This window comes from Nonomuraea solani (assembly GCF_900108335.1).
Taxonomy (GTDB): Bacteria; Actinomycetota; Actinomycetes; order Streptosporangiales; family Streptosporangiaceae; genus Nonomuraea; species Nonomuraea solani.
In genome coordinates this window covers 771129-886093 of the sequence record NZ_FNVT01000002.1, presented here as the reverse complement: position 1 = coordinate 886093, position 114965 = coordinate 771129, and the positions used below count along the sequence as shown (strand labels likewise).

Here is a 114965-nt window from a genome sequence, read left to right as displayed (position 1 = left end):
TGGCGAACCCGAGCTTGCGCTCGTCCTTGAGCCCGGCGGCCTCCAGGGTCGCGTGCCGGGACAGCAGGTATTCGGCCTCGGCCCGCTGGAAGGAGTTCATGCCCAGCCCGCGATCCTCCACCACGACGCGGTAACCGGCCTGGACCTCCTGGACGTAGACGTCCACGCGGTCGTCGGAGTAGCTGGTGGCGTTGTCGAGCACCTCGGCCAGGGCGACGATGATGGGCTCGACGACGCGGCCCTCGACCCAGGTCTCCCCGGTCTCGGGCTCGTAGTTGTAGTCGACGCGCAGGTAGGGGCCGATCCGGCCTCTGGCGCTCTCGACGATCTCCCTGAAGGTGCAGTCGTCCCGCTGCACGCCCGGCCAGGAACCGGCCAGGATGCGCAGCCGCTGCAGGCTGTGCAGGGCCTGGGTGGCCAGGTGGTCGATCTCGATCAGGCCCTGGTGGAAGGGGCCGATGTCGGTGTGGATGCCGAGCTCTTCGTCGATCTTGATCTGCAGCCGGGTGAGGTAGGACTGGGCGGTGTCGGCGACGCCGCGCACGCCGGCCCTGGCGGCGGCGGACACGTCGCTGCGGATGGCGGCCGCCCTGTCGCGTACGAGGTTCTCGGCGTCGTGGCAGTAGCCGGGGACGGGGGTGTCGGTCAGGAACGCGTGCAGCGGGCCCGGATTCTCCACACCGGGATATCCGGCCTCGATGTCGGCGACCGCGCGTAACCGGTCGACCAGGCGGCCGAACTCGCCGACGACCGCTTCGTACCACTGCCCGTTGGCGTCGGCCTGCCGCTGCGCGGCCTCGGCCTTCTTGAGGGCGGTCTCGGCGCGCTGCTCCGCCGCCTGCGCCGCTCGCTGGGCGGCGCCGGCGGCCCGGGTGGCGGCGCGCTTGGCGAGGGTCTGCCGGACGAGGGCTCCGGCCAGCGCGGCCATGATGGCGACGGCGGAGCCGCCGAGCAACGCACCGATCAGGAGATCCGATGTGATCATGATGGGTCCTCGCGGCTTTCGGCCGGCAGGCCATTTACGGGTGGACGATGCTTGGACTTACTTTTACCAGTTCGTCACTTGACCACACAGGTAAATCGCCGGTCTTTTCCTGCCGCCCCATTTAACTCTGGTAACCCCATACCAGGACAGAATTGGATATTGCACCAAACCCCATTTCCCGAAATATCGGGAAATGGGGTGCGAAAACGATGAGGGGCGGAGGTGACTATTCCGCTGTCTCGCTACCATCGGCAGCCCCCGCCCGGGGGCATAGCGTGACAGAGGGCACCTCCGCCCCTCCGGCCCCTGGGAGTCAGGACCGGCGTCGCGAGGAGCGCCATGGGCATCAGGAGAACCTCGCTGGCACCGCGACCCTAACCCCGGCGGCGCCGTCCGGTCTGCGCAGGATTACTCAGAACTGCCCGTCCGCGGCCGTCACCCGGCGATCGGTCTTGACGGCGAGCGGGGGCCGCAGCGGCGGCACCATGTGCACCCGCGCCGAGCCGATGTCGAAGTACAGCCCCACCAGCTCCAGCTTGCCCGCCCTGATCTGCTCGTCGACCTTCCGGTACGTCCGCAGGTTCTCCAATTGCTGCTGCACGTTGACCCGGCACAGCACGTCCAGCGCCCCGCCGTGCAGCCGATCTCCCTCGGTCTCGATGAACGTGGCCAGACTGTGGTCCCCGTGCCGCAGCCACCTGCGCAGCCCCGGCAGGCTGCCCGCCTGCACCCCGCCGCTCAGCACCCCCGCCATCGCGCCGCACCCCGAATGCCCGCACACCGTGATCGTGTGCACGCCCAGCACCTGCGTCGCGTACTCGATCGCCGCCACCACCGAGTCGTCGTGCGGCTCCGACCCCCTGCGCGGCACCAGGTTACCGATGTTGCGCACCGTGAACAGGTCACCGGGGCCGCTCGCGGTGATCAGGCTGGGCATGATCCGGGAGTCCGCGCAGGTGATGAACAGATGCGTCGGCTGCTGTTTCCGAGCCAGCTCGGTGAAGATGGGGCGCACCAGCGGCGCCGTACGCCGATGGAACTCGCGCGCCCCCGCCGTGAGCTGGCACTCCTCCTGCCCGGACGCGCCGTCCAGCGGCACCACAGGACGGGCGGGACGGCGGCGCCGCTGCGCCCACGGCAGCCACCAGCGGTCGGGCGCCTTCGGCGGCGACTTGACGGGGAACATGCGCGCGCCGCTGGCCGCCAGCGTGTACCACTCGTCGTGCAGTTCGTCGATGTCCACGGTGCCGCCCATGCGCTCGTGGTCCAGCCGCCAGGAGTGGATCGCCTCGAAGGCGCCGTTGTCCATGAAGTCGATGTTCAGATCGAGGTCCACGGCCGCGCCCGCCGGGATCGTCCGCAGCTCGTGCGTCAGCCTCGGCACCCCCAGGAACGTCAGCGACCCCGAGATCGTCACGTGCAGCCGCCCGTCGCGGTCCTCGCGCTTGAGCACCGTCACCCAGGTCAGCCGGCGCAGCGCGAGCAGCGCGGCCAGGGCCAGCCCCGCCAGCACCCCCTCGGCCAGCCCGAGCAGGATCACGGCGCCCATCGTGACCACGTACACCGGCACCTCGCCGTGCCCGTGCACCTTCCTGATGTGGCCCAGGTTCACCATCTGCACGCCGATGAACACCAGCAGCGCCGCCAGCGCCTCCAGCGGGATCAGCTTGATCGACCAGCCGAACCCCAGCGCGAACACCAGCACCCACACCCCGTGCAGGATCGCCGACCAGCGGGTACGCGCGCCCGCCTGCACGTTCGCGGTGCTCCGCACGATCACCCCGGCCACCGGCAGGCCGCCGAGCGCGCCGGTGACCATGTTCGCCACGCCCTGGCCGGTCAGCTCCTGGTCCAGGTCCACGCGGCGGCCGCCGTGCTTGCCGTCGATCGCCACCGAGCACAGCAGCGACTCGCAGCCGGCCAGCAGCGCCACCAGCAGCACCGCCGCCACGACCAGGTGCCAGTCGCCCTGCGGCAGCACCGGGAAGGCCCATTCGGTGACGGTGTCGGACAGATCCACCCGCGTGACGTCCCAGCCGAACGTCCACGCCGTCAGCGCCGCCACGAGCAGCGCCGCCAGCGGCGCGGGGACCGCCCTGACGCGCTTCGGCAGGCGCGTCCACAGCGCCAGCACCGTGATCGTGAGCAGGCCGACGGCGACCTTGTGGCCGTGCAGGTCGGCGATCTGGCCGGGAAGCTCGACGATGTTCGCGATGGCGGAACGCTGGGAGCTGCCGCCGAGGACGACGTGGAGCTGGGAGAGGGCGATGATCACGCCGACGGCGGCCAGCATGCCGTGGATGACGGCCGGCGACACCGCCAGCGCCGCCCTGGCCGCCTTGAACACCCCGAGTACGAGCTGTACGGCCCCGGCCAGCAGGGTGATCATGCAGGTGGCGCGCCATCCGTACGTGTGCACGAGATCCACGACCACCAGCGACAGACCGGCGGCGGGCCCGCTCACCTGAACGGCCGAGCCGCCCAGGGCCCCCGCCACGATACCGCCCACCACGGCGGCTATCAGACCGGCGGCCAGCGGTGCCCCAGAGGCCATCGCGATGCCCAGGGAGAGGGGCACCGCGACGAGGAAAACCACGAGCGAGGCTGGCACATCATGCCGGAGGGTGCTCGCCCAGCTACTCTGCGTGTCGCGGATCATGGGGCAAACCCTATTGGTCCGTCGACCCCGCTTTAGGGGCGTGTCACATGGGTTTTACGTATTAATGGGGGCTGGAGATCATCTGTAGTAGTCGTGCGGGTAGTCCTGCTCCGGCGCGCGGCGGTGGTTGCCGCCGTTGCCCTGCGCGGGCCGGCCGGCCTGGGCGCCGTTGCCCGACGGGGGCTCGGGCCAGGCCGCGGCGGGGCTGGTGGTGATGTCGCCCGTCTCGTAGGCGCCCATGCCGAACGGCGAGGGCGGCGTCGGGACCGAGGTCGGGGGAAGCGACAGCACGTCGTCGTAGGCCCCGACCGCCCGGCCCGGCACCGTCGGGGTGCTGGTGGCGGGGGAGGGGCCGGTGAGCGGGTCGGAGTCGTCGGCCACGGCCCAGCCGGAGCGCACCTCGTAGGAGGCGGGGTAGGCCGGGGGGCGGCCGGCGGGCTGCTCGAACGCCGGCCACGAGGTCGCGGCGCTGTACGGGTCGGAGGCGGCGGGGGCGGGGTCGTCGAGGATGTCGGGCGGAGTGGGCCAGTTGGCGGACGCCGCCGGCTGGTTGGTCCAGGTGGTCTCGAGCGGGTCGGCCGCGCCGTTGTAGGCGGGGAACGGGTCGCTCGTCGGCGCTCCGTGGATGGGCGCCGGCTGGGCCGCGGGGAAGTTGCCGCTGGAGGCCGGGCTGACCGCCGGGAAGGCGCCGCTGCCGTTGAGGGGGGCGTAACCGGTGCCAGGGGAGGCCGGGATGCTGTTGGACGACACCGAGGCGGGCCGTGAGGTGGGGGCGGGCACCGGCTGGGCGCCCGCGCCGAGGATGCTCATCACGTCGGCCGTCGGCGCCGCGAACGTCATGGTGCGCTGGTCGGCCATCTCGGCCTGCGTGGGCGGCGTGATGCGCTGGACCGGCTCGACCAGGTCGGCGAGGTTGGAGGAAGCGGCGGCGGCGGGAGCCTGGCGCTGGGGGGCGGGGCGCTGAGGCAGAGGGGCCTGGACGGTGGCCGCGTTGGGATCGGCGTAGCCGGACGAGGCGGACGCGGCGGCGGGCTGCGGCTTGGCGGAGCGCTTGGCCCGCTTCGCGGCGGGACGCTCGGCCTCGGCGGGACGCTGCTCGGCGGCGGGACGCTGCTCAGTGGGCCGCTCGCGCTCGACGGGGCGGGAGGCGGCCTTCCTGGCCGCGACGGTGCCACCCGCGCCGAAACCGCCTTCTTCGGCGTCGCTGCGGATGTTGGCCCAGAACTCCTCGTCGTCATCGTCGTTGTTGGGGTTGCCCCATTCGTCGACGCCACGCCTGCCACGCTGACCAGTGCGCACGGGCTTCTGCTTGACCTCGTCGATCGGGCTGAAGTCCGGGCTGAAATTGTTCATCCGCGGCTCATGCGCCGCGAACTCGTCCGTGGAGCGAGCATGGGTCATCTCCTCCTTCTCGGCCATCTCCTTCAGCCGTTCCGGAGGAAGCGAACTCTCTCGGCGACTCATCGAACGCATGCCCAGTGCCACGACGACGAGCACGAGGAGCACGACAGCGACCAAGCTCACGACGACCGCGATCATTGCACCACCCTCAAAGCCATGGCCTCCCTCTGGCACCGATGAGATCGCGCGGCCATCGACGCGACCTGCCCCCTTGGATCACCAGTGCCTAACAATTGGATCTGATTGTGTCGGACCACTATGAGAGTTGTCACACCCTACGTGAAGAATTGGTACACCGGTACTACATGTCGTGTTCGTCCGGTCACTCGATGTTCACCGCTGTGAGCCGGCCACGGGCGATGGTCTGATCCGCGATCTGCTTCAAGATCGCGGATAGCGAGTCGTCCTTCTTGGGATCGACCTTGCCGTCCAGCGTGTAGACGCTGAAGCGGTAGTTACCGGATTCCTGACAAGGGGGCTCGTAGCCCGCCTTTCCACTGGTCGTCTTGGCCTGGCCGGACCCCTCGGGGGGATCGGCGCTGGCGTTGGCGCCCAGCTCGGTCGTGGTGGCCGGGATGTTGTAGAGCACCCAGTGCACGGCCGATTCCGAAGTGGTGTGGCTGTCGACCACGATGGCGATCGACTTCGCCTCTGACAGTGGCTGGCTCGACCAGCGCAGCGGCGGGCTGCTCTGGTCGCCACGGCAGGAGAACGCGCGCGGCAACGGTTTGCCCTCGCGCAGCTCGGGACTCGAGACGTTGATCTCGGCGATGTCCTTGGCCTGTGACCTGCCGATGAAGCTGCCGCAACCCGACAACGCGAACGCAACGGTCACCGCTGTCACACTGACAGCGATGCGCCGCACGCGTGATGCCGTGTTACACAGCCCCATGCCGGATGATGCTACGCGGCTCTCGGCGGTGCGCAGACCGTTTCCCGATGGTCGGTGCTCGGTAAAGGATCCGAAACCGGCAAGAATCACGGCATCCGAGTAGTGACCTTGGACACAAGCATGACCTCCGCCGTGCTTTTGACGGGCGGCGCGGGGTGTGCCGGGGGAACGCCGCTGGCCTGGTCCTTCGCGGTCCGGGGGCGGCGCGGGCGGGCTCACTGGACTACCCCGACAAATCGGACACGGTTTCGGTCGCCCGCCACCCGCAAAAACCAGGTGCGCCAGCCCACGGCAAACGGTACAACGTGCGACTGCTCACGGCCGGCGGCGGGTGACGGGTGGCGGGGGTGGGATTCGCGGACGGCGGCTGCCACGTTGCGTCTGGTGCGCGCTGTGGTGCGGTTTTCGCGCTGGCCGGGCCTGGATGGCCCCGAACGTGGCGCCGCCGACGTGGCCGAGCTCGACAGCCTGCGGCCGGCCGCCACTGAGCATGCACCAGGGCCGATCCGGCGGTCGGCAGACACGCCGGGACGGCCGGTCGATCTTTACCGGCCGCCTCGCAGATCACCTCCCGGCCGCGAGCCATAAGCTGGCCTTGTGACATCAACAGGCCCGCTGCGCGACCCGGCGAACCGCGTCTCACCCAAGGCCGTCCGCCTGTGGTTGCTCGAGTCGCTGGTCGCCATGGTGTTCTTCGTGGGTGGTTCGCTGCTGGTGTCGCGGTGGATCAGCTGGATCGAGTGGTCGTGGATCCCCGGGTGGCTGGCCGCCGACCCGTGGCTGCTGCCCGTGGGGGTCGCGGTGGTGACGGTGCCGTTCCTGGTGGCCGAGCCGTTCGTACGGTACGCCGTACATCGCTGGGAGCTATCAGGGGACGTCGTCTATGCCCGGTCGGGCTTCCTGACGAGGGAGTGGGTGTTCGTGCCCGTGAGCCGCATTCAGACGGTCGACAAGGGGCAGGGGTGGTTCGAGCGGATGCTCGGACTGGCGACCCTGGAGATCCGTACGGCGTCCCACGCGGGCTCTTCGACGATCAAGGGCCTCGACTTCCAGGTGGCGGCGGGGCTCGCGGAACGGCTGGCGCACCGGGCGGAAGAACTCAGAGACGACGCGACATGACCGCCCCCCGCCCGGACGACCCGACCCCCGCATCCCCCGACACCCCTTCCCCCCTCCCCGCCTCAAACGGCAACCCCACCCCAGGCAACCCCACCCCAGGCAACCCCACCCCGGACACCACCCCCGAGGGAAACGCTCCTGCGGCCGGGCCCGCTGGAAGTGCCGCCCCTGACGGAGAGGCTCCTGCGGCGTCGGCTCGACCCTCTTCCACCGAGCCCGCTCAGCCCTCTTCCGCCGAGGCCGTTCAGCCGGCGTCCGCCGATGCTGCCCAGCCGGCGTCGGCGCATGGGCCCGAAGCGGCGCATGGTCCCGAGCCCACGCCCGGCATGGAGCAGCCGCCCTTGCCCGGAGAAAGGCCGGCGAACGGACCGGAGGGCGGGCCTGGGCTTGGGGGAGACCCGACGGCCGGTCCCGCAGGGCAGCCGATGCCCGGTTCCGCAGGACGGCCGATGGCCGATTCCGTGGGAGGGCCGATGGCCGGTCCCGCAGGGCCGCCGATGGCCGATCCCGTGGGAGGGTCGACACCCGGAACCGCCGGACCGCCGTTGGCCGATCCTGTGGGAGGTCAGGTGTCCGGGGCCGAAGGGTGGGTCGGGCCGGTGCCTGGGCGGGTGCCGATGCGGCTCAGTCCGAAGGTGTTGCTCATCGATCCGGTACGGATGTTGCCCTCCCTGCTCCTTCCCCTGGTCGGAGTCATGTTCGTGGGTGGATTCTCGGCCAGGTCGTACGCCTGGGCGGCGGCCGGTGTCTTCGCCTCCGTGGTGATCGCGGTCGTCAGGTGGGCCACCTTCACCTACGAGATCGTCGGCGACCGCCTCGAAACCAAGCGCTCGCTGATCAGTCGCTCGATCCGTACCATCCCGATGGAACGGATCCGGGGCGTCGACGTGTCCACGCCGCCCATGCACCGCCTGCTCGGCCTGGCCGTGGTCAAGATCGATACGGGGGCGAGCGGCGACAACGAGGAGGCCAAGCTCAACGGGATCACGCTGGAGGAGGCCGAACGGCTCAAGTCGGTGCTCCTGCGCCGCGCGGCCCGGCCCGAGGCGGCCCACGTACCGGATGTCGCCGAACCCCCGGGCCCCAAGGAACAGACGATCATGCGCGTCCCGCGCAAGTGGCTCCTGTACGGGCCGCTCTCGGGCGCGTACCTCCTCACTCCCTTCGCCTTCGTCGGCGGCGCGGTGGGGCTGGCGTTCCAATGGGGTGACGAACTGGGAGTCAGCCAGGACACCGCCTGGAGCGTGGGCGAATGGCTCTGGGAACACCCCTACCTCCTGCTGGCCGTGGCGGTGCTGCTCGTGCTGGCGATGCCGTTCGTGGGCGGGCTGATGTACGCGATCTTCAACTGGAACTTCGAGCTCAAGCGCCGCGACGGCTACCTGGTGGCCGAGCGCGGCCTGATCAACCGGCGCAGCGTGTCACTGGAGTCGCAGCGGGTACGCGGCTACGAGATCGTGGAGGGCCTCGCCGAACGCTGGGCCAGGGTCGCCCGCGCCTGGGCCATCGTGACCGGGCTCGGCGACTCGCAGACGCGGGGGCAGTTGCTGCCCGACGTACCGCGTGCCGTGGCCCTCCAGGTGACCATCGACGCGATCGGCCCCTACCGAGCCGGCCTCCGCCCGCATCCGCCGGTGGCGCGCAACCGCCGCCTGTTCCGCGCCATCGTCCCGTGGCTCCTGGTCGCGGCGGTGAGCGGCGCCGGGGTGTGGCTGACGGCTTCGACGTTGTGGTGGATCCTGCTGGTCCTGTCACTGCTGCTGGCCGGTATCGGGGTGCCGCTCGGGCTCGACCGGTACGCCTCCCTCGGGCACGGCTACGACGGCACACGTCTTACGGTGCGGTCGGGGTCGCTGCGCCGGGCCCAGGCCGTGGTCGAACGGCGGGCCGTGGTGGGGTGGCGGCTGCGGCAGACCTGGTTCCAGCGGAACGCCAAGGTGCTCACCCTGATCGCCGGTGTCGGGGCGGGCAAGGGGGGCTACTCGGCCATCGATGTGTCCGAGGCGCAGGCGGTGGACTTCCCTGCGGAGGTGACGCCCGAATGGATGGCCCCCTTCCTCAACCGGAACGACTCGTCCGAGCCGTTGCCTGAGGACTGATCCATCGGCGACCGGGGATCCGTGGTCGAGCCGGAGCCCGGGGGCGCGTGGGGCCGGCACCTGGGAAGAGGTCTATGCCAGGGGTCTGGTGGGAGCTTGGGCAGGAGGCCGGGCGCCGCTGGTGAGGGGCGCTGGTATGCGGTCGAGTGCATGCCACGAAGGCGCGTCGATGCGCGCGCAAGGTCATGAGGACGCGAGGTCGCGCTCGCGTGGCTGTACGTAGCGCGGCGCTCCTGACGTGCGTGTGGCGGTCCGTGCGCCGGACGTTCCTGTTCGGGCCCTGGCGCTGGACGTTCCTGTACGGGCCCTGGCGCTCGGCGGCCGAGGGGCCCTGGGGTCAGTCCTGGCGGCGGGCGCCGAACATGATCTCGTCCCAGGTCGGGACCGAGGCCCGGCGACCGCGTGAACCCTTGCGCGCCTGGCGGGCGGCCGGGGCGGGAGGAGGCGATGCGACGGGCACCGCCGGGTCTTCCTTGGCCTCGTCCTTGCCCGCCCGTGCCGCAGGTACCGCCGCCGGGGCGGGCTTCGGCTTGGGCGCCGGAGGCTTGCTCTCCCGCACCGGCTCGGGCTCCGGCGCGGTGGGCTCGTCCTTGCTCTCGGGCTTCGCCTCAGCATCCGGTACGGTCTGCGCCGCCGCCTGGGTTTCCGCATCGTCGGCAGGCGGCTTGGACACGGGCGCCTTGGCGGCCTCGGTCTTCGGGGACTCGACTGTGGTGGTCGCGGCCTTGGACGCTTCGGCGGTGGGCGTTTCCGACTTGGCGGCAGGGGAGGGCGTCGCCTCGGTCCGAGCCCGGGTGGTGACCTCAGGCTTGGACTCCGTGGCGGCTGCGGGCTGCTTGACGGCCTCGTCCGCGGCGTCCTTGGCGGCTGGGGCTGCGACTTCGGCAGAGGCTGCGGTGGTGGACGTCGCGGCTGCCGGTGAAGACGGCGTCTGCGCCGGGGTCGGGGAGGGCGCCTGAACCGGGGCCGGTGCCTGGCTGGAGGCCGAAGGCGGTGCCTGGACCGAGGCTGGTGCCTGAGAGGCGGATACCGGTGTCTGCCCTGACGACGGCGCCTCCTTCGACGCCGAAGCTTGGGCCGACGATGGCTCCTGGGCCGTGGCCGGTGTCTGGGCGGCGGGTGAGGCCGTGGTGACCGCTTCTGCGGCGGGAGGCGTGGCCGGGGTGGACGTGGCGGAGACGTCGCCTTCCGCAGGCGTGCCCTGAGCAGGCGCGCTCGTCGCAGTTGTGCTCGTCGCGGCCACCGCGTCGTCGGCCGTCGTGGCGTTGTCCGAGGCGGCGCTTTTCGGTGTGGCTGCGCTCTTCGTGTCTTCCGCGGCCGCCGCGACCGTGGTGTCCGCCGCAGGGGCGCTGCCGCTCGCTGCTGCGGTGCTCTCCGTGGACGGAGACGTTACGGCGGCGGCCGGAGCCGGGCCGGTGGAGTCGTTGGACGCAGGGAGCGCCTCAGGCGAAACGCTGGCGGGAGTCGTGTCGGTGCGGTCCTGGGCCGGCTCAGCGGTGGTGCGGTCCTCGATCGGGTCGGGAGCCGTGACGTCCTGGACCGGGACGGCCGTGGTGTCGGCCTGTGCGGCTGCCGCGGGTGTGTTGCCCGCCTGCGTGACCGCGGGGGTGGTGCTCGGTGCGGCCGGTGGCGTGGTGGTGACGGTCTCGGCCTTGGGCGCGTCGGCTTGAGCCGGGGTCTGGGCCGCGGGAGTGGGCTCGATGACCGCTTCCGGGGCCGTGACGGGCCGCGACTGCGCGGTGGTGTCCTGGGTGGTGGTCGAGTGCGCCGGGGTGGAGGCCGGTGAAACGGTGGCGGCCTCAGGAGCGGAGGGCTCGGTGGCGGTGACCTCATGGGTCTGGGCCGGCGTGACCGCCTGGACCGCGGACGGTTGATCCTGGGCAGCGGACGGCTGAGTCTGGGCAGCGGGCTGCTCGACCGGGGTGGTGGGTTGCTCGACGACGGCGGCCGGGCGTTCGGCCTGCGGCGTGGGTTGGTGCTGTGGCTGGGTGACGGAGGGTTGGGGGGCGGCCGTCTGCTGGTTTTGGGCAGGGGGTGCCGTGGTGGGTGGCTCTTCCGTGGGGAACTGCCGGGCCTGCTCCTGGGCGGATCGGTCGTCGGTGGTGGGACGGCCCGCGGGTGGGGTGGCCGGGGCGTAGATGGATTCGGTCTCCGCCGGACGGCCAGAACCGAAGTCGGGCAGCCACGGCGAAGACCCGCCGCGGCGGGACGTGGTGTCGCCGGGGCGGGCATAGCCGGTTTCGCGGGCGGGTGGGTCCTGCCGGTAGGGGTCGCGGGACGGCGGCTCCTGGCGAGGCCCGCCCTCCCTGCTCGGATCGGGCCGCAGGCTCTCCCTGGAGGGATCATGACGCAGGCCCGTTTCCCTGCTCGGGTCAGGCCGGCCGCTCTCCCTCGAAGGATCGTGCCGATGGCCGGGGTCCCTGGTCGGGTCGGGCCGCGGGCCTTCCCTGGAGGGGTCGTGGCGCAGGGCCGTTTCCCTGGTGGAGTCTGGGCGGGGGCCCGTGTCCCTGGTGGGGTCGGGGCGGAAAGCCTGGTCGTGGCGGGGGTCGAAAGGGGCCTCGCGGTGCGGTGGCTCCTGGGCGCGGCCATAGTCCGTGGACCTGGGCGGCGGGTTGTAGCCGACCGCCGGTTCCTCCGGCTCACGGCGTACGACAGAGGGGAACGGCAGCGCGTCGTCGGCGAGCGGCGGCACCGGCTGCAGTTTGGCCACGCGCGGCGCGAACGGCGTCACCGTGGTGTCCTCCGCCACCGACGGGTCGGGGTCGAAGTCGGCCGACGACAGCCGCATGGCCTCGTCGTCGTGTGGCGTCACGTGCCGCTTGCGCGGGTCGAAGAGCCACTCGGCGTGCCTGGTGTGACCGTTCCACACGTAGCCGAGCTTGACCCGCCACAGGCCGTCGTCGCGCTTGGCGGAGTCCCAGTCGATCTCGTCCGTGGGCACGCCGCGCCTGGTCAGCCGCTCCGCCACGAGATCGCCGAGGGTCGGTCCCGGCGCGGCCTCGCCCGGCATGCGGACGGCCACGCGCTGTGCCTGCTGGGCGACGTACTCCCGCTCCTGCAGCACCGGCCCCTCGAACCAGCGGACCCGCTCGACCGGGATCCCGGCGGTAGCGGCGATCTCCTCCGCCGTCTCTCCGGCTCGTATGCGGGCCTGGATCTCCTTGGGGCGCAACGGACTCTCCACTTCGATCTCGTACTGGCCGAGACGGGAGAAGTTGCCGCGGACGGCAGCACGGAGCCGGTCGTCCACGGGAAGCGTGAAGCGCGTACCACGCCCGGCAGTAGCCAGCACGAGGTAGGTGCCGTCCTCACTCACCGCGACGAGTCGGAGCTCCTGCATGCGAGTCCCTTCGTCAGCGTCGCCATTCTTCCCCCGGACCCTTGAGTCTCTCGCGTGTGCCGGTTGCCTGCCAGCACCGTACCCGGCATGTCCGAACATCGCCTTCCTGGGATAGCCCAGGGGCGATGTGACGCCGGTCACATTTGGAGAATCCATCCCTCTAGAGCCCACCATTGCGTATGTGGAGGTTAAAGGCCCTCGATGGATTCTGGCGAATCGCGCCACGTGCCGTCGCGCACCCGAGCCTGGAGGCGAGGCCGGCCGGGTCCGCGGCTGGATGGAGCTCCAGGTATTGGGCGGCGGCCGCCGCGAGGTAAGGGGCGTACGCCGAGAACGCCCGGCCGTCAGGAGTGATCTGGCAGCCGCCCGCGTCGGCCGCCCCTACCACGAAGACCCCCGACCGTACGAGCGAGCCGGCGGCCGCGTCGAGCGCGGGGGAGCCGGCGCCGTCGAAGGACAGGTTCGCGACGGAGGGCCCGCGCGCGTGCCGGTGGATCCAGTCGAGCCCGGCCAGGACGTCGGCCAGCGTGCCAGAACCGCCGCAGCCGAGCACCCGTACCGAGGCGATCCGTGCCTTGGGCGCCGCCTCGTGCACGCGGGCGGCGGTCTGTGTGCCGTGGCCGCCGCAGTCGTGCCCGGTGCCACCGGTGGCGTCGAAGGCCCGCCAGGCACGATCACCAAAAGCGCCGTCACCGAAGTCGCCGTCCACCCCGCTGTCCACGACGTACACGGTGGTGCCCGCGCCGGTTCCCCCCGGCGACGACGGCGGGCGGGCCGGTCTGCGGCTCGGCAGGGGGTGGATCTGGCGGTCCGGCTCGATCGTGCGCACCCGCGGATCGTCCCGTAGCTCGGCCAGCTCGGCGGCGCTGAGGAAGGTGGCGAAGCCGGGCAGCGCCGCGGTGTAGTAGCGGCGTACCCGCCACCGCACCTCGCCGACGAGGTCACGGGCGGCCACCCGGTCGCGGGCCATGACGATGTACGGCCGCGTGGGTTCGGAGAGTGCGGGGCGCTGGGAGAATCCTGAGGCCGGTGACATCGCGAGAGGGACGGCGGTCGTGGCGGCCGTTGCCACGGCCGCGGCGAGGTACACGGAGGGCAGGCCGAGTCGTCGGGGCACGAGTTACAAGGGTGCCCGGAGCGCGGGTGACGGGAACGCCAGGACACGCACTCGGGTCCATTCCCGAGACAGGTTTTTACCGAAGGGCTAGCCGAGCACGACGTCCAGGTGGTCGTTCGCGAACAGGCGCCGCGGGTCCAGCCGGTCGCGCAGGGCCGTGAAGTCGGCGAAGCGGGGATAGACCTTGCTCAGGTACGCGGCGTCCCTGGTGTGCAGTTTGCCCCAGTGCGGACGGCCGTACAGGCGGGCCATGACGTCCTCGACGCCCTCGAAATAGGCGGGGTTGGGCGTCGGCCGGTAGATGTGGCAGGCGACGTACGCCGACGGCCGCCCGTACGCCGTGGACAGCCAGGCGTCACTGGGCGGCGTGACCCGTACCTCGACCGGGAAGGTGATCTTCCAGTCCATCCGCTCGATCAGGTCGCGCGTCTCGCGCAGCGCCTGCGCCAGGTGCTCGCGCGGCACGGCGTACTCCATTTCGAGGAAGCGCACGTCCCGCCGCGCCGTGAACACCTTGTACGAGACGTCCACCGCCTCCGAGTCCCCGAGCGCCGCCGCGCTGACCTCGTTGATCCGCGGGATCAGATCGGGAAACCGCCCCCCGACAGCGCAGGCCGCCCCGAAGACCGTGTTCTCCAGGAACACGTTGTCCAGCCAGTGCCGCACCGCCCCGGGCGGCCGCGCGGGCCCGGGACTCCGGTTGTTGGTCTTGACCAGGCAGGCGTCGGTGTGCGGCAGCCAGAAGAAGTCCAGATGCTCGTTGGCCGAGGTCAGCGAGTCGAGCGAGCCCAGGATCTTGCCCAGCGCCAGCTTGCGCCGCCGGTGGTGCAGCAGGAACGCGGGCTCCACCCGGAACGTCACCGCCGTCAGGATCCCGAGCGCCCCCAGCCCCACCCGGGCGGCGTCGAACAGGTCCTCGCCCGGCGCGACCGTGGCCACCGAGCCGTCGGCGAGCACCAGCTCCAGCTCGACGACCTGGTCGGCGAGGCCGCCGCTGTCACGCCCGGTGCCGTGGGTGCCGGTCTGGATGGCCCCGGCGACGGTCTGGTCGGTGATGTCGCCCATGTTCGCCAGGGCCAGGCCGTGCCGGTCGAGCAGCTCGTTCAGCCTGCGCAGCGGCGTGCCGGCGAGCACGGTGACGCGGTCGTCCGCGTACGACCGGATCCCGGTCAGCCCGCCGGGCCGCAGCATGATCCCGTCGGTGAGGGCCACCCCCGTGAAGGAGTGGCCCGTGCCGATCATGCGGACCCGCCGCGCCGTGGCGGCGGCGTCCCGCACGGCCTGTACGACGTCCGCCACGGAGGCCGGTGTCCGCACCTCCGCCGGGGTGCCCGACTGGTTGCCCGCCCAGTTGACGAAGGCCACGAGCACCCCTCCAGAGCTTCGTTCCGTCAGACGCGAACGATACTCACTTCTCCCAGCCCGCGGGAACGGGGTAGATGTCGCCGGGCTCCAGGTTCTCCTTCTTGATCACCTCGGACACGGTGACCAGGTGGTAGCCCTTGTTCTTGAGGGTCTTGATGAGCGAGGGCATGCCGTCGACCGTCTGCTTCACCCAGTCGTGCATGAGGATGATGCCGTTCTGCTGCGCCACGGCCAGGGTCTGCTTCTGGATGGCCTTGACGTCCTTGGTCTTCCAGTCCTCGGAGCCCGCGGTCCAGAGGACCATCGGCATCCCGAACTCGGCGGCGATGTCGGAGACCTGCAGGTCGGCCATGCCGTACGGCGGGCGCAGCAGCTTGGGCTCGACACCCGCCGCCTTCTTCACCTCGTCCTGGGTCTTCTGGATCTCGCTCTTGATCGTCGCCGCCTCGCTCTTGGTGAAGTCGGGGTGGCTGTAGCTGTGGTTGCCGACTTCGTGGCCCTCGGCGACCATGCGCTTGACGTAGGCGGGGCGGCTCTTCACGTACTGGCCTTCGAGGAAGAACGTCGCCTTGGCGTCGTACTTCTTCAACGTGTCGAGCAGCGTGCCGGCGTACTTGCCGGGCCCGTCATCGAAGGTCAAGGCGATGCACTTGACCTGCTCACAGTCGACGGGCGCCTTCTTGGGGGTCTGAGCGGCGAATGCGGGTGCGGGGGTGAGGGTGACGCAAACAGCCGCGATAGCTAGCAGTGAACTCATTTGTCGGGACATAACTAGTGCTTCCAGTGTGATGGGTGTTGCGAGGGATGTCCCGACCGTAGCGGATCAGCTCTTGGCGGGTGAAGCAGCCTCGGGAAGTCTCAGCAAACCCGAACCTCCGATCCCCACGACCACCGCGACGACTGCCGCGCCGACGGAGAACAGGTACGCGCCACTCGCCCCGTACGTCTCCGTGAGCCTGCCGCCCACCGCCGCGCCCGCCGCCACACCGAACCCGATCGCGGTCGAGATCCAGGCCATGCCCTCGGTGAGCAGCGCCGGCGGCACCAGCCTCTCGGTGAGCGAGAAGCCCGTGATGAGCGTCGGGGAGATGGCGAAACCGGCCAGGAACAGCGCCCCCGCCATGATCCACGGCTGGTCGATGAACACGATCGGCACCAGCCCCACCATGAACAGGGCCAGCGACCGCACGAACCGCGCCCGCAACGAGATCCGCCAGTTGCGCGAGCCGAACCAGAGCCCCGACACCATCGACCCGCCCGCGAACGAGGCCAGCAGGAACCCCGCGGCCCCCTTCACCCCGTGCTCCTCGGCGTAGGCCACCGTGATCAGGTCGATCGAGCCGAAGATCGCGCCCATCGCCAGGAAGACACCGGCCAGCAGCGCGATGCCGGGAATCAGGATCGGCGTGCCCGACGCCGACTTGACCGGCTGGACCGGCGGCTGCGTGCCGCGCTGCGCCGCCAGCGCGAGGCAGCCGCCCAGCATGCAGACCAGGGCCACGATCAGGCCCGCGTACGGGTTCACCGCGGTCGCCAGCACGGTGACCAGCGCGGGCCCGGTGACGAAGACGACCTCGTCGGCCACGGACTCGAACGCGAACGCGGTGTGCAGCCGGCCAGAGCCGCCGTAGAGCGCGGACCAGCGGGCCCGCACCATCGAGCCGATCGACAGCGAGGTGGCGCCGACCAGCAGGCCGGAGGCGTACAGGGTCCACTCGGGCAGCCCGAACCCGGCGAAGAGCATCAGGGCGATCAGCGCGGCCGCGTTCAGCACGGCGCACGGCGGGATCACCCGCCCCTGACCGAACCTGTCGGCCAGCCGGCCCAGCAGCGGGGCGGCGACGGCGAAGGCGACGTTGGAGGTGGCGGCGACGGCGCCGGCGGTGGCGTAGTTTCCGGTGAGCGTGGAGATCAGCAGGATGATCCCGATGCCCAGCATGGACATCGGCATCCGGCCGATGAGCCCGGCCACGACGAACGCTTTGACTCCGGGCCTCTCGAACAACCCCCGGTAAGGCCCGACCACGCCATTTCCCCCTTACTCAAGCAGCTAACCATTGCGCACCGTATGTCCGAATGGCAAGTGATTTGGCGCTGCCGTGAGTTAACGTGTCCCGAGTGTCCGGTCTTCCCTCGTTCCGTGCGGTCATGCTCATGGTCATCGCCGTGCTCGCGGTCACCGCGGGCGCCGGCGGCCTCGTGCTGATCCTGGGCGACGACGTGGTCAAAACCACCGCGCAGGAGCCCGTACGCAGACAGCCGCGTTCCCAGCCGTCGGCCGCCCCGCGCCTCGACCAGATCGTCCCCACGGCCGAGCCGGTCCAGGACTTCGGGCAGGGCGGCCCGGGAGTGACCTCGACACCGCCGCGCATCCTGGCGGTCGCCCCGGGCGCCGTGCCCAAGCAGGCCAGGTTCCGCCTCGGCGAGCTGAAGCATGTGCAGAAGGTGATCGTGGTGGACGCGGGCGCGGTCAAGGTGTCGGGCACCGGGCTCAACCTGCTGGCCGTGAACCCGGCCGACTTCCGCTCCTGGACCCCGCAGCCGGTCGCCGACCAGCCCGCCGTGTGGAGCGCGCTGGCCAGGGGTGAGCTGGTGGCCGACACCGCCTCCATGCGCCGGCTCGGGATGATCCTGGGCGCCGTCTACCAGGTGGACGGCGGCCCCAGGCTGCGCGTCGCGGCCTCGGCCCCGCTCGGGCTCAAGGGCGTGGACGGCCTCGTGAGCGCCGACCTGGGCAGGTCGCTGGGGTTCGCGCCCGGCGTCGCGGTGCTCCTGCACGGCAAGCCCGGCAAGATCAGCGAGGCCGGGGTGCGCAAGCTGCTCGGCAAGAACGCCCAGGTCGTCATGCTCGATGCCGCCGAGCGCGCTGTCAAGCGGCAGGAGCCCGAGCAGCAGCAGCCGCAACAGGTCAACGTCGGCCGCCCCGGCAGCTATCTGGAGCTCTACAAGGCCGCCGCCACCCGCTGCCCCGGCCTGTCCTGGACGGTGCTGGCCGCGATCGGGCAGGTGGAGAGCAGCCACGGGCGCAACAACGGGCCGTCGAGCGCGGGCGCGCTCGGGCCCATGCAGTTCATGCCCGCCACCTGGAAGCACTACGGCGTCGACGGCGACGGGGACGGCAAGAAGGACATCTGGAGCCCGTACGACGCGGTGCCCGGCGCGGCCAACTACCTGTGCGCCAACAAGGCCGGGCAGGGCGGCGAACGGCTGCGCAAGGCGATCTGGTTCTACAACCACTCGTGGGACTACGTGAACAAGGTCATGGGCATCGCCGACGCCTACGCCAAGACCTATGCCTGAGACGCCTGAGGACGCCGGCGCGGAGGCGGGCAGCAGGTGAGCGCGCACGCCACCGGCTCGGGCTCGTCCATCAGCTCGCGCACCATCTGGACGAACCGCGGATGCGTGCCCGCCGTGGCCGCCCGCTCCAGCGGCAGGCCCAGCCCGGCCGCCACGTCCCTGGCCTCGGTGTCGAGGTCGTAGACGACCTCCATGTGATCGGAGACGAACCCGATCGGCACCAGCACGACGGCCGGCGCGTCGATCTTGCGCAGGTGGTCGCAGACGTCGGGCTCCAGCCACGGCACCTGCGGCGGCCCGCTGCGCGACTGCCACACCAGGTCCCACGGCTCGGTGCGGCCGAGCGCCCGGCTGACCAGCTCGGCGCTCCTGCGCAACTGCGCCTCGTAGAGCCCGCCGGACGGGCCCGCGGTCTCGGCCATGGAGACCGGGATGCTGTGGGCGGTGAACACCAGCCGGGCGTCGTCGCGGCCGAGCCGCTCCAGCGCCGCGCGGGTGTGGTCGGCCATCGCCGCCACGAACCCGGGGTGCTCGCCGTAGTGCCGCATCTTGACCAGCTCGGGACCGCCCTCGACGGAGATCCTCGCGATGTCCTCGTAGTATTGACGGCAGCTCGAATAGCCCGCGAACGCCGAGGTGGCGAACACGGCCGCCTTCCCGACCCCGTCGGCCTTCATCTGACGCACCGTGTCCTCGCCGAACGGGTGCCAGTTGCGGTTGCCCCAGTAGACCGGCACGCCGGCCACCGGGCCCAGGGCCTGGAGCAGGTCGCGGTTCTGCCCGTTGATCGGGCTGACCCCGCCGAAGCCCTGGTAGTGCTCGGCCACTTCGAGCAGCCGCTCACGCGGCACGCCCCGTCCGCGCACGACGTTCTCCAGGAACGGCATCACGTCATCGGGGCCCTCGGGGCCACCGAAAGACAGGAGGAGCAAGGCGTCGTAATTTCCCACGTGACCACCTTATTCAGGGGTACGGGCGGTCGCTCCCCGAGGTAGGTTCGATCGAGTGAGCGCATTCAACGACATACGTGACTATGTGTCCATTCCCCGGGTTCTCTCGCTGCGGCTTTCGCCCGATGGTTCCAGACTGGTCTCGGTGGTCCAGTCTCTCAACCCCGATGGCAAGTCCTTCGGCACCGCGCTCTGGGCGATCCCCGTGGACGGCGAGCCGTACCGGCTGACCAGGTCGGCCAAGGGCGAGTCCGCCGCGGTCTTCACCGCCGCCGGAGACGTGCTGTTCACCTCCTCCCGGCCCGACCCCACCGTCAAGGAGCCCGGCGAGGAGGTCCCCGCGCTGTGGCTGCTGCCCCGGGCGGGCGGCGAGGCCCGCCAGGTGGCCACCCGCGCCGGTGGCATCGGCGCCGTGCGCACGGTGGGCGACGTGGTGGTGTTCGCCGCCGACGTGCTCGACGGCGAGGAGTCGGCCGACGCGGACAAGCGCAAGGCCCGCAAGGACGCCGGGATCAGCGCCATCCTGCACGAGGGCTACCCGGTGCGCTACTGGGACCACGACCTCGGCCCGGGGCGCACACGCCTGTTCGCGGCCAGGCTCGGCGACGACCGCCTGGAGGACGTGCGCGACCTGACCCCCGACGCGGGTGACGCGCTGCGCGAGGCCGGGTTCGAGCTGACCCCCGACGGCGCCACCTTGATCTCCACGTGGACCACGTACCTGGCGAAGGGCGAGTCGCGTACCGACCTGGTGGCCATCGACGTCGCCACCGGCGAGCGCCGTGTGCTGCTCACCGAGGACGGCTACGACTTCGGCGGCCCGCTCGCCGTGTCGCCCGACGGCGCCAGGATCGCCTGCGCCCGCGACCGCGTCACGGGGCTGGACGTCTCGGCGCGCAGCGAGCTGTGGATCGCCGACCTGGCCACCGGCCAGGGCCGCGCGTACGCAGGCGACCTGTTCCCCGCGAACGTCGAGTGGGCGCCCGACTCCTCGGCCGTCTACGTCGCCGCCGACCACCAGGGCCGCCGCCCGATCTTCCGTGTCCCGCTGGACGGTGAGACGGTCAGGCTGACCCAGGACGACGCCGCCTACCTCGGCCTCAGCCCGTCCCCCGACGGCCGTTTCGTGTACGCCCTGCGCAGCGCCGTCAACCTGGCCCCCGCCCCGGCCAGGATCGACGTCGCCACCGGCGAGATCACCGACCTGCCCACGCCCGCCCCGCGCCCCGAGATCCCCGGCACGCTCACCGAGATCTCCGCCACCACCGACGACGGCGCCACCGTCCGCGGCTGGCTCGCGCTGCCTGAAGGCGCCTCCGCCGACAACCCGGCGCCGTTCCTGCTGTTCATCCACGGCGGCCCGGTCGCGTCGTGGAACGACTGGCAGTGGCGCTGGCAGTCCTGGATCATGGCCCAGCACGGATACGCCGTGCTCATGCCCGACCCGTGCCTGTCCACCGGCTACGGCCAGGAGATGATCGACCGCGGCTGGGGCAACTGGGGCCCGCGCACCCAGGCCGACCTCGACGCGATCGTGGACGTGGCCCTGGCCAGGGACGACATCGACAGCGAGCGCGTCGCCGCGCTCGGCGGCTCGTTCGGCGGCTACATGGCCAACTGGCTCGCCGGCCACACCGACCGCTACAAGGCCATCGTCACCCACGCCTCGCTGTGGAACCTCGACCAGTTCGCCGGCACCACCGACGCCTCCATGTACTGGCAGCGCGAGTTCGGCGAGCCCGGCGGCGAGCGCTACTCGCTGCTCTCCCCGCACCACTCCCTCGACAAGATCACCACGCCGCTGCTGGTCATCCACGGCGACAAGGATTACCGCGTGCCGATCGGCGAGGCCCTGCGGCTCTGGTGGGACCTGCGGCGCACCGAGGTCGACTCGAAGTTCCTGTACTTCCCCGACGAGAACCACTGGATCCTCAAGCCGGGCAACGCCGTCGCCTGGTACGAGACCGTCCTCGCCTTCCTGGCCCAGCACGTGCTCGGCCAGGACTGGAAGCGCCCGGACTCGGTGGCCTGATGCCGGACTTCCTGCGGCTGGCCGAGGACATCGCCCGCGAGGCCGGGGACATGCTCCTCGCCAAGCGGCCCACGATGTCCACGGCGGTCGAGACCAAGTCCAGCCCCACCGACGTGGTCACCACGCTCGACACGGCGTCGGAGGAGCTCATCCGCGAGCGCATCCTGGCCGCCAGGCCCGGCGACAGGATCCTCGGGGAGGAGGGCGGCGAGGAGCCGGGCGAGTCCGACGTGCGCTGGATCGTCGACCCGATCGACGGCACCGTCAACTTCCTGTACGGGCTCCCGGACTGGGCCGTGTCGATAGCCGTCGAGGTCGGCGGCCGGATCGTGGCCGGCGTCGTCAACGTGCCGCAGCGCGGCGAGGTCTACACCGCGGCGCTCGGCGAGGGCGCCTGGCTGGGCGCGGAGCGGCTGCGCTGCAACACCGGCGTGCCGCTCGCGCAGGCGCTGGTCTCGACCGGGTTCGGCTACTCGGCCACCAGGCGGGCCGTGCAGGGCCAGGTGGTCGCCGAGGTGCTGCCGCGCGTACGCGACATCAGGCGCGGCGGCTCGTGCGCCGTGGACATGTGCGGGCAGGCCGCGGGCCGGGTGGACGCCTACTACGAGCGCGGCGTCAACCAGTGGGACTTCGCCGCGGCCGGCCTGGTGGCCACCGAGGCGGGCGCCCGGCTCGGCGGGCTGCAGGGCAGGCCGGTCAGCCCGAGCTTCGCGCTGTGCGCCGCTCCCGGCCTGTTCGAGGAACTGCACGACCTGCTGGTCTCACTGGACCCCGAACGCGACTGACGAGCCGTTGAGGAAACGGCCGGAGCCCCTGCTCCGGCCGTTTCCCATGACGACATGGCTAGCGGGGCAACGGGATGCCGTGATCGTCGGCCAGGCGGCGCAGGTCCTCGATCTCGGCGGTGAGGGTGTCGGCGAGGTATTCGTCGCCGACGTCGCGGGCCTCCCGAAGGCCCTTATAAGCCTGGTCGAGGCGGTGTTCGATCGTGGTCGTGAACTCGCCCATCTCACCTACTCTCTAGGGGTTCGATCCGTGTGGGGGCGAAGTCTCCCCATTGCCGGATGAAGTGCGGGCAATGAGTGTCTCGCAGGCATACCCCGGCTTGTCGCCCTCCGAAACATGAATTTCGCGAACCTCTCCCTGGCCGGAGCGTCACCAACCCCTGAACATGCCTTACCGTGCGCTTATCGGGGCTATGGACAGAATGAGTGACCAGAATCGGAGAGAGGTGTACCAGGCGTGCGAGTGCTGGTGGTTGAGGATGAGCGGGTGCTCGCCGACGCGATCGCGACCGGTCTGCGGCGCGAGGCCATGGCGGTCGACGTCGCCTACGACGGCGGTGGCGCCCTCGAAAAGACCTCCTACATCGACTACGACGTGATCGTGCTGGACCGCGACCTGCCGGTGGTGCACGGCGACGAGGTGTGCCGGCGGCTGGTGGAGCAGCGGACCGCCTCACGGATCCTCATGCTGACCGCGTCCGGCGACGTGGACGACAAGGTCGAGGGGCTCGGCCTGGGGGCCGACGATTACCTGGCCAAGCCGTTCGTGTTCATCGAGCTGGTCGCCAGGGTCCGCGCCCTCGGCCGCCGTTCCGCCCCCGCCCTGCCGCCCGTGCTCGAACGGGCCGGGATCCGGCTCGACCCGGGCAAGCGGCTGGTGGAGCGCGACGGCAAGGAGGTCGTGCTGACCAAGAAGGAGTTCGCGGTCCTGGAGGAGCTGATGCGCGCCGAAGGCGCCGTGGTCAGCCAGGAGGACCTGCTGGACAAGGCGTGGGACGAGAACATCGATCCCTTCACGAACGTGGTCCGGGTGACCATGATGACGCTGCGGAAGAAGCTGGGCGAGCCTCAGGTGATCGAGACTGTGCCCGGGGTTGGGTACAAGTTGTGACTGATCGGTCAGAGCGCGAGGTCGTGTCAGATCGGCCGGAGCGCGAAGCGGGCCCGACGCATCCGATGATCAGCCCGCATTCGGCGAGGAAGGCGACGCGCGTGCAGGAAGCACCCCCGCCCACCGGACCGCCCGCCTGGGACGGCCCGCCGCCGGAGCATCCGGTGGCCCAGCAGCGGACCGCGATGGCCCGGGTCAAGGAACTACCGGCCAAGCTCAGCATCCGCTGGCGCCTGACGCTCACCTACGGAGCGCTGGTCTTCGCGGCGGCGGCCGTGCTGCTGTTCTCGGTGTACGCCATCATCGGCACCGCCATCAGCACGGCTTGGCCGACCATCGACCTGGGCCTGCCCCCCAGCCAGGACGCCGAGCTCCAGATCGCCTGGCGCAACTGGCAGAAGCTGGCGATCGCCGGCGCCAGGGACGCGCTCTTCAGCAGCGCCTTCCTCGCGCTGGCGGGCGTGGGCATCCTGGCGCTGATCATCGGCTACTTCGTGGCCGACCGGGCGCTCAAGCCCGTGGCGCAGATGACCGCCACGGCCCGCAAGCTGTCGGAAAGCACGCTCGCCCACCAGCGCATCGCCCTGGAGGGCCCCAACGACGAGCTGAAGGAGCTGGCCGACACCTTCGACGCCATGCTCACCCGGCTCAACGTCGCCTTCGACACCCAGCGCAGGTTCGTGGCCAACGCCTCCCACGAACTGCGCACCCCCCTCACGATCAACAGGACGGTCCTGGAGATAGCCCTGTCCGATCCGGAGGCGTCGGCGGATCTCAAAGCGCTCGGCCGTACCCTTCTGGAGGTCAACGCGCGCAACGAGAAGCTCATCGAGGGATTGCTGCTGCTCGCCAGGAGCGAACGCGAACTCGCCGTGCGCAAGCCGCTCGACGTCCAGGACGTCGCCAGGACGGCCGTGGAACAGGTCTCTCCGTTCGCCGAGGAACACGGCGTGACCGTCACCACCGAACTGGTCAGCGCGCCTACCGTGGGCGATCCCGTGCTTCTGGAGCGGTCGGTCAGCAACCTGCTGGAGAACGCGGTGAAGTACAACATTCCCGAAAACGGAAAAGTATGGATCCGAACGGGAATGGTGGACGGTGCCTTGGTTGTTCAGGTGGCCAACACGGGACAGCACGTCCCGGCGTACGAGGTGAACAGCCTGTTCGAGCCGTTCAGGAGGCTCCATGCGGACCGCGTGGAATCGGCCAAGGGAGCGGGTCTCGGGCTGTCCATCGTCCGTGCGGTGGTCCAGGCGCACGGCGGAAATGTGTCCGCCGTGCCGCGTGATGGTGGAGGACTGGTCGTGACCATTAGGCTCCCGAGGCGCTGACGCAGGTGTCGCTCCGGCGTGTTCGTCCGCGTGTTGATGCACTGGGGGCGTCTCGTTCTTGCCGCACATGTGGTTGGATGTGCCGTCGAACACGGTGGTGCATGACGCCAAGGCTGTGGGTTTCGCCATATTTGGCTAACCATTGCCGTCGGCAGCAGGCCCTGACGTGTTGGGAGGTTCGTCGCCCGTTCCTCCGGGGTACCGATGGGAAATCTCCCCGACGGAACGGGCACAAGATGAGCTTCCCGGACGTTAGAAGACGCGCGATGAGCGCGAAGACATATAGATGAGGGGGATGGAGTAAGCACAATGGCTACCGACTACGACAGCCCGCGCAAGACAGATGACGACCTGGGGGAGGACAGTCTCCAGGAACTTCAGGCGCGGCGCACCGACAAGTCGTCTGGCAGCATCGACATCGACGAGACCGACCTGGCGGAGTCGCTCGAACTGCCCGGCGCGGACCTGTCGAACGAAGAGCTGTCCCTGCGGGTGATTCCTCGTCAGGCCGACGAGTTCACCTGTGCGCGCTGCTTCCTGGTGCACCACCGCAGTCAGCTGGCCTCTGAGAAGAACGGCCAGCAGGTCTGCCGGGAGTGCGCCGCCTAATCAACTGGAGCGACAGACTCGGGGTGAGAGAGCGAGGTCGATCCCTGAGCGATCGCGACCATGAGACTACGGAGGCATCGCGTGGCCGTACCAGAGAAAGACCACCAACCAGGCAGTGAGGTCGCCGACCCCGAACGTGAGGTCGGCGAACTCGTAGGCAAGCTCACCGCGCCCGGCGAGCTCGAACCGGCCGAGCGGCGCAAGCTGCTCGGCCGCCTAGCCAAGGCACTGTCGGCTGGGGCCAAGAGAGCGCGGGTGACCGGCGCGGGCCGGGGCCGCTGGCTGGCCGACGTCTTCCTCAACATCGCGCCGCGTATCCCGATCCGGGATCTGCACACCCTGTCCGAGCATCATCACGGCCTGACCGGCGAAGAACTCGCCGACGACCTGGTGCGCACCGCCCAGAAGGCCACGATGACGGTCGGCGCCATCGGCGGAGCATTGGCCGCGGCCGAATTCGCCGCGCCACCCCTCCTGCTCTCCGCCCCCGCCCAGCTCGTCGCCGAGACCATCGTCGTCGCCGCCATCGAGGTCAAGATGCTGGCCGAACTGCACGAGGTCTATGGCGTACGTGTCCAGGGCTCCGGCAGCCAGCGCGCCGTGGCCTTCACGGCCGCCTGGGCCAAACAGCGCGGCATCGATCCGCTCACCCCCACGTCCGTCTCGCTGGCGCTGGGCGCGGCCACCAAGACGGCGCTGCGCAACCGGCTGCTGCGCACGCTCGGCCGCCACCTGACCACGCTCGGGCCGTTCCTGACGGGCGCGGTCGCGGGCGGGGCGCTCAACCGGATGGCGACCAAGAAGCTCGGTGAGGCCGTCCGTAACGACCTGCGCGGCAAACGGCCGCTGCCCCCCGGCGGCCCTGGCGACCGGCCCGGTGCGGTCGAGTCCCGCGCACGCGACGCACTGGACCCGTAGCCGGAGCGATCACACCCGCAGGCCGCCGAAGGTCATCTTGAGCAGCCCGTCGGCCAGCTCGTCGGCGGAGCCGCCGCGCGCGGGCTGGTACCACTCGGTGATCGAGTTCACCGTGCCGAACAGCAGCCGCGTGACCAGCCCTGGATCGACGTCCGCCCGGATGCTGCCGTCCGCCGCGGCCTCCTTGACCAGCCCGCTGACGAACCGGTCGAACTCCCGCCGCCGCTCCAGCGCCGCCAGCTCGGTCGGGCTGTTGCCGCGCACCCGCAGCAGCAGCGTCACGTACGGCAGCCGCTCCACGAGGATGCGCACGCTGTGCCGCACCACCCACTCCAGGCGCTCGATCGCGGGCCCCGGGACGGCGCGGTGGTCGGCGACCATCTCGAACAGCCCGTCGAGCGCCCGGTCGAGCGCCCGGGCAAGGAGCTGCTCCTTGCCCGGCACGTGGTAGTAGATGGCCGACTTGGTCACACCGAGCGCCCTGGCCAGGTCCTCCATGCTCGTCCCGTCGTAGCCACGCTCGTTGAAGACGCCCACGGCGATGGACAGAACGGACTCGGGATCATGCCCGCGCCTGCGCTGACGGATGGGAGTGGAGGCGGCCATATCGTCAATTATCCCGCTTGTCGATGACTCGTTTGAGCTTTCCGACCGACCGCTCCAGCGTCTCCGGGTCCACCACTTCGACCTCCACGCTGACGCCGACGCCGTCCTTGACCGCCTGGCGCAGACTCTGGGCCGCCTCCGCCCGGCCGCGGTCGAAGCCGGGGCGCGCCTCGACCCTGACCGTCATCACGTCGAGCCGGTCGGGCCGGGTCAGGTGGAGCTGGAAGTGCGGCGACAGGCCGTTGGTCCGCAGCACGAGCTCCTCGATCTGGGTCGGGAACACGTTCACGCCGCGCAGAATGATCATGTCGTCGGTGCGCCCGGTCACCTTGACCATGCGGCGGAACGCCGGCCGCGCGGTCCCCGGCAGCAGCCGCGTCAGGTCGCGGGTGCGGTAGCGGACGACCGGCATGGCCTCCTTGGTGAGGCTGGTGAAGACCAGCTCGCCCTCATCCGCCGGGATCCCGGTGAACGGATCGACCGTCTCCGGGTAGAAGTGGTCCTCCCAGACGTGCAGACCGTCCTTGCTCTCGACGCACTCGTTGGCCACGCCGGGCCCCATCACCTCCGACAGGCCGTAGATGTCGACGGCGTGGATCTCGAAGTGGTCCTCGATCTCCTCGCGCATCCGCTCGGTCCACGGCTCGGCGCCGAAGATCCCGACCCGCAGGGACGACTCACGCGGGTCCAGGCCCTGCGCGGCGAACTCGTCCAGCAGCGCCAGCATGTACGACGGCGTCACCATGATGATGTCGGGCCGGAAGTCCGTGATGAGCCGCACCTGCCGGGGTGTCATGCCGCCCGAGACGGGCACCACCGTGCAGCCCAGCCGCTCGGCCCCGTAGTGCGCCCCCAGCCCGCCGGTGAACAGCCCGTAGCCGTAGGCGACGTGCACGATGTCGCCGGGCCGCCCGCCCGAGGCGCGGATCGAGCGGGCCATCACCTCGGCCCACACGTCGAGGTCGTTCTTCGTGTAGCCGACCACGGTCGGCCGGCCGGTGGTGCCGCTGGAGGCGTGGATCCTGGCCACCCGCTCGCGCGGCACCGCGAACATGCCGAACGGGTAGGACTCGCGCAGGTCCTGCTTGGTGGTGAAGGGGAACTTGGCCAGGTCGGCGAGCTCCTTGCAGTCGCCCGGGTGCACGCCCGCCTCGTCGAACTTGCGCCGGTAGAGCGGGACGTCGCCGTAGGCGTGCGCGAGAGTGCGCTGGAGCCGTTCGAGCTGGAGCGCCATGAGCTCGTCGCGGGACACCCGTTCGATCGGGTCGAGCTCCTGCGGCGCGGGGGGATAGCCGAGTTTCATCTCATCTCAATTCCCTGCTGCGGCCGCGGAACTCCGCGACCACGTCGCCGTCCGCCCGGCGCACGGTGATGTCGTAGATGCCGCTGCGGCCGTAGCGGGTGCGTTCGGCCGCCTCCGCCACCAGCACGTCACCCGCGCGGGCGGGGGAGACGAACGTGATCTCCGCGCCGGCCGCCACCGTCACCGGGCCGTAGGTGTTGCACGCGCACGCGAACGCCGTGTCGGCCAGCAGGAACACGTATCCGCCGTGACACAGGTCGTGTCCGTTGATCATCTGGTCGGTCACCGCCATCCGGCACACCGCCCGGCCCTCGCCCAGCTCCGACAGCTCGATGCCCAGGGCCGTGGAGGCGATGTCGGCGTCCATCATGCGACGCGCGCTCTCCAACGCAAGTCTCCCTTGTCAACTGACCGAATGTTCGGTAAACACATCACCATCCGGCCTTCCCTGTCAAGAGGTTGAAGATCATGTTCGAGCAGCACCGCGGGACTCTGGACGAAGCCACCTCGGCGATCGCTCAGCGTGGTCACTGGAGTGCCTACCCCGAGTCGCCGAGCCCGCGCGTCTACGGCGAGGGCGCGGCCGAGCGGGGCAGGGAGGCGTTCGAGTCCCTGCTCGGCAAGCCGTACCCGCTGGAGCAGCCGGGCACCGGGTCCTGGATCGGCGCGGAGCGCTCGCCGTTCGGCATCGACCTCGGCGTCACCTACCCGCAGCCGCTGGTGGAAGAGCTCATCGCGGCGGCGAAGGGCGCGCTGCCCGCCTGGCGGGACGCCGGGCCGCTGGCGCGCGCCCTGACCTGCGTGGAGATCGTCGACCGGATCAACAAGCGCAGTTTCGAGCTGGCCAACGCGGTGCAGCACACCACCGGGCAGGCGTTCGTCATGGCCTTCCAGGCCGGCGGGCCGCACGCGCAGGACCGCGCGCTGGAGGCCATCGCGTACGGCTTCGCCGCCATGACCGCCTCGGCCGCCACGTCCCGCTGGGAGAAGCCGGCCAAGGGCGGCCCGCTGGTCATGGACAAGCGCTTCACCGTCGTGCCCAGGGGCGTCGCGCTGGTCATCGGCTGCAACACGTTCCCGACCTGGAACGCCTACCCGGGGCTGTTCGCCTCGCTCGTCACCGGCAACCCCGTGATCGTCAAGCCGCACCCCGGCGCCGTGCTGCCGCTGGCCATCACCGTGTCGATCGCCCGTGAGGTGCTGGAGCAGGCCGGCTTCGACCCCGCGCTCGTGTCGCTGGCCGTGGAGGAGGGCCAGGGCCTGGCCAAGACGCTGGCCACGCACCCCGATGTCCGCGTCGTCGACTTCACCGGCTCGACCGAGTTCGGCGACTGGCTGGAGCTCAACGCCCGCCAGGCCCTCGTGCACACCGAGAAGGCCGGGGTCAACACGGTCGTCGTCGACTCCACCGGCTCCTGGCGCGGCATGCTCGGCAACCTGGCCTTCTCGCTCGCGCTCTACAGCGGCCAGATGTGCACCGCGCCGCAGAACATCCTGGTCCCGGCGGCCGGCATCGAGACCGACGAGGGTCACAAGAGCTTCGACGAGGTGGCCGCGGGCCTGGCCGCCGCGGTCGCCAGGCTGCTCGGCGACGACGCCCGCGCGGTCGAGCTGACCGGCGCGATCGTCAACCCCGGCGTGCTGGCCAGGCTGGCGGCCGCGCCCTCGCTCGGCGAGGTGGTGCTGGAGTCGCGGGCGCTCAAGCATCCGGCCTTCCCCGACGCGGTCGTGCGCACGCCGGTGATCGTGAAGGTCGCCCCAGGGGAGCGCGAGGTCTATGGGCGCGAGCACTTCGGGCCGATCTCGTTCGTCATCCCCACCGGTTCGACGCGGGAGAGCCTCGATCTGCTGCGCGAGACGATCACGGCCCGCGGCGCGCTCACCGCCTCGGTCTACTCGACCTCCGACGACGTGCTCGACCAGGCCGAGCGGGCGGCCGTCGACGCGGGCGTCAACCTCTCGTGCAACCTGACCGGCGGCGTCTTCGTCAACCAGTCGGCCGCCTTCAGCGACTACCACGGCAGCGGCGCCAACCCGGCCGCCACCGCCTCGCTGACCGACCCCGGCTACGTGGCCGGGCGCTTCCACGTGGTGCAGTCCAGACGACCGGCGTGACACGCCGCGCCTCTGGGAATGGGCCTTGACGACGCCTGTGCGGGAGGAGGAGCGATGGCCAAGCCGTTCGCCTCGTCGGCGGATCTCGGTGAGAAACGGCAGTTGCTGGAGGTGCTGGCCGACGGCGTCTACGCGCTGACGGCCGAAGGCGACCCGAACGTCGGCGCGATCGAGGGCGAGGACTTCGTCGTCTGCTTCGAGGCGCTCGCCACGCCCGTGGCCGCCCGCCGGTGGCTGGAGCGGCTGCGCGCGCACACGGACAAACCGGTCCGCTACCTGGTGCTGTCGCACTATCACGCGGTCCGGGTGCTGGGCGCCTCGGCGTTCGGCGCCGACGTGATCGTGACGCACGAGAAGACCCGCGAGCTGATCGCCGAGCGCGGCGAGCAGGACTGGGCCAGCGAATACGCCAGAATGCCGCGCCTGTTCCAGGACCCGGCGTCGATCCCGGGGCTGACCTGGCCGACGGCGACGTTCAGCGACCGGTTCACCATCGACCTGGGCGGCGACCGCGGCGACCTGGTGCTGCAACACTGCGGCCGCGGCCACACCGAGGGCGACCTGGTGGCCTGGCTGCCGAGGCAGGGCATCCTGTTCGCCGGTGACCTGGTCGAGTCGCAGGCCGCCCTCTACACCGGCGACGCCTTCCACCGGGAGTGGTCCTCCTCGACGCTCGACCGGGTGGCCTCGTTCGGGGCGCGGACGCTGGTCGGCGGCAGGGGCGCGGTGGCCAGGGGCAAGGAGGGCGTGGAGGCGGCCATCGGGCAGACGCGCGACTTCCTGGCCGTGATGCTGCGCGAGGTCGGCGCGGCGGGGTCGCTGAAGGAGGCGTTCGAGCGTACGCACCGGACCCTGGAGCCCCGCTACGGCCACTGGCCGATCTTCGAGCACTGCCTGCCGTTCAACGTCTCCCGGCTCTGGGACGAGTTGCACGGCGTCGAACGGCCGCGGATCTGGACCGCCGAGCGCGACAGGGAAGTGTGGGACGAGCTCCAATCATGAACTCGACTACGAACAGCGCACAGGTCATCGTGATCGGCGCGGGGCCCGTCGGGCAGAGCGCCGCGCTGCTGCTGGCCCGCTGGGGCATCCAGGTGCTGGTGCTGGACCAGCGCCCGGGGCGGGGGCACGTCGGGTCGAAGTCCATCTGCCAGCAGCGCGACGTGCTCGACATCTGGGCCGCCGCCGGCGCGGGCAGGATCGCGGAGGAGGGCCTGGCCTGGACGACCGCCCGCACCTACCACCGCGACCGTGAGCTGTTCTCCTGGACGTTCGAGCGCGAGGGGCCGCTGCCGGCCTGCGTGAACATCTCGCAGACCCGCACCGAGGAGATCCTCGACGAGGCCATCGCGGGCCAGCCGCTCATCGAGGTGCGCTGGGAGCACGAGGTGACCGGCCTGATCCAGGACAACTCGGGCGTCACGGTGCACTGCGGGCAGCGGCGGCTGCGCGCGCCCTACGTGCTGGCCTGCGCGGGCGCCAGGGCCCAGGTGGTGCGCGGGGCGCTCGGGGTCACGTTCGGCGGGGAGACCTTCGAGGACCAGTTCCTGATCTGCGACATCAAGGCCGACCTGCCCGGCTGGGAGAACGAGCGCCGCTTCTACTTCGACCCCGTCTGGAACCCGGGCCGGCAGGTGCTCATCCATCCCTGCCCGGGGGGCACGTTCCGGATCGACTGGCAGATCGCGCCGGACTTCATCCCCACCGAGGCGGACATCGCGCGCAAGGTGCGGCAGATCATCGGCGACCGGCCGTACGAGCTGCTGTGGCACAGCACCTACCGGTTCCACTCGCGCCTGGCCTCCCGCATGCGGGTCGGGCGGGTGCTGCTGGCGGGCGACTGCGCCCATCTGGTGGCGCCCTTCGGGGCGCGGGGGCTCAACTCCGGGGTGCCGGACGCCGAGAACGCGGCCTGGAAGCTGGCCTTCGTGCTCAACGGGTGGGCGGGGGAGGGGCTGCTGGAGTCGTACCATGCCGAGCGGCACGCGGCGGCGGCCGAGAACCTCGACGTGACCTCCGCCACCATGCGCTTCCTCGCGCCCAAGACCGTGGAGGGGCGCATGCACCGGCGGGCGGTGCTGACGGGCGGCCGGGTCGCGGAGGTGGATTCGGGCCGGTTCGCCGAGCCCTTCTGGTACGTCGACTCGCCGCTGACCACCCCCGAGCCGTCGCGCCCGTTCCACGGCCGGCCGCCGAAGGGGGCGCTGTGCGTGCCCGCCCCCGGCGTGATCCTGCCGGACGTGCCCATCGCCGGTGGCCGGTTGCGTGAGATCTGCCGCGATGGATTCCTCGTCCTACTGGGCGATATGTGCGATTCGAGTTTGTTTGTGCAGGTCCTGGGCAAGGTCATTACGGCGCCGCTCGCCGTTCGCGGGCTCGCGGAGATGGAGGGGACCGGCTCGCTCGCTGAAAGGCTCGGCGCCGGACCGGATGAGGCATGGCTCATCAGGCCCGATTCCCACATCGCCGCGATCATTCCCCATGCGGGCCCGGAGTCGGTGGCGGCCGCTGTCAGCCGTGCGCTGGGCGGCTTTCCTGACATGTGACCCGATAGGGAGGACTTGCGTGACTGGCCGTAGCTCGTATCTGATCGTCGCGAACCGGTTGCCGGTGGACCGCACGATCGAGCCGGACGGAACGGCTGCGTGGCGCAGAAGTCCAGGCGGGCTCGTCACCGCGATAGCGCCGGTGATGCAGCGCCGCCACGGAGCCTGGGCCGGTTGGCACGGGGCTGCGGACGAGGTGCTGGAGCCGTTCGAGCAGGGCGGGATGAACCTGATCCCGGTGCCGCTGTCGGCCCGCGAGGTCGAGCTCTACTACGAGGGCTTCTCCAACGCCACCCTGTGGCCGCTGTACCACGACGTGGTGGCGCCGCCGGTGTTCGACAGGAAGATGTGGGACTCCTACCGGGAGGTCAACCAGCGCTTCGCCGAGGCCGCCGCGGAGGCGGCCGACGAGGGCGCGGTCGTGTGGGTGCAGGACTACCAGCTCCAGCTCGTGCCCGCGATGCTGCGCAAGCTCCGGCCGGACCTGCGGATCGGCTTCTTCCTGCACATCCCGTTCCCGCCCACCGAGCTGTTCTGGCGGCTGCCGTGGCGCAGGGAGCTGGTCGAGGGGCTGCTCGGGGCCGACCTGGTGGGCTTCCAGCTGCCCGGCGGGGCCTCGAACTTCCGCAGGCTGTGCCGGCGGCTGCTCGGGCTGCCGTACAAGGGGAATGAGATCTTCCTCGACGACCGGATCGTGACCACGCAGGCGTTCCCGATCTCGGTGGACTTCGCGCAACTCGACTCCCTCGTCCGCGACCCGAACATCGTGGCCCGCGCCAAGGAGATCAGGATGGAGCTGGGCGACCCCGAGCACGTGCTGCTCGGCGTGGACCGGCTCGACTACACCAAGGGCATCGGGCAGCGGCTGGAGGGCTTCGGAGAGCTGCTCAACGACGGCCGGCTGCGCCCGGGCGAGGCCGTGTTCGTGCAGATCGCCACGCCGAGCCGCGAGCGCGTCGACGAATACCGCAGGCTGCGCGACGACATCGAGCTGCAGGTCGGCCGGATCAACGGGGAGCACGCGCAGCTCGGCTACCAGCCGGTCTGGTATTTCCACCAGTCCTACGACCACGAGGAGCTGGCGGCGCTCTATCTGGCCGCCGACGTGATGGTCGTGACGCCGCTCAGGGACGGGATGAACCTGGTGGCCAAGGAGTATGTCTCCTGCCACCACGACCTGCACGGGGCGCTGGTGCTGAGCGAGTTCGCCGGGGCCGCCGACGAGCTGCGGCAGGCCTACCTGGTCAATCCGTATGACGTGGAGGACGTCAAGCGCCAGATGCTGGCGGCGATGCGGGCCACGCCGCACGAGCTGGCCCGGCGGATGCGTACGATGCGCCGCCGGGTCGCCACCTACGACGTGGACCGCTGGGCGAGTGAGTTTCTCACTGCCCTGGAGTCACCTGCTTCAGAGCCTTCCACGCGTCATAGCGCTTCTTGGCGGTCCGGTTGACCACGATCTGCGCCACCGACATGCCCACGCCCATGACGACGGCGTAGCCGATCGCCTCACCGAGGTTGACCTCGGGCGAGTCCGTGTCGACGGGCGGCTCCTTGCCGGTCGCCTTCTCCCAGGCGAACCCGAGCAGCTTGCGCGCCGCCCACGCCGTCACCAGGCCGACCAGGCCGCCTATGACCCGCCAGGCGACGTCGGGCTTGTCCTCCGCCATGCCGATCTCCCTTCCCCTTTGTAACGAACACTAGTCTCTACCGCTTGCCGGGCCGGCGAAGCCGTACCATATGGAGGCATGACTCAACAGCGACTACGCCATGCCGCCATGCCCGAAAAGCCGACTCTCGATGGCTTGGAGCAGGTATGGGTAGCGCGCTGGGAGGACGAGGGCACCTACCGTTTCGACCGCTCCAAGCCGCGCGAGCAGGTCTACGCCATCGACACGCCGCCGCCGACCGTGTCGGGCTCGCTGCACGTCGGTCACGTCTTCTCCTTCACCCACACCGACATCATGGCGCGCTACCAGCGCATGATCGGCAAGGCGGTGTTCTACCCCATCGGGTGGGACGACAACGGCCTGCCCACCGAGCGCCGGGTGCAGAACGTCTACGGCGTGCGCTGCGATCCGTCGCTGCCGTACGACCCGGAGTTCGTTCCACCGGACAAGCCCGGCAAACGTGAGATCTCCATCTCGCGGCGCAATTTCGTGGAGCTGTGCCACAAGCTGACCGCCCTCGACGAGCAGGCGTTCGAGGAGGTCTGGCGGCGCGTCGGGCTGTCGGTGGACTGGTCGATGCTCTACACCACGATCAGCGACGAGGCCCGTACGGTGTCGCAGCGCGCGTTCCTGCGCAACCTGCTGCGCGGCGAGGCCTACCTGTCCGAGGCGCCCACGCTCTGGGACGTCTCCTTCCGCACCGCCGTGGCCCAGGCCGAGCTGGAGGACCGGGAGTGGCCCGGCGCCTTCCACAAGATCTCCTTCTACGGCGAGCGCGGCCCGGTCCACATCGAGACGACCCGGCCCGAGCTGATCCCGGCGTGCGTGGCGCTGGTCGCGCACCCCGACGACGAGCGCTACCAGGACCTGTTCGGCACATCGGTGCTGACGCCGCTGTTCGGCGTCGAGGTGCCGGTGCTGGCCCACCGCCTGGCCGAGCCCGACAAGGGCACGGGCATCGCGATGATCTGCACGTTCGGCGACATCACCGACGTCACCTGGTGGCGGGAGCTGCACCTGCCGACCCGGCCGGTCCTCGGCTGGGACGGGCGGCTGCTGCCCGAGCCGCCGGAGGGCGTGGACGCGGAGCCGTACAAGGAGCTGGCCGGCAAGACCGTGCACAGCGCGCGCGAGCGGATCGTGGAGCTGCTGCGCGAGTCCGGTGACCTCGAAGGCGAGCCCCGGCCCGTACAGCGCACGGTGAAGTTCTACGAGAAGGGCGACAAGCCCCTCGAAATCGTCACCACCCGCCAGTGGTACATCCGCAACGGCGGCCGCGACGAGGAGCTGCGGCGGCGCCTGCTGGCGCGCGGCGGTGAGCTGGCCTGGCACCCGCCGCACATGCGGGTGCGCTACGACAACTGGGTCGAAGGGCTCACCAGCGACTGGCTGATCTCGCGCCAGCGTTTCTTCGGCGTGCCGTTCCCGGTGTGGTATCCGATCGACGAGTCGGGGCAGCCCGTCCACGACGCGCCGATCCTGCCCGCCGAGGACACGCTGCCGATCGACCCGTCCTCCGACGTGCCGCGCGGCTACACCGAGGAGCAGCGCGGCGTGCCCGGCGGGTTCATGGCCGACCCCGACGTCATGGACACCTGGGCCACCTCGTCGCTGACACCGCAGATCGCGGGCCGCTGGGAGACCGACGACGACCTCTTCCGGCGCGTCTACCCCTCCGACCTGCGGCCGCAGGCGCACGAGATCATCCGCACCTGGCTGTTCTCGACCGTGGTGCGCTCGCACTACGAGTTCGGCACGCTGCCGTGGAGCGACGTGGCGATCTCCGGGTGGATCCTCGACCCCGACCGCAAGAAGATGTCCAAGTCCAAGGGCAACGTGGTCACCCCGCTCGACCTGCTGGAGCAGCACGGCTCCGACGCGGTCCGCTACTGGGCGGCCAACGGGCGCTACGGCGTCGACACCACCTTCGACGTCGGGCAGCTCAAGATCGGCCGGCGGCTGGCCATCAAGATCCTGAACGCCTCCAAGTTCGTGCTCGGCCTGGCCGAGAGCGACGGCGCGGTGACCGAGCCGCTCGACCGGTCGATGCTGGCGGCCCTGGCCGACACCGTACGGGAGACGTCGGAGGCGTTCGACGCCTACGACCACACCCGGGCGATCGAGGCCGTGGAGCGCTTCTTCTGGGCGTTCTGCGACGACTACCTGGAGCTGGTCAAGGCCCGCGCCTACGAGTCCGGGCCCGAGTCGGCGTCGGCGCACGCGGCGCTGCGGGAGGCCCTCGGCGTGCTGCTGCGGCTGTTCGCGCCGTTCCTGCCGTTCGTGACCGAAGAGGTGTGGTCGTGGTGGCGCGAGGGCTCGGTGCACCGCGCCTCCTGGCCGGCCGCCGAGCGCGGTGCCGGTCACCCGGCGGTGCTGACGCTGGCCTCCGAGGTGCTGCGGCAGGTGCGCAAGGCCAAGTCGGAGGCCAAGCTGTCGATGCGGGCCGAGGTCTCGCGGCTGACCGTGCGGGCGCCCGAGATCGAGCTCGTGCGGCAGGCGCAGGACGACCTGTGCGCGGCGGGCAACGTCGAGGAGTTCGTGCTCGAATACGGTGACGAGCTGCGGGTCGAGGTCGAGCTGGGCTGACGGGTTTTCCTACGGCCGGGGCGGCTGTTTTCAGGCGTCCCGGCCGACGTCGCGGTGCAGGGCCAGGAAGAGTGAGTACGCCTCTCCGTCAGGTGACTGTGGCCGGTCACGGAAGTCGTCGAACACCTCCTGCAGCCGCCGGCGCAGCTCGGCCCTCTCGCCGGCGGTGAGCCGGAGCCCGAGCCGGGTGAAGTTGCTCTCTTCGAGGCCGGCGAGCCTGACCTCCTCCAGGAAGGCGTCCAGGATCGCGGCGTTGGCGCCGGTCACGCCGCTCTCGCGGACGTCCATCTCCCAGGACTTGCCGGTGGAGCGGTAGGGGATCTCGGTGGAGCCGCGCGGGCCTGGACGGCTCGGCTCGGCGGCCAGGAAGCCGGTCTCGACCAGCTTGCGCACGTGGTGCAGCGTGGTGGCCGGGTTCGCGTCGAGGCGGCCCGCGATCTCCTTGTTGGTGAGCGCCTGGTCGAGGCAGAGGCGCAGGATGCGCAGCCGTACGGAGGAGGCGAGCGCGCGGGCCTCGGCCTCGGTGGCGGGGCGGCGATGGGTGCCCATGGCGGTCACCCTATAACTGGTTGATTTTTCCCAATCGGTAGGCGATGCTGCTGCGGGTGAGCTTGTTACGCGAGCGCGACTTCCGCGGCCTGTTCCTCGCCGACAGCGCCAGCCAGGTCGGCACCCAGCTCCTCCACCTGGCCCTGCCCCTGGTCGCGGTGACGGCGCTGCGCGCGTCCGCCGTTCAGGTGGGCCTGCTGACCGCCTGCCAGACGCTGGCGTTCGTGGTGATCGGGCTGCCGGCGGGCGCGATCGTCGACCGGTTGTCCAAGCGCCTGGTCATGGTGGTCGCCGACTGGGCGCGGGCTTTGGCGCTGGTCTCCGTACCGGTGGCGTGGTGGCTGGGCGTGCTGACGATCTACCAGCTGTACGCCGTCGCGCTGGTGCTCGGGGTGTTCACCGTGTTCTTCGACGCGGCGTACCAGAGCTATCTGCCGCACCTCGTCGGGCGTGAGCGGCTGGTCGAGGGGAACTCGATGATGGAGGGCCTGCGCACGGTGGCGCACCTCGGCGGGCCGAGCGTCGGCGGTTACCTGGTGCAGTTCCTCACCGCGCCGTTCGCGCTCGTCGTCACGGTGGCCGGATATGTCTGGTCGGCGCTGTGCCTGGCGACCATTCGCAAGCGCGAGCCCCGCCGGGAACGCGCCGGCTCCCACCTGGGCAAGGAGATCGCCGAAGGCGTCAGGTTCGTGTTCGGGCACCGGCTGCTGCGCCGCATCGCGGGCTGCGCGGGCACCGCGAACCTGTTCGGCACCATGGCCCAGCCGGCGATCCTGCTGCTTCTGGCCAGGGACCTCGGGCTGCCGGCGGGCACGATCGGGCTGCTCCTGGCCGTGGGCGGGGTCGGTGGCGTCGTCGGCGCGCTGGTCAACCGCCGCGTGGCCGCCCGGTTCGGGCAGGGGCCGACGATCTGGCTGGCCATCGGGCTGCCCGCGCCGCTGATGTTCGTGGTGCCGTGGGTGCAGGCCGACTGGCGGCTGGCGTTGTTCGCGCTGTTCGAGTTCTGCTTCGGGGCGGGCGCCGTGATCTTCAACGTGACCCAGCTCAGCTTCCGTCAGGCCGTCACGCCCGAGCCGCTGCTCGGCCGCATGAACGCCACCATCCGCTTCCTCGTCTGGGGCACCATGCCGCTCGGCGGGCTGCTCGGTGGCGTGCTGGGCGAGGTGATGGGGGTCAGGAACGCGCTGCTGGTCGCCGCGGCCGGGTCCTGCCTGGCGTTCCTGTGGGTGTTCACCTCGCCCATGCGGACGATGCGCGAACTTCCCGTCAGTAGTCGCACACTCCCGTAGGGAAGATCTGCTTCAGCCTGGCGAGCTGGTTCTGGTCGGGCCGCCAGGTGCCGTACAGGCCGCGTGCGACGGCCCTGTCGACCGGCTGGAGGCGGCACTTGTAGACGCCGCCCTCGATCGGGCCGCCCGCCACGATCCTGGTGGTCGAGTAGAGCGGGAAACGCTGGGTGCAGGCGCCGGGGGCGCGGCGGTCGAGGACGCCGTCCCAGACGTTGGGTCCTGCCGCGATCTGGGTGCCGTCGGTGGCGAAGCAGCGGTCGACGGCGTCGGAGGGCTTGTTGCCGACCACGCCACGCGACGGATATTTCTGGATATTGGCCATCCACGCGTCGATCACGCGCAGCGCCTCGGGCGTCTGGTCGAACATCGGCCCGTCGGGGCGGGCGTCGGTGAACCAGATGACCTGGTTGCCGGCCTGGCCGTCGTGGTTCAGCATGCGCTTCCTCGACGCGAACGACTGGTGCGCGTTGTGCATGTCCAGCTCGTCCTCCAGGTAGTGCCGCCAGTCGATGACCGGCAGGTCGATGTCGCCCCGGAACACCAGGCCGCTGCGCAGCACGTTCCTGATCGCGACGGGGTCTCCCGTGCGCCTGGGTGCCGGGTCGCCGAGGTTCATGTTGCGGGCGCTCCAGAGGTCGACGTCGGAGGGGCAGGCGGCGGGCACGTACGGGCAGCCCTCCTGCACCATGTCGGCCGCCTCCTTCCACGAGCCCGCCTTGGCGTTGACGTCGAGGAACTCCTCCGGCGTGATCGCTCCGGTGGTCAGGGCCTTGAGTCCGTACTGGACGCCCACGTTGTCCCAGGTCGAGCGGGCGTATCCGGCGGCGTCCCGGCCGTAGACCTTGTACAGGTCGTCCCAGTGGGTCCACTGGACGGTGTCCTTGACGCCCGGCGGGTCCATGAGCTGCCACTCGGGGTCGTTGTTGGAGGTCCAGAGCGGGTTCATGGCCAGCGGGGTCAGGCCGCGCCAGCCGTTGACGCACTCGTCGGAGCCCTGGGCGCCGGTGTATGGGTTCGTCACGGTGTCGCCCGCGTTCATGCCGATCAGGGCCGTTCTGTCGTCCCATTTCGCCCAGCGGGGGTTGTGGTCCATGTAGCGTTCGAGCAGCTCGCAGTCGCCCACGTGGATGGTCTGGGTGGCCATGTCCGGATACGAGTACTGTGGGATCGCCGCGTCGATCACCCGGTCGCCGTGGTTCTGGGCGTAGGCGTACTGCTGGATGGCGCCGCCGGAGGCGCCCACGCCGACCGTGTACAGCGGCAGGCCGTGCTGCTCGATGAAGCGCTCCTTGACCATGAGGGCCGTCTCGCCGCCCAGGATCAGGTTGTAGTGGGTGGAGGTGCGGGTGCCGGAGGAGTGCAGGATCGCGTAGCCCTTGCCCAGGCCGTACGGGTCGAGGGCGCTGCCGCCGAGCGTGCCCTGGTCGTGGCCGATCGCCACGCCGCCGTCGAAACGGTAGATCGCGCGGCCGTTCCAGCCGTTGTCGATCATGGCGATCGAGTACAGGAAGCGGTTGATCACGCCGCGCTCCCGCCGTACCACGAAGTCGACCTCGCGGCCGTCGAGCAGGGTCGTCGTGGCCAGGTCGGCGGGACGCTCCGCGGGCATCGGCTTGAACGTGCCGTCCGTGGAGCGGTAGAGGCGGTCGGTGACGACGGGGGCGAAGCAGTCCCTGCTCCAGCCGCCGCTCACGCGCATGCCCTGGCCGTCCTGGTTGTCCACCGCCGGCGGGCCGAGGCCGGCGCGCTGGGTCTTGCACAGGAACGGGTACTGGTGCGCGCCCGAGAAGATCGGCCCCTGGATCGGGTGGTCGCGTAACCTCAGGCTCTCCCGGTACGGCCACGCCACCGCCGTGATCGTGTTGTCCCCGCGCGTCAGGCCGGTCACCAGGCCCGTGAGCCCGTTCTCGGTCTGCCGGAACACCGCCGTGACGTCCTCGCCGTTGCGCAGCACCTTGAGTCTCGAACCACGGGTCTGGCGGACCCTGATCAGGGCGTCGCCGCCGCTGACCTGGTCGGGGCGGCTGGAGAGCACCTCCAGGGCCAGGGCGGCGCGGGAGGCTTGCGCGGGGGCGGGGGCGCCGATGAGGGACGCGAGCACGGTGAGGACCACCACAGCCTTCATGAGCACGACGGTGACACGGCCGCCACCCCTTGCACAGACCCGATCCTTGGGCACTCCGTCACGCCGTTCGCCAGGCTGATCATGGGGCGGGTCGTTGCGCCGATCATCAGGCTGATCATGGGCCGGTCGTTGCGCCGATCATCAGGCCGATCATCGGGCCGATGATTACGCCGTGAGCTGTCCGGGCGGTTATCCGCGCGCATCTCCGGCCCGGACATGCCAGTCTTGAACACGTGCAGCTCGACCGCCCCACCAAGCTCGTGCCACCCGTGCTGGCCAAGACGGCCGCATGGTGTGCCTGCCTGATCCTCGTCGGCGTGGTCGTCTACTTCTTCATCCAGGTGATCGCCCGCCTGACCTTCGTGGCGTTGCCCGTGGCGATCGCGCTCCTGCTGACCGCGCTGCTCTATCCGCTGACCAACAGCCTGCGCAGCGCCGGCATGCGGCCCATCTACGCCACCTGGATCACCATGCTGGTGGCCCTGACCGTGCTCGTCGGCACCGGGTGGCTGGTCGGGGCGCGGGCCAGCGAGGAGTTCCCCAACCTGGTCGAACAGGTGCAGGAGACCGCCAGGTCGGTGCAGACGTGGCTGATCACCGGGCCGCTGCATCTCAAGGAAGCGCAGATCACCGGCTACGTCGACGAGATCGCCAACATGGTCAACACGCAGCGTGCGGCCATCGGCAACACCGTGCTGACGGCCGGGGCGGTGGCCGTCGAGGTGCTCGCCTCCATCGTGCTGCTGCTGTTCGTGACGTTCTTCCTGCTCAAGGACGGCGACCGGATCTGGGCGTGGTTCCTCAAGGGGTTCGGCAGGGTGTCGCCGCGCGTCGACCGCGCGGGGCGGGCCGCGTGGGCCACGCTCTCCCACTACGTCCAGGGCACCGTGGCCGTGGCGGCCGTGCACGGCCTGATCATGGGCATCGTGCTGGCCGGGATGGGGGTGCCGCTGTGGGCGCCGCTGGCCGTGCTGATCTTCTTCGCCAGCTTCATCCCCATCGTCGGCATCTTCTTCGCCGGCACCGTCGCGACCCTGGTCACGCTGGGGGCCAAGGGGATCGTCTACGCGCTGATCTTCCTCGGGATCCTCATCGTGGAGCAGCAGCTCGAAAACCATGTGCTGCAGCCGCTGATCGTGGGGCGGGCGCTCAACTTCCATCCGCTGGCGATCATTCTGGTGCTGGCCATCGGGGGCATCCTGGCGGGCATCGCGGGGGCGGCCGTGGCCGTGCCGGTGGCGGCGGTCATCTACCGCGCTTTGCCGGAGCTTCGCCACAAACCACCCGAACTACCCCCCGGCCACGACACGGCCCCACCAGGCGAACTCCAGCCAACGGGCCCGGACACGGGCCCCGGCCCAACCTTCGGCTCGGGCCGGGGCTTCGGCACCGACCCCGGCTCACCCCCCGGCCCAGCCACCGCCTCGAGCTCGGGTTCGGGCTCGGGTTCGAGCTCGGGCCCCGACCCCGCCTCCGGCTCCGGCTCGGGCTCAGGTCCGGCCTCGGACCCCGGCTCGGGCTCAGGTCCGGCGTCCGGTTCGGACTCTCGCCCCGGCCCCAGTCCCGGCTAGAGCTCCGGCTCCGGCCCTGATCCCGCTTTCGGTCCTGGCCCCGCTTCTGGTTCGGGTTCAGGCGACGGTGGGCCGGGTGACGGTGATGCCGGGGGGCGGGTGCGTACGGAGTAACCTCGTCACCCGTGACACGTTCCTCCCTCACCACCCCGCCGCCGGACGCCGCCATGCCCGTGGCGCACCCCGCCGCGCCGACCCCCGGCAGCAGCCTGGGCTCCCACTACAGCAACTGCTTCGGCTGCGGCACCGAGCATCCGACGGGGCTGCACCTCGCGGCCATGACGCCCGACGGCGCCACGGTCGAGGCGGAGTTCACGGTGGGGGAGGCGCACCAGGGCGCGCCCAGGCTCGCGCACGGCGGTGTGCTGGCCGCCGCGATGGACGAGGTCATCGGAATGTCCGTCTACCTGTTCCACAAGCCGTATGTGACGGGACGCCTGGAGACCGACTATCTGCTCCCCGTTCCCGTCGGCACGACACTCCACCTGCGCGCCTGGTGCAACGGCATCGCGGGCAGAAAGGCGTACCTTGAGGCTGAGGGGCGCATCGGCGCTCCCGACGGACCGGTCGCCGTCCGCGCGGCAGCGCTGTTCATCGAGGTGAACATGGAACACTTCGCCAAGCATGGCGATCTGGCCGCCATCGCCGCCGAACACCAGGACTACGAGGTGAACCCTTGAGCAGAGCAGAGATCCTCATCCAGCGGCTCGACGCGGAGCTGCCGGTGCCGTCGTACGCCCACCCGGGCGACGCCGGCGCCGACCTCTACGCGGCCGAGGACGTGGAACTGCTGCCCGGCGAGCGGGCCGTCATCGGCACCGGGCTGGCGATCGCCCTGCCCGAGGGCTACGCGGCGTTCGTGCATCCGCGCTCGGGGCTGGCGGCCAGGCACGGCGTCACGCTGGTCAACGCCCCCGGCACGGTCGACGCCGGCTACCGGGGCGAGATCAGGGTGACGCTGATCAACACCGACGCCAAGGAGTCGTTCCGGCTCCAGCGCGGCGACCGCGTGGCGCAACTCGTGATCCAGCGGGTCGAGTACGCGCTCTTCTCCGAGGTCGAGCGCCTGCCCGAGTCGGTGCGCGGCGCCAACGGGTTCGGTTCGACAGGACGCTGAACAAGTGGCTGGCAAGGGGCCTGACAGCGGCCCCCCGAACAATGGGCCGGAATGTGGCCCCCCCGAACAATGGGCCGGACAACGGCCCGATGAGCAGGGAGAGTGAGGAACGTGTTCCGACGTCGTCGTCGTGAGCAGCCGGAGCAGGTGGCTGAGCAGGAGCCTGCCGCCCCCACGCGAGAGTCCGGCCCGTGGGACGCCGACGAGCCCCACCCGGAGACCGACAGGATCGACCTGGGCGGCCTGCGGCTGCCGCACAACCCGGACTTCGACGTACGGCTGGCCTCGGTAGGAGACCAGCACGTGGGGGTCGTCGTCCTGTACGAGGAGAGTTCGCTGCAGCTCCAGGCCCTGGCCGCGCCGCGCAGCTCCGGCCTCTGGGACGAGGTCAAGACCAAGATCGTGTCGCAGGCCAAGCACCTGGAGGAGCGGGAGGGACCGTTCGGCGGTGAGCTGACCGGCGAGATGAAGGTCGACGGCCAGCCCAGGCCGGCCCGCTACCTCGGGATCGACGGCCCGCGCTGGTTCCTGCTCGCGGTCATCTCCGGCAAGGCGGCGGCCGACGAGAAGGTCGCGGCGGCGTTCATCGACTTCATCAAGGACGTCGTGGTCGTCCGCGGCAACGAGCCGATGGCCCGTGAGGAGCCGATTCCGCTGCGCCGTCCCAACGACGAGACGGGCGAGACGCCGACGGAAGGCCCCGGTTTCAACCCGTTCAAACGAGGGCCGGAAATCAGTGAGATTCGCTAAGGGCTGACATCACATAGGCTGAGTCATCATGAGTACGGCAGAGCCCCCCAAACGTGGGGGATTGCGCGGGTTCTTCAGTCGGCTGGCCACTACCCAGTCCGAGATCGAGGCCCAGGAACTCCGGGAAGACGCCGACGAGGTCGGCGCTACCCCCATCGTGTCGTGTGGCGGGCGCCGCCGCTTCTGCGTGGCGGGTACGCTACGTACGGTGACACTGCGTCCGCGGGGTGGCGCCCCCGCACTCGAAGCCGAGCTCTACGACGGGTCCGACGTGATCGATCTCGTCTGGCTCGGCCGCCGCAAGATAGCGGGCATCGAGCCCGGCCGCACGGTCAAGGCCGAGGGGCTGGTCAGCATGCAGGACGGGCGCAAGGTGATGTTCAATCCGCGTTACGAGCTGCGCCCAGGGAGTTGAGCCGGTGAGTGCTGAGGCAGAAGAGGTCGCCCACGACACTGTGGAGGCGGCGGTGCGAGCCCAGCTCGCCAAGGCGTTCGGCGGTGTGCGCGGCATCATCGAGGCGGCGGTCCCGACGATCGCGTTCACGGTGTCCTGGATCTCCACCGAAGATCTGAAGCTGGCGCTCATCGTCAGCGTCTCGCTGTCGGTGGTGCTGCTGCTGGTGCGCGTCGTGCAGCGCTCCACGCCACAGTTCGTGATCAACAGCTTGATCGGCATCGCGATCGGCGCCTTCTTCGCCAGCCGTACGGGCGACGCGAAAGACTATTTTCTGCCCGGCATTCTCTACAACGCGGGCTACATGGTGGCGATGCTGATCTCGATCGTGACCAGGTGGCCCGTCGTGGGCTTCCTGATCGGCTCGGTCACGGGTGATCCGACCGCCTGGCACAAGGATCCCGGCATCGTGCGGCTGTGCATGCGGCTGACCTGGCTGCTCATGCTGCCGTGCGCGGTGCGGGTGGCGGTGCAGGGGCCGGTCTACCTGTTCGGCGGTGGCGACGAGGCGGTGGCGGCGCTCGGCTTCGCCAAGATCGTGATGGGGTGGCCGCTCCAGGTGGCGGCGCTCGCGGCCATGCTCTGGGTCCTCGGCCGCGGCCGCACCCCGATCAAGCCTCCGGTGGCTCCCGCCTGATCAGGCCTCCTGGCGATCGGGGCGGCCTGGCCGCTCCGATCGGTCACGTGGCCGCTCCGGGTGGTCGCCGTGATCCTGGTCGTTCCCGTGGTCCGGTTGGTCTCGGTGGTCCGGTTGGTCTCGGTGGTCCGGTTGGTCTCGGTGGTCCGGACCGTGATCCGGTTGGTCCTCGTGATCCGAGCGATCCGAATGATCTGAGCGATCCGAGCGATCCGAGCGATCCGAGCGATCCGAGTGGTTCGAGTGGTTCGAGTGGTTCGAGTGGTTCGAATGATCTGAGTGTTCCGAGTGGTCCCGGTGGTTCGGGCGGTCTTCGTGGTCCGGGTCGAAGGCGGTGGGTTCGGCGGGCAGGGTGTAGCGGTCGCCGATGAGGCCGGCCACACGCCGGGTGCTCTCCTCCGGGGCGAGCTGCTCGGCCTGCTGTTCCAGGGCCGCCACCTCGTCGGCCAGCTCGGCGTCGCCCAGGCTGTCGCGGATCCACGTCGAATAGTCGCCCCTGCGCAGGTGGTAGAGCCACGTGTCGTCGTCCACGCCCTCCGCAAGCTCTACGAAGGTGAGCAGGTTCCTGGCGCGCAGGCGCAGCCGTCCCTCGGGGCCGGTGAAGTAGAAGCTTTTGTCCCTGTCCATGGTGCCCGCCGCGTATTTGCGCCGGTGGCGGGTGCGTTCGATGCGGGCTGGGGTCAGGGTGAGGTGCTGCGCGGACGGGTCGCCGACGGACCACAGGGCGATGTCGCCGTCCTCGGTCAGTTGGAGAGACGGGGGCCGTCCGCCTCGCGCCGCCGCGACGGCGGCCAGTGTCTCGGCCGGCTCCTTGCCCACCGCGATCGTGCCGGTCACCAGCTCCAGCGCGGCCGGGCTCAGGGCCTCGGGATGCACGGTGATCATCAGCAGCGCGCCCACGTCGCCGGGGTGTTTGAGGGGTACGTGGCGTACCTCGGCGGGCATCAGATGGTGGGCCTCGTCCAGGATGAGCCAGTGCGGGTGCCCGAGCTTGGCCCGCAGGCCGGTCAGGCGGGGCAGCAACTCGGCGAAGTAGGCGGGGCGGTCGCGGAGCTGCAGGCCGATCAGGTTGATCACCACGGTGCTGCCGGGCTGCTCCAGCACATGAACGACCTCGTCGACGCCCGGGACACGGTCGGGGTCGCCCAGCACGGTGACGCCCGGATATTCGGCGTAGTCGCCTTCCGGGTCCACGATCACGCACTGGTAGCCGGCGCCGATGAGCCGTTCGAGCAGGGCGGTGGTGGCGGTGGACTTGCCACTGCCCGAGGGTCCCACGACGAGCAGCCCGACACCGTACGGCGGCAGCCGCACCTCCACACCCTCGCCCGCATCCTCGCCGCCACGCGCACCGCCGTCCGTGCCCGCGTCACTGTCCGTGCCCGCGCCGCCGTTCGCACCGGTCTTGTCGTCCGCGCTGGCCCTGCCGTTCGAGCCGGTCTTGCCGGCTCCGTTGTTCGCGGCGGCTTCGTCGTTCCGGCCGGCCTTGCCGTTCTCGCCCGCCTTGTGGCCGAGGAGGACGTGGCGGCGGGGGATTTCGACCTCGTCCAGGTCGCCTCTCAGCAGCATGCCGGCGAGTTCGGTCACCCCCTTGCCGGCCGCCCCGTCGAGGCGGACGTCGGCGGCCTCCTTGAGCGCGGGCAGGGCGTTGGCCACGGCGGCGCCGCATTCGGCGGCGGTCAGGAACGCGTGGTCGTTCTCCCCGTCCCCGACCGCCACCGTGCCGCGCGGCGACAGGGCCATGCGGTCGAGGGCGGCCTCCAGGCCGGTGGCCTTGTTGACCCCGGGCGGCAGCACCATGACCGCGCCCTTGTTGTAGATGACCTGCAGCTCCAGGCCCAGCTCACGGATCGCGGTGAGCACGTGGACGTCGTGGGGCTCGCGCGTGGCGATCAGCACCCGGCCGACCCCGAGCGGGGTGACGCCCTCGGCGCGCAGCCGGTCCACCAGTTCGGCGGATGGCGGGTCGGCCAGGTCGTCGCAGGTGCGCTCGCCGGGGTCGTACAGGACGCCGCCGTTCTCCGTCACCACCTGGTCGAACAGGCCCGGGTGCGGGAAGACGGAGAGCAGGTCGTCCAGCTCGCGGCCGGTGACCAGCAGCAGCTTGACCCCTGAGCGGGACAGCCGTTCCAGGGCCTCGATCGCCTCTTCCGGCACGTGGCCGCGCTCGGCCAGAGTCTCGTCATAGTCGCAGGCCAGGACGTTGTAGCGCATGATCCTTCCCTACCCGGCGGCGGGCGTACATCCGGCGGGCGAGGTGAATGTGAGGTGAACTTTGCCACTTGCGCTTATAGACAGATCATCGGTATATATCGTTGTCATGAATACCCGATCGATGCAGGAACCGACGTTCCTGATCCTGACGGCGCTGGCGGGCGGGCCGCAGCACGGCTACGGCATCATCACCGACGTGCTGCGGATCTCCGGTGAGCGGGTGCGCCTGCGGGCCGGCACCCTGTACGCGGCGCTGGACCGGCTGGAAGGAGACGGCCTGGTGGCACCCGAGGGGGAGGAGATCGTGGACGGGCGGGCGCGGCGCTACTACCGGCTCACCCCGGCGGGCACGGCCAGGCTGGCGGCGGAGGCCGAGCGGCTGCGGCACAACGTCGAGACGGCCACGGGCCGGCTGTCACGACTGGGCTTCGTCCCGAACCCGGGGGGTGCCGCATGAGTTCCCTGGAACGGCGATACCGCAGGCTGCTGGCCTGATACCCGAAGGAGCACCGCACACGGCACGGGGACGAGATGATCGCGGTGCTGCTCGCGAGCGCCGAGCCCGGGCGGGAGCGGCCGGCCGTGCGCGACACGTACGACGTGGTGCGCGGTGGCCTGTCGATCCGCCTGCGCCACGCCGTCAGCCACGCCGTCAGCCACGCCGCCGGCCCCGGCGCGCGGCGGCACTGGCGGGACGCGATCGAGGTCGCGGCCCTCATCGCGCCGCTCGCGCTCTTCGCCGCCGCCCTCATCCGGGCCGCCACCTATGGCGCGTGGGCGATGCAGGGGCCGGTCGTGCAGGGGGAGGCGGCGCAACTGCTGGAGTTGGTGGTCTACGCGCTGCCGTACGGGCTGATGACGTTGCTCGCCTGGCTCGGCCGGTCCAGGGCGGCGGCCGCCTGCGCGGGTCTCTACGCGGTGCTGAGCGCGTGGTCCAAGGTGCAGCGGGAGCGCGACTGGTCCCCCGAATATGTGGTGACCGACGGGGTCATCCTCGTCATGGGGGAGCCCGTGGCGCTGGGCAGCATGGTGCTGCCTCTGGTCCTCTGTGCCCTGATGCTCGTCGCCGCACCGTCGCCTGGTCCTGCGGCGATCGGCACCCGGCGGCTGCTGGGCTGGACGGCCGTGGTGCTCGGCGGTTCGGCCGGAAGTCTGCTGATCTCATATGGATGGAGCTATCTGGCCGCCATCGTGGTGGCGGCGATGGCGCTGCGGTCGCCCGTCGGGCGGCGGGCGGTGGTCGTGCTGGTGCCGATGGCGGCGGTGTTCGCCGGCGGGGTGCCGGGGGCCGGTGACGTGGCCAACACGGCCCTGCTCGGCACCCTGGCCGCGGCGGTGCTCGGCGTCGCGGCGTGGCTGGCGAGGTCCGGCGGCAGCGCCCCGTCGAGGCCGGCCGAGCTCTAGGCTCCTCTACGCTCCTTGAGGTGAGTATCTTTCAGGTTCCAGGCTCGAAGTCCATCACCGCCCGCGCCCTGTTCCTCGCCGCCGCCGCGCGGGGTACCACGACGCTGCGGCGGCCGCTGCACTCCGACGACACCGAGGGCTTCGCCGAAGGGCTGATCGCGCTCGGTTACCGGGTGGAGCGCGAGCCTGGAGTCTGGACGGTCGAGGGCCGTCCCGAGGGGCCGCCCGCGGACGCGGCCGAGGTGTTCTGCCGCGACGGCGCCACCACCTCGCGCTTCCTGCCCGTCCTGGCGGCGGCCGGTACGGGCGTCTTCCACTTCGATGCCTCGGCCCAGATGCGCCGCCGCCCGCTCGGCCCCATCACCCGCGCACTGCGCGAACTCGGCGTGGACCTGACCCACGAAGAGGAAGAGGGCCACCACCCGCTGACCGTACGGGCGAACGGGGTCAAGGGCGGCAGCGTCACCCTGGACGCCGGGCTCTCCTCGCAGTTCCTCACCGCGCTGCTGCTCCTGGGGCCGCTCACCGCCGAAGGACTGGAGATCACGGTGACCGACCTGGTGTCGGCGCCGTACGTGGAGATCACTCTGGCGATGATGCGGCGCTTCGGGGTCGAGGTGCGGCGTGCGGGCGACACCTTCGTCGTGCCGCCCGGACCGTACACGGCCACGGACCACCTCATTGAGCCGGACGCCTCCACGGCGAGCTACCCGCTCGCCGCCGCCGCGCTCACCGGGAGCAGCGTCACCATTCCCGGCCTGGGATCGGGCTCGCTCCAGGGAGACGTACGCTTCGCCGAGGTGCTCGGACGGATGGGGGCGGATGTCGACATGTCCGCCGATACGGTGACCGTGACGGGAACCGGCCGCCTGCGCGGGCTCACCACCAACATGCGCGACATTTCCGACACCGTCCCCACGCTCGCGGCCATCGCCCCTTTCGCCGACGGCCCCGTACGGATCGAGGACGTCTACAACACGCGTATCAAGGAATGCGACCGGCTCGACGCCTGCGCCGAGAACCTGCGCCGGCTCGGCGTTCCCGTGACCACGGGGCGCGACTGGATCGAGATCCACCCGGCCCGCCCGCGCGCCGCCGAGATCGCCTGCCACGGCGACCACCGGATCGCGATGTCGTTCAGCATCACGGGCCTGCGCACGCCGGGAATCACGCTGGACGAGCCGGGCTGCGTGAAGAAGACGTTCCCGGGGTTCCACGAGGCGCTGGCCGGGCTGCGGGCGGAGTGGGGGCTCGGGTAAAGAGCTCCGGGCGCAACCCTTAACCACTTGATCCACTTCTGCGGGTACGAAGGCTGGCGAACGACCGCCTCACACCTCATCGGGGGATCACCATGTACAGAACCGCCGTCGCCGCCGTGACCATGACCGCCGCCGCTCTGCTGCTCGCCACCACGCCGGCCCTCGCCTACAACGATGACGACGACCACCAGGGCCCGTTCTACACCATGTGCGAGGGCGAGCTGCACGGCCTGATCAAGCTGCACGCGCCGGTCCTGGTGTGGTGGGGCGACGCCGACTGCGCCACCGACACCGACGACATCTTCATGGCTCACCTGGACGACTGAGCGATCTCGTACGAGCTCTTCGAGGCCCCTGGCCGGGTTACGGCGAGGGGCCTCCCGGCGTTCCTCGGCCGCCGCCGACCGCTCGGCGGGATTGAGTGGATCCTTAGCGGACACCCTGACCTGCCCGCGCGTACGGCCCGCGAGCGCCCTCAACGGAAGCTCAACAGATCCTCAACCCGGGGCGGCGCATGATCCGTGGGACGGATCACCTCGGGAGGGAACATGCGAAAGTTGATGATCGGTGCGGCACTCGCCACAGGGCTCGCGGTGCTGGCGGTGCCGAGTGCGGCGAATGCCGCAGGGCCCGGGTTCCTCGACTACAGTTGCGGACCGCGGGTCAGTCACGAGCGCGCGACGGCTGGGACGACGAAGCTGGCCAGCGCCCAGACCTCCTTCGGGTACGTCCATCTCGACAGGTCCAGGGCCCGGATCTACAAGGGACGGCACGTCTACTTCGCGCTGGGCGGCGGGCTCCAGAGCGGGGACAAGATCACGCTCGACTGGTCGGACACCGGCGGGCGCACCTGGCACGGCTGCTACGCCAAGCGCCGCGGTACCATCGCCACCGCCGGGGGCGTCGACCAGTGGGGCGGCCGCAGCTTCCGCGCCTGCGTCTACTCCGTCGGCCGGTGGGTGTGCACACCGTGGAAGAAGTAGTGCGATCAGACCGTGCGTGTTAGACGGGGGAGCCCGGTGCAGGGGTCACAGCCTTGGCGCCGGGTTCCTGGGCGACGGTGACCGCTCAGTTGAGGTAGAAAAGGTGCTCAACCGGGCGATCGGGGCAGGAACGGCACTCGAAGAGGTACACATCGCCCCCGCCCGACACCATCAGGTCGGGCGGGTTCTTCGCGGCCTCGGCTCGTTCGGACCTCGAAAGCCAGAGCTCCGGCCCGCTGTCGTCGTCGGGCCGGTCCTCCACCGGGAGCCAGGTCCGCCAGGACTCCCCGTCGAACTCGCGGCAGGCCACGGTCAGAAGATGGTGGACGGGCCGTCCGCACGTCTTGCAGCTGAACGAGGTCGTCGAGCCGTTCCATCCGCGCGGATGACCACCGACCTTGGTTCCGGGGGCGGTGCTGAGGTGGTAGAAGTACGACCACCCGGTGCTCTCCTCGACCCGCCGCAGCCGCTCGTCGATCTCGTTGCGCAGTTCCTGCGGGATGTCGTCCCAGTCGGGATATTCCGTCACCTGCTCGGGGTGCACCACGCAGGGGACGGGAACGTGGCCCTCGGGAGCGTCAGCGGGCACCGGGGGTGTGACGAGCACAGGGTGGACGTCCGCCGCGTTCCGCCAGCGCACCTGCGGCAGGGGGCTGCGCTCGTAGAACTCCTCCCCGTGGTTGAACGGGCACCACAGCACCTGGAGCAGGTCGCTACCCTGCGGGAACGACACACCGGGCGCGTCCGCCGCGTAGAGCTGCACGACCGGCACCATGGGCACGACGGCCTCGTGGCGGGTGGCGTCCTCCGTGCCGTCGTCGTTGTAGTGCTCCTCGGCGCACAGCGGCCAGGGCTCATCGGCCGGCCACCTCAGCGGTCCTCCGACGGAGCTGTCCTCGTACGACGGGGTTCCCGCACGCGGATGCAGGCGGAGAGCGTTTCTGGCGAGCGGCTTCAGCTCGGGTAAGAGTTCCTCCATGGCAACCGGCCGAGGTGGAGTATGACGGGCCACTGTTCACCGCTCCAATGATGTTCCGTTCCGGACGCGAGGACCTTACCGGCCGGCTCCGACATACTGACCGGGGCAGGGCTGCCGTCGCCGGTGGCGCGGGTCAGAAGGAGCCGAAGGTCCAGTTTCCCGGGGCCTGCGGGTCGGTGCTGAAATAGAACTCCTTGACCGCGTGGTGCAGTTCCTCGCGGCTGAGGTGTCCCTTGCGTCCGACGTCGAGCTTGTCGAACGCCTCAGCCGCCCGCGGCTGGTCGAGCTCGCAGATGGCGGTCAGCAGCCGAACGTATTCCTCCTGGGTGACCTGGTCGTCCCCATTCCCGTCGATGATGTCGATGTAGGCGTCGACCGAGGGCCGGAAGGCCGTGTCGTAGGTCTCGGGACGCTGGGCGAGCGCGCCGATGACGGTGAACAGTTCTTCCTTCGAGATCTTGCCGTCGCCGCCGAGATCGGCCGAGGCGATGCCCGCTTCCCAGAACTTGGTCCACTCCACGCGGATCTTCTCGGCCTCGGCCGAGCCGGGGTCGTAGCCGAACGCTTCGGCGCACCGGTTCCCGCTGCGGACGAAGTCTTGAAGTTCGAGGTATCCGCTTTCGTCTTCGTCCAGCAGGGCGAAATAGTGGGAGAGCTTGCGGGTCTGGAGGTCACTCAGCGACATTCCCGTTCCTTTCGTTCAGGTGGCGTTGGTAGAGGGTGAAGGCTTCGTGGATCTCGGGGACGAACGGCAGCCGGGCCGCGGCGTGGCGCAGGGCCTCTTCGTCCAGCCAGCCGATCCAGGCGAACTCCTTGGGGTTGGGCGCGATCTGGACGTCTGCGGGGACCACGGTCTCGTGGACGGCGAACCAGTACGGGCTGATCGCTCCCCGGCACAGGATCGTGAAGCAGGACCGTACCGGCAGGTCAAGCCCTATCTCCTCGCGGATCTCGCGGACGGCGGCGCGCTCGTAGGATTCGCCCGCCCGTACGCCGCCGCCCAGCATCGCGCCGTACATGCCGGCCAACCAGGGGGCGGTGCCGGGTCGCCGGTGGACCAGATAGCGGCCGTCGCCGTCACGGCAGACCACCCCCACGATCCGGTGCAGCAGGCCCAGGCGTACGGCGGTCGCGCGCTCCACCACGCCGAGAACGTGGTCGTCGGCGTCCACGTGGTCGACCAGTTCGCTCATGCGGGCCACCGCACCGCGCGCCAGGCCAGCTCTTCCAGCATGCCGGCGACGTGCGGCGGGAACGGCGCGGTGCGCAGGGAGTCCAGGGCGCGGCCACGGTACCGCCCGATCATCTCGATGGTCGCCTCGATGGCCCCGGTGGCCGCGATGATGGCGCGGGCTTCGGCCGCGCCGGCGGCCCCCAGCTCCGGATCGGCCAGCAACACGCCGAGGCGTCGCCTCTGCCCGGGGTCGGCGCGGCTCATGGCCAGCGCGATGGGCACGGTGGCCTTGCCCTCCTTGAGATCATTGCCGACATATCCGGGATCGCCCACGTTCTCCACCACGTCTTCCAGGTCGTCGCACATCTGGAACGCCTGGCCCAGCGGCAGCCCGTACGCGCTGCACGCCTCGAACACCGCCTCGCCGGCGCCGGCCGCGGCCGCGCCGATGTGCAGGGGGCGCTGGACGGTGTAGCTGCCGGTCTTGTACAGGTCGACCGTCAGGGCCTGTTCGAGGCTGCCGATGCCGTCGCCGGTGCCGCACAGGTCCAGATACTGGCCCACCACCAGCTCGGTGCGCATGAGGGTGAACATCCGCCGGGCTTCGTGCATCGTGCCGAACAGCTCGTCGGCCCAGTCGGCGCACAGGTCGCCCAGCAGCAGCGCGGCGTTCTCCCCGAACCGGGCGGTGCTCGCGCGGGGCTGGTAATGCTCGAAGGCGCGCTGGGCGGTGGGGTGCCCGCGGCGGATGTCGGAGGCGTCGATGACGTCGTCGTGCATGAGAGCGAACGCGTGATAGAGCTCCACCGCCGCGCCCAGGCGCACCACCACCGGGTCCTCGGGGTCGCCACCGGCCGCCAGCCAGCCGCAGTAGCAGTAGATGGGTCGCAGCCGTTTGCCGCCTCCGGCCAGGAAGTCACGCAGGACGCGGATGGGGATGTCCAGATGCGTGCCGACTTCGCCGGCGAGCTTGCCGCGCAGCGTCGTCTCCAGGAACGCATCCACCGTCGTCCGGAACTCGGCCGGCAGATCGGTCTGGCCGCGGGTGCTGAAAGTGGTCATGGCCGCCTCCTGCGTCTGCTCTGGTGGCCGGCGAAGGCTTTCCACCTGCTCGGGTCGTCGCGGAGGCGCCCACCTGGCCGGCGTGGTGCCGCGTACCCTCAGACGGCCATCGGGCCCCGGCCGACCGCTTGAACGTGATCCGGCCGAAGCGAAGCACGGGGTCCCCCTAGGTGCAATCACTCTCTGTATTGTAAACCTAACACAATGTATTCGAAAAGGGGGGCCCTCGGACCCACGACTCCTCCGCGATCGGGGGGCGTGGGGAAGCGGTGGGCTCGGCGAACGCGTGGTGTTTCGGCCGCGGGTTTCAGCACTCCCGCGTGACGCCGCCCCGCAGGTCCCGGAGCGCTGGGCGCGTTCGAGGATCTCTCCGAGGTCGGCCGTGACTCGGTCCGCCCTTCCGGGCTGATCCGGTCACTCCGCCCTATGGCCGGTGCCGGCGGCGTAGCGAGCGGCGGCCTCGGCCGCTCGGCGGGCCAGGGCCTGGCGGAGCTCGGCCGGGGCGAGGACCTCGGCGTCGGTGCCGAAGGCCAGCAGGACTTCGGCTGCGGCCAGGGAGCGGAAGTGGAGCTCGACGTGCACCCGCTCCGATCGGTCGCCGGCGTCGGGTGGCGGTCCGGCCAGGTCGGCTTCGTGGATGCGCAGGAACCTGGCCAGGACGTCCCGGTGGACGCTGACCGTGACGGACAGCGGGGCGGGGATGTCGTCGATGTGGCGGCGCAGGCCGTCCCAGACGTCGGCCAGTTCCAGTCCGGCGCGGCGCCGGACGGGCTCGTCGAGGATCACGGCCGACAGGGCGCGGTCGGTCCGGAAGAGTGCGGGCTCGCCGCGGTGGTCGGCGACCAGGTACCAGACGCCTGCCTTGTTGACCAGGCCGTACGGATCGAGGGTGTAGGAGCGGACGCGGCTGTCGCGGCCGTGCCGGTAGCGCAGGCACAGCCGCCGGTCGGTGAAGACCGCCTGCTGGAGCACGGCCAGGTCGGCGGCCGGGCCACCGGCGGGGCGGGCGGGTCCGCCGCGCCAGCGCACCGGGTCGATGAGGATGCGGCGGCTGGCCAGGTCGGCGTCGGGCCGGTGCGGGGCGGGCAGCGCGGCCATCAGCTTGCGCAGCGCGGAGCCGAGGGCCTGGCCCAGGCCCAGCTCGGTGTGAGCCTGGCCGGACAGCAGCACGAACAGGGCGCGGGCCTCGTCGGTGGTCATGCCGGTGACGTTGGTGCGGTAGCCGGGCAGCAGGGCGATGCCGCCATGAGGGCCGCGCACGGTGTAGACGGGTACGCCGGTCGCCGACAGCGCCTCGACGTCGCGCATGACGGTGCGTACCGACACCTCCAGCCGCTCGGCCAGCTCACCGGCGGGCAACCGCCCGTGCGTCTGCAGCAGCAGCATGATCGACAGCAGGCGCTCGGATCTCATGGCTTCGAAATGTATATGACAGCAGGTGACATATACCCACGTGACACTGCGGATGGACGAGCCACCGGGCTCCGAGCGTCCCCGGCGCCCTGTCAGGGACAAAGCACCATGGAAGGAACTGTGCTGTGACCGTAACGAACGCGTTCGCCCAGAAGATCGCCGAAGACTTCGTCCGCGCGTGGACCGGCAAGGACGTCGACACGGCGCTGAGCCTGCTCGCCGACGACGTCGTGTGCGAGGCCCCGAGCGGGACCATCGAGGGAGTGGAGGGCTACCGCCGGTTCCTCGAACCGTTCGCGAGCTCGATCGTCGGCGCGACCGTCACCGGCGTGCTGGGCGACGACACGAACGCGGCGGCCGTGTACACCGTCGACACACCCTTCCTGAAGGACTTCCGCGGCATCGACTACATCACCGCCGAGAACGGCAAGATCACCCGCGTGATCAGTGTCTTCGACCGGCTCCCGATGGCCCAGGCCAGGGGCGACATCCAGCAATGACCCGGCCCGCCTCGTGAAACACTCCGGCGGCCCGCATCGCCGGGTGTGAGGTGTATCGGCAGGACGGCTGTGTGCTGCGCGCCGGCCTGCCCGCCGGGTCCGGCGAGTACACCCTCACCGCGTCCCTGAAGCGGCAGGTCCCGCACTCGACGCTCACCACCGCCACCGAGTCGGTGTGGACGTTCAGGTCCGGCACCACGCCGGAGGAGCGGCCGCTGCCGCTGATGGCCGTCCGGTACGCCCCCGAAGGTCTCGACGACTTCAACCGCGCCAAGCCCGGCGGTACGACCCGCGTGCCGCTGTGGGTGGAGCGCAATCCCGGCTCGGACAAGGCGGGGGTGCGGTCGGTCCGGCTGGAGATGTCCACGGACGACGGCGCTCATTGGCAGCGGGTGCCCGTGGTGCGCGCCGGTTCCGGGTGGACGTCCGTGCTGCCCAACCCGGGTACGGCGGGCTTCGTCTCGTTGCGCGCCAAGGTGACCGACACGCGCGGCGCCGGGGTGACCCAGACGATCACCCGCGCGTACGCCGTGGGCTGACGGGGCCGGGTGGACGTGTTCGGCCAAGGCCCGGCCGGGCCTTGGCCGAACACGACGTCGATGCGAAGACCCCGCGGTGCGCCCCCGAAGGGCTCAGTGCTGGGAGAGGAGGTGGGCCAGCTCCTGCTCCACTTCCTGGCTTGCCACGAACAGCAGTTCGTCCCCCGCCTCCAGCGGGTCGTCCGCTGTGGGGACCAGGACGCGGCCCTCGCGGAGGATGGCCACCAGGGCAGAGTCCACCGGCCACGGCACCGAGCCGGCTCGCTGGCCCACCACCGGCGCGTCGTCGGCCAGGGTGAGCTCGACCAGGTTCGCCTGTCCCTGGCGGAAGGTCATCAGGCGGACCAGGTCGCCGACGCTGACCGCCTCCTCCACCAGCGCGCTTAGCAGGCGCGGCGTGGAGACGGCGACATCGACGCCCCAGGACTCGTTGAAGAGCCACTCGTTGTTGGGGTGGTTGATGCGGGCCACCACGCGCGGCACGCCGTACTCGGTCTTGGCCAGCAGGGAGACGACCAGGTTGACCTTGTCGTCGCCCGAGGAGGCGACCACGACGTGGCAGTTGTTGAGGCCGGCCTCGTCGAGGGAGGCGATCTCGCAGGCGTCGGCCAGGAGCCACTCGGCCCGGGGGACGCTGTCGATCTTGATGGCGCGCGGGTCGCTGTCGATGAGCAGGACCTCGTGGCCGTTCTCCAGGAGCTCGGCCGCGATGGAGCGGCCCACGGCGCCGGCACCGGCGATGGCGACGCGCATCACTCGTCCTCTTCCGGTGCCGCGGCGAGCACCTTGTTGATCCGGTCCATGTCGTTCTCGGCCGCGATGACGTGCAGGATGTCGCCCTCCTGCACCACCGTGTCGTCCGTGATGGTCACGGCCTCGCCCATGCGGTTGATGAAGGCCGCGCGGGCCTTGGCGCGCGCTTCGAGGTCGACGACGCGGGTGCCGATCCAGGCGGCGTTGGCGGTGACCTCGGCCAGGACGACCGTGCCCGTGGGGTCGCGCCAGAGCGGCTCGGCGCCCTCCGGCAGGATGCGGCGCATGATCTGGTCGGCGGTCCAGCGCACGGTCGCCACCGTGGGGATGCCCAGCCGCTGGTAGACCTCGGCGCGCCGCGGGTCGTAGATGCGGGCCACCACGTTGTCGACGCCGAACGTCTCGCGGGCCACGCGGGCCGAGATGATGTTGGAGTTGTCTCCGCTGGAGACCGCGACGTACGCGGCCGCGGACTCGATGCCGGCCTCGGTGAGCACGTCGCGATCGAAACCCACGCCGGTCACCCGCCGCCCGCGGAATCCGGCGCGCAGACGGCGGAACGCCTGCGGGTCGCGGTCGATGATGGCGACGGAATGGCCGCCGTCTTCGAGGATGTGGGCCAGAGTCGATCCGACCCGGCCACACCCCATGATCACTATATGCATTTCCCCCCGCACCTTCGCGGTCGGCCGGTTGCTCGACACCAGTATGGCCCGATAGGGGCGTGCCTCGTTTAACGGCTCTGCCTGGGGCTAGCATCTCGTTACGTGGCGAAGGTAACGGATCTTGTCAAACGCATGCTCGTGGGGCGCGCCCTGCGCAGCGGGCAGCTCCACGAGCAACTCCTCCCCAAACGGATCGCGCTTCCGGTCTTCGCGAGTGACGCGCTCTCCTCCGTGGCGTACGCGCCGCAGGAAATCCTCGTCATCCTGTCCCTGGCGGGCGTCTCGTTCTACGCCTACAGCCCATGGGTGGCCATCGCCGTCGTCGTGGTGATGCTCACGGTCGTGGCGTCGTACCGGCAGAACGTGCACGCCTATCCGAGCGGCGGTGGCGACTACGAGGTCGCGACCACCAACCTCGGCAAGAACGCGGGGCTCACCGTCGCCAGCGCGCTCATGGTCGACTATGTGCTCACCGTCGCGGTGTCGGTCGCCAACGGCGTCGACTACGTCGGCGCCACGATCCCGTTCGTGGCCCAGCACAAGCCCACCGTCGCCATCGCCATCGTCGTCCTGCTCACCGTGGTCAACCTGCGCGGCATCCGCGAGTCCGGGGCCGCTTTCGCCATTCCCACGTACGCGTTCATGTTCGCCGTCCTCGGGCTGATCCTCTGGGGCGGGTTCCGGCTGCTGCTGCTGGGCGAGGACATCGAGGCGCCGAGCGCCCACTTCACCATCGAGCCCGAGCAGACGAACCTGACGGCCTTCGCCGCGGCCTTCCTGATCCTGCGCGCGTTCTCCTCCGGCTGCGCCGCCCTGACCGGTGTCGAGGCCATCAGCAACGGCGTGCCCGCGTTCAGGAAGCCCAAGAGCAAGAACGCCGCCACCACGCTGCTCATGATGGGCCTGGTCGCGATCACCATGTTCGGCGGCATCGTCGCGCTCGCCCTGGCCTCCGGGGTGAAGATGGCCGAGCCCTCGGTGGTCGCCCACGACCTGCTGCGGCCGGACGGCACGCCCGTCGGCCCCGATTACTACCAGCAGCCGATCATCTCCCAGGTGGCCGACGCGGTGTTCGGGGGCGGGTCGCTGCCGTTCGTGTTCATTTCGGCGGTGACGGCGCTGATCCTCTTCCTGGCGGCGAACACGGCCTTCAACGGCTTCCCCGTCCTCGCCTCCATTCTGGCGCAGGATCGTTACCTGCCGCGCCAGTTGCACACCCGGGGCGACCGGCTGGCCTTCTCCAACGGCATCGTCATCCTGGCGCTCGGCGCCTGCCTGCTGCTGTGGGGGTTCCAGGCCGACGTGAGCCGGCTGCTGAACCTGTACATCGTCGGCGTCTTCGTCTCCTTCACGCTCAGCCAGACCGGCATGGTCATCCACTGGACCCGCCACCTGAAGACCGAGACCGACCTCAAGGTCCGCCACCAGATGCACCGCTCCCGCGTCATCAACTTCTTCGGCGGGATCATGACGGGGCTGGTGCTGGTGGTCGTGCTGCTGACGAAATTCCTGGTCGGGGCGTGGATCGTGTGCATCGCGATGCCGATCCTGTTCCTCATGATGAAGGGCATCCGGCGCCACTACGACAACGTGGCGGCCGAGCTGGAGATCGACGAGGACTACGAGCCGGCCATGCTGCCCGCGCGCAACCACGCGATCGTGCTGGTCTCGAAGATTCACAAGCCGACCATGCGCGCGCTCGCGTACGCCCGCGCCACCCGCCCCTCCAAGCTGGAGGCCGTCACGGTCGGCGTCGAGGGCCAGGAGGCGCGCAACCTGCAGGAGGAGTGGGAGCGCCGGGGCATCCCGGTGCCGCTCAAGATGCTCGACTCGCCCTACCGCGAGATCACGCAGCCCATCCTCGACTACGTCAAGACGCTGCGCAGGCGCTCGCCGCGCGACGTGGTGACGGTCTTCATCCCTGAATACGTGGTCGGTCACTGGTGGGAGCACCTGCTGCACAACCAGAGCGCGCTGCGGCTGAAGGCGCGCCTGCTGTTCAAGCCCGGCGTCATGGTGACCAGCGTGCCGTGGCAGTTGCACTCCTCCGACCGGCTCAAGGGCCGGCCGGAGCCGTTCGCGCCCGGATCGGTGCGCCGGCCCTGGCACGAGACGGCCAAGGACGAGGTCAGAACGCGCTGAGCAGGGCGCGCAGCCGGCCGGTGTCGCGCGCACTCCAGCCCGGCGGCGCGGCGACGGCGGCCCAGCCGTCCACGATGTTGGCGCCGTACCGGTGGCCGTGCCCGGCCGGCACGTCCAGCGCGGCCGTCATGTCCACCAGCACCTGCCAGAACGTCACCAGCGGGAACCAGTTCATCCGCGGGTTCACGTCCGGCCCGCGCGGGCCCTCCAGCCACGCCGGCCTGCGGTAGATCAGCCGCGGCGACCACCACACCACCGGGTCGGAGGCGTTCTGCAGGTAGACCACGCGCGGGCGCGGCCACGGGCCCGGCGGCCCGGCGAGGTCGCCGGGGTGCTGTGCGAATCTGGCGGTCCCGCCCGCCCGGTAGACCGGGCGCCACACGGGGCTGCCGCGGTCGCGGCCGGCGACGAGGTCGTTCCAGACGCGGTTGGCGTTCGGCGGGCCCACGAACAGCGCGCCGTCCGTCCTCGCCACCAGGTCGGTCAGGTCGTGGAAGGACTCCTCCAGCTCGTACGACCCCAGGCTCTCGCCCGACAGCACCAGCCGCGGCCGCGACCCGGCGGGCAGCCGCGACCACCGCTCGTGCACCGCGTCGAACAGCGCCCGGCCCGTGGCCGCCGCCTTGTCCCTGTCGACCAGGAACGACACCCAGCTCGGCAGGTACGAGTACTGCAGGGCGACCATGGCGGAGCGGCCGTTGTACATGTACTCCAGGGCGTCGGCGATGTGCCGGTCCACCCAGCCGGTGCCGGTGGTGCCGAGCACGGCCAGCACGGGCCGGCCGAACGCCCCCGTGCGCTCCAGCTCCCGTACGGCCAGGGCCGCCTGGTCACGGGGCGAGCCGGCGCTGTCGAGCCCGACGTACACCCTGATGGGCGCGGCGGCGGGCCGCCCCGAGAACGCGGCCAGCCGGGCGGGAGCGGCGGCGGTGCCGGTGAAGCGGCGGCCCTCCCTGCCCAGCGACTCCCAGCTCACGAGGGACCCGGGGGCGCCCGACACGTACGCGGAGACGGGTTTGCGCACGCCCGCGTGGTTGCTCTCGTTGGCGACCGACGAGACGTCGCTCACCCGGGCCAGGAACCCGTTGAACAGCACGTCGTTGGCGAACACCGCGACGAGCAGGCCGACGACGAGCCCGCCGACGGTGTGGCCGACGTACACGGGGACGAACCGGTCCAGCCAGGCGATCAGCTCGCGGCCGCCCAGCCGGACGAGCCGGGCGGCCACCAGGCCCGCCGCGAACAGGACCAGGGCCACGGCCAGGATCACCGGCGGGAACCAGGTGATCCGGGTGTCCATGCCCATGAGCGCCCGCAGGTCGCGCTGCCAGTCGTGGCTGTACCAGAGCGCCACCGCCACCAGCGCCGCGCAGCCGCCGAGCAGGACGCGCCAGGCGACCCTGCGGGCCCGCTCGGGAAGCCGGTAGGAGATCAGCGCCCGGCCCAGCGCGCCGATCGCGGCGCCGGCCGCGTAGCCGAGGATGCCGGTGACCGCGCCCATCACCCCCTGGTACAGCCAGGTGCGGGGCAGCAGCGACGGCGTGAGCGAGGCGCAGGCGAACAGCGTGGCCAGCAGCGTCCCCCCGAAGCCGAGCCGCCGCCGGACCACCCGCGACCTGTCCATGATGACTTAGAGTAGTCGGTCAAGTCGGATAAGTGGTCATCCGGGTTGGGGCATAGGGTGTCGGTGTGGAACAGGCAACTCTCGAGCTGACGGTAGGTCCGGTCGCGCACGGCGGCTGGTGTGTGGCGCGCCATGAAGGGCGCGTGGTGTTCGTACGGCATGCCTTGCCCGGCGAGCGGGTGATCGCCGACGTCACCGAGGAGACGACCCGTTTCCTGCGGGCCGACGCCGTGGAGATCCTCGAACCCTCGCCCGACCGGGTCGTCCCGCCCTGCCCGTACGCGGGGCCCGGACGCTGCGGCGGCTGCGACTGGCAGCACGCCACGCCCGAGGCGCAGCGGCGGCTCAAGGAGCAGGTGGTGGCCGAGCAGCTCCACCGGCTGGCGGGCATCGAGCGCCAGATCGTGGTCGAGGAGATGCCGGGGGCCAAGGACGGGCTCGGCTGGCGCACCCGCGTGCAGTTCGCCGCGACGCCCGCCGGCGAGCTGGGCTTCCGCAGGCACCGCTCGCACGACGTCGAGATCGTGGACGCCTGCCTGATCGCCCATCCCGAGGTGGAGGCGGCCGGCGCCGAGGGGCACCTGTGGCCGGGCGCGTCCGGCGTCGAGGTCATCGCCTCCTCGGGCGGCGACCGGGCCGTGGTGGTCGCGCCCCGGCCCCGGCGCAGCGTCACCGTGCCCGACCTGGAGGCGCCCGCCTCGATCCTGCTCGACCAGGGCAAGGGCCGTACGGTGCCTCGACGTGGCTCCGGCGTGCTGCACGAGCAGGTGGGCGACCGGGAGTTCCGGGTCGCCGGCAGCGGCTTCTGGCAGGTGCACCCCGGGGCCGCCGAGACGCTCCTGGACGCGGTGCTGGCCTACGCGGCGCCGGAGCCGGGGGAGTGGGCGCTCGACCTCTACTGCGGCGTCGGGCTCTTCGCGGCCGGGCTGGCCGAGGGCGTGGGGGCGGAAGGGGCGGTGTTCGGGCTGGAGTCGGAGGCCGCGGCCGTCCGCGACGCCCGCGCCAACCTCCGCGACCTGCCGCAGGCCCGGGTGGAGCGGGGGCGCGTGGAGGAGGCCCTCGACCGCTTCCAGATCGAACGGGCCGACCTCGTGGTCGTCGACCCGCCGCGGGCGGGGCTGGGGCGCGAGGTGGTGGAGCGGGTCGCCTCGCTGGAGGCGCAGCGCATCGTGTACGTCTCGTGCGACCCGGCGACGCTGGCCCGTGACCTGGCCTGGTTCGCCGAACGCGGCTACCCGCTGACCGACCTGCGGGCCTTCGACGCGTTCCCGATGACGCACCACGTGGAGTGCGTGGCGCTGCTGACCAAGGACTGACAGGGGCGGACGTGGATCGCAGGGAGATCGCCCGGTTACGGGCGGACCGGGCGGTGCGCGTGGCGACACGGAACAAGCGGGCTCTCGCGCTGGCGATGCGGCGGGCCCGGTTCGCCGGCCTGGTCGTGGTGCTCGTGGTCATGGTCGCGGTGCTGGTGATGGGGCCGGCCGGGATGCTGTGAGCCCGTTTCGGTCCTTCGCGGCGGAGGTGCTCTGACGCCCCAGGGGTCACTCGGGTTTACATTCGCTTTAGGGGAATGTCCCGATTTTGATGACAAATCAGTATCGGTCCCGACAGAATGCGGTGCGCATCCAGCGTCTACCGCAACTGGAGGAAACCCCCTATGCGTAGACCCCTTGGGGTACTCGCCGCAGCCGTCAGCCTGGCAGCGATCGCCGCGCCCGTAAGCACGGCGCAGGCTGCCGCGGCGACGGAGGCGGCAAGGTGCCGCTTGACCGTGGCCCAGCCCGCCGTCGGCGACACGTTAAAGATCGAATCTTCCGCCACCCGTCGTGGCTGCTCCTCTTCCGCTCTGCTGCGCATCCGCATCAAGCGCGCCGTCCCCGGCGCCGACCCGGTCGTCAAGAGCGGCGCCAGCAGGAACGGCACCGTCTCCCTGGCGATCCCGTGCGCGCCGGGCACCTACTACGCGGTCGCCACCGACTACCGCGGCCGGCCCGTCAAGACCAAGGCCGCCAAGCTGACCTGCACCCCGGGCACCGGCGGCCGGCCCACGGTCACCCCCACGGCCCCGCCGCCCACGGCCACCCCCACGGCGACGCCCACGACGCGCCCCACCACGCGTCCCACCACGCGGCCCAGCACGCCGCCCACGGTGACGAAGCCCCCCACCCCGGCGCCCAGCACGCCGCCGTCGTCCGGCTCGGTGGGCACGGCCGAGGAGAACGAGGTCGTCCGCCTGACCAACGCCGAGCGCGCGAAGGGCGGCTGCGCGCCCCTCAAGCACGACCCGCAACTCCGCCAGGCCGCCTTCGGCCATTCCTCCGACATGGCGAAGCAGAACTACTTCAGCCACACCTCGAAGGACGGCCGCAGCTTCATGGACCGCATCCGGGAGGCCGGGTTCACCGGTGGCTCCGGCTGGGCCGAGAACATCGCCAAGGGCCAGACGACCCCCGCCTCGGTAATGTCGTCCTGGATGAACAGCTCCGGCCACAAGGCCAACATCATGAACTGCAAGTACAACCTGATCGGCGTCGGCGCGGCCAAGAACTCCCAGGGCCAGATCCTCTGGACCCAGAACTTCGCCGCGAAGTAACGGCGCCCTAGTCGAGAGAGGCGCGCAGGCGGCTCAGCTCGGCGGCGATGGTGGCCAGGGTCCAATGGGCGTTCAGCCCGCTGGGGTTGGGCAGCACCCAGACCCTGGCCCCACCCACCCGCTCCTCCCGGGGCCCGATCCGGGCCTTGGGCCGTTCGAAGGCCGTGCGGTACGCGGACACGCCCAGCACGGCCAGCACCCGAGGGCCGGCCGCCGCCACCCGCGCGGCCAGCTCCGCGCCACCCTCGACCAGCTCCTGCCGGCTCAGCTCCGACGCCTTGGCGCTGGGCCGGGGCACGATGTTCGTGATCCCCAGGCCGTACGAGGGGAGCAGGTGCTGCTCGGCAGGCGTGAGAAGGCGCGGGGTGAAGCCGGACAGGTGCAGCGCCGGCCAGAAGCGGTTGCCTGGCCGGGCGAAGTGGTGTCCGGTGGCCTCGGACATGAGGCCGGGGTTGATGCCGCAGAACAGCACGTCGAGCGAGGGACCGATAACGTCGTCGAGCACGTGCCGGAGATTAGCCCATCTCTTCGAGTTTGCGGCCCTTGGTCTCCCTGACCCACCTGGCCACGAAGAGGAACGACAGCAGGGCGAAGAAGGCGTACATGGCGTAGGTGAGCGGCAGGTTCCACTCCGCCAGCGCCGGGAACGACACCGTGATCGCCCAGTTCGCGATCCACTGGGCCGCCGCGGCCACGCCCAGGGCGGCGGCGCGGATGCGGTTCGGGAAGATCTCCCCCAGCAGCACCCAGACCACCACGCCCCATGACATCGCGAAGAAGAACACGAACACGTTGGCCGCGACGAGCGCGATCGGGCCCTGCGGGTCGGGCAGCGTGACCGACTCGCCCGCGCCCCCGGCCGCGCTGAACGCCCACGCCGCGGTGGCCAGCGAGATCGCCATACCGGCGGAGCCGATCAGGAGCAGCGGCCGGCGGCCGATCCGGTCCACCAGCGAGATCGCGACGAACGTACCGATGATGTTGATGATCGAGCTGGAGAAGCTGATCAGCAGGGAGTCGCTCTGGTTGATGCCGACCGACTGCCACAGCACCGACGAGTAGTAGAAGATCACGTTGATGCCCACGAACTGCTGGAAGACCGAGAGCACGATGCCGATCCACACGATCGGCAGCAGCCCCAGCCGGGGCCCGCGCAGGTCCTTCAGTCCCGGCACGCGCTCGGTGCGCAGCACGTGCTGGATCTCCGCGATGCGGGTGTCGAGGTCCACGTCGTCACCCTCGACCTCGACCAGCACCTCACGCGCCCGCCTGGTCTTCCCCGACATGATCAGGTAGCGGGGCGACTCGGGGATGTTCGAGGCGAAGAGCAGATAGAGCAGCGCTGGCACGACACAGGCGCCCAGCATCCACTGCCACGCCTCCAGCCCCCACAGCACGTTGTTCACGTCGCCGCCGGCCAGCCGCGCGATCACATAGTTGACGAGCTGCGAGACCGCGATGCCGAGCACGATGGCCAACTGCTGGAACGAGCCCAGCCGCCCCCGGTAGGCGGGCGGGGCCACCTCGGCGATGTACGCGGGCCCGAGCACCGACGCCATGCCGATGGCGAAGCCCGCCACCACCCGCCAGAACGCCAGGTCCCAGATCGCGAACGGCAACATCTGCCCGATCGAGCTGACCGCGAACAGCAGCGCCGCGACCTGCATCGACCGGGTACGCCCCCACCGATCCGCCAGCCCCCCGCCCGCCCAGGCCCCCAGGGCGGAGCCCAGCAGCGCGATGGCCACCACGAACCCGGTCTCGAACGAGCCCACCTGGAAGTGCTTCTGGATCCCGACCACCGCGCCGTTGATGACGGAGCTGTCGTATCCGAACAGGAACCCGCCGATGGCGGCCGCCGCCGTGATGAACACGACGTGGCCCAGATGCTCATGATGGGTGTATTGAGTAGCCATGCGGGTCCTTCCCCCGAGATCGGGAAAAGCTACCCGCAGGTCACCCACGTATTCCCCGGTCAGAGCCGGGGATCCACCGGCTCCGACTCCAGGGCCAGCACGGCGAAGACCGGCTCGTGCACCCGCCAGCCCGCCTCGCCGTCCGCCAGCCGCGACAGCGCCTCCAGGCCGAGCGCGTATTCGCGCAGCGCCATCGAGCGCTTCTTACCGAGGAAGCGCCGGCGCAGCACGTCGAGGGACTCGGTGTAGTCGGGGCCGTAGATGATGCGCAGGTATTCGCGCCCGCGCACCTTGACCCCGGGCTGCACCCGGCCGGGCGCGTACGCGGCGGGCTTGACCACCATGCCCTCCCCGCCGGCCGCCGTCATCGACTCCCACCACGCGGTCGCCGCGGCCCTGGACTCGGGCGAGTCCAGGTCGACGAAGACGTGCCGGGTCGCGGTGATCAGCGGCGAGTCGAGCAGCGCCAGCGTGGACAGGTGCCAGGCGTGCGGCTCCAGCGCCGTGGCCCGCCCCTCGGCGGCCAGGATCTGGAACGGAGCGACCCGGATGCCCTCCAGGCCGTCGACCGGCCAGCAGTATCGTGCGTAAGCGTCGCGGAAAAGGGCAGCGTTGTCGGAGCGGCGCCGGGTGCGGTCGAGCAGACCGCTCACACCCAGCCCGCGCCCGGCCGCCGCTTCAAGGGCCGAGACCGCTTCGGGCAGCGCGGCGCGGGCCGCCGCCCCGACGGAGGCGTACTGCGACTTGATGAGTTCGCCCGCCTTCGCCGACCAGGGCAGCAGCTCGCAGTCGAGCACCACCCACTCGGAGTCGAGCTCGGCCCAGAGCGGCTCGCACGCCTCGCGCAGCCGGTCGACCAGCGGCGCGGTGTCGTCGAAGAACGGCCGGCCCGTGCGCGTGAAGATCGCGCCCGCGCTGCCGTCGCCCACCCCGAACCTGGCCGCGGCCACCTCCGGCGTCCTGGCCAGCACGGCGACGGCCCGCGAGCCCATGTGCTTCTCCTCGCACACGACCTCGCGCACCCCGGCCGCGGCGAACTCCTCGAACGCCTCGTGCGGGTGCTCCAGGTAGCCGTCGAGCTTCGAGGTCTCCGGCGGGGCCATCGTCGGCGGCAGGTAGACCAGCCAGTGCGGGTCCACCGCGAACCGGCTCATGACCTCCAGCGCGGCGGCCGCGTTCTCCTCCATCACCTTGACCCTGGTCCCGAACCTGGTCTCGACGTGGCGGGTGCCGATCACGTCGCCGATGTCGAGCAGGCCGGGGTCGCGGGTGGTGGCGTCGCCGAGCGGCTTGGCGGGCTCGTACCAGACCTTCTCCGCGGGAACCTGGACGATCTGGCGCTCCGGGTAGCGCAGCGCGGTCAGGTGGCCGCCGAAGACGACGCCGGTGTCCAGGCAGATCGTGTTGTTGACCCATTCCGGCCTGATGGTGGGGGTGTGGCCGTAGACGACCATGGCGCGGCCGCGGTAGTCGTCGGCCCACGGGTAGCGGACCGGCAGGCCGTACTCGTCGGTCTCGCCGGTCGTGTCGCCGTAGAGGGCGAAGGAGCGCACCCGGCCCGAGGCGCGGCCGTGGTAGGCCTCCTTGAGTCCCGCGTGCGCGACGACCAGCCGGCCGCCGTCCAGCCGGTAGTGGCTGAGCAGGCCGTCCATGAACGTCCTGGCCCGCTCCACGAACTCGGCCGGCTCCGCGGCGAGCTGGTCCAGCGACTCCCGCAGGCCGTGCGCGACCTTGACGTTGCGGCCGTTGAGCGCCCGCACCAGCTTCTGCTCGTGGTTGCCGGCCACACAGACGGCGGTGCCCGCCTCGACCATCTCCATGACCAGGCGCAGCACGCCCGGCGTGTCGGGCCCGCGGTCCACCAGGTCGCCGACGAACACGGCGGTACGGCCCTCGGGGTGCCGCAGCCCCTCCCAGCCGAGCTCGCGCAGCAGCGTCTCCAGCTCCGCGCGGCAGCCGTGCACGTCGCCGATGATGTCGAACGGGCCCGTCAGCTCGGTCTTGTCCGACCACGCCTTGTCGTAGGTGATCTCGGCGTTCTCGACCTCGTCCAGGCCACGCAGGACGTGCACCCGGCGGAAGCCGTCGCGCGAGATCTTCCCGAGCGAGCGGCGCAGGTCCTTGCGCTGCCTGATCACCACGCCGGGGCCGAAGTCCCGGTCGGGGCGGACGGCGTTGCGCTCGATGGCCACCTCCTCCGGCACGTCGATGACGATGGCGTCGGCCAGCACGTCGTGCTTCCTGGCCAGGTCGATCAGGGACTTGCGGGCGGCGTACTGGACGTTGGTGGCGTCGACCACGGTGAACAGGCCCCTGGCCAGGCGCACGCCGACGATGTGGTGCAGCAGGTCGAAGGCCGCCGGGGTGGCCGACTGGTCGGTCTCGTCGTCGGAGACCAGGCCGCGGCAGTAGTCGGAGGAGATGACCTGCGTGGGCTTGAAGTGCTTGCGAGCGAACGTGGACTTGCCGCTGCCGGACACGCCGACGAGCACCACGAGGGAGAGCTCAGGAACGCTGATCACGGGTGAACACTCCCATCTGGGTGGGCGGGCCGACCTCGGGGTCGTCGTCGCCGACCGGGGTGAAGGCGACCTGGTAGCCGTAACGGGCGGCGACCTGGGCGGCCCAGGCGGTGAACTCGGCCCTGGTCCACTCGAAGCGGTGGTCGGGGTGGCGCAGGCCGGTCAGGAACTCGTAGCGGACGTTGTGCTCGATGTTGGGGGTGGTGACCACGACGTACTGCGGCTTGGCGTGGCCGAACACGACGTGTTCGAGCGCGGCCAGGCGGGGCGGGTCGACGTGCTCGATCACCTCCATGAGGACGGCGGCGTCGTAGCCGGACAGCCTCTTGTCGGTGTAGGTGAGCGCGCCCTGGAACAGGGTGAGCCGGGCGCGCTTGGCGTCGGGCATGCGCTCCAGGCGCAGCTTGCGGGCGGCGATGGTGAGCGCCATCGGCGACACGTCCATGCCGCCGACCTTGGCGAACCTGGGCCGGGACAGCAGCGCGCCGACCAGCTCGCCCTGGCCGCAGCCCAGGTCGATCACGCTGGCCGCGCCCAGCTCCTCCAGCGTGGCCAGCACGGCCTCGCGCCGCCGGATGTTCAGGGGCTTCGGCTTCTGCTCCTCGCCCTGGCCTTCGGCCTGCGCCTCCCCGGCCGCCTCGCCCTGAGCCTCCGCCTCGGCCGCGGCGGCCTCGTCGGCGGCGGTCGTCTCGGCGGGGGCCTCCTCCTCGACCGCGGGCTCCAACTGCTCCTCGGTCTCGTCGCCCAGCTCGGCCAGCCGGGCCAGCGCGGTACGGGCCAGCGCCCACCGCCGCCCCAGATAACGCCGGGTGATCAGGCTGCGCTCCGGATGCCCGTGCAGCCAGCCCTCACCCGCCCGGATCAGCTTGTCGACCTCGTCGGGAGCGATCCAATAGTGCTTGCCGTCGTCGAGCACCGGCAGCAGCACGTACAGGTGGTTGAGCGCGTCGGCCAGGCGGCGCGTGCCCCGCAGGACGAGCCGGACATAGCGCGACTCGCCCCACTCGGGAAAGCCCTCGTCGAGCGGCACCGGCCGCGCGTCCACCTCCCAGCCGAGCGGCTCGAACAGCCGCCGCGCCAGGTCGGGGCCACCCCGGCAGGGTAGCGCCGGCAGCAGCAGCTCCAGCGGCAGCGGCGTGCCGGCCAGCTCGGGACGGGCCTTGCAGCGGCCCGTCCGCGCCGTGCGGAACACGTCGGCCAGCGCCACGGCCAGCAGCGAGGAGGCGGCGTAGGGGCGGTCGTTGACGTACTGCGACAGGCTGAAGTCGGGCGAGTTCTTGCCCCGCGACCTGACCAGGGCGATCGGGTCGACTTCGAGCATGAGCGCCGCCGTGCAGCGCTCCTCGCCCGCCTCGGGATAGAACACCGTGGCCGTCCCGAACGACTGAGTGAACTCCTGCACGCGCTCGGGATGCTTGTGCAGGAGAAAGCCCAGGTCGGTGGCGGGCGTCGCGGTGGTCGTGATCGTCAGCAGCACGGGCCAAGTCTGCCGTAACCCGACGAAGCATCGCCAATCGATTACCTACACGTGGGGCAGCACCTCGGCCGCGATCAGCTCCAGGTGCTCCAGGTCGGACAGGTCCATGATCTGCAGGTAGACCGTCTCCGCGCCCATCTCGGCGAACTTCCCGAGCTTGTCCAGCACCTCGGCCGGGGTTCCTGCCAGGCCGCCCACCCGCAGGTTGTCGGGGTTCTGGTCGATGGCGGCCGCGCGCCGCTCGACCTCCGCCCGGTCACGCCCCACGACGGTCGTCTGCGCCGCCGACAGCCGCACGGTGCGCCCGGTCTCCTCGCACGCCTGCCGCACCCGGCCGAACGCCTGCTCCGTGTCGTCCGGCGTGTGGAACGGCACGTTGTACTCGTCCGCGTACGTCGCCGCGAGCCTCGGCGTGCGCTTGGCCCCGACACCGCCGATGATGATCGGCGGCTTGGGCCGCTGGGCCGGCTTGGGCAGCGCGGGGGAGTCGGCCAGCCGGTAGTAGCGGCCTTCGAAGGAGTAGTCCTTGTCCGCGGTCCACAATCCCGTGATGATCTCAAGCTGCTCCTCGAACCGGCCGAACCGCTCGCCCGTGGGCGGGAACGGGACGCCGTACGCGGAGTGCTCCGTGTCGAACCAGCCGGTGCCGAAGCCCAGCTCGACGCGGCCGCCGCTCATCTGGTCGACCTGCGCCACGCTGATCGCCAGCGGCCCGGGCAGCCGGAACGTGGCGGGCGTCACCAGCGTGCCGAGCCGGATCCGCGAGGTCTCCCTGGCCAGGCCGGCGAGGGTGATCCACGCGTCGGTCGAGCCGGGACCGGGGTCGCCGGCGCCGATGCGCTGGTAGTGGTCAGAACGGAAGAAGGCATCAAAACCCAGGCGTTCGGTGGCCTGGGCGACGGTGAGCAGGTCGTCGTAGGTCGCGCCCTGCTGGGGCTCGGTGAAGATCCGCAGCTTCATGACCACATTATCCGCACACAACGGACGCACCCCGGAAAAGGGCCGCGCCACGCCGGGCCGGCTTGCTAGCGTTCATCCGCAGTGCCTTAACGTAGCCGACCGACCACCCGGGGTGGCCCATGTCTCGGCACAAGAGGGAGCCCGGCCTGCTCCCGCGCCCCCTCGCCGTTCTCGGGGCGCTCGCGCTCACCGCCGGCACCGTCGCGGTGGTCCGCCAGCTTCCGCAGGGCACCGCCGGCCGGTGGCCGCCCGCCGCCCGTCCCCCCGTGATCTCTTCGCCGGTGGTGAAGCCCCTGGTGACCGGGCCGCCGACGGCGGCGTTCGTGACGTTCGTCGACACCGCCCGCGAACCCGGCTTCGACCTGCCCGCCGAGTCCCGCCGCACCGGAGTCCGCCGCTACGCGCTCGGCCACCTCGTCGCGGGCGGCGACGGCTGCGCGCCCAAGTGGAGCGGCCCGCTCGATCCGGTGGCCGGCCGGATCGGCCTGCTCGATCCGGGCCGTAACCCGGTGGCCGGCCGGATCGGCCGGCTGCGGGCGCTGGGCGGCGACGCGGCTCCCGTGTTCGGTGGTCCCGGCGGGCGCGAGCTGGCCGCGACCTGCATCAGGCCCGGCGGGCTGGCCGCGGCCTACCGCCGGGTGGTGGGGGCGTTCGACGCCGACGCCGTCGACTTCGAGGTCCGCGACAGCGCCGACCGGGCCGCGGTGCTGCGCAGGGCGCGGGCCATCAGGGCCATGCAGTACGAGCGGCGGCTGGGGGTGAGCTTCACGCTGCGGCTGCGCTCGTACGGGCTGACCCCCGGCGACCTCGCGATGCTGCGCGCCACCCGCCAGGAGGGCGCGGAGGTCGGCACCGTCAACCTGCTGGCCCCGGTCGAGAGCGGCCGACTGGGGCCGGTGGCGACGGCCGTGCTGGCGGCCAGGGACCAGATCGCGCGGGCCCAGGGGCTGGCCGACCCCGCCCAGGCGTGGCGGCGCATCGCGCTGACCCCCGTACTCGAGGGCGAGGACGACCTGAGCGAGACCGACGCCCGCAAGCTGGCCGCCTACGCCACCTACCACGGGCTGGCCTGGCTGTCCCTGCGCGGAGTCACCCCAAAGCCAGACGTATCCCGAATTCTTTGGCGAACTCCTCCCACTGGATAGGATCGACCAGGATTTCCGTCAGCAGGGGGAGGCGTAATGGCGGCGCGTCCTGAGACGGCCAGGAGGATCCTGCTGTACTGGATGGACGCCACGATGGGCTTCCTCGGCATCGTGTTCGCGCTGCTCGCCGTCCTGCACTGGACGGGCGGAGCGATCTCCCTGGCACACCTGGCCGCCGTCCTCGCCTGCCAGGCCGGCTTCTTCGGGCTGTTCCCCATCCTGCTCAGACGGGCCTACGACGGCCGTCCCAGACGGCCCTCGCCGCTGCTGCTGGTCGCCGGGCTGTTCGCGGCGGGCGCGCTGGCGCTGCTGCCGCACCAGGTGCTCACGGACACGCCCTCCTGGGTGGAGGTCGGCGCGTTGTGGGTGTCGGTCGCCGCGATCTACCTGCCGCTGCCCCTGACCGCCTGCGTGGGCGCGGGCGTGCTCGGGCTGACCTCCGCCTGGGTCTCGTTCGTCACCGGCCGGTCCTGGAGCGGCGTGCTGATCTCCCAGTCCCTCAGCGCCGTGGCCATGGTGGCCGCCATGCTGCTGTGGCGCTGGCTCTGGTGGACGATCAGGGACGCCTACGACGGCAAGGAGGCCAAGGCCAGGCTGGCGGTGGCCGAGGAGCGGCTGCGCTTCGCCCGCGACCTGCACGACCTGCTCGGGCACAGCCTCTCGGTGATCACCCTGAAGAGCGAGCTGGCCGCCAAGCTGGCCACCAAGGACGGCGGGCGGGCGGCGGCCGAGATGGCCGACGTTCGTCACCTGGCCGACGACGCGCTGGCCGAGGTGCAGCTCGCCGTGGACGGCTACCGGGCGCTCGACCTGGACGAGGAGCTCGCCAGCGTACGGGCCGCGCTGGAGGCGGCGGGCACCCGGTGCGTGGTGGACGCGCGGGCCGACGGCCTGTCGCCGGCGGCCAGGGCGCTGCTGGCCTGGGCGGTGCGCGAAGGGGGCACCAACGTGCTCAAGCACAGCACGGCGGGACGCTGCACGATCACGATCGACGGGGGCGTGCTGGAGATGCGCAACGACGGCGTGCGCGGGCTGCCGTCGGAGCCCGGCAACGGGCTGCGCGGCCTGTCGGAGCGGCTGGTCACGGCCGGCGGCTCGTTCTCGGCGGAGCCGACGCCGACGGGCGAGTTCCTGCTGCGCGCGGCGGTGCGGGGATGACGGCGCGCGGTGGTGCTGGGATGACGGCGCGCGGTGGCGCGGGGATGACGGCGAGCGCTGGTGCGGACATGATCGCGAGCGCCAGGACGCCGGGCGGACTCGGCGGCTTCATCCGGCGGGCCACGAAGCTGGACAAGATCCGCTGGCTGATCGTCTGCACGACCGACATGATCCTGCTGCTCTCCGTCCTCGGCTACTACGACCTCTACGTGCGCTCGCAGTACGGGGTCCCCTGGCCACTGCTGGTCGCCGGCGCCGTGCTGCTGCTGATCTTCCACGTGCTGGGGACACGGCCGTTCCGCGTGGCCATGAGAGGCGGGGCGCGGCCGACCGCGATCATCGTGGTGACCGGCGTCATCGCCATGCTCCTGACGGTCTTCCCGCTCATGTGGGTGTGGCCGACGTGGCTGGCCTACCTGGCGCCGTTCGTGCGCCGGTGGACGCTCATCGTCCTGTCGCTCGCCTCGCTCGTGCCCGTCCACCTGTACGTGACCCTGGTCCAGGGGTTCGTGCCTGGCCTGTTCCTGATGCAGGTCCTGTTCACCGGGCTCTGCGCCGGCGGGGTGCTGGCCAACCTGTGGCTCTGGCACGTGGCCAAGGAGGCGTACGAGGGGCAGGAGGCCCTGGCCAGGCTGGCGGTCTCCGAGGAGCGGCTGCTGTTCGCCCGCGACCTCAACGACCTGCTCGGCCAGAGCCTGGCGGACGTCGCGGCCAGGACCGCCGTCGCCGAGTGGACCCTGCGCACCGACCGGGAGGCGGCCGCGGCCGAGATGTTCGAGGTGCGCGACCTGGCCAGGCGGTCGCTGCGCGAGGTGCGCGCCGTCGTCCAGAACTACCGGGCGGTGGACCTGGACGAGGTCCTCGCCAGCGTGCGGTCGGTGCTGGAGGCGGCCGACGTGCGCTGCACCGTACGCGCGGAGACCGGCTCGCTGGCCCCGGAGACCCGCACGCTGCTGGCCACCGTCGTGCGCGAGGGCGCGACGAACGTGCTCAAGCACAGCAAGGCCGAACGCTGCACGATCACGATCGAGGACGGAGTGCTGGAGATGTCCAATGACGGGGTGAGCGGGCCCGTGGGAGAGCACGCGCCGAACGGCCTGGCGGGGCTGGCGCAGAGGGTACGCGCGATGGGCGGCACCCTGGAGGCGCAGCCCACGGGCGAGGGCCGCTACCTGCTGCGCGCGGCGGTGCCCGCATGACCACCCGCGTGCTGCTCGCCGACGACGAGCACCTGATCCGCGGCGCCATCGCGGCCCTGCTGGACCTGGAGGACGGCATCGAGGTCGTGGCCCAGGTGGGCAGGGGCGACGAGGTCGTGGGCGCGGTCGCCGAGCACCGCCCCGACGTGGCCGTGCTGGACATCGAGATGCCCGGCATGGACGGCCTGAGCGCGGCCGAGCAGATCAGCTCGCAGTGCAAGATCGTCATTCTGACCAGCCTGGGCCGCCCCGGCTACCTGCGCCGGGCCATGGCGGCGGGCGTCAGCGGCTTCCTCGGCAAGGACGCCTCCGCGGAGGAGCTGGCCATGGCCATCCGCAAGGTGCAGTCCGGCGGCCGCTACCTGGACGCGGAGCTGGCGGCGGCGGCGATGGCGGCCGGCGACAGCCCGCTGACCGAACGCGAGCGCGACGCCCTCCGGCTGGCCGGCGAGGGCGCCGCCATCTCCAGGATCGCCTCGGAGCTGCACCTGACCGAGGGCACCGTGCGCAACTACCTGTCGAGCGCGATGACCAAGCTCAACGCGCAGAACCGGCTGGAGGCCATCCGCACGGCCCAGCGCATGGGCTGGCTGTGACCGTAGGGAAAAAGCCACAGAACAGTTGTCTGTTCCGGCACTGAGCGCCCTGCCCCTCCCGGGTTGTACTCGTCCCTGGCCGCCGAACGCGGCGGCGCGACCAACAGAGGGGGAACAATGAGTACACGAGGGACCGAGCGGCGCTCAAGGGCCACCATCCTGCGCAGGCACGGCGTGCGTGCGCTGATGGCGGGCGCGGCTGTGGCCGCCTCGATGGCGGCGTTCGCCGGGCCGGCGAACGCCGCGGGGACCGTGAGCGTGGCGGGCAGCGCGCTGCAGATCGTCACCAACGACGTGCCGGACGACGTCCTGGTGGGTCAGGTCGGCGGCCGGCTGGTCGTCAGGAACAACGGCGACCTGGTGATCCCCGGCGCGGGGTGCGTGTCGATCGCCAAGAACGAGGTGGCGTGCAAGGCCGAGGGCGTCACCTTCATCTCGGCGGACACGCGGCCCGGTGACGACATCCTGCGGAACCGGACCACGCTGCCGTCGCGGGTGCTGCTCGGTGACGGCAACGACCAGTTCTTCGGCGGGACCGACACCGACCAGGTGCTCGCCGGGAACGGCAACGACCGGATGGCGGGCAACGGGGGCGACGACCTCCTGCTCGGCGAGGCCGGTCTGGACAGCGCCAACGGCGGTGACGGCGCCGACAAGTGCGACGCCGAGATCGTCACGTCCTGCCCGTAGGTGAATGAGGTGCCCCTCGGCGACGCCGCCGAGGGGCATCCGGCGGTCAGCAGGTCACGTACGCGGACCCGGTGCTGGCCTTGTAGGAGCATGAGTCGACCGGCCGGCCCGCCGGGTTGCGGACGTAGGCCGTGTCCTGGTCGTTGTTCCAGACGTACTGCTTGCGGTTCCAGTAGACGGAAGCGGTGCCGTCGCCGCCCTGGCCGGAGCGGAGGGTGATCCGCTTCTTCGGGCCGAGCAGCACGTCGGGGCCGAACTCGTAGGTGTAGCCGGTCTTGTCCCGGACGGTCCAGCCCTCGAGGTCGATCGCCCGCTTCGTGGTGTTGAGCAGGGTGACGTACTCGGCGTTCAGCGAGCCGTTGGAGCGCAGATCGGCCCCGGGCGAGTCGTAGTAGATCTTCACGATCTGGATCGCGGGGGCGGCCGCCTGGGCGGGTAAGGCGACGCAGAACACCGTGACCGCGGCGACGGCCGTGAGGGCATGTCTCACCGTTGAGTCCCTTCGGGGGGTATGCGAACGGATGTAGGACGGCGGGCCCCGGCTTCCGGTTGGCAGCGAAGTTGATCAAGCCGGCGAACCGGTCCTGAGAGCGTTTCCAGGGGGACGTCTCGAAAGCGTCACGGCTCTTGACGGCACGGACTAACGGAATTTACGTTCGCGGTACTTATCCGGTTCAGCAGATTCTGCCGATCTTCGCGTCAGCTCTGGGAGCGCTCCCAGATCGCGGGGGCCGGTCCATCGGGGGGCTAGCAGACGTACGAACCTTCGCGCCGGGCGCGGAGTAAGGAGAGAAGCGATGCGTAACCGGGCTCGGATCATGATTCCGCTCGTGGCGGCGGGCCTGCTCGCCGCGGCCTGCAGCGGCGGCGGATCCACGCCGACCCCGCCGGCCTCCCAAGCGCCGAGCCAGGGCGGCGCGGTGGCCAGTGCCAACCCCGACCAGTTACCGCGCAACGAGACGCTCTACACCACGGGCACCCAGTGGGGACCGCCGGCCAACTTCAACCCGATCAGGGAATGGGACTCGGCCATCGGCACCAAGGGCCTGGTCTACGAGACGCTCTTCCACTACGACCCCAACGCCGCCAAGCTCACCCCGTGGCTGGCCACCGGCGGCGCGTGGGCCGACGACACCACCTACGAGCTGAAGCTGCGCCCCGGCGTCAAATGGGCCGACGGCCAGCCGTTCACCGCCAAGGACGTCGTCTTCTCCTTCGAGCTCGGCAAGATGGAGACGATCCCGTACAACCATCTGTGGAACTGGCTGAAGACCGTCGAGGCCGTCGACGACCAGACCGTGAAGTTCACCTTCTCCAAGGCGAACTACCAGCAGTGGGACTTCATGCTCTACAGCCGCTCCATGCTCCCCGAGCACATCTGGAAGGGGCGCTCGGAGAAGGAGGTCCTCGACGGGATCAACGAGAACCCGGTCGGCACGGGCTCGTACACGTTCATGAGCAAGGACCAGGACCGCGTGGTCCTGCAGCGCCGCGACGACTGGTGGGGCAAGACGGCGCTCAACATGGAGCCCAAGCCGCGCTACATCGTCGACATCGCCACCCCGAGCAACGAGGTCGCGATGGGCATGCTGCTGCAGAAGGGGCTGGACCTCAGCAACAACTTCCTGCCCGGCGTGGCCAACCTGGTGCAGGGCAACTTCGGGCTGACGACGTATTACAGCCAGCCGCCGTACATGCTGTCGGCCAACACCGCCTGGCTGGTGCCGAACACCACCAAGAAGCCGATGAACGACCCGGCCTTCCGCAAGGCGCTGGCCGCCTCCGTCGACGTCAAGAAGATCGTCGAAGGCGTGTACGGCAACCTGGTCAAGGCCAGCAGCCCGACCGGCCTGCTGCCCCAGTGGGACAAGTTCGTGGACCAGAACGTCGTCTCCTCGTCGGGCTTCACGTTCGACGCGGCCAAGGCCAAGAAGCTCCTGGCGGACGCTGGTTACAAGGACGGCGACGGCGACGGGTACGTCGAGAACAAGGACGGCTCCAAGATCAGCCTGACCCTCATCGTGCCGTCCGGCTGGACCGACTGGATGGAGTCGGCCCGGTCGATCTCCGCCAGCGCCAAGACCACGGGCATCCAGATCACGCCCGACTTCCCCGACTTCAACGCGCTGGTCGAAAAGCGCGCCAAGGGCGACTACGACCTGCTCATCAACAACGAGCGCCAGTTGTCGAACTCGCCCTACACCTACTACGAGTACATGTTCCAGCTGCCCATCCAGAAGCAGCAGAACACGGTCAACTTCGCCCGCTACGAGAACAAGAAGGCGTGGGACCTCGTCCAGGAGCTGGACCAGGTCAAGACCGACGACGTCGCGGGCATGAACAAGATCATCTCCCAGCTCCAGAAGATCCATCTCGACGACATGCCGATCATCCCGCTCTGGTACAACGGCCTCTGGGCCCAGGCCAGCACGAGCACGTGGAAGAACTGGCCGGCCGAGGCCGGCAGCGCGCCCAAGACCGGTGCCGTCATGTGGCGCAACTGGCTCGAACTGGGTGGCTTCGAGACGCTCACCCAGCTCCAGCCCTCCGGTTCCTGACCGGACGAACCCCGCCCCTCCGCCCCCAGAACCCCGGGGGGCGGAGGGCCTTCACGGAGAACTCGCGTGCGTCGTTACTTCGGTAGAAAACTGCTCATCTACGGGCTTACCTTCTTCGTCGCGGTCACGGTCAACTGGATGATCCCGCGCTTCATGCCGGGCGATCCGGTCGCCAGCATGGTCGCCCGGGCCAACGTCACCAACGCCCAGGCCGTCGAGGCCATGCGGGCCTACTACAACAACCTGTTCGGCCTGGACCAGCCGCTCTGGCAGCAGTACGTCAACTTCTGGGGCGCGCTGTTCCAGGGGGACTTCGGGCTCAGCATCTGGCTGTTCCCGACGCCGGTCAGCGACGTGATCACCCGGGCGGTGCCGTACACGCTGGCGCTGATCGTCCCGTCGGTGCTGCTGAGCTGGGTGGTGGGCAACCGGTTCGGCGCGTACGCGGCCCGCCGCAAGGTCCTCGACAACACCGTGCTCCCCATCGGGTACGTGCTGACGGCCATGCCGTACATGTGGCTGGCCGTGCTCCTGGCCTGGTCGCTGGGCGTGCTCGCGGGCCTGTTTCCGGTGGCCGGCGGCTACAGCTTCTCGATGCGGCCCAACTGGTCGTGGACGTTCCTGCTCGACCTGCTGCACCACTGGACCCTGCCGTTCCTGTCACTGTTCCTGGTGGCGCTGGGCGGCTGGGCCATCGGCATGCGCAACATGATCATCTACGAGCTGGAGTCCGACTACTCCAACTACCTGTCGGCGCTCGGCGCGCCCGCCCGGCTCATCCGCCGCTACGCCTTCCGCAACGCCGTCCTGCCCCAGATCACCGGCCTGGCCCTGCAACTGGGCGTGCTGGTCGCGGGCGCCCTGGTCACCGAGATCGTCTTCGCCTATCCCGGCCTCGGCAGCCTGATTCTCAAGGCCATCCAGAACAAGGACTTCTTCCTGCTCCAGGGCACGTTCCTGTTCATCGTGCTGGGCGTGCTGATCGCCAACTTCATCATCGACATCGTCTACGTCGTGGTCGATCCGCGTACCAGGGCGGGAATGGCGGGTGCCCAGGCATGACCGCTCTACAGGACGTCGCGCCGCGCGAGCGGACCGGGGTGCGCCGTGAGGCGCTCTACTTCGCGGTGCGCAACGGCAAGCTGATGACCGGGTTCGCCATCGTGCTCGCGCTGCTCGTGCTCGGCCTGGCCGGTCCCGTGCTGATCGGCGGCGCGCCCCTCGAATACGGCCCCCGCCCCATGACGCCGCCCTCGGGCGAGCACTGGTTCGGCACCACCACGTTCGGCCAGGACGTCTTCCTGCAGTTCGTGTACGGCCTGCGCGCCACCTTCGCCGTCGGCGTGATCGGCGGCGGCATCGCGGCGGTCATCGGCATGCTCGTCGGCTTCGTGGCCGGCTACCGCGGCGGCATCGTGGACGAGGTCCTCAACATGCTGACCAACGTCATCCTCGTCATCCCCACCCTGGCCGTGCTGCTGATCATCAACGCCTACCTGGGCATCAGGAGCGTCGCCGTGCAGGGCCTGTTCATCGGCCTGACGCAGTGGCCGTGGGCGGCGCGGGCGATCAGGGCGCAGACGTTCTCGCTGCGCACCCGCGAGTTCGTGGACCTGGCCAGGATGAGCGGCTCGGGCACCTGGCGGATCATCTCCAGGGAGATCGCGCCGAACATGAGCTCCTACCTGTTCATGACGTTCATCCTGCTGTTCGGCGGCTCGATCCTGATCGCCTCCTCGCTGGACTTCATCGGCCTCGGCCCCACGGAAGGGGTCTCTCTAGGGCTGATGCTGCAGAACGCCAACCAGTGGAGCGCGCTCCAGCTCGGCCTCTGGTGGTGGTTCGTGCCGCCGGGAGCGGCCATCACCGCCATCGTGGGCGCCCTGTACGTCGCCAACGTCGGGCTCGACGAGGTCTTCAACCCGAAACTGAGGGAGACATGAGTCTGCAGGTCAGCGACCTCCGCGTGCACTACAGGACACTCAAGGGCGACGTCCGTGCCCTAGACGGCATGTCCTTCGCGATGGGCGACGGGGAGATCCTGGGCCTGGTCGGTGAGTCGGGCTGCGGCAAGAGCACGCTCGGCAAGGCCCTCATCCGCATGGACGGCCGCATGCGCCACGTGGGCGGCACGGTCGTGCTCGACGGCAAGGAGCTGCCCATCGGCGACGACCGCCGGATGAACGACTTCCGCTTCCGCGAGGTCTCCCTCATCCCGCAGTACGCCATGAGCGCGCTCAACCCCACCCGCAAGATCCGCAAGATGGTCGGCGAACTGCTCAGGTCGAGGGGCGCCACCCTGGACGCCGCCGAGCTCGAACGCCGCATGGACCAGGTCGGCCTGCCCCGCGAGGTGCTCGACCGCTACCCGATCGAGCTGTCGGGCGGCATGAAACAGCGCATGGTGATGGTCATCTCCACGCTGCTCGACCCGTCCCTGCTGATCGCCGACGAGGTCACCTCCGCGCTCGACGTCTCCACCCAGAAGGCCGTCGCCCGCGCGCTGCTCGCCTTCCGCGAGAGCGGCTACGTCAAGAGCATGATCTTCGTCACCCACGACATCGCGCTCACCCACCACATCGCCGACACGATCATGGTCATGTACGCGGGCCGGCTCGCCGAGAAGGCCCCCGCCGACGTGATCGTCAAGGCGCCGCGGCACCCGTACACGCGGCTGCTGCTGGAGTCCCTGCCCGAGGTCGGCGTCCGCTACGCCGACCGCAGGCTCGAAGGCATCGCCGGCAGCCCGCCGTCGCTGCTGGACCCGCCCACCGGCTGCCGCTTCCGCGACCGCTGCCCGATCGCGGGCGAGGAGTGCGCCGAAGATCCGCCGGTGGCCGAGCTCGCCCCCGACCACCACGTAGCCTGCTGGAAGGCCTGATGCTCCGACTTCACGACGTCACCAAGGAATTCCGGATCGGCGCCTTCGGCGGCAAGAGCGTCACCGCCGTCAAGGACGTGAGCTTCGAGGTCGTGCCGGGCGAGGTCGTCTCCCTGATCGGCGAGAGCGGCAGCGGCAAGAGCACGATCGGCCGGATGATCCTCGGCCTCAACCCGGTCACCAGCGGCTCGATCACCTTCGAAGGGGCGCCGGTGCGGCCCGGCAAAGAGTACTACCGGCGCATCCAGGGCATCTTCCAGGACCCGTTCAGCTCCTTCAACCCGGTGTTCAAGGCCGACCGGGTGTTCGCCATGATCAAGGAGGCGTACTACCCGGCCGTGCCCGCGCCCGAGTGGTCGGAGCGGGTCGCCACGGCCCTGCGCGACGTGCGGCTCAACCCCGGCCAGGTGCTCGGCAAATATCCCCACCAGCTCAGCGGCGGCCAGTTGCAGCGGCTGCTCATCGCCCGCGCGCTGCTGCTCGATATCAAGCTGCTGGTCGCCGACGAGATCACCAGCATGCTGGACGCCTCCACCCGTATCGACGTGCTCAACCTGCTCGCCGAGCTGAAGACCAGGGGGCTCGGCGTGCTGTACATCACCCACGACCTGTCCCTCGGCAACTACCTGGCCGAGCGCACCGTGGTGCTGCGGCGGGGCGGCGTGGTCGAGATGGGGCCGACCGGGCAGGTGTTCGGGGATCCGCTGCACCCGTACACGCGCGAGCTGCTGTCGGCCGTGCCGCGCCTGCACGAGGCGTGGGACGACGCCGTGCCCGTGGACGCCTGCCTCTACCACGAGCGAGGGGCGTCCGGTGGCCTGCTGGAGGCCGAACCGGGCCATTACGTGGCCTGCGCCCGGCTCGCGACCTGCTAAGGAGAGCTTCTTGACCTACCGTCCGCTGCACGACGGCTGGACCCTGTCGTCCGATGACCTCACCGGTGTCCCGGCGAGCGTGCCCGGCTGCGTGCACACCGATCTCCTCGCGGCCGGGCTCATCGACGACCCCTACATGGACGCCAACGAGCACCGGCTGACCTGGATCGGCCGTACGGAATGGACCTACCGCACCATCTTCACCTGGTCGCCGGACGAGCACGAGCGTACGGACCTGGTCTGCGACGGGCTCGACACGGTCGCCACGCTCGTCCTCAACGGGACGCCCCTCGGGAGCACCGCCAACCAGCACCGCTCCTACCGCTTCCCGGTCCGCCACCTGCTGCGCGAGGGCGGCAACGAGCTGGTCGTGCGCTTCGGCTCGGCCTACGCCTACGCGGAGGAGCGGCGGGCGGCGCTGGGGGAGCGGCCGGGCGCCTACGACGAGCCCTATCCCTTCATCCGCAAGATGGCCTGCAACTTCGGCTGGGACTGGGGCCCGAACGTGGTGACGGCCGGGATCTGGCGGCCGATCGGGCTGGAGAGCTGGAGTCGTGCCCGGCCGGCGGAGGTCCGGCCGCTCGCGCGCGCGGACGGCACGGTGGAGGTGCGCGTACGGGCCGAGCGGACCACCGAGGAACCGCTGGCCGTGACCGCCGAGATCGCGGGCGTCACCGCGGAAGGGCGCCTCGACGGGCGTACGGGCCTGCTCGCGCTGCGCGTGCCGGAACCGCGCCTGTGGTGGCCGCGCGGCCACGGTGACCAGCCTCTCTACGACCTGACCGTGCGCCTGGGCGACCAGGAGTGGACGGGACGCATCGGGTTCAGGGATGTCGAACTGGACCGCGAGGCGTTCGCCCTGAAGATCAACGGTGTGCCCGTCTTCGTCAGGGGCGTCAACTGGATCCCCGACGACTGCTTCCCTTCACGGATCACCCGGGAGCGGCTGGCCGGGCGGTTCGCGCAGGCCACCGAAGCCGGGGTCAACCTGCTGCGGGTCTGGGGCGGCGGCCGCTACGAGAGCGAGGACTTCTACGACCTGGCCGACGAGCTCGGCCTGCTGGTGTGGCAGGACTTCCCGTTCGCCTGCGCCGCCTACCCGGAGGAGGAGCCGTTCCGCTCCGAGGTCGAGGCCGAGGCCAGGCAGAACGTCGCCAGGCTCACCCCGCACCCCAGCCTGGTGCTGTGGTGCGGCAACAACGAGAACCTGGAGGGCCACGCCGACTGGGGCTGGCGGGACCGGCTCGAAGGCCGGAGCTGGGGTGCCGGTTTCTACCACGACCTGCTCCCGTCGATCGTGGCCGAGCTGGACCCCGGCCGTCCCTACTGGCCGGGCAGCCCCTACTCGGGCGCGCCGCACCGGCCGCCGAACGACCCGGCCAGGGGCACGATCCACATCTGGGACGTCTGGAACCGCGAGGACTACCGCCGCTACGCCGCCTACCGGCCCAGGTTCGTGGCCGAGTTCGGCTTCCAGGGGCCGCCCGCGTACGCGACGCTGCGGCGGGCCTCCTCCGACGAGCCGCTGACGCCGGACTCCTCCCACCAGAAGGCGATCGACGGGCAGGCCAAGCTGCTGCGCGGGCTGGGGGAGCACCTGCCGGAACCGGAGACGTTCGACCGGTGGCACTACCTGACCCAGCTCAACCAGGCGCGGGCGATGGCGTTCGGGATCGAGCGGTTCCGGTCGCTGATGCCGTACTGCATGGGCACGATCGTCTGGCAGCTCAACGATTGCTGGCCGGTCACGTCCTGGTCGGCGATCGACGGCGACGGGCGGCGCAAACCCCTCTGGTACGCGCTGCGCCGCGCCTACGCCGACCGGCTGCTCACCGTGCAGGACGGCGAGCTGGCCCTGGTCAACGACACCCCTGAGCCCTGGGCAGGCGAGCTGCTGCTGACCCGGCTCGGCCTCACCGGCGAGCCGCTGGCCAAGGAGGCCGTCTCCGTGCACGCCGCCCCGAGGTCGGTGCTCAAGGTGGCGCTGCCGCGGTCAGTGGCCGTGCCCGACGACCCCGCCCACGAGTTGCTGGCCGCCCGGTTCGGCGGCGGCCGGGTGGTGAGCTGCTACGCCGAGGACACCGCCATGGCGTTCGCGCCGGCGGAGTACGACGCGCAGGCCGAACGGGCACCGGACGGCTACCGGGTGACCGTCACCGCCGTCACCCTGCTGCGCGAGCTGGCCGTCTTCCCCGACCGGCTCGACCCGGCCGCGAGCGTGGACGACCAGCTCGTCACGCTGCTGCCGGGGGAGAGCGCCGTCTTCCACGTCACCACGGAGCGGGAGCTGGACACCGCCGCGCTGACCCGCTTCCCCGTGCTGCGCTGCGTCAACGAGAACGTCACACCCTGAACTCCTCGGTGCGGTGGGCGTAGGCGGGCAGCGCGGCCCGCATCTCGTCCGTGATCACCGGTGGCGGCAGCGGGACGATCTCGCGGCGGTGGAAGTCGAGCACGTCCTCGCCCTCGGCGAACAGCTCGCGCACCGCGCGCAGGCAGGGGGCGACCACGTCGGGGTCGGTGATCCGCCGGCCGCCCCGGCCCCCGCCGTACCGGTCGTAGAGGACCTCGTACATGAGGGACGGATTGAAGATCACCAGCTCCGGCACCGGCTCGCAGTCCGCCACCCGCGCGGCGGGCACCACCCGGCAGGGCGAGCCCGCCGTGGCGCGCAGGGCCAGCACGTGGAGCTCCCACTGCAGGTACGCGGTGATAGGGAACTCCACCACCCGCACCCGCGTGACCGGATGCCGGCGGCGGTAATAGTCGGCCACCGGCCCCGCCATCCGGCCGGCCAGCTCCAGCGAGCCCGCCCAGTCGCCGTCCATCATCGCCCGCCAGCTCGCCACGTCGGGCTCGTAGAACTCCTGGGCGCGCTCCAGCTTCCACATCGGCTCGGTGCAGAGCTCGTGGTCGCCGTCGAAACCGGCCTGGTACTCCGGCACGTCCATGACTTCGCCGCCGGCGCCCGCGACGGCGGCGAACGGGTTCGTGAGGCGGACCGGAGTGCCCTGCTCGGTCATGCGGCGTTCCCCTTCGCTTCGGAAGACCCGCCCAGATCATCAGTTGAGTCAATGACCGGGTCAAGGCCCAAAACGATCGGGCGCGCCTATCAGCGACGGGAGTGGAAACGCCGGTGCGCCAGGCTGAAGACCATGGCGGCCAGCCACACCACGAGCAGGATCTTGAAGATCCCGAAACCGCCGACGAACAGGCCGATCATCATGAACACGAAGAGCATCGGCAGGATGGGATGCGGCCCGTGGTGCCCCCTGCGCCCGTGCCATTCCCGGCGCATGTCCCGCTGGGCGTGGCGCATGGACTGCATCTGGCGCCGGTGGGCGTGCATCGCGGCCCGCCAGTCGCCCATGTCGAACTCGGGGACGGCCTCGGGGTGCGCCGTCCGCTGACCCGGCAGATCGGCCGTGATCCGGCCGAGGTCGCGGTACGTCTTCGCGGCCAGCGTGCGGTCGAGGCGCTCGTCGAGCTCCTCGTGGGTCAGGCGGCCCTGCGCGAAGTGCTCACGCAGGGCCTCCATGGTCTGCTCGCGCTCGGCGTCGCCGATGCGGAGATCGTTGCGGTCCATCCCTGGTTCCTCGCTCCCCCCGAACCGGACCTCCGGTGCGGCGCCCGTCATGGACTACTCCTCGCCCGGTTCGCCGTCGGCCAGGATCTGGTACAGCTTGCGCCGGGTCTCTACCAGAGTCTTACGCGCTTCGCGGATTTGTGCGTCGTTTCCGGTCTGGAGAACCTGCATCATGGCGAATGCGGACTGCCGGGCGATGTGCCAGAGATCGGCGGTGTTGTCGTCGATGTCCGGGCGCATCTCGTCCCAGGGGGACCGTACCTCGTCGGCGTGGGTCTCGATGTAGTTGAGGCCGGCGTCGGTGAGGCGGAAGGTCTTGCGGCCCTCGTTCTCCTCCGCGATCACCAGGCCCTCGTCGGTGAGCTGCTGCAGCGCCGGGTAGACGGCGCCCGGGCTGGGCTTCCAGCCGCCTTCGCTGCGCTCGGCGATCTCCTGGATGATCTGGTAGCCGTTGCGCGGCTCCTCGGAGAGCAGGGCCAGGATCGCGGCGCGTACGTCGCCCCGCTTGGCCTTGCGGGTGCGGCCGCCCCAGCCTCGGTGGCCCCCGCCGAACGGCCCGCCGGGGCCGCCGAACGGGCCTCCGGGACCGAAGGGGCCGCCGCGCCCGAAGTCGAACGGGAACTGCCCCCCGGGACCGCCCCGCCGGCCGCGCTGGCGGTGCTCGTGATGGTGGTGACGACGGCCCATGTCGTCGAAGGCGTCGGTCAGGGCCTTGAACGCCTCGCGGGCCGCCCGCTTGTACTCATGTGCGCCGGGCCAAGGGCCACCGGCTGCCTGTGCTGAACTCATTTTTACCCCTATATCGTGATCCGTTCTCGATGCGTCAAAGATATATCGTTAGTGTGTCGTTAGCAACCCCGGAGCCGGAGTGAGCCAGATCACGAAAAAGTTGCGAAATACGGGAACAGGATCGGGAGGGACGTCGTTATTCACAGCAGACGAGGTCGTTCCGCGTCGGCAGGGCTGGGGGGTGCTGTCGCCGCGGAGACGACCTCGTCTGCGTTTGCGGTGACTTGTCCTCAGATGTCAGCGGCACGCCTGTCCGCGTAAAGACTTTCTTTGCCATAGCATCGCGATCATGATGGGGCACACGCACGCGATGACCGGGGCCATCGCCTGGCTGGGGCTGGCCCCGCCGCTCGCCGCACTACCTCTGGTCAACGAGTCCAGCCGGTTCATCGAGACCGGCATCATGGCCACCGCCCTCAGTCCCGCCGAGCTGATCGCGGGCGCGATCATCTGCGCCGGCGCGGCGATGCTGCCCGACCTCGACCATCCGAGCGCGACCATCGCGCAGACGTTCGGGCCCATCACGTGGGCGCTCGCCAAGGTCGTGGCCTTCCTCAGCGGCGGGCACCGCGGGGCGACGCACTCGCTGGTGTTCGCCGTGGCGCTCGGTTTCGGCACGCACTTTCTGGCCGGCACCTATCCGATCGGGCGCGACATCATGGTCGTGCTGCTCATCGGACTGGCCTTGAGAGCCATCGGCGTCGGCATCCCCGGCAACAAACTGGGCTCCGCGATGGTCAACGCCGGGCTCACCGCCGGCCTCTTCGCCGTCTTCCTCTCGCTCGAAGTGGGCTACGCCTGGCTGGGGCTGGCCGTGGCGGTGGGCTGTCTCATCCACGTCGTCGGCGACTGCATGACGGAGCGGGGGTGCCCGGTGCTCTGGCCGCTGTCGGTCAGGTGGGTGCTGCCGTGGAAGATCGGCATCAAGACGGGCAAGAAGTTCGAGCAGAAGATCCTGGCCCCGATCCTGTCGGTGGCCATCGTCGGGCTGCTGTTCTGGCGGTTGGCACCCGTTTAACTTGATGTCGAGATAACCTAGGGATATCTTGACATCAAGACATCCGCCGCGCGGTCTCTGGTTAGGGTCACCTAACGTGCTGATCGATCCGGGAGTGCGGCAGGATTTGCTCTGAACACCTGTCTGATGGAGGAGGCGAATCACCGTGTCCGCGAACAGCTTCGGCAGCCGTGACACGCTACGCGTCGGCGACGCGTCGTACGAGATTTTCCGGCTGGACGCCGTCGAGGGCGCCGCACGCCTCCCGTACAGCCTGAAGATCCTGCTCGAAAACCTTCTCCGCACCGAGGACGGCGCGAACATCACCGCCGACCACATCCGTGCGCTGGGCGGCTGGGACCCGAAAGCGGCGCCGAGCGTGGAGATCCAGTTCACGCCCGCCCGGGTCATCATGCAGGACTTCACCGGCGTCCCGTGCGTGGTCGACCTGGCCACCATGCGCGAGGCCGTACGCGACCTCGGCGGCGACGCCGCCCGCATCAACCCGCTTGCGCCGGCCGAGATGGTCATCGACCACTCGGTCATCGTCGACTACTTCGGCCACCCCGACGCCTTCCGGCGCAACGTGGAGCGCGAATACGAGCGCAACCGCGAGCGCTACCAGTTCCTGCGCTGGGGCCAGACGGCCTTCGACGAGTTCAAGGTCGTCCCGCCCGGCACCGGCATCGTCCACCAGGTCAACATCGAGCACCTGGCGCGCGTGGTCATGATCCGCGACGGCAAGGCCTACCCCGACACCTGCGTCGGCACCGACTCCCACACCACCATGGAGAACGGCATCGGCGTTCTCGGCTGGGGTGTCGGCGGCATCGAGGCCGAGGCCGCGATGCTCGGCCAGCCGATCTCCATGCTCATCCCGCGCGTCGTCGGCTTCAAGCTCAACGGCAAGCTGCCCGCCGGGGCGACCGCCACCGACCTGGTGCTGACGATCACCGAGATCCTGCGCAAGCACGGCGTGGTCGGCAAGTTCGTGGAGTTCTACGGCGAGGGCGTCTCGTCCGTGCCGCTGGCCGACCGGGCCACGATCGGCAACATGAGCCCCGAGTTCGGCTCCACCTGCGCGATCTTCCCGATCGACGGCCAGACCGTCGACTACCTGCGCCTGACCGGGCGCTCCGAGGAGCAGATCGCCCTCGTCGAGGCGTACGCCAAGGCCCAGGGCCTCTGGCTCGACCCCGCCGCCGACGAGCCGGTGTTCTCCGAATACATCGAGCTCGACCTCGGCACCGTCGTCCCGTCGATCGCCGGTCCCAAGCGCCCGCAGGACCGCATCGCCCTGTCGGCGGCCAAGGACACCTGGCGCCACGACGTCCAGAACTACGTCGAGGACGGCGTCGACGAGGCCGGCGAGGAGACCTTCCCGGCCTCCGACCCGCCCGCCTCCAACTCCCGCGCCAACGGCGGCCGGCCGCACAAGCCGGTGCCGGTCACGCTGGCCGACGGCACCACGTTCGAGATCGACCACGGCATCGTCTCGATCGCCGCGATCACCTCGTGCACCAACACCTCCAACCCGTACGTCATGCTCGGCGCCGCCCTGCTCGCCCGCAACGCGGTCGACAAGGGCCTCAACCGCAAGCCGTGGGTCAAGACGTCGCTGGCGCCCGGCTCGCAGGTGGTCACCGGCTACTTCGAGCGCTCGGGGCTGCAGCCCTACCTCGACAAGATCGGCTTCAACCTCGTCGGCTACGGCTGCACCACCTGCATCGGCAACTCGGGGCCGCTGCTGCCGGAGATCTCCGACGCGATCCAGGCCAACGACCTCGCGGTCACCGCCGTGCTGTCCGGCAACCGCAACTTCGAGGGCCGGATCAACCCCGACGTCAAGATGAACTACCTGGCCTCGCCGCCGCTCGTGGTGGCGTACGCGCTGGCCGGGACCATGGACCTCGACCTCGACACCGAGCCCCTGGGCCTCGGCGCCGACGGGGAGCCGGTCTACCTGCGCGACATCTGGCCCTCGCCCGAGGAGATCTCGGCGGTGGTCAACTCCTCCATCGGCCGCGACATGTTCGAGCGTGACTACGCCGACGTGTTCAAGGGCGACGACCACTGGACGTCGCTGTCGATCCCGACCGGCGACACGTTCGAGTGGGACCCCGACTCCACCTACGTCCGCAAGGCCCCCTATTTCGACGGCATGCCGGAGAAGCCGGAGCCGGTGACCGACATCTCGGGCGCCCGCGTGCTGGTCAAGGTCGGCGACTCGGTCACCACCGACCACATCTCGCCGGCCGGCTCCATCAAGACGGGCACCCCCGCCGCCCAATACCTGCGCTCCAACGGGGTCGAGGTCAAGGACTTCAACTCCTACGGCTCGCGGCGCGGCAACCACGAGGTGATGATCCGGGGCACGTTCGCCAACATCCGCCTGCGCAACCAGATCGCGCCGGGCACCGAGGGCGGCTACACCCGCGACTTCACCCAGCCGGACGCGCCGGTGTCGTTCATCTATGACGCCTCGGTCAACTACGCCGAGGCCGGCACGCCGCTGGTGGTCCTGGCCGGCAAGGAATACGGCTCGGGCTCCTCGCGCGACTGGGCGGCCAAGGGCACGGCGCTGCTGGGCGTGCGCGCGGTCATCGCCGAGTCCTACGAGCGCATCCACCGCTCCAACCTGATCGGCATGGGCGTCCTTCCGCTGCAGTACCCGGAGGGCGGCTCGGCCGAGGCGCTCGGGTTGACGGGCGAGGAGACGTTCGAGATCACGGGCGTCGAGGAGCTCAACAAGGGCGGCATCCCGCAGACGGTGCACGTCAAGGCGGGCGACGTGGAGTTCGACGCGGTGGTCCGCATCGACACGCCCGGCGAGGCCGACTACTACCGGCACGGCGGCATCATGCAGTACGTACTGCGCTCGCTGCTGGCGAAGTAGACCGCACGGCGCTGGTGCTGCGCTGCGCGCTGTGGAGCGCGGCGCTGGTGCCGAGCGGCGCTCGCCGCTCGCGAGGTAGATCTTCTCGCGGACGCGCCCGGTCATGAGCCGGGCGCGGACGCGGGAGCCCTTGGCTTGATCGCCGGGGGTGGGGCGCGATCCTTACGCGCCCGTATCGGGGGTACCACCCGACACATGAAGAGCCGCCCGACGGGCCACCCCCGCCGGGCGGCTCTCCGCATCCTCAGCCCTTTGCACGTCCCTCAGCCCTTTGCACGTCCCTCAGCCCTTTTGCGGCCCTCAGCCCTTTACGGTCCTCAGCCCTTTACGGCGCTCAGCTCTTTACGGCACTCAGCCCTCAATACGGCGCCCAGCCCTTTACGCGACCTTGGTTGCGGCTGCCGACCAGGTGTCGCACGCCGTGGGGGAGCCGGCCCGATAGCCGCGTTCGAGCCAGGCGGCCCGGTTGGCGCCCTTGCCATGACTGCGTGCGCCGCCGTCGAGACCGTCATCGCCGCTGGCCTTGACGGTTTCGACCAGCGCCGCCCAGTCACTCCGCGGCCGTCGCAGCGAACCCCACACGCTGCCCAGGAACACTCCCGCCAGACAGTCGGCCTGCAACTCGTACCGCCGCTTGAGGGCGTTCCCGCGATCGCCGCCCCGGGTCCTGGCCTCCATCTCGTACGCCCTGCGGATGCCAAGGGCGCTCTGCACGTGGTGCCCGTACTCGTGGGCGGCCACCTTCATCGGGTAGAGATCGGCCCTGTTCTCGATCCACCCACCAGTGAGCGGGAAGACGAGGGTGGCACGCTCGGTGCAGTAGAAGGCGTCCGCGTGCTCGGGCCAGGCCCTGCCGCACACGGTTCTGGCGGGCTCCGCGTAGTACTCGACAATGGGCCTGCCGAGACTCAACCCCGCCCGCTTGAAGTACGCCGCCCACGACCGGTCCAGACATTTCACGACACCCGTAAGGTACTCGCGCTCACGCGGAATCCCACCGGAACTGAGCGGTGTCTCGGCACACGCCGCCACACCCAGCTTCCCGGCCTTCTTGGGAAACGGGCTCTCGATCGGGGCCGCGGTGGTGCTGAGGGAGGCGGTGATCAGAATCGTGGCAAGGGTCAGAGCTGAGGATGGCACGATCGGCAGCTTAGAGCCGTACGGACTGTGGCACGATGTGAAGTGCCACCCGGCGAACCGTTATTTCCGTGGGCGGCATAACTTCTCAGAGCACGTCCGTTATCCAGCCGGTGACTTCGCGGACGACGGCGTCGGGAACGATCCCGATCCTCCTCGTGAACCGCTGTGGAGACACGCTGCGCACATGCTCGATCATGGCCCAGCTGGGCTTGTCCAGACCCGTGCTCTCGGCCGGAAGGGGAATGTGGTTGTCCCATCCCCGGTCCGTCGTGGTCAGCGGCACAATGACCTTGACCGCGGTGGCTGCGTTGAAGTCGTCGTTGCTGACGACCAGCACAGGGCGGTAGTGGCCCTGCTCGCGGCCCTCCGGATCGCCCAGGTCAGCGAGCCAGATCTCGCCCTGGATCACCCGCATCTCTCTCCTCGGGAAACGTGATGAGCCCCTCCCACTCCGGTGCGATGCGGGTGGAGCGTGGTCGTGGGCCTTGGACCAGCTCGGACTCCGCGAGATAGCCGGCCCAAACTTTCGGGTCCTCGCGTTGTGTGCGCTCCATCTGCTCCGCGACGTGCTGCCAGCGATGCTTCTTTTCCATCTCCCTGATGGCCTGGTCGATGATCGCGGTCATGGGCTCACCTGCCTTCTTGGCCAGCGCTGCGATTCGGTCGCGGGTTTTGACGCTGACGCGTATGGTCGTGGCTTTCGGCTTCATGGCCATACTCCTGAGGCTACGTCGACGTCAGACGGAAACACTACCCGTGCACCGTTACTCTCCCGGCAACATCGGCAACAGAGAGTAAGATGATTGACTTTCATGCATGACTAACGTGGCATTAGTGCTGATAGTGGGCGGTCTGGCCGTCTTCGTGGGTGCGATCGTCCAGGGAGGCGTCGGATTCGGGCTGGGGCTGGTCGCGGCACCCGTACTGACCATGCTGGGCCCCGACCTGATGCCCGGCGCCATCCAGGTCGTCAACCTGACCCTTCCGCTGTTCACGCTGGCCGTCGAGTGGCGCCGGGTGGATTGGCGCGGCCTCGGTTTCGCGCTGCTCGGCAGAGTGCCGGGAAGCGTCCTGGGCGCAGTCGTTATCGTCTACTTTTCCATATACGCCCGAGGCATCTTCGTCGCCGTCATGGTGCTGATCGCCGTGGCACTGACGGCCAGGGCGGTGAGTGTGCCGCGCAACGGTCCCACGATCGCCTCGGCCGGTTTCGTCTCGGGGATCACCGGCACGGCCACCGGCATCGGCGGGCCGCCCATCGCGCTCGTCTACCAGAACGCCAAGGGGCCGCAGATCCGGGCCACGCTGGCGATGTTCTTCTTCCTGAGCGCCGGCCAGTCGCTGTTGGTGCTCGCGCTCGTGGACGAACTCCCCGCCCAGGCGCTACTGACCGGGGCGGTCCTCATCGTGCCCATGGTGCTCGGCTTCCTGGTGTCGGGACCGCTGCGCCGCTACCTCGACGGCGGCAAGGTCCGGGTGGCGATCCTGGCCGTGGCGGCGGCCTCCGCTTTGGGGCTGATCGTCCAGAACGTGATCACCCAAATCTGGTGACACCGACGCAGAATGGGCCCCCTCACTCGCCGAACATCTCACCGGACGGGTCCATCTGCTCGGCCCCGCCAGTTCGGCCCCGCCAGCTCGGCCCCACCAGTTCGGGGCCACCGGTTCGGCCCCGCCAGTTCGGGGCCACTGGTTCGGGGCCACCAGCTCGGGGGCGCTGGCTGGCTCACCCAGCCGGCACGCGGCCAGGTATCACGTCACCTGACAAGCGGTTGTGCCTGTGATCTGTAGTTGGCGGATGTAGGTCGGGTCGGCCTGTGCAATGTCACGAACCAAAGCGCGGCGGTTGCCACAAAGGCAGGCTTCCTGCCACCGCGGCTCTACCCTTGCCCGATGATCAACCTTCAGGTTCGTGGCGACGGGCCCGAGGTCATGGCGAGGACCGAACACGGCCTGCCTTGGAGCGATGCGTTGGCCAACCTCGACCGGGCTCGGTTTCCGATGTTCGGCCATCTGATTCCCTATGGCGACACGATCTTCAATCATCGGCAGATCGATACCCTGCTGGAGGAACTACCACGACTCCCCGCGGGGCTGATCAGCGACGCCTTCGCCCAAGCGCTCCGCGAGTTGTGCGGCTTCGCCCAAGAGGCACCACACCGCTATCTGTGGTTCGTCGGAGACTGACGCCCCGCACCGGCGGTGACGACCATCGCGCGGCGGCACCTACGCCGTCGATGATTCCGAACCGAGATCAACGCCCGCCATCCATCGTGCACAGCCGCCATCTACGGATCACAGGCACAGCGGTAAGGCGTCGGGCAGGTTGAGGTGGCGTTTCTGGATTGTTACCGGAAACAACAAACTAGGGCACTCGACCCCCTTCCAAAGCAGGCCGTACCGGAATACGTTGCCGCAAACAACATTCATCCGGGCCCCTCCGGAAGAAAGGACCCTGCACTATGCGCAAGGGGATCCTCAGCCTGACCGCCGCGGCCGCCGCGCTCGCCCTCGGTCTCACCGCCTGCGGGGGCGACAGCGGTCAGACCACCACGTCGACCGCCTCCGCCACGGCATCCGCGGCGAAGGCGGGCAAGATCGGCGTCATCCTGCCGGACAGCAAGTCCTCGGCCCGGTGGGAGACGGCGGACCGCAAGTACCTGCAGGAGGCGTTCACCGCCGCCGGCGTCGAGTTCGACATTCAGAACGCCCAGAACGACAAGACGGCGTTCCAGACCATCGCCGACCAGATGATCACTAATGGTGCCACCGTCCTGATGATCGTGAACTTGGACAGCGGCACCGGCAAGACGGTCATCGACAAGGCCAGGTCGCAGGGTGTGGCGACCATCGACTACGACCGTCTGACGCTCGGCGGCGACGCCGCCTACTACGTCAGTTTCGACAACACCAAGGTCGGCACCCTCCAGGGCGAGGGCCTGAGCAAGTGCCTGACCGACAAGAAGGCCGACAAGCCGATCGTCGCCTACCTGAACGGCTCGCCGACGGACAACAACGCGACGCTGTTCAAGAGCGGGTACGACGGCGTGCTCAAGCCCAAGTTCGACTCCGGCGACTACGTCAAGGGCCCCGAGCAGTCGGTGCCCGACTGGGACAACACCCAGGCCGGAACGCTCTTCGAGCAGATGCTGACCGAGCAGCCGAAGATCGCCGGTGTGCTGGCCGCCAACGACGGCCTCGGCAACGCCGCCATCACGGTGCTGAAGAAGAACAACCTCAACGGCAAGGTCCCGGTCACCGGCCAGGACGCCACCGTTCAGGGGCTGCAGAACATCCTCGCCGGCGACCAGTGCATGACCGTGTACAAGGCCGTCAAGAAGGAGGCCGACGCCGCGGCCAAGCTCGCCGTGGCGCTGGCCAAGGGCGAGAAGCCCACGGCGAGCGGCAGCGTGAAGGACCCGGAGACCGGCAAGGACGTCCCGTCCGAGCTGCTGGAGCCGCAGGCCATCTACGCCGACAACGTCAAGGACGTGGTGACCGACGGCTACGTCTCCAAGGACGAACTGTGCACGGGTGACTTCGCGAAGATGTGCACCGAGGCAGGAATCAGCTAACACTCAGAGGTACGGCCCGCGCCACGAGCGCGTGCCGTACCTCCTTTAGGGAGCCACATGACCCCCCTCCTTGAAGTGCGCGGGATCGACAAGAGCTTCGGTCCGGTGAAGGTCCTGCACAAGGTCGAGTTCTCCGCGTACGCCGGCGAGGTCACAGCGCTCGTCGGCGACAATGGCGCCGGCAAGTCGACGCTGGTCAAGTGCATCGGCGGCATCTATCCGACCGACTCGGGCCAGCTTCTCTTCGACGGCCGCGAGGTCCACGTGCACAGCCCCCGCGACGCGGGCGAGCTGGGCATCGAGATCGTCTACCAGGACCTCGCCCTGTGCGACAACCTCGACATCGTCCAGAACATGTTCCTCGGCAGGGAACGCAAGAGCGGCATCCTGCTCGACGAGGACAGCATGGAGGAGCTCGCCGAGAAGACCCTCAGCGGCCTGTCGGTCCGTACGGTGAAGTCCATCAGGCAGCAGGTCTCCAGCCTGTCCGGCGGGCAGCGGCAGACCGTGGCCATCGCCAAGGCCGTGCTGTGGAACAGCAAGGTCGTCATCCTCGACGAGCCGACCGCCGCGCTGGGCGTGGCCCAGACCGCGCAGGTGCTCGAACTGGTACGCAGGCTGGCCGACACCGGCCTGGCCGTGGTGCTCATCTCGCACAACATGAACGACGTGTTCGCCGTCTCCGACCGGATCGCGGCGCTCTACCTCGGCAGGATGGCCGCGCAGGTCAAGACCGCCGACGTGACGCACGCGCAGGTCGTCGAACTGATCACTTCCGGCCGCAGCGGTGATCTGGGCCTCAAGAACGGGGTCACCTCATGAGCAAGGTCAAGGAACTTCCCGGCGAGGCCATCGTCGCGGCGACGCAGGCCCCGTCGATCAAGAACAGCTTCTTCGCCTACATCCAGCGGATACGCGGCGGCGACATGGGCGCCCTGCCCGCCGTCCTCGGCCTGGTCGTGCTCTGCGCCGTCTTCGCCGTCGCCCGCCCCTCCTTCGTCACGGCGATCAACTTCGCCAACCTGTTCACGCAGGGCGCCGCCGTCACGCTCATCGCGATGGGCCTGGTGTTCGTGCTGCTGCTCGGCGAGATCGACCTGTCGGCCGGCTTCGCCAGCGGCGTCTGCGCGGCCGTCCTCGCCGTCACACTGACCAACGCAGGTCTGCCCTGGTACGTGTGCATCCTGGCCGCCATCCTCACCGGCGTGATCATCGGCACGGTGCTGGGCTCACTGGTCGCCAAGGTGGGCATACCGTCGTTCGTGGTGACGCTGGCCGCGTTCCTCGCCTTCCAGGGCCTGGTCCTGGTGCTGGTCGACGAGGGCACCAACATCTCCATCCGCGACAGCGTGGTCGTCGCCATCGCCAACAAGAACCTGCCGCCCTGGCTCGGCTGGGCGGCGTACGCGGCCTGCGTGGCGATCTTCGCGGGCGTGCAGCTCCTGCGGGCCAGGAAGCGCGCCAAGCGCGGGCTGGTGGCCGACCCGCTGTCGCTGATCGCCTTCCGCGTCGGCATGCTGGCGCTCTTCGCCGGGCTCGCGGTGGCGGCGCTCAACCTGGAGCGCAGCCGCAACCCCGCGCTCGTCTCGCTCACCGGCGTGCCGATCGTGGTGCCGGTCATCCTGGTGCTGCTGGTCGCGTGGACGCTGGTGCTGCGCCGTACCGGATTCGGACGGCACCTGTACGCGGTCGGCGGCAACACCGAGGCCGCCCGCCGAGCCGGCATCCCGGTCGACCGGATCAAGATCAGCGCGTTCGTGATCTGCTCCTCGATGGCCGCGATCGGCGGCATCGTGGCCGCGTCCAGGGCCAGCTCCGTGGACCCGAACACGGGCGGCAGCTCGGTGCTGCTGTACGCGGTCGGCGCCGCGGTCATCGGCGGCACCAGCCTGTTCGGCGGCAAGGGCAGGGTGCTGGACGCCGTGCTCGGCGGCGCCGTGGTGGCCGTGATCGAGAACGGCATGGGCCTGATGGGGTACGGGGCGAGTGTGAAATACCTGGTCACAGGGTCTGTCCTGCTGCTGGCCGCGGGTGTCGACGCCCTGGCTCGCAAGCGGGCGGCAGCCGCTGGTCTAAGGTGATCAGCGACTCTCAGCCCCTGAAGGAACCACAGACGATGCGTGCCGGCCCCTCTCAAGAGGACATCAGGCGCCACAATCTCGGCGCGCTGCTTCGCCATGTCCACCTGGGCGGGCCGATCTCGCGCGCCGAGCTGACCTCGAAGATGGGGCTCAACCGCAGCACGATCATGGCGCTGACCTCCGACCTCACCGCCGCCGGGCTGGTGCGCGAGGAGCTGCCGCGCGAGACGGGCCGCGCCGGGCGGCCCTCGCTCGTGGTGCGCCCCGAGTCGGCCCGGGTCTACGTCTTCGCCTTCGACGTGAGCCCCGACCGGCTGGCGGTGGCCCGGGTCGGGCTGGGCGGCGTGATACTCGACCGCCGGGAGGCCGTACGCGACCGCGGCGCCTTCGAGCTGGACGAGCTCACCGGCGCGCTGTCCGCGTTCGCCCGGCAGATGCGGCGCAAGACCAGGGACGACACGGTCTGCGTCGGCGCCGCGGCGGCCGTGTCCGGAGGGGTGCGCAAGGCCGACGGCGTGGTCAGGTTCGGGCCCAACCTGCGCGCCGAGGAGGTGCCGTTCGGCGAGGAGCTGGGCCGCAGGCTGGGCCTGGGGCTGCCGGTCAGCGTGGGCAACGACGCCAACCTGGCCGCGCTCGCCGAGCACAGCCGGGGTGTCGGCGCGGCCGTCAGAGACCTCATCTACCTGCACGGCGACGTCGGCATCGGCGGGGGGATCATCGCGGGCGGCCACCTGCTCGGCGGCCACGACGGCTACGGGGGCGAGGTCGGCCACATGGTCGTCAACCCCGGCGGCCGGGCCTGCGGCTGCGGCTCGCACGGCTGCCTGGAGGCGGAGGTGGGGGAGCGGGCCCTGCTGGAGTCGGCGGGCCGCGTACAAGCCGGGGTCCAGGCCGCGGTCCAGACGGGGATCCACACCGGAGCCCAGACGGGGGTCCAAACCGGGCGGCCGGACGGGCAGCAGGGGCGGGACGCGGTGCGGGCCGTCGTGGAGGCGGCCGACCGGGGCGACATCGTGGCCCAGGAGGCGCTCAGCCGGGTCGGCGACTGGCTGGGCCTGGGCGTGGCGAACCTGGTCAACATCTTCAACCCGGAAATGGTGATCTTCGGGGGCATGCTGAGGGAGATCTACCTCGGCTCGGCGGCGCAGGTACGTTCCCAGCTCACCCTGCACGCCATGGCGCCGCAGCGGGAGCGGCTGCGGCTGCGCACGTCCTCGCTGGGAGACGCCGCCACCCTCGTCGGCGCCGCCGAACTGGCCTTCGCGCACGTCCTGTCCGACCCGCTCGAAGTCCTCGCCAGGGCCAACGCCTGACGACGGCGCTCAAGTGATCTTGTTCTTGCGGGCCGTCCACGTGTTGCAGAACCCGGTGGCCCCGCCACGGAACCCGCGATCCTGCCAGAACGCCAGATTGCGCGGCTTGCCGTGGATCTCGCTCTCGTCCGCCATCCGGACCGCGTCGATCCAGTCCCGCCACTCGATGTCCGGCTTGATCGATTCGAGCGTGGCGCTGTAGAAGACTCCGGCGAAGCACTCGGCCTGCATCTCCAGCCGGTGGCTCAGCAGTTTGCGGGCGCCGTCCGAGGCCGGCGCGTACAGGGCGCTCTGCGCGTCCAGTATCCCGATGAGCTGCTGCACGTGGTGTCCCCACTCATGGGCCACCGAGTGCGCGATGTTCATCCTGAACGGGTCCCGCAGATCGTGCTTCATGATCCGGATCACGATCGTGCGCTGCTCGGGGCAGTACTGGGCGCCGCTGCTGGTGATCGCCCCGCAGACCGAGTCGCCGCCCGTGGTGATCGTGACCTCGGGCGGGCTGTAGGCGAGGCCGGCGGCCGCGAACCTGGCGGCCCAGAACCGGTCGGCGCACTCGGCCATCGCCCGGTGGAACGACTTCAGCGAGGCGACGCTCCCCAGCCGGATTTCGGGAATGGCACACGTCTGGGGTGTCACCTCGCCGCTCATCTCACCGGAGAGCCCGCCCCGCGCCGCCTGGGCCGCGGCGCCGGCCGGGACCGGCAGCGAAAGACCCGCGATCAGGCACATGGCCAGCGCTACGCGAAATATGCGCACGATCGCGGATCCTAGATCACAAAGTGGTGATTTAGGACACCTGGGACTTGGGCGCCTTCCACGTGTTGCAGCCGCCCGCCGACTCGGTGTCGTAACCACGCTTGAGCCAGCGCCCGGGGTTCGTGGAGCTGCCGTGCGTCTGCTCGCCCGAGGTCTTCCCGCCCACGCCGATGACGGACAAGCCGTGCCCGGTGCCACTGTTCTTGACGAGGTAGGTGAAGTCGGTCTCCTGACGATGGAGCGAGTGCCACACGCTGCCGATGAAGACTCCGGCCAGGCACTCGGCCTGGAGCTCGAGACGGCGGCGCTCGTCCAGGAACTTGGCCTGGTTCTTGCGGCTGTACGGTGTCAGGGCATCGATCATGCCCGTGAGCTGCTGGATGTGGTGGCTGTACTCGTGGGCCAGGTTCGCCATCAGCGCCAGGTCGTTCTTTTCCTCGACGAGATTGGCCGTGGCCAGGAAGGTGATCTTCTTGTTGGTCGGGCAGTACATGGCCTGCGCGTAAGAAAAGCCCTGCGGCCCGGGGTGCGGGCCACAGCCGGTCTGGGCGCCAGGCTTGGTGATCACCTGTACGGAGGGCTTGCTGAAGGTGAAACCGGCCTTCTTGACCACGGGCTCCCACGCCTCGTTGAGGCAGTCGAGCACGACTTCAAAATGGTTCTTGATCTCCTCCAGAGTCCCGCGCTCGACCTTGGGCTCGTCACATGTGTCGTAGCCGAGCTTGCCCGTCTTGTAGATCGGGTTCTTCGCTAAGACCGGCTTGTACGCCGGCGCGGAGACGGTGGCCGCATGAGCGGTGCCTGCGAACAGCACGCTCGCGAGGGCACCGGCCATGAGTGCCAATCGGGGGATACGCATGAGATGGCACGTTAGTGAAGAGGGAGCTCCAGGTAAAGCCGGATTAGCGCGTGTTCCGGGGATTCGCCGCCCAGGTGTTACAAGCGCCCGGAGTGCCCCGTCCGTACCCGCGTGTCATCCACGCCGCCTGCGTCGGCCCCTTGCCGTGATCGTTCTGCGGCCAGCCCCTGGCGCCGTTCTTCTTGAACCACTGCACCGTGTACGCCCAGTCGGGTGCGGTGACCAGCGTCGTCCCCTCCATCGTGCGCATGAACACCGCGGACAGGCACTCCGCCTGCAGCTCGGAGTTGCGCGAGAGCTGCAGCTTCCTGGCCTTGCCCGCCGCGGTCCTGGCGGCCCAGTAGTAGGTCCAGATGCCCGAGACCTGCTGCACGTGGTGGCCGTACTCGTGGGCGATCAGCCGGGTGATGCCCAGCGGGAACGGGTTGCGGAGCTGCGCCTTGCTGATCATCAGGTACATGGTGCGGTCGGTCGAGCAGTAGACCCCGTCGGCGCCGGTGTTCCACGTACCGCAGGGCGTCTTGACCTTGCTGGTGATGATCCGCAGCCGCGGCTTGGTGAAGGGCATGTCCGCCTTGCGGAACTGGGCGGCCCACGCCTTGTTCAGGCAGGCGGTCACCCGCGTCAGGAAGCGCCGGTACGCGATCATGCTGCCCGCCGGCAGGTCGCCCGGCCGGCAGTTCACGTCGGTGAGCCGGCCGGTCGAGTAGAGCGGGTTCTTGGTCGCCAGTGTCTCGGCGGCGGCCGCCCCCCACCGCTTCTGGCCGGAGACCTTCGAGGGCGGCGATTCGAGCTGCTGGGCTTCGCTGACGGGTTCCGACGAGGTCCCCGCCACGTCCGCCAGTACGAGCACCAAAGCGGCCGCTGCCAGGGCAAGTGCCAGCGCAGCGGCCACAAGCGTCGCGATTCTGCTTTTGGGGACGGAGTTCATATGTTCCGAAAGACTAGGTCAAGATCGGACATATGTGGGTGGATTTGACTCGATGCAGTCAGTGATGCGTCCGCGAACTAGACTCGATGGATCGCGCAAAAGAGCAGAGGGGAGTCGCATCCGTGAGCGGGTTGCTGGGCTCGATCAAGGGACCGCAGGACGTCAAACGGCTCACCGCCGAGGAGTTGCCGCGACTCGCGGGGGAGATCCGTGATGTGCTCGTCGACTCCTGCGCCAGGTTCGGCGGTCACCTCGGCCCCAACCTCGGCGTGGTGGAGCTCACCATCGCCCTGCACCGGGTGTTCGACTCACCGAACGACCCCATCATCTGGGACACCGGCCACCAGTCCTACGTGCACAAACTCCTCACCGGCCGGGCCGCCGGCTTCGAGGCGCTCAAGCAGGAGGGCGGCCTGTCCGGCTATCCCAGCCAGGCCGAGTCCGAGCACGACTTCGTCGAAAACTCCCACGCCTCCACCGCCCTGTCCTACGCCGACGGGCTGGCCAAGGCGTTCAAGCTGCGCCGCGAGCGCGACCGCACGGCCGTGGCGGTCATCGGCGACGGCGCCCTGACCGGCGGCATGGCCTGGGAGGCGCTCAACAACATCGCCGCCGTCAAAGACCTGCCCTGTGTGATCGTGGTCAACGACAACGGCCGCTCCTACTCCCCGACGATCGGCGGCCTGGCCTCCCATCTGTCCTCGCTGCGGGTCAACCGCCGCTACGAGGACATGCTCGACTACGTCAAAGACAAGATCGGGAACGTTCCCGTCCTGTACGACGCCCTGCACGGCTTCAAGAAGGGCGTCAAAGACGTCCTGGCGCCCCAGGTGATGTTCGAAGACCTCGGCCTCAAATACGTCGGCCCCATCGACGGCCACGACGAGCAGGCCATGGAGGCGGCCCTGCGCAAGGCCCGCGACTTCGGCGGCCCCGTCATCGTGCACGCCCTCACCCAGAAGGGCCGCGGCTACACGCCCGCCGAGAACCACGACGAGGACCAGTTCCACTCGCCCGGCGCCTTCGACCGGGTCACCGGCGCGGAGAAGCCCAAGGGCCGCATCTGGACCAACGTGTTCAGCGAGGAGCTCGTCCGGCTCGGCAAGGACCGCGACGACCTGGTCGCGATCACCGCGGCCATGCTCCACCCGACCGGCCTGCACGCCTTCGCCGAGGCCTACCCCGACCGCATCTACGACGTCGGCATCGCCGAGCAGCACGCGCTCACCAGCGCCGCCGGGCTCGCGCTCGGCGGCCTGCACCCGGTCGTGGCCGTCTACGCCACATTCCTCAACCGGGCCTTCGACCAGCTTCTCATGGACGTCGCCCTGCACCGGCTGCCGGTCACGGTGGTGCTCGACCGGGCGGGCGTCACCGGCGACGACGGCGCCAGCCACAACGGCATGTGGGACCTGTCGATCCTCCAGGTCGTCCCCGGGCTCAGGATCGCGGTGCCGCGCGACGGCGACCGGCTGACCGAGCTGCTGGGCGAGGCCGTGGAGGTCGCCGACGGCCCGACCGTGCTGCGCTTCCCCAAGGGGCCGGTGGCCGAGTCGATCGAGCCGGTGGGCAAGCTGGGCCTGATGGACGTGCTGCGCGCCCCCGAGGAGGACCCTGACGTCCTGCTCGTGGGCGTGGGGCCGATGGCGCAGGTCTGCATGGACGCCGCCGTCCTGCTCGACGCCCAGGGCATCGCGGCCACCGTGGTCGACCCGCGCTGGGTCAAGCCGCTCGACGAGGCGCTCGTGCTCGCGGCGGGCGCGCACAAGCTGGTGGCCGTCGTGGAGGACAACGGGCGCGTGGGGGCCGTGGGCGACGCCGTGGCCCGGCTGCTGCGCGACGCCGACGTCGACGTGCCCGTACGCACCTTCGGCATCCCGCAGGAGTTCCTCGACCACGCCAAGCGGGCCGCGATCCTCGGCCAGATCGGCCTGACCGGGCAGGACCTCGCCCGCCAGATCACCGAGGCGGTCGCCAAGCGCACCTCGGACGCGGAGCCCGCCCGCCACTGACCCTTCCGAGTCGCTGCGGTGCCTGCCGAAGGCACCGCCACCGATCCTTCCGCGCCGCGGCGGTGCCCGTCGAGGCCACCGCCGCGGCCCGATCACGGCCCGATCACGGCGAGGTCTTGCCTGGTCGGCGCTTCGAGCAGATCATGGAAGTAATTCCGCCCTGCTCCGCCGGCAACAGGATCATCGCTGATCCCACCCCGGCGGCGGCATGATCACCGAGGGTATGGGAAGGATCGCTGACCGTGGACATCTTTCGCACGAAGAGCGTCGAGCAGTCGATCCGCGACACGGAAGCCCCCGAGCACCAGCTGCGAAAGCGCCTGACCGCCACCGACCTCACGGTCTTCGGCATCGGCGTCATCGTCGGCACCGGAATCTTCGTGCTCACGGGGCAGGTCGCCAAAGAGATGGCGGGACCGGCGGTGGCGGTCTCGTTCATCGTCGCGGGCATCGTGTGCGGGCTCGCGGCCCTGTGCTACGCCGAGTTCGCCTCCACCATCCCCGTGGCGGGATCCGCCTACACCTTCTCCTTCGCCACCCTGGGCGAGTTTCCCGCCTGGGTCATCGGCTGGGACCTGATGCTGGAGCTGGCGCTGGCCGCCGCCGTGGTGGCGGTCGGCTGGTCGGGATACTTCGCCTCGATGCTGGCCTCGATAGGTCTCGAACTGCCGGCCGCCATCGCGGGTGAGGACCCCGTGGTGAATGTCCCGGCCGTCCTCATCGTCCTCATCCTCACCTCGATCCTGGTGGCCGGGATCAAGCTGTCCTCGCGGGTCAACCTGATCCTGGTGATCACGAAGATCGCGGTGGTGCTGCTGGTCATCGTGGCGGGGCTGTTCTTCATCAAGACCGCCAACTACACGCCGTTCGTGCCCGACCCGGTGGCCACGCCGCGCGTGGAAGGGCTGAGGGCGCCGCTGATGCAGGTGGTGTTCGGCATCACGCCGGTCGCGTTCGGCGTGCTGGGCGTCTTCTCGGCCGCGGCCATCGTGTTCTTCGCCTTCATCGGCTTCGACATCGTGGCCACCGCCGCCGAGGAGACCATCAACCCGCAGCGCGACGTCCCGCGCGGCATCATCGGCTCCCTGGCCATCTGCACGGCCCTGTACGTCGCCGTCTCGCTCGTCGTCGTCGGCATGCAGCGCTACAGCGAGCTGAGTACGACCGCGCCCCTCTCCGACGCGTTCATCTCGGTGGGCCAGTCCTGGCTGGCCGCGATCATCAGCGTGGGCGCGATCGCCGGTCTGACGACCGTGGTGCTCGTGCTGCTGATGGGCCAGACCCGGGTGCTGTTCGCCATGTGCCGCGACGGGCTGCTGCCGCGCTCGCTGGGCAAGGTGCACCCGACGTTCGGCACCCCGGCCCGGCTCACGATCCTCATCGGCGTGGTCACGATGGCGCTGGCGGGGTTCGTGTCGTTCGGCGAGCTGGCCGAGCTGGTGAACATCGGCACCCTGTTCGCGTTCGTGGTCGTCTCGATCGGCGTGGTCATCCTGCGGCGCACGCGGCCGGACCTGCCGCGGGCGTTCAAGGCGCCGCTGGTCCCGGTGCTGCCGATCGTGTCGGTGCTGGCCTGCCTCTACCTGATGTTCAACCTGCCGGTGCAGACGTGGCTGCGGTTCGTGGCCTGGATGCTGATCGGCGTCGTCATCTACCTGTCGTACGGCTACTGGAACAGCAGGAACGCGGCGCCCTGGCAGAAGGCCCGCCGCTAGACGGTGAAGCGCGGGGGCCGGCGACGGCCCCCGCGCCGGTTTCAGAGCGCCGTGACCGCGCCGGTCGCCGCCCGCATGACGCAGCCGTTGCTGAAGACCTTGGCCCAGTGCACCCGCTTGCCGAACCAGCGGCCCACCACCACGACGGCGTGCGGCTTGACCTCCTGGGTGCAGGAGGCGTTGGGCGCGACGTTGAGCTGCCTCGGATCGCCCTTGACCTGCTGCAGCAGGCGGCAGGCCGCGCGTGCGCTGGGATGCGTGCCCCCGATGGGCGCGCAGTGGAGCCAGACCGTCTTCGTCGGGCCGCCCTTGACCGAGTCGACGATCTTGAGCTGCACCTTGGGCGGCGGCGCGGCGGCCGTGGCGGGTGACGACGCGCCCACCAGGAAGGCTCCGCACAGCACGAGGGTGCCGGCTGCTCTCATCATGATAACTCTCCGTTCGTAGGACGGTACCGAACGCTACGACGGAGCCGGGGAGAGAGGACGGAGGCCCGCCGAGCGGGCCTCCGTAAAGAAATTCAGGCAGGCACGGAGGCCACGCCAGGAGCGAGGAAGCGCGGCCGGGCGACACCGGCCCGATCCAGGTACGGCGTGATCCCGCCCAGGTGGAACGGCCAGCCGGCGCCGAGGATCATGCACAGGTCGATGTCCTGGGCCGCCGCGACGACGCCCTCGTCCAGCATGATGCGGATCTCCGTGGCCATGGCCGAAAGGACGCGGTCGCGTACCTGCTCGGCCGTGGACGGCGCCGAGCCGCCCGCGAACAGGGCCACCGCCTCCGGGTCGAGCGTGAAGTCCGGGCGGTAGACGCCCGGCTTGCCCGAGGCGACCAGCTTGCCCATGTTCTCCGAGACGCCGTAGCGGTCCGGGAACGCCTCGTGCAGCGTCTCGGCCACGTGCAGCCCCACCGCCGGGCCGACGAGCTGCAGCAGCGCGAACGGCGTCATCGGCAGCCCGAGCCCGTCGAGCGCGTGCTCGGCCGTCTCCAGCGGCGTGCCCTCGTCCACGGCCGCCACGACCTCGCCCATGAAGCAGGTGAGCAGCCGGTTGACCACGAACGCGGGAGCGTCCTTGACCAGCACCGAGGACTTCTTCAGCGACTTGCCGACCGCGAACGCCGTGGCCAGCGTGGCGTCGTCGGTCGCCGCGCCCTTGATGATCTCCAGCAGCGGCATGACGGCGACCGGGTTGAAGAAGTGGAACCCGACGAGCCGCTCGGGGTGCGCCAGCCCGGAGCCCATCTCGGTCAGCGACAGCGACGAGGTGTTCGTGGCCAGCACGCACTCGGCCGAGACCACGGCCTCGACCTCGGCGAAGACCTGCTTCTTGACCGCCATGTCCTCGAAGACGGCCTCGATCACGAAGTCGGCGTCGGCGAAGGCGTCCTTGGTCAGGGAGCCGCTCACGAGGGACGTGAGCCGGTTGGCCTGGTCCTCGGAGACGCGGCCCTTGGTGAGCAGCTTGGCGATCTCGCCGTGGACGTAGGCCACGCCCTTGTCCAGCCGGGCCTGGTCGAGGTCGGTCAGCACGACCGGCACCTCCAGGCGGCGCGCGAACAGCAGCGCCATCTGCGAGGCCATCAGCCCCGCGCCGACCACGCCGACCTTGGTGACCTTGCGGGCCAGCGAGCGGTCGGGCGCGCCGGCGGGGCGCTTGGCGCGGCGCTGCACCAGGTCGAAGGAGTAGAGGCCGGCCCGCAGCTCGTCGCTCATCAGCAGGTCGGCCAGCGCCTCGTCCTCGGCGGCGAAGCCCTCGTCGCGGGTGGCGGTCTCGGCCAGCGCGATGAGGTCGAGCGCCCGGTACGGCGCCGGCGACGCGCCGCGCAGCTTCATGTCCACCAGGAAGCGCGCGTCGCCGACGGCCTTCTCCCAGCCGTCGTGCTCCGGCCGCTCCACGGTGACCTCGCCGTTGACCACGCGGGCGGCCCAGCGCAGCGACTCCTCCAGGAAGTCGGCGGGCTCGAACATCGCGTCGGCGACGCCCAGCTCGTACGCGTCCCTGCCCTTGATCATGCGGTTCTGGGACAGCGGGTTCTCGATGATCAGCTTGACCGCGTTCGCCGGGCCGATCAGGCGGGGGAGCAGTTGCGTGCCGCCCCAGCCCGGCACCAGCCCGAGGAAGCACTCGGGCAGGGCCACCGCGGGCACGCCCGACGAGATCGTCCGGTACGCGCAGTGCAGCGCGATCTCCAGCCCGCCGCCCATGGCCGCGCCGTTGACGAACGCGAACGACGGGATCCCCAGCTCGCCCAGCCGCCGGAAGACGTGGTGGCCGAGCGCGCCGATGGCCAGCGCCTCGTCCCGGGAGGTCACCGAGGCCGCGCCCTTGAGGTCGGCGCCGACGGCGAAGACGAAGGGCTTGCCGGTCACGCCCACGGCCGCGAGGTCGGTGCGCTGGGCGATCTCCGACAGCGCGCCGTTCAGGGCGAACAGCCCGTGCGGGCCGAACGTGCTGGGCTTGGTGTGGTCGAAGCCGTTGTCCAGCGTGATCAGCGCCATCGTGCCGGCCCCGTAGGGCAACCGCACGTCGCGCACCAGCGCCTTGGTGACGACCTCGTCGCTGTTGCGCTCGCTCAGCAGCGCCCGCCAGGTGTCCATGTTGCTCATGCCAGGTTCTCCCAGATCACGGTGCCGCCCATGCCCATGCCGACGCACATCGTGGTGATGCCGTAACGCACGTCGGGACGCTCGCCGAACTGCCGCGCGAGCTGCGTCATCAGCCGCACGCCGGAGGAGGCGAGCGGGTGGCCGTAGGCGATCGCGCCGCCGTAGGCGTTGACGCGGGCGTCGTCGTCGGCGATGCCGAAGTGTTCGAGGAACGCCAGCACCTGTACGGCGAACGCCTCGTTGATCTCGAACAGCCCGATATCCGAAATATCGAGATTCGCCAGCCGGAGCGCCCGCTCCGTGGACGGGATCGGCCCCACGCCCATGACCTCGGGGTCCACGCCCGCGAACGCGTACGACACCAGCCGCATCTTCGGGCTCAGCCCCAGCTCGGCCGCCACGTCGGAGGCGGCCACGACGCACCCGGTGGCGCCGTCGTTGATGCCCGAGGAGTTGCCCGCCGTCACGTGGCCGTGCGGCCGGAACGGCGTCTTGAGCCCGCCCAGCCCCGCCATCGTGGTGCCGGGGCGCGGCGCCTCGTCCTCGACCGCCAGGCCCCAGCCCTTCTCGGCGGTCCTGATCGCGGCCGGCACCAGGTCGGGCTGGATCTTGCCGTCGGCGTACGCCTTGGCCGCCTTCTCCTGCGACAGCACCGCGTATGCGTCGGCCCGGTCCTTGGTGATCGACGGGTAGCGGTCGTGCAGGTTCTCCGCGGTCATGCCCATGACCAGCGCGCTCGGGTCGACCAGCTTCTCCGACAGGAAGCGCGGGTTCGGGTCGACGCCCTCGCCCATCGGGTGGCGGCCCATGTGCTCGACGCCGCCGGCGATGGCGACGTCGTACGCGCCGAAGGCGATGCCGCCCGCGACCGTGGTGACGGCGGTCATCGCGCCCGCGCACATGCGGTCGATCGCGTAACCGGGGACGGACTTGGGCAGCCCGGCGAGCACCGCCGCCGAACGCCCGATGGTCAGGCCCTGGTCGCCGATCTGCGTGGTCGCGGCGATGGCGACCTCGTCGACCCGCTCGGGCGGGAGCCCGGGGTTGCGCCTGATGAGCTCGCGGATGACGCGGACGACCAGGTCGTCGGCGCGGGTCTCCGCGTACAGTCCTTTCGGCCCTGACCGGCCGAAAGGCGTGCGCACGCCGTCGACGAACACGACGTCACGAGAGGAAGGCACGGATTCGCTCCTCGTTGAGATGTGGGGTTCCGCGCCCATGCTACTCGTCGGTAACTACTCCGCAGACGAGGGCGGCGGTGAGCAACGCGTATATGACCCCCGTCGCCGGCTCCCAGAGGTGGGCGCGGGCCCCGAGCAGGGCCGCGACCGCCACGGCCGCGCCCGTCCAGAGCGCCGCGCCCTCTCGCGGACGCGTGCCGTGGCCGGGATCCCATGGATCGCCAGGTGACCCTCCCGGGCGCAGGACACGCGCCAGTATCCCCACCGCGTCCCGTGCCCACCAGAGGAGGAACAACACCCCCGCGGCGGCGCTGAGCACCGACAGCGCCTCGACGGCCCAGCTCAGGGCGTCGGCGAAGCCATAAAGAGCGGCGTCGCGGAAGAACCGTGGCACGGTCCAGCCGAGCAGCAGCGTCGCCGCCCAGCCGCAGGCGACCGCCAGGCGGCTCAGGGGGCGCGTCCGGCCGGAGCGGGCGACGGCGTACAGTTCGCGCTCGCGCCGCCGCAGCCGCCGGGCCCGCGCGCCCCAGACGTACTGGGTGACGGCCAGGGCGGGCAGAGCGGCGGCGAAGAGGGCCAGGGACAGGACGGCGAGCGGCAGCGCCTGTTCCCTGGTCGTGGCCCGGTCGGCGAGCACCTGGACGGTGGTCAGCAGCGCGATGGAGGCGCAGAGCGCGACGAAGGCGCGGCGGCGCGCGGTCCTGGCGCCGGCCCGCAGCCCGGCCACCTCCTGGGCGCCGGGGGGCGGGGCCATCTCGGTCAGCAACATGACGTCATGATTGCGTCACCGCGCGTGGTGACGCCTGGAATTCGCGGGCTTTGGATGGAGCCCTCGCTGGGGCGAGGTGATGAAGAGGTGCCCCTGGAGCCATAATCTCAGCGAGTATGGAGGAGCGAAGTAGCCGGAGATGTCCTCCACACCTCCCATCGGTGACTATGCTTCGCGATCATGGCGCAAGGGGTGAACCGCGTGAGAGAGCGACAGGACCAAGCGGTTCTCGGCAGACAGGTCGCGCCATCGCCGCCCTCACTGGAGCCGAAGAGGCGCCGTTCCACGCCCCGCCGCAACCCCCTGACCCCCCTCGGCTGGGTGGCGGTGGTGCTGACGGGCGTGCTGGTCCTCGCCACGCTCGGCGGCTACGGCTACTACCGCTACATCGAGAGCGGCCTCAAGCGGGTGCCGATCAACGCCGGGTCGAGCCGCCCGCCCGACACGGGCGCGCTCAACGTGCTGCTCGTCGGGTCGGACTCCCGCGACGGCACCAACAGGAAATACGGCGCGACCTCCATCGGCCTGGGGGAGCGCACCGACACGATCATGCTGCTGCACATCGCCCCCAACCGGGACGGCGCCACCATGATCAGCTTCCCGCGCGACTCCATGGTCATGATCCCCGAGTGCCCCGGCAAGAACGGCGCCGTGCTGGCCGGCGGGCTGCGCCAGATCAACTCCGCCTTCAACGACGGCGGCATCGACTGCACGATCAGGACTCTTGAATCGCTCACCAACATCAAGATCAACCACTTCGTGAAGGTCGACTTCACCGGCTTCAAGGGCATCATCGACGCCATCGGCGGCATCAAGATCTGCCTGCCCAAGGCGGTCAACGACCCCAAGGCCAAGCTCGTGCTCGGCCCCGGCGAGCACGTGGTGAAGGGCGAGCAGGCGCTGGGATACGTACGCACCCGCTACGCGCTCGGCGACGGCAGCGACCTGAGCCGGATCCAGCGCCAGCAGGTCTTCCTGACCCAGGTGCTGCAGAAGGTCACCGACGGCGGCCTGCTCACCGACCCGGCCGCGCTCAACAACTTCCTCAAGGCCGCGGTCTCCGCCGTGACCGTCGACAGCGGCCTCTCGCTCGACCGGATGCTGGAGATCGCCAACAGCGTCAAGGGTCTGACGACCAAGGAGCTCAAGGGCATCACGGTGCCCACCGAGCCCTACCCGGCCGACAAGAACCGGGTGCAGTTCAGCGAGCCGTCCGCGAAGAACTTCTTCGAGAACGTGCGCAACGACGTCGACGTCAAGACCGTGCCCACGCCGGGCAAGTCCAGCGCGCCGAAGATCGAGAACAAGCAGGTGCGCCTGCAGGTGCTCAACGGCTCCGGCGAGCAGGGCAAGGCCCTGCAGGTGGCCGACGAGCTGGCCGCGCAGGGGTTCGTGGTCACGCAGGTGGGCAACGCCGCCACGACCGCGACCACGTCGATCCGCTACGCCAAGAAGGACACGGCCCAGGGCCCGGCCTACGGTGACGCGGTCGCCGGGCGGCTGTCCAAGGACAAGCGGACGCCCGAGGAGGGCAAGGTCAAGGCGCTCACCAGCCAGCCGTACAAGGCCAAGACGCCCGTCAAGAACCCCGGCGGCCCCGTCATCCAGCTCATCATCGGCAAGGACTGGCCCGGCGTGCGCGTCGTCTCGGCGATCCCCGACGCCCTCAAGGACAAGGTCGTCGACAGCAACACCAACCCCTGCCTCTGATCGCCCGTCAGGCGGTCACACCGGCGTCCACCGGGATCGTCGCGCCCGTGACCGTGCGGCCGCCGTCACCCGCCAGGTACGCCACGGCGGCCGCGACGTCCTCAGGCGAGCAGTAGCGGCCCAGCGCGGTGTGGCGCCGCTCCTCGTCGGCCTCGGGGCCGTCGGCCGGGTTCATCTCGGTGTCGGTGGAGCCGGGGCTGACCAGGTTCGCGGTGATCCCGCGCGGGCCCAGGTCCCTGGCCAGGCCCTTGGTGAGCCCGACGAGCGCCGACTTGCTCATCGCGTACGCCGTCCAGCCCGCGTACGGCACCCGCTCGGCCAGGCTGCTGCCGATGAGCACGATCCGGCCGCCCGCCCTCAGGTGCCGCGCCGCGGCCTGGGCCAGCACGAACGACGCCCGCGCGTGCACGGCCAGCACCTCGTCCACCTCGGCGAGCGTCACGTCCTCCAGAGCCCCGTACGGCGCGATGCCCGCGTTGCCCACCACCACGTCGAGCCGGCCCAGCTCGCGGACCGTGCGCTCCACCGCCTCGACCAGGTCACGCGGCTCGGCGGCCTCGGCGCGCAGGCCGAGCGCCCGCCCGCTGGCCGCCTCGATCTCTCTGACCACGGTGGCCGCCCGGTCGCCCGCGCTCCGGTACGTGATCGCCACGTCGAACCCGTCGGCCGCCAGCCGCCGCGCGACGGCCGCGCCGATCCCCCTGCTGCCCCCTGTGACAAGAGCCACTTCGCGGGTCATGTCGTCCTCCTTATGCGGAATGCGTTCCGGTTAAGACCGTAAGCGGAATGCGTTCCGCATGCAAGCGATGCCAGGATGGGAACCGTGAGACGCGAGCGCACCGACGCAGCCCGCAACCGCGCCAAGATCCTCGCCGCGGCCGAGGGCATCGTGGCCGCCCGCGGCGTCGAGGGGCTGTCGATGGCCGAGGTGGCCGCGGCGGCCGGGGTGGGCGTCGGCACGCTCTACCGGCGGTTCGGCGACCGGTCGGGGCTGGCGTACGCGCTGATCGACGCGCGGGAGCGGGAGTTCCAGGCGGCCTTCATCGAGGGCCCGCCGCCGCTGGGCCCCGGCGCGGAGCCGGTCGCGCGGGCCAGGGCGTTCCTGGGCGCGCTCACGGACCGGACGGCCGAGCAGCTCGACCTGCTGCTCATGGCCGAGACGGCGGCGCCACTGGCCCGGTTCGGCGGCGCCTACGACGCCTATCACGCGCACCTGGCCCTGCTGATCGGTCAGGCGCGCCCGGAGGCCGACGCCTTCTGTCTGGCCGACGCGTTGCTGGCGCCGCTCGCCGCGCCCTTGCTCGCCCATCGGCTCGGGACGGGCGGCGTGACCGTCGCGCGGGTCAAGGCGGCCCTTGACCGGCTGCTGGCCGGTTTTGTCATCGAGGGCTGAAAAGACCTGAGATACCCGGTGAGTGCCCCTTTCCAAACTCATTGTGACGAAAGTTACGTAGAGTAGTTTGAGGGAAACATGTGAAATTTCCGGACAAGTGGTGGTCGGGTCTGTTAAGAAAGGGCGCGGTCAGAATTCGTATCAGAGAGGTTCCATCGTGGCGCGCGACGAGAACGACAGGCCATACGAGGATGGGCAGGGTAGGTCGTTAAACCCGGAGCTCACGGGTGACGTGCTGTCGCCGCGGTGGAGCACCGATGACACCGACGAGCAGCCTGCCATTCAGGTCGTCGGCAACGAGACCTACATCCTCCCGCTCGACAAGGGCGAGCCGGTGCGCATCGACCCGGTGCGTGACGTGCTCGACGACCCCATGCCGCACGATGTGCTGAGCGGTCCCGGCGGTGGGCACGACGTCTTGAGCGGTTCGAGTGCCGGGCACGACGCGCTCGTCGCCTCCGGTGACGCGCGCGACTCCCAGGACCTGCTGCGCGACCCCCTTGGCGACCCCCTCAGTGATCCGCTTGGCGACCCTCTGCGTGAGCCCCGTGGTGAGCACAGTGGTGAGCACAGTGGCGCGCACCGGGTGGAGTCGCTCCAGCCGGACGACGACAATCCCTATCTGCCGATCGACCGCAGCTACGAGTCGCGCGACGGTGACGACTTCAATGACGACCTCGACGACGACCGGCCCAAGCGTGGTTTCCTCGGCTCGGGGTGGACCGACGAGTCGGGCGGTTCGGGTGGCGGGCACGGCGGCCGTGGTGGTGGCGAGCGCGAGGTGCGCCGCCGTACCAGGAAGCTGCTCGTCGCGGCGGCCGCGGTGGTGCTGGTCGGCGTGGGCGCCGGCTGGATACTCACCGGTACGTCCTCCGACGACCCCTGCGCCGGTGCCCAGTGCGCCAGCGCGGGTGAAGTGAGCGCTCCGTCCGAGTCGGCGGTGCCGGAAGAGGCGCCGGTCGAGGAGGAGGAGCCGGTCACCGAGGACCCCACGGATTCGGTCGGCGAAGAACCGTCCGAAACCCAGTCCGCAAACCCCCCGGCGACCCAGCAGCGCGCCCGGCCCACCCGTGAGCCGTCGGAGCGTCCCGAGCCGACGCGGCGGGCCCAGCAGCCGAGCGCCAAGCCCACGAGTAAGCCCACCCGCACGGCGCAGAGCCCGATGAGCGACACGGCCGACAGCGGCGGCCAGGACAGCGACACGCCGACGAACAAGCAGTCGCAGTCCAACCAGTCGACCGAGTCGCCCGTGACGCAGCCTCCGGCCACGACCCAGGCGCCCGCCCCCACGCCCACCCAGGAGCAGAAGGGACTGCTGGACATCCTGTTCCCGTGGGCCTGAGACGTGCGAGGATGCGGATCCAGGTGCCGTTCTGGCAGACTTGGAAACCGCTTTCCCTGGAGGTCTCGTGGTCACGCTTGAAGACGTCGCCAAGCAGGCGGGCGTCTCACTGGCGACCGCCTCGCGGGTGCTCAACGGGAGCACCCGCCAGGTGGGGGCGGCTCTTCGGGCGCGGGTGGAGCAGGCTGCGGACGAGCTCGGCTACCGCGCCAACATCGCCGCGCAGACGCTGGCCCGCGGGGCGAGCAACGTCATCGGCATCGTCGTCCACGACCTGACCGACCCCTATTTCGCGGCCCTGGCCGACGGGGCGATGCGGGCGGCGGCCACCGAGGGCCTGCTGGTCATGGTGGGCACCACGCATCGCGATCCCGAGCAGGAGATCGCCTACGTCGCCACGCTGCACGCGCAGCGCGTGCGGGCGGTGCTGCTGGTCGGCTCGCGCGTCGCCGACCCGGCCGTCACCGGCCGCCTGCGTGACGAACTGGCCCGCTACCAGGCGGGCGGCGGGCGGGCGGCCTGCGTGGGACAGGACCTGCTCGGCGTCGACACCGTCGCGCCCGCCAACCGGCAGGGCGCGGCGGAGCTGGCCAGGGAGCTGGCCGGGCTCGGGCACACGCGGTTCGCGGTGCTGGCCGGGCCGCCGCACCTGGTGACGGCGGCCGATCGGTGCGCCGGGTTCTCCGGTGCGCTG

At 70.3% G+C, this 114965-nt stretch carries 103 protein-coding genes (2 of these 103 cut by a window edge); 57 read left to right on the top strand and 46 right to left on the bottom strand.

The window, feature by feature from the left end; translation table 11 throughout:
- The 4 genes from C4V41_RS09755 to C4V41_RS09740 all read right to left on the bottom strand — a co-directional run.
- Window positions 1-985 carry the 5' portion of an ATP-binding protein gene (locus C4V41_RS09755; protein ID WP_103955421.1) on the bottom strand. It extends 359 nt beyond the left edge of the window, so the window shows 985 of its 1344 coding nt (coding positions 1-985); its start codon is at window positions 983-985; the stop codon falls past the left edge of the window.
- A gap of 412 nt (window positions 986-1397) precedes the next feature.
- A complete protein-coding gene (locus C4V41_RS09750) occupies window positions 1398-3644 on the bottom strand; it encodes a SulP family inorganic anion transporter (protein ID WP_103955420.1) in 2247 nt (748 codons plus the stop codon).
- Between the two features lie 78 nt (window positions 3645-3722).
- Window positions 3723-5183, bottom strand: a complete 1461-nt coding sequence (locus C4V41_RS09745; protein WP_103955419.1) for a hypothetical protein — start codon at window positions 5181-5183, stop codon at window positions 3723-3725.
- A 184-nt stretch (window positions 5184-5367) separates the two neighbouring features.
- Window positions 5368-5880, bottom strand: a complete 513-nt coding sequence (locus tag C4V41_RS09740; protein WP_200823853.1) for a YbhB/YbcL family Raf kinase inhibitor-like protein — start codon at window positions 5878-5880, stop codon at window positions 5368-5370.
- Between the two features lie 654 nt (window positions 5881-6534).
- On the opposite strand from C4V41_RS09740, the gene C4V41_RS09735 reads away from it, so the two are divergent.
- Window positions 6535-7056 carry a PH domain-containing protein gene (locus C4V41_RS09735; protein WP_235030010.1) on the top strand — a complete coding sequence of 174 codons (522 nt, stop codon included), beginning with the start codon at window positions 6535-6537 and terminating at the stop codon, window positions 7054-7056.
- Between the two features lie 569 nt (window positions 7057-7625).
- Complete coding sequence (locus C4V41_RS09730) at window positions 7626-9155, top strand: PH domain-containing protein (protein WP_235030009.1); 1530 nt, start codon at window positions 7626-7628, stop codon at window positions 9153-9155.
- 337 nt (window positions 9156-9492) lie between these two features.
- Here the strand turns inward: C4V41_RS09730 and sepH are convergent, their stop codons facing one another.
- The 5 genes from sepH to C4V41_RS09705 form a co-directional block, all read right to left on the bottom strand.
- Window positions 9493-12495: a septation protein SepH gene (gene sepH, locus C4V41_RS64110; protein ID WP_235030008.1), complete on the bottom strand. Its 3003-nt coding sequence runs from the start codon at window positions 12493-12495 to the stop codon at window positions 9493-9495.
- Window positions 12496-12655: 160 nt separating this feature from the next.
- Window positions 12656-13612 carry a protease inhibitor I9 family protein gene (locus tag C4V41_RS09720; RefSeq protein WP_146103603.1) on the bottom strand — a complete coding sequence of 319 codons (957 nt, stop codon included), beginning with the start codon at window positions 13610-13612 and terminating at the stop codon, window positions 12656-12658.
- An 87-nt stretch (window positions 13613-13699) separates the two neighbouring features.
- Window positions 13700-14977 (bottom strand): D-arabinono-1,4-lactone oxidase, encoded by a 1278-nt coding sequence (locus C4V41_RS09715; RefSeq protein ID WP_103955718.1) that lies wholly within the window; start codon window positions 14975-14977, stop codon window positions 13700-13702.
- Window positions 14978-15020: 43 nt separating this feature from the next.
- Entirely contained in the window at window positions 15021-15734 is a 714-nt protein-coding gene (locus C4V41_RS09710) for a polysaccharide deacetylase family protein (RefSeq protein WP_268808564.1), read from the bottom strand.
- A gap of 66 nt (window positions 15735-15800) precedes the next feature.
- A complete protein-coding gene (locus C4V41_RS09705; protein ID WP_103955415.1) occupies window positions 15801-17003 on the bottom strand; it encodes an MFS transporter in 1203 nt (400 codons plus the stop codon).
- Between the two features lie 92 nt (window positions 17004-17095).
- On the opposite strand from C4V41_RS09705, the gene C4V41_RS09700 reads away from it, so the two are divergent.
- On the top strand, window positions 17096-18277 hold the full coding sequence (locus C4V41_RS09700; RefSeq protein ID WP_103955414.1) for a lytic transglycosylase domain-containing protein: 1182 nt from the start codon (window positions 17096-17098) through the stop codon (window positions 18275-18277).
- Here C4V41_RS09700 and C4V41_RS09695 read toward each other — a convergent pair.
- Window positions 18268-19227: a ferrochelatase gene (locus C4V41_RS09695; protein ID WP_103955413.1), complete on the bottom strand. Its 960-nt coding sequence runs from the start codon at window positions 19225-19227 to the stop codon at window positions 18268-18270. The genes C4V41_RS09700 and C4V41_RS09695 overlap by 10 nt on opposite strands.
- Window positions 19228-19312: 85 nt before the next feature.
- Here C4V41_RS09695 and C4V41_RS09690 point away from each other — a divergent pair, with 85 nt between their 5' ends.
- Both C4V41_RS09690 and C4V41_RS09685 read left to right on the top strand, forming a co-directional pair.
- Window positions 19313-21259: a S9 family peptidase gene (locus C4V41_RS09690; protein WP_200823894.1), complete on the top strand. Its 1947-nt coding sequence runs from the start codon at window positions 19313-19315 to the stop codon at window positions 21257-21259.
- Window positions 21259-22044, top strand: a complete 786-nt coding sequence (locus C4V41_RS09685; RefSeq protein ID WP_103955411.1) for an inositol monophosphatase family protein — start codon at window positions 21259-21261, stop codon at window positions 22042-22044. The genes C4V41_RS09690 and C4V41_RS09685 overlap by 1 nt, the downstream gene beginning before the upstream one ends.
- Window positions 22045-22102: 58 nt before the next feature.
- Here the strand turns inward: C4V41_RS09685 and C4V41_RS62825 are convergent, their stop codons facing one another.
- Window positions 22103-22267 (bottom strand): hypothetical protein, encoded by a 165-nt coding sequence (locus C4V41_RS62825; protein WP_200823852.1) that lies wholly within the window; start codon window positions 22265-22267, stop codon window positions 22103-22105.
- A 234-nt stretch (window positions 22268-22501) separates the two neighbouring features.
- Between C4V41_RS62825 and C4V41_RS09680 the strand changes: the two genes are divergently transcribed.
- The 4 genes from C4V41_RS09680 to C4V41_RS09665 all read left to right on the top strand — a co-directional run bounded on the left by C4V41_RS09680 (window position 22502) and on the right by C4V41_RS09665 (window position 26013).
- Window positions 22502-23155 (top strand): response regulator transcription factor, encoded by a 654-nt coding sequence (locus C4V41_RS09680; protein WP_103955410.1) that lies wholly within the window; start codon window positions 22502-22504, stop codon window positions 23153-23155.
- A 65-nt stretch (window positions 23156-23220) separates the two neighbouring features.
- Window positions 23221-24486, top strand: a complete 1266-nt coding sequence (locus C4V41_RS09675; RefSeq protein ID WP_103955409.1) for a sensor histidine kinase — start codon at window positions 23221-23223, stop codon at window positions 24484-24486.
- 309 nt (window positions 24487-24795) lie between these two features.
- Complete coding sequence (locus C4V41_RS09670; RefSeq protein WP_049570503.1) at window positions 24796-25095, top strand: DUF4193 domain-containing protein; 300 nt, start codon at window positions 24796-24798, stop codon at window positions 25093-25095.
- Between the two features lie 81 nt (window positions 25096-25176).
- On the top strand, window positions 25177-26013 hold the full coding sequence (locus C4V41_RS09665) for a hypothetical protein (protein WP_103955408.1): 837 nt from the start codon (window positions 25177-25179) through the stop codon (window positions 26011-26013).
- Between the two features lie 9 nt (window positions 26014-26022).
- On the opposite strand, the gene C4V41_RS09660 is transcribed toward C4V41_RS09665, so the two are convergent.
- Genes C4V41_RS09660 through paaI form a run of 3 tightly spaced genes read right to left on the bottom strand, consistent with a single transcriptional unit; the run spans window position 26023 to window position 28292 of the window.
- Window positions 26023-26619 carry a TetR/AcrR family transcriptional regulator gene (locus C4V41_RS09660; RefSeq protein WP_103955407.1) on the bottom strand — a complete coding sequence of 199 codons (597 nt, stop codon included), beginning with the start codon at window positions 26617-26619 and terminating at the stop codon, window positions 26023-26025.
- Between the two features lie 4 nt (window positions 26620-26623).
- Window positions 26624-27922 carry a phenylacetate--CoA ligase PaaK gene (gene paaK / locus C4V41_RS09655; protein ID WP_103955406.1) on the bottom strand — a complete coding sequence of 433 codons (1299 nt, stop codon included), beginning with the start codon at window positions 27920-27922 and terminating at the stop codon, window positions 26624-26626.
- A gap of 1 nt (window position 27923) precedes the next feature.
- Window positions 27924-28292 carry a hydroxyphenylacetyl-CoA thioesterase PaaI gene (gene paaI / locus C4V41_RS09650; protein WP_103955405.1) on the bottom strand — a complete coding sequence of 123 codons (369 nt, stop codon included), beginning with the start codon at window positions 28290-28292 and terminating at the stop codon, window positions 27924-27926.
- Window positions 28293-28390: 98 nt separating this feature from the next.
- Here paaI and paaN point away from each other — a divergent pair, with 98 nt between their 5' ends.
- The 4 genes from paaN to C4V41_RS09630 are packed head-to-tail and all read left to right on the top strand — an operon-like array spanning window position 28391 to window position 34036.
- Window positions 28391-30037, top strand: a complete 1647-nt coding sequence (gene paaN, locus C4V41_RS09645; protein ID WP_103955717.1) for a phenylacetic acid degradation protein PaaN — start codon at window positions 28391-28393, stop codon at window positions 30035-30037.
- A 54-nt stretch (window positions 30038-30091) separates the two neighbouring features.
- Window positions 30092-31039, top strand: a complete 948-nt coding sequence (locus tag C4V41_RS09640) for an MBL fold metallo-hydrolase (RefSeq protein ID WP_103955404.1) — start codon at window positions 30092-30094, stop codon at window positions 31037-31039.
- Complete coding sequence (locus C4V41_RS09635) at window positions 31036-32583, top strand: FAD-dependent monooxygenase (protein WP_103955403.1); 1548 nt, start codon at window positions 31036-31038, stop codon at window positions 32581-32583. The genes C4V41_RS09640 and C4V41_RS09635 overlap by 4 nt, the downstream gene beginning before the upstream one ends.
- Before the next feature lie 19 nt (window positions 32584-32602).
- Window positions 32603-34036: an alpha,alpha-trehalose-phosphate synthase (UDP-forming) gene (locus tag C4V41_RS09630; protein ID WP_103955402.1), complete on the top strand. Its 1434-nt coding sequence runs from the start codon at window positions 32603-32605 to the stop codon at window positions 34034-34036.
- Here C4V41_RS09630 and C4V41_RS09625 read toward each other — a convergent pair.
- Window positions 33969-34253 (bottom strand): DUF4235 domain-containing protein, encoded by a 285-nt coding sequence (locus tag C4V41_RS09625; RefSeq protein ID WP_103955401.1) that lies wholly within the window; start codon window positions 34251-34253, stop codon window positions 33969-33971. The genes C4V41_RS09630 and C4V41_RS09625 overlap by 68 nt on opposite strands.
- Window positions 34254-34331: 78 nt before the next feature.
- Between C4V41_RS09625 and valS the strand changes: the two genes are divergently transcribed.
- Window positions 34332-36839 carry a valine--tRNA ligase gene (valS, locus tag C4V41_RS09620; protein WP_407669949.1) on the top strand — a complete coding sequence of 836 codons (2508 nt, stop codon included), beginning with the start codon at window positions 34332-34334 and terminating at the stop codon, window positions 36837-36839.
- A 30-nt stretch (window positions 36840-36869) separates the two neighbouring features.
- Here valS and C4V41_RS09615 read toward each other — a convergent pair whose 3' ends face one another.
- Complete coding sequence (locus tag C4V41_RS09615; protein ID WP_103955399.1) at window positions 36870-37388, bottom strand: ArsR/SmtB family transcription factor; 519 nt, start codon at window positions 37386-37388, stop codon at window positions 36870-36872.
- Window positions 37389-37444: 56 nt separating this feature from the next.
- On the opposite strand from C4V41_RS09615, the gene C4V41_RS09610 reads away from it, so the two are divergent.
- Window positions 37445-38677, top strand: a complete 1233-nt coding sequence (locus C4V41_RS09610) for an MFS transporter (protein WP_235030005.1) — start codon at window positions 37445-37447, stop codon at window positions 38675-38677.
- Here C4V41_RS09610 and C4V41_RS09605 read toward each other — a convergent pair.
- Complete coding sequence (locus tag C4V41_RS09605; protein WP_146103602.1) at window positions 38655-40802, bottom strand: DUF6351 family protein; 2148 nt, start codon at window positions 40800-40802, stop codon at window positions 38655-38657. The genes C4V41_RS09610 and C4V41_RS09605 overlap by 23 nt on opposite strands.
- 233 nt (window positions 40803-41035) lie before the next feature.
- Here C4V41_RS09605 and C4V41_RS09600 point away from each other — a divergent pair, with 233 nt between their 5' ends.
- From C4V41_RS09600 to C4V41_RS09570, 6 genes are all read left to right on the top strand, one after another.
- Window positions 41036-42373 (top strand): AI-2E family transporter, encoded by a 1338-nt coding sequence (locus tag C4V41_RS09600; protein WP_235030004.1) that lies wholly within the window; start codon window positions 41036-41038, stop codon window positions 42371-42373.
- 125 nt (window positions 42374-42498) lie between these two features.
- Window positions 42499-43053 (top strand): PaaI family thioesterase, encoded by a 555-nt coding sequence (locus C4V41_RS09590; protein WP_103955396.1) that lies wholly within the window; start codon window positions 42499-42501, stop codon window positions 43051-43053.
- On the top strand, window positions 43050-43490 hold the full coding sequence (gene dut / locus C4V41_RS09585) for a dUTP diphosphatase (RefSeq protein ID WP_103955395.1): 441 nt from the start codon (window positions 43050-43052) through the stop codon (window positions 43488-43490). Before C4V41_RS09590 ends, dut begins: the two co-directional genes overlap by 4 nt.
- Window positions 43491-43601: 111 nt before the next feature.
- Window positions 43602-44240 (top strand): DUF3710 domain-containing protein, encoded by a 639-nt coding sequence (locus tag C4V41_RS09580; RefSeq protein ID WP_235030003.1) that lies wholly within the window; start codon window positions 43602-43604, stop codon window positions 44238-44240.
- Window positions 44241-44448: 208 nt separating this feature from the next.
- Entirely contained in the window at window positions 44449-44655 is a 207-nt protein-coding gene (locus tag C4V41_RS66440) for an OB-fold nucleic acid binding domain-containing protein (protein ID WP_225289212.1), read from the top strand.
- A 4-nt stretch (window positions 44656-44659) separates the two neighbouring features.
- Window positions 44660-45331 (top strand): DUF3159 domain-containing protein, encoded by a 672-nt coding sequence (locus tag C4V41_RS09570; protein ID WP_235030002.1) that lies wholly within the window; start codon window positions 44660-44662, stop codon window positions 45329-45331.
- Here the strand turns inward: C4V41_RS09570 and C4V41_RS09565 are convergent, their stop codons facing one another.
- Window positions 45332-47545, bottom strand: coding sequence for an HAD family hydrolase (locus tag C4V41_RS09565; RefSeq protein WP_103955392.1), 2214 nt, complete (start codon window positions 47543-47545; stop codon window positions 45332-45334).
- A 106-nt stretch (window positions 47546-47651) separates the two neighbouring features.
- Between C4V41_RS09565 and C4V41_RS09560 the strand changes: the two genes are divergently transcribed.
- The 5 genes from C4V41_RS09560 (at window position 47652) to C4V41_RS09540 (ending at window position 51191) form a co-directional block, all read left to right on the top strand.
- Complete coding sequence (locus tag C4V41_RS09560; RefSeq protein ID WP_235030001.1) at window positions 47652-48002, top strand: PadR family transcriptional regulator; 351 nt, start codon at window positions 47652-47654, stop codon at window positions 48000-48002.
- Window positions 48003-48076: 74 nt separating this feature from the next.
- Window positions 48077-48949: a hypothetical protein gene (locus tag C4V41_RS09555; RefSeq protein WP_103955390.1), complete on the top strand. Its 873-nt coding sequence runs from the start codon at window positions 48077-48079 to the stop codon at window positions 48947-48949.
- Between the two features lie 20 nt (window positions 48950-48969).
- Window positions 48970-50208, top strand: coding sequence for a 3-phosphoshikimate 1-carboxyvinyltransferase (gene aroA / locus C4V41_RS09550; protein WP_103955389.1), 1239 nt, complete (start codon window positions 48970-48972; stop codon window positions 50206-50208).
- A 92-nt stretch (window positions 50209-50300) separates the two neighbouring features.
- Complete coding sequence (locus C4V41_RS09545; protein ID WP_103955388.1) at window positions 50301-50534, top strand: hypothetical protein; 234 nt, start codon at window positions 50301-50303, stop codon at window positions 50532-50534.
- A gap of 222 nt (window positions 50535-50756) precedes the next feature.
- Window positions 50757-51191, top strand: coding sequence for a hypothetical protein (locus C4V41_RS09540; protein WP_146103601.1), 435 nt, complete (start codon window positions 50757-50759; stop codon window positions 51189-51191).
- 85 nt (window positions 51192-51276) lie between these two features.
- Here C4V41_RS09540 and C4V41_RS09535 read toward each other — a convergent pair whose 3' ends face one another.
- The 5 genes from C4V41_RS09535 to C4V41_RS09515 all read right to left on the bottom strand — a co-directional run bounded on the left by C4V41_RS09535 (window position 51277) and on the right by C4V41_RS09515 (window position 55819).
- Entirely contained in the window at window positions 51277-52170 is an 894-nt protein-coding gene (locus C4V41_RS09535; protein ID WP_103955386.1) for a YwqG family protein, read from the bottom strand.
- 133 nt (window positions 52171-52303) lie between these two features.
- On the bottom strand, window positions 52304-52855 hold the full coding sequence (locus C4V41_RS09530; RefSeq protein WP_146103600.1) for an EF-hand domain-containing protein: 552 nt from the start codon (window positions 52853-52855) through the stop codon (window positions 52304-52306).
- A complete protein-coding gene (locus C4V41_RS09525) occupies window positions 52842-53363 on the bottom strand; it encodes an NUDIX hydrolase (protein ID WP_103955715.1) in 522 nt (173 codons plus the stop codon). Before C4V41_RS09525 ends, C4V41_RS09530 begins: the two co-directional genes overlap by 14 nt.
- Window positions 53360-54406 carry a polyprenyl synthetase family protein gene (locus C4V41_RS09520; protein ID WP_103955384.1) on the bottom strand — a complete coding sequence of 349 codons (1047 nt, stop codon included), beginning with the start codon at window positions 54404-54406 and terminating at the stop codon, window positions 53360-53362. Before C4V41_RS09520 ends, C4V41_RS09525 begins: the two co-directional genes overlap by 4 nt.
- Window positions 54407-54820: 414 nt before the next feature.
- Window positions 54821-55819 (bottom strand): helix-turn-helix transcriptional regulator, encoded by a 999-nt coding sequence (locus C4V41_RS09515; protein ID WP_103955383.1) that lies wholly within the window; start codon window positions 55817-55819, stop codon window positions 54821-54823.
- Window positions 55820-55944: 125 nt separating this feature from the next.
- On the opposite strand from C4V41_RS09515, the gene C4V41_RS09510 reads away from it, so the two are divergent.
- Together C4V41_RS09510 and C4V41_RS09505 are read left to right on the top strand one after the other, a co-directional pair.
- The gene (locus C4V41_RS09510) at window positions 55945-56319 is read left to right on the top strand and encodes a nuclear transport factor 2 family protein (RefSeq protein WP_103955382.1); all 375 of its coding nucleotides are present in this window, start codon (window positions 55945-55947) and stop codon (window positions 56317-56319) included.
- Between the two features lie 71 nt (window positions 56320-56390).
- Window positions 56391-56858: a hypothetical protein gene (locus tag C4V41_RS09505; RefSeq protein ID WP_103955381.1), complete on the top strand. Its 468-nt coding sequence runs from the start codon at window positions 56391-56393 to the stop codon at window positions 56856-56858.
- A gap of 93 nt (window positions 56859-56951) precedes the next feature.
- Here C4V41_RS09505 and C4V41_RS09500 read toward each other — a convergent pair whose 3' ends face one another.
- Complete coding sequence (locus C4V41_RS09500) at window positions 56952-57611, bottom strand: potassium channel family protein (RefSeq protein WP_103955380.1); 660 nt, start codon at window positions 57609-57611, stop codon at window positions 56952-56954.
- Window positions 57611-58276, bottom strand: coding sequence for a potassium channel family protein (locus tag C4V41_RS09495; protein WP_103955714.1), 666 nt, complete (start codon window positions 58274-58276; stop codon window positions 57611-57613). The genes C4V41_RS09500 and C4V41_RS09495 overlap by 1 nt, the downstream gene beginning before the upstream one ends.
- Window positions 58277-58378: 102 nt before the next feature.
- On the opposite strand from C4V41_RS09495, the gene C4V41_RS09490 reads away from it, so the two are divergent.
- Window positions 58379-60418 carry an APC family permease gene (locus C4V41_RS09490; RefSeq protein WP_103955379.1) on the top strand — a complete coding sequence of 680 codons (2040 nt, stop codon included), beginning with the start codon at window positions 58379-58381 and terminating at the stop codon, window positions 60416-60418.
- On the opposite strand, the gene C4V41_RS09485 is transcribed toward C4V41_RS09490, so the two are convergent.
- Window positions 60405-62042, bottom strand: coding sequence for an alpha/beta hydrolase (locus C4V41_RS09485; protein WP_103955378.1), 1638 nt, complete (start codon window positions 62040-62042; stop codon window positions 60405-60407). The genes C4V41_RS09490 and C4V41_RS09485 overlap by 14 nt on opposite strands.
- Window positions 62043-62128: 86 nt before the next feature.
- Here C4V41_RS09485 and C4V41_RS09480 point away from each other — a divergent pair, with 86 nt between their 5' ends.
- The 3 genes from C4V41_RS09480 (at window position 62129) to C4V41_RS09475 (ending at window position 64638) form a co-directional block, all read left to right on the top strand.
- Window positions 62129-63358, top strand: coding sequence for a class I SAM-dependent RNA methyltransferase (locus tag C4V41_RS09480; RefSeq protein WP_200823892.1), 1230 nt, complete (start codon window positions 62129-62131; stop codon window positions 63356-63358).
- A gap of 11 nt (window positions 63359-63369) precedes the next feature.
- Complete coding sequence (locus C4V41_RS61735) at window positions 63370-63540, top strand: hypothetical protein (RefSeq protein WP_160150228.1); 171 nt, start codon at window positions 63370-63372, stop codon at window positions 63538-63540.
- A gap of 276 nt (window positions 63541-63816) precedes the next feature.
- Window positions 63817-64638: a CAP domain-containing protein gene (locus tag C4V41_RS09475; protein ID WP_235030049.1), complete on the top strand. Its 822-nt coding sequence runs from the start codon at window positions 63817-63819 to the stop codon at window positions 64636-64638.
- A gap of 7 nt (window positions 64639-64645) precedes the next feature.
- Here C4V41_RS09475 and mug read toward each other — a convergent pair whose 3' ends face one another.
- The 5 genes from mug to C4V41_RS09450 are packed head-to-tail and all read right to left on the bottom strand — an operon-like array spanning window position 64646 to window position 71513.
- Window positions 64646-65143: a G/U mismatch-specific DNA glycosylase gene (gene mug / locus C4V41_RS09470; RefSeq protein WP_103955375.1), complete on the bottom strand. Its 498-nt coding sequence runs from the start codon at window positions 65141-65143 to the stop codon at window positions 64646-64648.
- Window positions 65144-65153: 10 nt separating this feature from the next.
- The gene (locus tag C4V41_RS09465) at window positions 65154-66554 is read right to left on the bottom strand and encodes a sugar porter family MFS transporter (protein WP_103955374.1); all 1401 of its coding nucleotides are present in this window, start codon (window positions 66552-66554) and stop codon (window positions 65154-65156) included.
- Window positions 66555-66613: 59 nt separating this feature from the next.
- Window positions 66614-69076 carry a polynucleotide kinase-phosphatase gene (locus C4V41_RS09460; RefSeq protein WP_103955373.1) on the bottom strand — a complete coding sequence of 821 codons (2463 nt, stop codon included), beginning with the start codon at window positions 69074-69076 and terminating at the stop codon, window positions 66614-66616.
- Window positions 69060-70553 (bottom strand): 3' terminal RNA ribose 2'-O-methyltransferase Hen1, encoded by a 1494-nt coding sequence (locus C4V41_RS09455; protein WP_103955372.1) that lies wholly within the window; start codon window positions 70551-70553, stop codon window positions 69060-69062. The genes C4V41_RS09460 and C4V41_RS09455 overlap by 17 nt, the downstream gene beginning before the upstream one ends.
- Window positions 70554-70598: 45 nt before the next feature.
- Entirely contained in the window at window positions 70599-71513 is a 915-nt protein-coding gene (locus tag C4V41_RS09450) for an LLM class F420-dependent oxidoreductase (RefSeq protein WP_103955371.1), read from the bottom strand.
- Between the two features lie 119 nt (window positions 71514-71632).
- Here C4V41_RS09450 and C4V41_RS09445 point away from each other — a divergent pair, with 119 nt between their 5' ends.
- The 5 genes from C4V41_RS09445 to C4V41_RS09425 all read left to right on the top strand — a co-directional run bounded on the left by C4V41_RS09445 (window position 71633) and on the right by C4V41_RS09425 (window position 76301).
- On the top strand, window positions 71633-72658 hold the full coding sequence (locus tag C4V41_RS09445; RefSeq protein ID WP_103955370.1) for a glycoside hydrolase family 18 protein: 1026 nt from the start codon (window positions 71633-71635) through the stop codon (window positions 72656-72658).
- A 36-nt stretch (window positions 72659-72694) separates the two neighbouring features.
- Window positions 72695-73816 (top strand): sensor histidine kinase, encoded by a 1122-nt coding sequence (locus C4V41_RS65285; protein WP_103955369.1) that lies wholly within the window; start codon window positions 72695-72697, stop codon window positions 73814-73816.
- A gap of 20 nt (window positions 73817-73836) precedes the next feature.
- Complete coding sequence (locus C4V41_RS09435) at window positions 73837-75015, top strand: sensor histidine kinase (RefSeq protein WP_160150227.1); 1179 nt, start codon at window positions 73837-73839, stop codon at window positions 75013-75015.
- Window positions 75012-75611, top strand: a complete 600-nt coding sequence (locus tag C4V41_RS09430; RefSeq protein ID WP_103955367.1) for a response regulator transcription factor — start codon at window positions 75012-75014, stop codon at window positions 75609-75611. Before C4V41_RS09435 ends, C4V41_RS09430 begins: the two co-directional genes overlap by 4 nt.
- Before the next feature lie 117 nt (window positions 75612-75728).
- Window positions 75729-76301: a calcium-binding protein gene (locus C4V41_RS09425; protein ID WP_146103599.1), complete on the top strand. Its 573-nt coding sequence runs from the start codon at window positions 75729-75731 to the stop codon at window positions 76299-76301.
- 46 nt (window positions 76302-76347) lie between these two features.
- On the opposite strand, the gene C4V41_RS09420 is transcribed toward C4V41_RS09425, so the two are convergent.
- On the bottom strand, window positions 76348-76791 hold the full coding sequence (locus tag C4V41_RS09420) for a lamin tail domain-containing protein (protein ID WP_103955365.1): 444 nt from the start codon (window positions 76789-76791) through the stop codon (window positions 76348-76350).
- A gap of 307 nt (window positions 76792-77098) precedes the next feature.
- On the opposite strand from C4V41_RS09420, the gene C4V41_RS09415 reads away from it, so the two are divergent.
- From C4V41_RS09415 to C4V41_RS09390, 6 genes are all read left to right on the top strand, one after another.
- Complete coding sequence (locus C4V41_RS09415) at window positions 77099-78859, top strand: ABC transporter substrate-binding protein (protein WP_103955364.1); 1761 nt, start codon at window positions 77099-77101, stop codon at window positions 78857-78859.
- Window positions 78860-78925: 66 nt separating this feature from the next.
- Window positions 78926-79921: an ABC transporter permease gene (locus C4V41_RS09410; protein WP_103955363.1), complete on the top strand. Its 996-nt coding sequence runs from the start codon at window positions 78926-78928 to the stop codon at window positions 79919-79921.
- Window positions 79918-80802, top strand: coding sequence for an ABC transporter permease (locus tag C4V41_RS09405; protein WP_103955362.1), 885 nt, complete (start codon window positions 79918-79920; stop codon window positions 80800-80802). Before C4V41_RS09410 ends, C4V41_RS09405 begins: the two co-directional genes overlap by 4 nt.
- On the top strand, window positions 80799-81740 hold the full coding sequence (locus C4V41_RS09400) for an ABC transporter ATP-binding protein (RefSeq protein ID WP_103955361.1): 942 nt from the start codon (window positions 80799-80801) through the stop codon (window positions 81738-81740). The genes C4V41_RS09405 and C4V41_RS09400 overlap by 4 nt, the downstream gene beginning before the upstream one ends.
- Window positions 81740-82615: an ABC transporter ATP-binding protein gene (locus C4V41_RS09395; protein ID WP_103955360.1), complete on the top strand. Its 876-nt coding sequence runs from the start codon at window positions 81740-81742 to the stop codon at window positions 82613-82615. The genes C4V41_RS09400 and C4V41_RS09395 overlap by 1 nt, the downstream gene beginning before the upstream one ends.
- Before the next feature lie 10 nt (window positions 82616-82625).
- On the top strand, window positions 82626-84968 hold the full coding sequence (locus C4V41_RS09390) for a glycoside hydrolase family 2 protein (RefSeq protein WP_103955359.1): 2343 nt from the start codon (window positions 82626-82628) through the stop codon (window positions 84966-84968).
- Here C4V41_RS09390 and C4V41_RS09385 read toward each other — a convergent pair.
- From C4V41_RS09385 to C4V41_RS09375, 3 genes are all read right to left on the bottom strand, one after another.
- The gene (locus tag C4V41_RS09385) at window positions 84958-85638 is read right to left on the bottom strand and encodes a DUF6879 family protein (RefSeq protein WP_103955358.1); all 681 of its coding nucleotides are present in this window, start codon (window positions 85636-85638) and stop codon (window positions 84958-84960) included. The two genes, C4V41_RS09390 and C4V41_RS09385, sit on opposite strands and share 11 nt — an antisense overlap.
- An 89-nt stretch (window positions 85639-85727) precedes the next feature.
- Window positions 85728-86201: a DUF1707 SHOCT-like domain-containing protein gene (locus C4V41_RS09380; RefSeq protein ID WP_103955357.1), complete on the bottom strand. Its 474-nt coding sequence runs from the start codon at window positions 86199-86201 to the stop codon at window positions 85728-85730.
- Window positions 86202-86255: 54 nt separating this feature from the next.
- Window positions 86256-86990: a PadR family transcriptional regulator gene (locus C4V41_RS09375; protein ID WP_103955356.1), complete on the bottom strand. Its 735-nt coding sequence runs from the start codon at window positions 86988-86990 to the stop codon at window positions 86256-86258.
- Window positions 86991-87279: 289 nt separating this feature from the next.
- On the opposite strand from C4V41_RS09375, the gene C4V41_RS09370 reads away from it, so the two are divergent.
- The gene (locus C4V41_RS09370) at window positions 87280-88008 is read left to right on the top strand and encodes a metal-dependent hydrolase (RefSeq protein ID WP_103955355.1); all 729 of its coding nucleotides are present in this window, start codon (window positions 87280-87282) and stop codon (window positions 88006-88008) included.
- A gap of 145 nt (window positions 88009-88153) precedes the next feature.
- A complete protein-coding gene (gene acnA / locus C4V41_RS09365; protein ID WP_103955354.1) occupies window positions 88154-90883 on the top strand; it encodes an aconitate hydratase AcnA in 2730 nt (909 codons plus the stop codon).
- Window positions 90884-91261: 378 nt separating this feature from the next.
- Here the strand turns inward: acnA and C4V41_RS09360 are convergent, their stop codons facing one another.
- From C4V41_RS09360 to C4V41_RS60635, 3 genes are all read right to left on the bottom strand, one after another.
- Entirely contained in the window at window positions 91262-92023 is a 762-nt protein-coding gene (locus C4V41_RS09360) for a neutral zinc metallopeptidase (protein ID WP_235030000.1), read from the bottom strand.
- A gap of 85 nt (window positions 92024-92108) precedes the next feature.
- Complete coding sequence (locus C4V41_RS09355; RefSeq protein ID WP_200823850.1) at window positions 92109-92432, bottom strand: type II toxin-antitoxin system PemK/MazF family toxin; 324 nt, start codon at window positions 92430-92432, stop codon at window positions 92109-92111.
- Window positions 92404-92739 (bottom strand): hypothetical protein, encoded by a 336-nt coding sequence (locus C4V41_RS60635; RefSeq protein ID WP_146103598.1) that lies wholly within the window; start codon window positions 92737-92739, stop codon window positions 92404-92406. The genes C4V41_RS09355 and C4V41_RS60635 overlap by 29 nt, the downstream gene beginning before the upstream one ends.
- Before the next feature lie 118 nt (window positions 92740-92857).
- On the opposite strand from C4V41_RS60635, the gene C4V41_RS09350 reads away from it, so the two are divergent.
- From C4V41_RS09350 to C4V41_RS09325, 6 genes are all read left to right on the top strand, one after another.
- Entirely contained in the window at window positions 92858-93574 is a 717-nt protein-coding gene (locus C4V41_RS09350) for a sulfite exporter TauE/SafE family protein (protein WP_235029999.1), read from the top strand.
- Window positions 93575-93916: 342 nt separating this feature from the next.
- Window positions 93917-94210, top strand: a complete 294-nt coding sequence (locus tag C4V41_RS09345; RefSeq protein ID WP_200823849.1) for a hypothetical protein — start codon at window positions 93917-93919, stop codon at window positions 94208-94210.
- A 275-nt stretch (window positions 94211-94485) separates the two neighbouring features.
- On the top strand, window positions 94486-95598 hold the full coding sequence (locus tag C4V41_RS09340) for a sugar ABC transporter substrate-binding protein (protein WP_103955349.1): 1113 nt from the start codon (window positions 94486-94488) through the stop codon (window positions 95596-95598).
- A gap of 57 nt (window positions 95599-95655) precedes the next feature.
- Window positions 95656-96420 carry an ATP-binding cassette domain-containing protein gene (locus C4V41_RS09335; protein WP_103955348.1) on the top strand — a complete coding sequence of 255 codons (765 nt, stop codon included), beginning with the start codon at window positions 95656-95658 and terminating at the stop codon, window positions 96418-96420.
- Window positions 96417-97679: a sugar ABC transporter permease gene (locus C4V41_RS09330; RefSeq protein ID WP_103955347.1), complete on the top strand. Its 1263-nt coding sequence runs from the start codon at window positions 96417-96419 to the stop codon at window positions 97677-97679. The genes C4V41_RS09335 and C4V41_RS09330 overlap by 4 nt, the downstream gene beginning before the upstream one ends.
- A 35-nt stretch (window positions 97680-97714) precedes the next feature.
- Window positions 97715-98992, top strand: a complete 1278-nt coding sequence (locus C4V41_RS09325; RefSeq protein WP_103955346.1) for an ROK family transcriptional regulator — start codon at window positions 97715-97717, stop codon at window positions 98990-98992.
- A 9-nt stretch (window positions 98993-99001) separates the two neighbouring features.
- On the opposite strand, the gene C4V41_RS09320 is transcribed toward C4V41_RS09325, so the two are convergent.
- The 3 genes from C4V41_RS09320 to C4V41_RS09310 are packed head-to-tail and all read right to left on the bottom strand — an operon-like array spanning window position 99002 to window position 101505.
- On the bottom strand, window positions 99002-99751 hold the full coding sequence (locus tag C4V41_RS09320; protein ID WP_146103597.1) for a neutral zinc metallopeptidase: 750 nt from the start codon (window positions 99749-99751) through the stop codon (window positions 99002-99004).
- 31 nt (window positions 99752-99782) lie between these two features.
- Complete coding sequence (locus tag C4V41_RS09315) at window positions 99783-100610, bottom strand: neutral zinc metallopeptidase (RefSeq protein ID WP_103955344.1); 828 nt, start codon at window positions 100608-100610, stop codon at window positions 99783-99785.
- Window positions 100611-100653: 43 nt separating this feature from the next.
- A complete protein-coding gene (locus tag C4V41_RS09310; protein ID WP_235029998.1) occupies window positions 100654-101505 on the bottom strand; it encodes a neutral zinc metallopeptidase in 852 nt (283 codons plus the stop codon).
- 167 nt (window positions 101506-101672) lie between these two features.
- Here C4V41_RS09310 and dxs point away from each other — a divergent pair, with 167 nt between their 5' ends.
- Both dxs and C4V41_RS09300 read left to right on the top strand, forming a co-directional pair.
- Window positions 101673-103553: a 1-deoxy-D-xylulose-5-phosphate synthase gene (dxs, locus tag C4V41_RS09305; protein WP_235030047.1), complete on the top strand. Its 1881-nt coding sequence runs from the start codon at window positions 101673-101675 to the stop codon at window positions 103551-103553.
- 242 nt (window positions 103554-103795) lie between these two features.
- Window positions 103796-105268, top strand: a complete 1473-nt coding sequence (locus tag C4V41_RS09300) for an amino acid permease (RefSeq protein ID WP_103955341.1) — start codon at window positions 103796-103798, stop codon at window positions 105266-105268.
- Between the two features lie 41 nt (window positions 105269-105309).
- Here the strand turns inward: C4V41_RS09300 and C4V41_RS09295 are convergent, their stop codons facing one another.
- The 4 genes from C4V41_RS09295 to C4V41_RS09280 form a co-directional block, all read right to left on the bottom strand.
- Complete coding sequence (locus tag C4V41_RS09295; protein WP_103955340.1) at window positions 105310-105696, bottom strand: SSI family serine proteinase inhibitor; 387 nt, start codon at window positions 105694-105696, stop codon at window positions 105310-105312.
- A 92-nt stretch (window positions 105697-105788) separates the two neighbouring features.
- Window positions 105789-107876, bottom strand: coding sequence for a 3-hydroxyacyl-CoA dehydrogenase NAD-binding domain-containing protein (locus C4V41_RS09290; RefSeq protein ID WP_103955339.1), 2088 nt, complete (start codon window positions 107874-107876; stop codon window positions 105789-105791).
- Complete coding sequence (locus C4V41_RS09285; RefSeq protein WP_235030046.1) at window positions 107873-109036, bottom strand: thiolase family protein; 1164 nt, start codon at window positions 109034-109036, stop codon at window positions 107873-107875. Before C4V41_RS09285 ends, C4V41_RS09290 begins: the two co-directional genes overlap by 4 nt.
- Before the next feature lie 61 nt (window positions 109037-109097).
- Complete coding sequence (locus tag C4V41_RS09280) at window positions 109098-109826, bottom strand: hypothetical protein (protein ID WP_103955337.1); 729 nt, start codon at window positions 109824-109826, stop codon at window positions 109098-109100.
- 201 nt (window positions 109827-110027) lie between these two features.
- Between C4V41_RS09280 and C4V41_RS09275 the strand changes: the two genes are divergently transcribed.
- Entirely contained in the window at window positions 110028-111536 is a 1509-nt protein-coding gene (locus tag C4V41_RS09275; protein WP_235029997.1) for an LCP family protein, read from the top strand.
- A 7-nt stretch (window positions 111537-111543) separates the two neighbouring features.
- On the opposite strand, the gene C4V41_RS09270 is transcribed toward C4V41_RS09275, so the two are convergent.
- Complete coding sequence (locus tag C4V41_RS09270; RefSeq protein WP_103955335.1) at window positions 111544-112275, bottom strand: SDR family NAD(P)-dependent oxidoreductase; 732 nt, start codon at window positions 112273-112275, stop codon at window positions 111544-111546.
- A gap of 75 nt (window positions 112276-112350) precedes the next feature.
- On the opposite strand from C4V41_RS09270, the gene C4V41_RS09265 reads away from it, so the two are divergent.
- The 3 genes from C4V41_RS09265 to C4V41_RS09255 form a co-directional block, all read left to right on the top strand.
- Complete coding sequence (locus C4V41_RS09265; protein WP_103955334.1) at window positions 112351-112929, top strand: TetR/AcrR family transcriptional regulator; 579 nt, start codon at window positions 112351-112353, stop codon at window positions 112927-112929.
- Window positions 112930-113161: 232 nt separating this feature from the next.
- Window positions 113162-114271, top strand: coding sequence for a hypothetical protein (locus C4V41_RS09260; RefSeq protein WP_103955333.1), 1110 nt, complete (start codon window positions 113162-113164; stop codon window positions 114269-114271).
- Between the two features lie 67 nt (window positions 114272-114338).
- Window positions 114339-114965, top strand: the 5' portion of a protein-coding gene (locus tag C4V41_RS09255) for a LacI family DNA-binding transcriptional regulator (RefSeq protein ID WP_103955332.1). The gene runs 366 nt beyond the window's last position; only the first 627 of its 993 coding nucleotides appear in the window; it begins with the start codon at window positions 114339-114341; its stop codon lies off the right edge, out of view.

Excerpts from the sequence above, each read along its gene's own strand:
- C4V41_RS09640 (WP_103955404.1), top strand. The coding sequence starts at position 30,092 with ATGGCCAAGCCGTTCGCCTCGTCGGCGGATCTCGGTGAGAAACGGCAG.
- C4V41_RS62825 (WP_200823852.1), bottom strand. The coding sequence starts at position 22,267 with ATGGGCGAGTTCACGACCACGATCGAACACCGCCTCGACCAGGCTTAT.
- C4V41_RS09485 (WP_103955378.1), bottom strand. The coding sequence starts at position 62,042 with ATGGACAGGTCGCGGGTGGTCCGGCGGCGGCTCGGCTTCGGGGGGACG.
- C4V41_RS09515 (WP_103955383.1), bottom strand. The coding sequence starts at position 55,819 with ATGAGATCCGAGCGCCTGCTGTCGATCATGCTGCTGCTGCAGACGCAC.
- C4V41_RS09375 (WP_103955356.1), bottom strand. The coding sequence starts at position 86,990 with ATGAGTTCAGCACAGGCAGCCGGTGGCCCTTGGCCCGGCGCACATGAG.
- C4V41_RS09555 (WP_103955390.1), top strand. The coding sequence starts at position 48,077 with ATGATCGCGGTGCTGCTCGCGAGCGCCGAGCCCGGGCGGGAGCGGCCG.
- C4V41_RS09290 (WP_103955339.1), bottom strand. The coding sequence starts at position 107,876 with ATGAGCAACATGGACACCTGGCGGGCGCTGCTGAGCGAGCGCAACAGC.
- C4V41_RS09265 (WP_103955334.1), top strand. The coding sequence starts at position 112,351 with ATGGGAACCGTGAGACGCGAGCGCACCGACGCAGCCCGCAACCGCGCC.
- C4V41_RS09565 (WP_103955392.1), bottom strand. The coding sequence starts at position 47,545 with ATGCGCTACAACGTCCTGGCCTGCGACTATGACGAGACTCTGGCCGAG.
- C4V41_RS09325 (WP_103955346.1), top strand. The coding sequence starts at position 97,715 with ATGCGTGCCGGCCCCTCTCAAGAGGACATCAGGCGCCACAATCTCGGC.
- C4V41_RS09520 (WP_103955384.1), bottom strand. The coding sequence starts at position 54,406 with ATGACCACTTTCAGCACCCGCGGCCAGACCGATCTGCCGGCCGAGTTC.
- C4V41_RS09370 (WP_103955355.1), top strand. The coding sequence starts at position 87,280 with ATGATGGGGCACACGCACGCGATGACCGGGGCCATCGCCTGGCTGGGG.
- C4V41_RS09465 (WP_103955374.1), bottom strand. The coding sequence starts at position 66,554 with ATGGCTACTCAATACACCCATCATGAGCATCTGGGCCACGTCGTGTTC.
- C4V41_RS09540 (WP_146103601.1), top strand. The coding sequence starts at position 50,757 with ATGCGAAAGTTGATGATCGGTGCGGCACTCGCCACAGGGCTCGCGGTG.
- C4V41_RS09425 (WP_146103599.1), top strand. The coding sequence starts at position 75,729 with ATGAGTACACGAGGGACCGAGCGGCGCTCAAGGGCCACCATCCTGCGC.
- C4V41_RS09750 (WP_103955420.1), bottom strand. The coding sequence starts at position 3,644 with ATGATCCGCGACACGCAGAGTAGCTGGGCGAGCACCCTCCGGCATGAT.
- paaI (WP_103955405.1), bottom strand. The coding sequence starts at position 28,292 with ATGATGGACGCCGACATCGCCTCCACGGCCCTGGGCATCGAGCTGTCG.
- C4V41_RS09340 (WP_103955349.1), top strand. The coding sequence starts at position 94,486 with ATGCGCAAGGGGATCCTCAGCCTGACCGCCGCGGCCGCCGCGCTCGCC.
- C4V41_RS09380 (WP_103955357.1), bottom strand. The coding sequence starts at position 86,201 with ATGGACCGCAACGATCTCCGCATCGGCGACGCCGAGCGCGAGCAGACC.
- valS (WP_407669949.1), top strand. The coding sequence starts at position 34,332 with ATGACTCAACAGCGACTACGCCATGCCGCCATGCCCGAAAAGCCGACT.
- C4V41_RS09415 (WP_103955364.1), top strand. The coding sequence starts at position 77,099 with ATGCGTAACCGGGCTCGGATCATGATTCCGCTCGTGGCGGCGGGCCTG.
- paaK (WP_103955406.1), bottom strand. The coding sequence starts at position 27,922 with ATGAAACTCGGCTATCCCCCCGCGCCGCAGGAGCTCGACCCGATCGAA.
- C4V41_RS09625 (WP_103955401.1), bottom strand. The coding sequence starts at position 34,253 with ATGGCGGAGGACAAGCCCGACGTCGCCTGGCGGGTCATAGGCGGCCTG.
- C4V41_RS09450 (WP_103955371.1), bottom strand. The coding sequence starts at position 71,513 with ATGAAGCTGCGGATCTTCACCGAGCCCCAGCAGGGCGCGACCTACGAC.
- C4V41_RS09295 (WP_103955340.1), bottom strand. The coding sequence starts at position 105,696 with ATGATGAGAGCAGCCGGCACCCTCGTGCTGTGCGGAGCCTTCCTGGTG.
- C4V41_RS09280 (WP_103955337.1), bottom strand. The coding sequence starts at position 109,826 with ATGTTGCTGACCGAGATGGCCCCGCCCCCCGGCGCCCAGGAGGTGGCC.
- C4V41_RS09530 (WP_146103600.1), bottom strand. The coding sequence starts at position 52,855 with ATGTCGCTGAGTGACCTCCAGACCCGCAAGCTCTCCCACTATTTCGCC.
- C4V41_RS09330 (WP_103955347.1), top strand. The coding sequence starts at position 96,417 with ATGAGCAAGGTCAAGGAACTTCCCGGCGAGGCCATCGTCGCGGCGACG.
- C4V41_RS09405 (WP_103955362.1), top strand. The coding sequence starts at position 79,918 with ATGACCGCTCTACAGGACGTCGCGCCGCGCGAGCGGACCGGGGTGCGC.
- C4V41_RS09670 (WP_049570503.1), top strand. The coding sequence starts at position 24,796 with ATGGCTACCGACTACGACAGCCCGCGCAAGACAGATGACGACCTGGGG.
- C4V41_RS09270 (WP_103955335.1), bottom strand. The coding sequence starts at position 112,275 with ATGACCCGCGAAGTGGCTCTTGTCACAGGGGGCAGCAGGGGGATCGGC.
- C4V41_RS09560 (WP_235030001.1), top strand. The coding sequence starts at position 47,652 with ATGAATACCCGATCGATGCAGGAACCGACGTTCCTGATCCTGACGGCG.
- C4V41_RS09335 (WP_103955348.1), top strand. The coding sequence starts at position 95,656 with ATGACCCCCCTCCTTGAAGTGCGCGGGATCGACAAGAGCTTCGGTCCG.
- C4V41_RS09660 (WP_103955407.1), bottom strand. The coding sequence starts at position 26,619 with ATGGCCGCCTCCACTCCCATCCGTCAGCGCAGGCGCGGGCATGATCCC.
- C4V41_RS09635 (WP_103955403.1), top strand. The coding sequence starts at position 31,036 with ATGAACTCGACTACGAACAGCGCACAGGTCATCGTGATCGGCGCGGGG.
- C4V41_RS09525 (WP_103955715.1), bottom strand. The coding sequence starts at position 53,363 with ATGAGCGAACTGGTCGACCACGTGGACGCCGACGACCACGTTCTCGGC.
- C4V41_RS09500 (WP_103955380.1), bottom strand. The coding sequence starts at position 57,611 with ATGCGCGTCGCCATCGCCGGTGCCGGCGCCGTGGGCCGCTCCATCGCG.
- C4V41_RS09400 (WP_103955361.1), top strand. The coding sequence starts at position 80,799 with ATGAGTCTGCAGGTCAGCGACCTCCGCGTGCACTACAGGACACTCAAG.
- C4V41_RS09345 (WP_200823849.1), top strand. The coding sequence starts at position 93,917 with ATGATCAACCTTCAGGTTCGTGGCGACGGGCCCGAGGTCATGGCGAGG.
- C4V41_RS09710 (WP_268808564.1), bottom strand. The coding sequence starts at position 15,734 with ATGAGTTCACTGCTAGCTATCGCGGCTGTTTGCGTCACCCTCACCCCC.
- C4V41_RS09545 (WP_103955388.1), top strand. The coding sequence starts at position 50,301 with ATGTACAGAACCGCCGTCGCCGCCGTGACCATGACCGCCGCCGCTCTG.
- C4V41_RS09675 (WP_103955409.1), top strand. The coding sequence starts at position 23,221 with ATGATCAGCCCGCATTCGGCGAGGAAGGCGACGCGCGTGCAGGAAGCA.
- C4V41_RS65285 (WP_103955369.1), top strand. The coding sequence starts at position 72,695 with ATGGCGGCGCGTCCTGAGACGGCCAGGAGGATCCTGCTGTACTGGATG.
- C4V41_RS09685 (WP_103955411.1), top strand. The coding sequence starts at position 21,259 with ATGCCGGACTTCCTGCGGCTGGCCGAGGACATCGCCCGCGAGGCCGGG.
- C4V41_RS09435 (WP_160150227.1), top strand. The coding sequence starts at position 73,837 with ATGACGGCGCGCGGTGGCGCGGGGATGACGGCGAGCGCTGGTGCGGAC.
- C4V41_RS09605 (WP_146103602.1), bottom strand. The coding sequence starts at position 40,802 with ATGAAGGCTGTGGTGGTCCTCACCGTGCTCGCGTCCCTCATCGGCGCC.
- C4V41_RS60635 (WP_146103598.1), bottom strand. The coding sequence starts at position 92,739 with ATGGCCATGAAGCCGAAAGCCACGACCATACGCGTCAGCGTCAAAACC.
- C4V41_RS09535 (WP_103955386.1), bottom strand. The coding sequence starts at position 52,170 with ATGGAGGAACTCTTACCCGAGCTGAAGCCGCTCGCCAGAAACGCTCTC.
- sepH (WP_235030008.1), bottom strand. The coding sequence starts at position 12,495 with ATGCAGGAGCTCCGACTCGTCGCGGTGAGTGAGGACGGCACCTACCTC.
- paaN (WP_103955717.1), top strand. The coding sequence starts at position 28,391 with ATGTTCGAGCAGCACCGCGGGACTCTGGACGAAGCCACCTCGGCGATC.
- C4V41_RS09430 (WP_103955367.1), top strand. The coding sequence starts at position 75,012 with ATGACCACCCGCGTGCTGCTCGCCGACGACGAGCACCTGATCCGCGGC.
- C4V41_RS09385 (WP_103955358.1), bottom strand. The coding sequence starts at position 85,638 with ATGACCGAGCAGGGCACTCCGGTCCGCCTCACGAACCCGTTCGCCGCC.
- C4V41_RS09315 (WP_103955344.1), bottom strand. The coding sequence starts at position 100,610 with ATGCGTATCCCCCGATTGGCACTCATGGCCGGTGCCCTCGCGAGCGTG.
- C4V41_RS09745 (WP_103955419.1), bottom strand. The coding sequence starts at position 5,183 with ATGATCGCGGTCGTCGTGAGCTTGGTCGCTGTCGTGCTCCTCGTGCTC.
- C4V41_RS09395 (WP_103955360.1), top strand. The coding sequence starts at position 81,740 with ATGCTCCGACTTCACGACGTCACCAAGGAATTCCGGATCGGCGCCTTC.
- C4V41_RS09445 (WP_103955370.1), top strand. The coding sequence starts at position 71,633 with ATGTCTCGGCACAAGAGGGAGCCCGGCCTGCTCCCGCGCCCCCTCGCC.
- C4V41_RS09615 (WP_103955399.1), bottom strand. The coding sequence starts at position 37,388 with ATGGGCACCCATCGCCGCCCCGCCACCGAGGCCGAGGCCCGCGCGCTC.
- C4V41_RS09495 (WP_103955714.1), bottom strand. The coding sequence starts at position 58,276 with ATGCATATAGTGATCATGGGGTGTGGCCGGGTCGGATCGACTCTGGCC.